The 115,343-nt window shown below is 36.9% G+C and carries 79 protein-coding genes and 3 pseudogenes (2 of these 82 running past the window's edge); 45 read left to right on the top strand and 37 right to left on the bottom strand.

The features are described 5' to 3' along the window. Positions 1-859: the 3' portion of an ABC transporter ATP-binding protein gene (locus QHG57_RS02125; protein ID WP_330168439.1), read on the top strand. 908 nt of this gene lie to the left of the window's left edge; 859 of the gene's 1,767 nt are visible here — the last part of the coding sequence; the start codon falls outside the window, past its left edge; its stop codon occupies positions 857-859. 1,526 nt (positions 860-2,385) lie between these two features. On the opposite strand, the pseudogene QHG57_RS09740 reads toward QHG57_RS02125, so the two are convergent. From QHG57_RS09740 to QHG57_RS02115, 3 genes and pseudogenes are all read right to left on the bottom strand, one after another. Next, positions 2,386-2,669, bottom strand: a pseudogene (locus QHG57_RS09740) (integrase); the annotation flags it as partial. A gap of 451 nt (positions 2,670-3,120) precedes the next feature. Then, positions 3,121-7,778 (bottom strand): annotated as a pseudogene (locus QHG57_RS02120) (translocation/assembly module TamB domain-containing protein). Continuing rightward, complete coding sequence (locus tag QHG57_RS02115; protein WP_330169376.1) at positions 7,778-9,742, bottom strand: autotransporter assembly complex protein TamA; 1,965 nt, start codon at positions 9,740-9,742, stop codon at positions 7,778-7,780. The pseudogene QHG57_RS02120 and the gene QHG57_RS02115 overlap by 1 nt, the downstream one beginning before the upstream one ends. 401 nt (positions 9,743-10,143) lie before the next feature. On the opposite strand from QHG57_RS02115, the gene QHG57_RS02110 reads away from it, so the two are divergent. Beyond that, on the top strand, positions 10,144-11,676 hold the full coding sequence (locus QHG57_RS02110) for a YifB family Mg chelatase-like AAA ATPase (protein WP_330169375.1): 1,533 nt from the start codon (positions 10,144-10,146) through the stop codon (positions 11,674-11,676). 11 nt (positions 11,677-11,687) lie between these two features. Here QHG57_RS02110 and QHG57_RS02105 read toward each other — a convergent pair whose 3' ends face one another. Then, positions 11,688-12,593, bottom strand: a complete 906-nt coding sequence (locus QHG57_RS02105) for an ABC transporter substrate-binding protein (protein WP_330169374.1) — start codon at positions 12,591-12,593, stop codon at positions 11,688-11,690. 1,677 nt (positions 12,594-14,270) lie between these two features. Here QHG57_RS02105 and gyrB point away from each other — a divergent pair. The 11 genes from gyrB to tsaE all read left to right on the top strand — a co-directional run bounded on the left by gyrB (position 14,271) and on the right by tsaE (position 32,587). Then, entirely contained in the window at positions 14,271-16,703 is a 2,433-nt protein-coding gene (gene gyrB, locus QHG57_RS02100; protein WP_330169373.1) for a DNA topoisomerase (ATP-hydrolyzing) subunit B, read from the top strand. A gap of 118 nt (positions 16,704-16,821) precedes the next feature. Continuing rightward, the gene (ubiE, locus tag QHG57_RS02095) at positions 16,822-17,604 is read left to right on the top strand and encodes a bifunctional demethylmenaquinone methyltransferase/2-methoxy-6-polyprenyl-1,4-benzoquinol methylase UbiE (protein WP_330168434.1); all 783 of its coding nucleotides are present in this window, start codon (positions 16,822-16,824) and stop codon (positions 17,602-17,604) included. 2 nt (positions 17,605-17,606) lie between these two features. Continuing rightward, positions 17,607-19,193 carry a 2-polyprenylphenol 6-hydroxylase gene (gene ubiB / locus QHG57_RS02090; RefSeq protein ID WP_330169372.1) on the top strand — a complete coding sequence of 529 codons (1,587 nt, stop codon included), beginning with the start codon at positions 17,607-17,609 and terminating at the stop codon, positions 19,191-19,193. Positions 19,194-19,261: 68 nt separating this feature from the next. Beyond that, a complete protein-coding gene (gene coaBC / locus QHG57_RS02085) occupies positions 19,262-20,683 on the top strand; it encodes a bifunctional phosphopantothenoylcysteine decarboxylase/phosphopantothenate--cysteine ligase CoaBC (RefSeq protein WP_330169371.1) in 1,422 nt (473 codons plus the stop codon). Between the two features lie 1,869 nt (positions 20,684-22,552). Continuing rightward, complete coding sequence (locus tag QHG57_RS02080; RefSeq protein ID WP_330168431.1) at positions 22,553-23,272, top strand: sulfate transporter family protein; 720 nt, start codon at positions 22,553-22,555, stop codon at positions 23,270-23,272. A gap of 901 nt (positions 23,273-24,173) precedes the next feature. Beyond that, positions 24,174-25,094, top strand: a complete 921-nt coding sequence (accD, locus tag QHG57_RS02075) for an acetyl-CoA carboxylase, carboxyltransferase subunit beta (protein WP_330168430.1) — start codon at positions 24,174-24,176, stop codon at positions 25,092-25,094. A gap of 4 nt (positions 25,095-25,098) precedes the next feature. After that, on the top strand, positions 25,099-26,418 hold the full coding sequence (locus QHG57_RS02070; protein WP_330169370.1) for a bifunctional folylpolyglutamate synthase/dihydrofolate synthase: 1,320 nt from the start codon (positions 25,099-25,101) through the stop codon (positions 26,416-26,418). Between the two features lie 43 nt (positions 26,419-26,461). Further along, on the top strand, positions 26,462-27,460 hold the full coding sequence (locus tag QHG57_RS02065; protein WP_330169369.1) for a complex I NDUFA9 subunit family protein: 999 nt from the start codon (positions 26,462-26,464) through the stop codon (positions 27,458-27,460). 707 nt (positions 27,461-28,167) lie between these two features. Continuing rightward, positions 28,168-29,565, top strand: coding sequence for an adenosylhomocysteinase (ahcY, locus tag QHG57_RS02060; protein WP_330169368.1), 1,398 nt, complete (start codon positions 28,168-28,170; stop codon positions 29,563-29,565). Between the two features lie 34 nt (positions 29,566-29,599). Beyond that, positions 29,600-32,065 carry a sensor histidine kinase gene (locus tag QHG57_RS02055; RefSeq protein ID WP_330169367.1) on the top strand — a complete coding sequence of 822 codons (2,466 nt, stop codon included), beginning with the start codon at positions 29,600-29,602 and terminating at the stop codon, positions 32,063-32,065. 51 nt (positions 32,066-32,116) lie between these two features. Continuing rightward, complete coding sequence (tsaE, locus tag QHG57_RS02050) at positions 32,117-32,587, top strand: tRNA (adenosine(37)-N6)-threonylcarbamoyltransferase complex ATPase subunit type 1 TsaE (protein ID WP_330169366.1); 471 nt, start codon at positions 32,117-32,119, stop codon at positions 32,585-32,587. Between the two features lie 790 nt (positions 32,588-33,377). On the opposite strand, the gene trxA is transcribed toward tsaE, so the two are convergent. The 6 genes from trxA to QHG57_RS02020 all read right to left on the bottom strand — a co-directional run bounded on the left by trxA (position 33,378) and on the right by QHG57_RS02020 (position 46,322). Beyond that, positions 33,378-33,701 carry a thioredoxin gene (gene trxA / locus QHG57_RS02045; protein WP_330168424.1) on the bottom strand — a complete coding sequence of 108 codons (324 nt, stop codon included), beginning with the start codon at positions 33,699-33,701 and terminating at the stop codon, positions 33,378-33,380. A 174-nt stretch (positions 33,702-33,875) separates the two neighbouring features. Continuing rightward, positions 33,876-37,349, bottom strand: coding sequence for a double-strand break repair helicase AddA (addA, locus tag QHG57_RS02040; RefSeq protein ID WP_330169365.1), 3,474 nt, complete (start codon positions 37,347-37,349; stop codon positions 33,876-33,878). Positions 37,350-37,351: 2 nt separating this feature from the next. Next, entirely contained in the window at positions 37,352-40,471 is a 3,120-nt protein-coding gene (addB, locus tag QHG57_RS02035; protein ID WP_330169364.1) for a double-strand break repair protein AddB, read from the bottom strand. Positions 40,472-41,474: 1,003 nt separating this feature from the next. Further along, positions 41,475-43,049, bottom strand: coding sequence for a peptide chain release factor 3 (locus QHG57_RS02030; protein WP_330168421.1), 1,575 nt, complete (start codon positions 43,047-43,049; stop codon positions 41,475-41,477). Beyond that, complete coding sequence (locus QHG57_RS02025; protein WP_330168420.1) at positions 43,049-44,710, bottom strand: lysine--tRNA ligase; 1,662 nt, start codon at positions 44,708-44,710, stop codon at positions 43,049-43,051. Before QHG57_RS02025 ends, QHG57_RS02030 begins: the two co-directional genes overlap by 1 nt. Before the next feature lie 364 nt (positions 44,711-45,074). Further along, on the bottom strand, positions 45,075-46,322 hold the full coding sequence (locus tag QHG57_RS02020) for an argininosuccinate synthase (protein WP_330168419.1): 1,248 nt from the start codon (positions 46,320-46,322) through the stop codon (positions 45,075-45,077). 170 nt (positions 46,323-46,492) lie between these two features. On the opposite strand from QHG57_RS02020, the gene QHG57_RS02015 reads away from it, so the two are divergent. Then, on the top strand, positions 46,493-47,140 hold the full coding sequence (locus QHG57_RS02015; RefSeq protein ID WP_330168418.1) for a LysE family translocator: 648 nt from the start codon (positions 46,493-46,495) through the stop codon (positions 47,138-47,140). A 787-nt stretch (positions 47,141-47,927) separates the two neighbouring features. Here the strand turns inward: QHG57_RS02015 and rlmN are convergent. The 6 genes from rlmN to lptC all read right to left on the bottom strand — a co-directional run bounded on the left by rlmN (position 47,928) and on the right by lptC (position 55,080). Further along, positions 47,928-49,154, bottom strand: coding sequence for a dual-specificity RNA methyltransferase RlmN (gene rlmN / locus QHG57_RS02010; protein ID WP_330168417.1), 1,227 nt, complete (start codon positions 49,152-49,154; stop codon positions 47,928-47,930). A 42-nt stretch (positions 49,155-49,196) separates the two neighbouring features. Further along, the gene (locus QHG57_RS02005; protein ID WP_330169363.1) at positions 49,197-49,700 is read right to left on the bottom strand and encodes an invasion associated locus B family protein; all 504 of its coding nucleotides are present in this window, start codon (positions 49,698-49,700) and stop codon (positions 49,197-49,199) included. 1,882 nt (positions 49,701-51,582) lie between these two features. After that, on the bottom strand, positions 51,583-52,047 hold the full coding sequence (gene ptsN, locus QHG57_RS02000) for a PTS IIA-like nitrogen regulatory protein PtsN (protein ID WP_012754449.1): 465 nt from the start codon (positions 52,045-52,047) through the stop codon (positions 51,583-51,585). 911 nt (positions 52,048-52,958) lie between these two features. Beyond that, on the bottom strand, positions 52,959-53,753 hold the full coding sequence (gene lptB, locus QHG57_RS01995; RefSeq protein ID WP_419196336.1) for an LPS export ABC transporter ATP-binding protein: 795 nt from the start codon (positions 53,751-53,753) through the stop codon (positions 52,959-52,961). A 6-nt stretch (positions 53,754-53,759) separates the two neighbouring features. Continuing rightward, positions 53,760-54,359 (bottom strand): LptA/OstA family protein, encoded by a 600-nt coding sequence (locus QHG57_RS01990; protein WP_330168416.1) that lies wholly within the window; start codon positions 54,357-54,359, stop codon positions 53,760-53,762. A 76-nt stretch (positions 54,360-54,435) separates the two neighbouring features. After that, positions 54,436-55,080, bottom strand: coding sequence for an LPS export ABC transporter periplasmic protein LptC (gene lptC, locus QHG57_RS01985; protein WP_330168415.1), 645 nt, complete (start codon positions 55,078-55,080; stop codon positions 54,436-54,438). A gap of 184 nt (positions 55,081-55,264) precedes the next feature. Between lptC and ihfB the strand changes: the two genes are divergently transcribed. The 5 genes from ihfB (at position 55,265) to lspA (ending at position 58,305) form a co-directional block, all read left to right on the top strand. Beyond that, positions 55,265-55,543 (top strand): integration host factor subunit beta, encoded by a 279-nt coding sequence (gene ihfB / locus QHG57_RS01980; RefSeq protein ID WP_012754445.1) that lies wholly within the window; start codon positions 55,265-55,267, stop codon positions 55,541-55,543. 7 nt (positions 55,544-55,550) lie between these two features. Then, complete coding sequence (locus tag QHG57_RS01975; protein WP_330169362.1) at positions 55,551-55,847, top strand: lipopolysaccharide assembly protein LapA domain-containing protein; 297 nt, start codon at positions 55,551-55,553, stop codon at positions 55,845-55,847. 175 nt (positions 55,848-56,022) lie between these two features. Continuing rightward, positions 56,023-56,955, top strand: a complete 933-nt coding sequence (locus tag QHG57_RS01970) for a class I SAM-dependent methyltransferase (RefSeq protein WP_330169361.1) — start codon at positions 56,023-56,025, stop codon at positions 56,953-56,955. Positions 56,956-56,957: 2 nt separating this feature from the next. Continuing rightward, positions 56,958-57,812 (top strand): TrmH family RNA methyltransferase, encoded by an 855-nt coding sequence (locus QHG57_RS01965; protein ID WP_330169360.1) that lies wholly within the window; start codon positions 56,958-56,960, stop codon positions 57,810-57,812. Then, positions 57,802-58,305, top strand: a complete 504-nt coding sequence (lspA, locus tag QHG57_RS01960; protein WP_330168411.1) for a signal peptidase II — start codon at positions 57,802-57,804, stop codon at positions 58,303-58,305. The genes QHG57_RS01965 and lspA overlap by 11 nt, the downstream gene beginning before the upstream one ends. An 876-nt stretch (positions 58,306-59,181) precedes the next feature. Here lspA and QHG57_RS01955 read toward each other — a convergent pair. Then, positions 59,182-59,727 (bottom strand): annotated as a pseudogene (locus QHG57_RS01955) (helix-turn-helix domain-containing protein). 635 nt (positions 59,728-60,362) lie between these two features. On the opposite strand from QHG57_RS01955, the gene QHG57_RS01950 reads away from it, so the two are divergent. Both QHG57_RS01950 and QHG57_RS01945 read left to right on the top strand, forming a co-directional pair. Beyond that, positions 60,363-61,136, top strand: coding sequence for a Bax inhibitor-1/YccA family protein (locus QHG57_RS01950; RefSeq protein WP_330169359.1), 774 nt, complete (start codon positions 60,363-60,365; stop codon positions 61,134-61,136). 112 nt (positions 61,137-61,248) lie between these two features. After that, positions 61,249-62,151 carry an endonuclease/exonuclease/phosphatase family protein gene (locus tag QHG57_RS01945; RefSeq protein ID WP_330169358.1) on the top strand — a complete coding sequence of 301 codons (903 nt, stop codon included), beginning with the start codon at positions 61,249-61,251 and terminating at the stop codon, positions 62,149-62,151. Here the strand turns inward: QHG57_RS01945 and polA are convergent. The 6 genes from polA to QHG57_RS01915 form a co-directional block, all read right to left on the bottom strand. Continuing rightward, complete coding sequence (gene polA / locus QHG57_RS01940) at positions 62,117-65,026, bottom strand: DNA polymerase I (RefSeq protein WP_330169357.1); 2,910 nt, start codon at positions 65,024-65,026, stop codon at positions 62,117-62,119. The two genes, QHG57_RS01945 and polA, sit on opposite strands and share 35 nt — an antisense overlap. A gap of 301 nt (positions 65,027-65,327) precedes the next feature. After that, the gene (gene dnaQ, locus QHG57_RS01935; RefSeq protein ID WP_330169356.1) at positions 65,328-66,035 is read right to left on the bottom strand and encodes a DNA polymerase III subunit epsilon; all 708 of its coding nucleotides are present in this window, start codon (positions 66,033-66,035) and stop codon (positions 65,328-65,330) included. Positions 66,036-66,039: 4 nt separating this feature from the next. Beyond that, positions 66,040-66,624: a dephospho-CoA kinase gene (gene coaE / locus QHG57_RS01930; RefSeq protein ID WP_330168406.1), complete on the bottom strand. Its 585-nt coding sequence runs from the start codon at positions 66,622-66,624 to the stop codon at positions 66,040-66,042. Beyond that, positions 66,621-67,493, bottom strand: coding sequence for a shikimate dehydrogenase (locus QHG57_RS01925; protein WP_330169355.1), 873 nt, complete (start codon positions 67,491-67,493; stop codon positions 66,621-66,623). Before QHG57_RS01925 ends, coaE begins: the two co-directional genes overlap by 4 nt. After that, on the bottom strand, positions 67,486-68,082 hold the full coding sequence (locus QHG57_RS01920) for a Maf family nucleotide pyrophosphatase (protein ID WP_330168404.1): 597 nt from the start codon (positions 68,080-68,082) through the stop codon (positions 67,486-67,488). The genes QHG57_RS01925 and QHG57_RS01920 overlap by 8 nt, the downstream gene beginning before the upstream one ends. A 12-nt stretch (positions 68,083-68,094) precedes the next feature. Then, a complete protein-coding gene (locus QHG57_RS01915) occupies positions 68,095-68,919 on the bottom strand; it encodes a pyruvate, water dikinase regulatory protein (RefSeq protein ID WP_330168403.1) in 825 nt (274 codons plus the stop codon). A 557-nt stretch (positions 68,920-69,476) separates the two neighbouring features. Between QHG57_RS01915 and rho the strand changes: the two genes are divergently transcribed. The 6 genes from rho to QHG57_RS01885 all read left to right on the top strand — a co-directional run bounded on the left by rho (position 69,477) and on the right by QHG57_RS01885 (position 76,454). Next, positions 69,477-70,742, top strand: coding sequence for a transcription termination factor Rho (gene rho / locus QHG57_RS01910; protein ID WP_330168402.1), 1,266 nt, complete (start codon positions 69,477-69,479; stop codon positions 70,740-70,742). Between the two features lie 31 nt (positions 70,743-70,773). Further along, positions 70,774-72,081 carry a tRNA uridine-5-carboxymethylaminomethyl(34) synthesis GTPase MnmE gene (gene mnmE, locus QHG57_RS01905; protein WP_330169354.1) on the top strand — a complete coding sequence of 436 codons (1,308 nt, stop codon included), beginning with the start codon at positions 70,774-70,776 and terminating at the stop codon, positions 72,079-72,081. Positions 72,082-72,187: 106 nt separating this feature from the next. Beyond that, positions 72,188-74,056 (top strand): tRNA uridine-5-carboxymethylaminomethyl(34) synthesis enzyme MnmG, encoded by a 1,869-nt coding sequence (gene mnmG / locus QHG57_RS01900; protein WP_330169353.1) that lies wholly within the window; start codon positions 72,188-72,190, stop codon positions 74,054-74,056. After that, positions 74,056-74,703 (top strand): 16S rRNA (guanine(527)-N(7))-methyltransferase RsmG, encoded by a 648-nt coding sequence (gene rsmG, locus QHG57_RS01895; protein WP_330169352.1) that lies wholly within the window; start codon positions 74,056-74,058, stop codon positions 74,701-74,703. Before mnmG ends, rsmG begins: the two co-directional genes overlap by 1 nt. A gap of 6 nt (positions 74,704-74,709) precedes the next feature. Continuing rightward, a complete protein-coding gene (locus tag QHG57_RS01890; protein WP_273722360.1) occupies positions 74,710-75,507 on the top strand; it encodes a ParA family protein in 798 nt (265 codons plus the stop codon). Between the two features lie 41 nt (positions 75,508-75,548). Further along, positions 75,549-76,454 carry a ParB/RepB/Spo0J family partition protein gene (locus QHG57_RS01885; protein WP_330168398.1) on the top strand — a complete coding sequence of 302 codons (906 nt, stop codon included), beginning with the start codon at positions 75,549-75,551 and terminating at the stop codon, positions 76,452-76,454. Between the two features lie 955 nt (positions 76,455-77,409). Here the strand turns inward: QHG57_RS01885 and gloB are convergent. The 5 genes from gloB to dapF all read right to left on the bottom strand — a co-directional run bounded on the left by gloB (position 77,410) and on the right by dapF (position 82,319). After that, complete coding sequence (gene gloB / locus QHG57_RS01880) at positions 77,410-78,171, bottom strand: hydroxyacylglutathione hydrolase (RefSeq protein ID WP_330169351.1); 762 nt, start codon at positions 78,169-78,171, stop codon at positions 77,410-77,412. A gap of 62 nt (positions 78,172-78,233) precedes the next feature. After that, complete coding sequence (locus QHG57_RS01875; RefSeq protein ID WP_330169350.1) at positions 78,234-78,920, bottom strand: septation protein A; 687 nt, start codon at positions 78,918-78,920, stop codon at positions 78,234-78,236. Next, entirely contained in the window at positions 78,917-80,170 is a 1,254-nt protein-coding gene (gene ftsY / locus QHG57_RS01870) for a signal recognition particle-docking protein FtsY (protein ID WP_330168396.1), read from the bottom strand. The genes QHG57_RS01875 and ftsY overlap by 4 nt, the downstream gene beginning before the upstream one ends. Before the next feature lie 14 nt (positions 80,171-80,184). Continuing rightward, entirely contained in the window at positions 80,185-81,468 is a 1,284-nt protein-coding gene (mtaB, locus tag QHG57_RS01865; RefSeq protein ID WP_330168395.1) for a tRNA (N(6)-L-threonylcarbamoyladenosine(37)-C(2))-methylthiotransferase MtaB, read from the bottom strand. Next, positions 81,468-82,319: a diaminopimelate epimerase gene (dapF, locus tag QHG57_RS01860; protein WP_330168394.1), complete on the bottom strand. Its 852-nt coding sequence runs from the start codon at positions 82,317-82,319 to the stop codon at positions 81,468-81,470. Before dapF ends, mtaB begins: the two co-directional genes overlap by 1 nt. A gap of 225 nt (positions 82,320-82,544) precedes the next feature. On the opposite strand from dapF, the gene QHG57_RS01855 reads away from it, so the two are divergent. The 8 genes from QHG57_RS01855 (at position 82,545) to lpdA (ending at position 93,676) form a co-directional block, all read left to right on the top strand. Beyond that, complete coding sequence (locus QHG57_RS01855) at positions 82,545-83,090, top strand: AprI/Inh family metalloprotease inhibitor (RefSeq protein ID WP_330168393.1); 546 nt, start codon at positions 82,545-82,547, stop codon at positions 83,088-83,090. A gap of 97 nt (positions 83,091-83,187) precedes the next feature. Further along, on the top strand, positions 83,188-84,387 hold the full coding sequence (gene zapE, locus QHG57_RS01850) for a cell division protein ZapE (protein WP_330168782.1): 1,200 nt from the start codon (positions 83,188-83,190) through the stop codon (positions 84,385-84,387). Positions 84,388-84,676: 289 nt separating this feature from the next. Beyond that, positions 84,677-85,639, top strand: a complete 963-nt coding sequence (gene mdh, locus QHG57_RS01845) for a malate dehydrogenase (protein ID WP_330169349.1) — start codon at positions 84,677-84,679, stop codon at positions 85,637-85,639. 89 nt (positions 85,640-85,728) lie between these two features. Further along, positions 85,729-86,925, top strand: coding sequence for an ADP-forming succinate--CoA ligase subunit beta (gene sucC, locus QHG57_RS01840; RefSeq protein ID WP_330168391.1), 1,197 nt, complete (start codon positions 85,729-85,731; stop codon positions 86,923-86,925). A gap of 3 nt (positions 86,926-86,928) precedes the next feature. Then, a complete protein-coding gene (sucD, locus tag QHG57_RS01835) occupies positions 86,929-87,831 on the top strand; it encodes a succinate--CoA ligase subunit alpha (RefSeq protein WP_330168390.1) in 903 nt (300 codons plus the stop codon). A gap of 163 nt (positions 87,832-87,994) precedes the next feature. Next, complete coding sequence (locus QHG57_RS01830; protein ID WP_330168389.1) at positions 87,995-90,994, top strand: 2-oxoglutarate dehydrogenase E1 component; 3,000 nt, start codon at positions 87,995-87,997, stop codon at positions 90,992-90,994. Positions 90,995-91,026: 32 nt separating this feature from the next. After that, a complete protein-coding gene (gene odhB, locus QHG57_RS01825; RefSeq protein WP_330168388.1) occupies positions 91,027-92,238 on the top strand; it encodes a 2-oxoglutarate dehydrogenase complex dihydrolipoyllysine-residue succinyltransferase in 1,212 nt (403 codons plus the stop codon). Between the two features lie 31 nt (positions 92,239-92,269). Continuing rightward, complete coding sequence (lpdA, locus tag QHG57_RS01820; RefSeq protein ID WP_330168387.1) at positions 92,270-93,676, top strand: dihydrolipoyl dehydrogenase; 1,407 nt, start codon at positions 92,270-92,272, stop codon at positions 93,674-93,676. Positions 93,677-94,817: 1,141 nt separating this feature from the next. Here the strand turns inward: lpdA and QHG57_RS01815 are convergent. After that, positions 94,818-96,056: a saccharopine dehydrogenase family protein gene (locus tag QHG57_RS01815; RefSeq protein WP_330168386.1), complete on the bottom strand. Its 1,239-nt coding sequence runs from the start codon at positions 96,054-96,056 to the stop codon at positions 94,818-94,820. A gap of 53 nt (positions 96,057-96,109) precedes the next feature. Further along, positions 96,110-97,207, bottom strand: coding sequence for a carboxynorspermidine decarboxylase (locus QHG57_RS01810; RefSeq protein WP_330169602.1), 1,098 nt, complete (start codon positions 97,205-97,207; stop codon positions 96,110-96,112). A gap of 167 nt (positions 97,208-97,374) precedes the next feature. Between QHG57_RS01810 and QHG57_RS01805 the strand changes: the two genes are divergently transcribed. The 7 genes from QHG57_RS01805 (at position 97,375) to mnhG (ending at position 104,155) form a co-directional block, all read left to right on the top strand. After that, complete coding sequence (locus QHG57_RS01805; RefSeq protein WP_330169348.1) at positions 97,375-97,872, top strand: BA14K family protein; 498 nt, start codon at positions 97,375-97,377, stop codon at positions 97,870-97,872. 231 nt (positions 97,873-98,103) lie between these two features. Beyond that, positions 98,104-101,025, top strand: coding sequence for a monovalent cation/H+ antiporter subunit A (locus tag QHG57_RS01800; RefSeq protein WP_330169347.1), 2,922 nt, complete (start codon positions 98,104-98,106; stop codon positions 101,023-101,025). Continuing rightward, entirely contained in the window at positions 101,025-101,366 is a 342-nt protein-coding gene (locus QHG57_RS01795) for a Na+/H+ antiporter subunit C (RefSeq protein WP_330168779.1), read from the top strand. The genes QHG57_RS01800 and QHG57_RS01795 overlap by 1 nt, the downstream gene beginning before the upstream one ends. Beyond that, the gene (locus QHG57_RS01790; protein ID WP_330169346.1) at positions 101,366-102,988 is read left to right on the top strand and encodes a monovalent cation/H+ antiporter subunit D; all 1,623 of its coding nucleotides are present in this window, start codon (positions 101,366-101,368) and stop codon (positions 102,986-102,988) included. Before QHG57_RS01795 ends, QHG57_RS01790 begins: the two co-directional genes overlap by 1 nt. Then, complete coding sequence (locus QHG57_RS01785; RefSeq protein WP_330169345.1) at positions 102,985-103,470, top strand: Na+/H+ antiporter subunit E; 486 nt, start codon at positions 102,985-102,987, stop codon at positions 103,468-103,470. The genes QHG57_RS01790 and QHG57_RS01785 overlap by 4 nt, the downstream gene beginning before the upstream one ends. Then, on the top strand, positions 103,467-103,748 hold the full coding sequence (locus tag QHG57_RS01780) for a K+/H+ antiporter subunit F (RefSeq protein ID WP_330169344.1): 282 nt from the start codon (positions 103,467-103,469) through the stop codon (positions 103,746-103,748). The genes QHG57_RS01785 and QHG57_RS01780 overlap by 4 nt, the downstream gene beginning before the upstream one ends. Then, a complete protein-coding gene (gene mnhG / locus QHG57_RS01775; protein WP_330168381.1) occupies positions 103,745-104,155 on the top strand; it encodes a monovalent cation/H(+) antiporter subunit G in 411 nt (136 codons plus the stop codon). Before QHG57_RS01780 ends, mnhG begins: the two co-directional genes overlap by 4 nt. A gap of 16 nt (positions 104,156-104,171) precedes the next feature. On the opposite strand, the gene QHG57_RS01770 is transcribed toward mnhG, so the two are convergent. The 4 genes from QHG57_RS01770 to QHG57_RS01755 all read right to left on the bottom strand — a co-directional run bounded on the left by QHG57_RS01770 (position 104,172) and on the right by QHG57_RS01755 (position 107,134). After that, the gene (locus tag QHG57_RS01770; protein ID WP_330168380.1) at positions 104,172-104,561 is read right to left on the bottom strand and encodes an MliC family protein; all 390 of its coding nucleotides are present in this window, start codon (positions 104,559-104,561) and stop codon (positions 104,172-104,174) included. Between the two features lie 17 nt (positions 104,562-104,578). After that, complete coding sequence (locus QHG57_RS01765; RefSeq protein ID WP_330168379.1) at positions 104,579-104,974, bottom strand: MliC family protein; 396 nt, start codon at positions 104,972-104,974, stop codon at positions 104,579-104,581. A 419-nt stretch (positions 104,975-105,393) separates the two neighbouring features. Then, positions 105,394-106,527, bottom strand: coding sequence for a 3-dehydroquinate synthase (gene aroB, locus QHG57_RS01760; RefSeq protein ID WP_330169343.1), 1,134 nt, complete (start codon positions 106,525-106,527; stop codon positions 105,394-105,396). Further along, entirely contained in the window at positions 106,502-107,134 is a 633-nt protein-coding gene (locus QHG57_RS01755; protein WP_330169601.1) for a shikimate kinase, read from the bottom strand. Before QHG57_RS01755 ends, aroB begins: the two co-directional genes overlap by 26 nt. A 260-nt stretch (positions 107,135-107,394) precedes the next feature. Between QHG57_RS01755 and QHG57_RS01750 the strand changes: the two genes are divergently transcribed. The 3 genes from QHG57_RS01750 (at position 107,395) to QHG57_RS01740 (ending at position 110,158) form a co-directional block, all read left to right on the top strand. Further along, a complete protein-coding gene (locus QHG57_RS01750; RefSeq protein ID WP_330168377.1) occupies positions 107,395-108,333 on the top strand; it encodes a site-specific tyrosine recombinase XerD in 939 nt (312 codons plus the stop codon). A 78-nt stretch (positions 108,334-108,411) separates the two neighbouring features. Continuing rightward, positions 108,412-109,368, top strand: coding sequence for an acetyl-CoA carboxylase carboxyltransferase subunit alpha (locus QHG57_RS01745; RefSeq protein ID WP_330168376.1), 957 nt, complete (start codon positions 108,412-108,414; stop codon positions 109,366-109,368). A gap of 40 nt (positions 109,369-109,408) precedes the next feature. Continuing rightward, positions 109,409-110,158 (top strand): murein L,D-transpeptidase family protein, encoded by a 750-nt coding sequence (locus QHG57_RS01740; RefSeq protein ID WP_330168375.1) that lies wholly within the window; start codon positions 109,409-109,411, stop codon positions 110,156-110,158. A 1,592-nt stretch (positions 110,159-111,750) separates the two neighbouring features. On the opposite strand, the gene QHG57_RS01735 is transcribed toward QHG57_RS01740, so the two are convergent. The 3 genes from QHG57_RS01735 to QHG57_RS01725 all read right to left on the bottom strand — a co-directional run. Beyond that, positions 111,751-112,812 carry a CobW family GTP-binding protein gene (locus QHG57_RS01735; RefSeq protein ID WP_330169342.1) on the bottom strand — a complete coding sequence of 354 codons (1,062 nt, stop codon included), beginning with the start codon at positions 112,810-112,812 and terminating at the stop codon, positions 111,751-111,753. 415 nt (positions 112,813-113,227) lie between these two features. Continuing rightward, the gene (locus QHG57_RS01730; RefSeq protein WP_330168373.1) at positions 113,228-114,319 is read right to left on the bottom strand and encodes a D-alanyl-D-alanine carboxypeptidase family protein; all 1,092 of its coding nucleotides are present in this window, start codon (positions 114,317-114,319) and stop codon (positions 113,228-113,230) included. Positions 114,320-115,008: 689 nt separating this feature from the next. After that, positions 115,009-115,343, bottom strand: partial view of a lysophospholipid acyltransferase family protein gene (locus QHG57_RS01725; protein WP_330169341.1) — the 3' end only. 472 nt of this gene lie beyond the right edge of the window; only the last 335 of its 807 coding nucleotides appear in the window; its start codon lies off the right edge, out of view; the stop codon is at positions 115,009-115,011.

Below are 115,343 nucleotides of genomic sequence, written 5' to 3'. Positions count from 1 at the left end.
AGCAAATGTACGTGTCAAAATTGAATCTGGCTTGGTCAATATCCGTACGATGTTTGAAATACTCGATTGTCCCCTTACAGTTATAGAACATAAAGAAGCTAAAGATCTGAATAAAACGCAAGGAACTATTCGTTTCGAACATGTTTCTTTTGCCTACACTGATAAAAAAATGGTCCTGAAAGACATCAACCTAGAAATAGAAACTGGAAAAATGACAGCATTGGTGGGACCATCCGGTTCGGGAAAGTCAACCCTTATCAATCTTATTATGCGCCTCTATGACCCCACAAAAGGACGCATATTGATTAATGATCAAGACATCCGCTACACGACATTTCGCTCTCTGAGAAACCTGATGGCTTATGTAGGACAGGATACGTTTCTCTTTCAAGGAACTATTAAATATAATATCGGGCTTGGAAAAGAAGGGGCTCGTGATGACGAAATTATCGAAGCAGCAAAAGCAGCAAATGCTCATGACTTTATTATGAGTTTGCCAAATGGTTATGATACACAAATAGGTGATAATGGCTGTAATCTTTCAGGAGGACAAAAACAACGACTCGCTATCGCTAGAGCAATGATTCACGATAGTGAAATTCTGATTCTTGATGAAGCAACAAGCGCTCTGGATTCACACACCGAAGCACAAATTAATGAAGCACTTCATCACCTTACCAAAGGACGCACAACGATCATTATTGCTCATCGCCTTTCAACGATTGCTCGTGCTCATAAAATTGTGATCATACAAAATGGACAACTGATTGAACAAGGTACTCAGAAAGAATTACTCGCAAAAGAACATGGGTTTTATAAAAAACTTCATAATATCCAGTTTAAAAAACACACGTCCTAATTTCTAAGTATTTAAATAAAATTTAAAATCAAAAATGGATAGAAGCTAACGCCCCATTTGTAAAAATAGATAAGTTACCAAGAAAAAATATTACTTCAATCAAGAATTAGCAAAGAATTTATAGTTTATTGAAAATAAACTTCTCGGATTTAGATGAAAACTTTACCCACTATTTTGTTGAATGCAATTGACTTTAACAATGAAATTCCCCCCTCCTTTCCTCAAATGAGTGTTGAAACATTCATAAGTGTTGTGAATCCTAAAAGAGAGGGCATAAAGTTGTAAAAAACTGTCAAGAAAAAGGAAGCATGTAGATTGATGCCACCTTTATCCGTGTTTATCCCTGCACTGACAGTTTTTTCCTCATCATACCTTAAAGGTTAAAAATTCCTACCCAATCTCATCTGTAAACAATCTAGATTCTTATCGAGTTCGTTCTACTTGATAACAACTTATGTGATTCACTTAATACAAGGCTTACCCTAAAGATTCATCACATGCTTTCAAAGCACTTGATCAAAGAGGCTACACGCTTTTATTATCACCACACCTCAAATAATAGATCTTTTATGGTACAACAGGATAAGCTGACAATTATAAATTGTGCTGCAAATTATAGATACACTCAGCGTAAAAGAAAAACATTGAAAAAATAAGAGAGGATTTATTATAAAACTTTTTTACTATTGTAGCTTGCTTTAAAGCAAGCTTTGCTATTTTTTCTACATCTAGAAACTAAAGTGACATTCCTCCAATACCTGAACTTCTTGAAGAGTTTATAAGTGCACAACGTTAGTGCTTATATAAGGCTATGATTTCAATATGCAAAAAAAACAGATGAAAAGTAAAATGGCATTCCTCTTTCTTTTAACTGCCTAAATAGAAAAATACGACATATAACTCTGATAAATATTTTCACAAAAAATATCTTTTGGCATGCGTCTTAATACTTTGATTTATAAGCATAATTTATTACTTTATATCTTAAATAAAAGATAAGATGTAATTTGCTTATTGCAAATTTTCTTTATATTTACGATGAATCAATTAAAAGTACTTGTTGCGTGTCATAAGAGATATTGGTGTATGCATAAAAGCTTTTAAGATAAGCAATAAAAATACCTCTACATTTTCAAGTGAAAAGATTGTCGGCAACATGAGAAGCTGAAAAATAGAATGATAATGCCGGCTTATATCTTTAATGAATACTTATACCTTTATTAATAACGGTAGTATGGATTTTATACCATTCATAAAAGGTACTTTATACCATTTCACAAGCAATCTTATGAAATAGGCTCAAGCACAACACTGAGGAATGTTTCTTTAAAACGAGCAAATGAATTTGCAACACTGTAGTGTTATCTTTTCTAGTGTTCCGTTTGGAGGCTATTCGTTATAAGGAAAGTAATCTCATTCAAAAAAACAATAAACAAAAATCTAAAATAATAGGTAATTTTTATTATTAAAAAATATTGCTTTAAATCCGTTTAAAAATAAAACCGATATCTTATGAACTCTACGCTTGCCTCACGCTTTTGTTTATCGCGTTCTTTAATGGAATTACGCCCTTCACGTAAAAACAGAATGCCATTGTGTTGCAAATTCAGGTGTTTGTTTTAAAGAGACCTCTCTCAAAGTTCTCCCAAAGCCCATTTCGCGATAACGTCCGTGAATTGTATAACTATAAACCCATTAAGCCCCCTTATCTTTACGCTTATGGAGTAACAAGCCAGCAGCATTCACACTATTTTACCAGCCCCTAGTGTTGCGACAGCCCTTAGCTCTCGAGATGGTTCATAAAAGGCATTTTTAGTCATTTCTTAATAGTTCTATCCACACAGGATTCCCCGCCTGTAACAGGCAAAGCAAATGGTTTTGATTGATTTAACATGAGAGAAATTCGCAATGAGAGAATCATACGATATTCAAAGTTCTAATTCAAGTTGAATAAAGATAAATTATCTTTATAAATCAATATATTGCATACATTTCATTCTTTAGGCAACAACACGAGATGAGTTTGAGAACAAGGTAAGATATTTCTCTAAAATAAATATATAACAGCAAAATAATATACTATTCTTCGTGAAAATTTTGTCCCTTTAGAGAATGCTATAAATAAAAAATCGAATATTTCAGATATATCTCTTCGCGTCTCAACAAAAAGCTCCTTTTTTGATAGATTCCTGGTCTATGCCTCCTTCTTCAGCCTTAGAAATGGACAAAAAACGAAGAGAGTGTTTTTTTAAATTCAATCTTTAATAATCTCTTTCATAAAAGAGACCAATACTAGAATTTTGTTCATTTCCTATAGCACCTTTAGCTTTGAGATGACGCGAAATATCCAAATTAATTGTCCCTTTCGTCGTTCCATCAGACCCTGCTTCAAAGCCCAAATAAATATTATTGTGTATATAGCGTCCAATACGTAAGCCTGTATTACCCTTCTCATTAACGATAACATCAAGATCATCAAGCCCAATTTTAGTTCGTAACGTATTTAACAAAGATGTATTAGAAGCACCTGCAAGATCAGCCGCTGCTGCTGCAAGTTGAGCAATCTGAAATGGTGATAATTCATTAAGAGAGCGATTAAAAATCAAACGCGCCAAAATCTCATCCTGAGGCAAATTCGGTTGTGACGAAAAATTAATATCAAGATTATCAATCGTCCCACTTACAGTTACAGTGACTTGAATATCACCACTGTTATTGTTGGTTACAAAATAAACCGTAGGGTTAAGATTACCGCTAAAACTCGCTTGTCCTTGATCAAAATTAAGACGTTGCGAAAGAATATCAAAACGTCCACGAATCATTCTAAATTCACCAACTGGATGTACATCATTCAATGGACCTGCTAGATTAATGCGTCCTCCAAGTTCAGCATCTAAGCCTTTTCCGCGTACAAAAAATTGATTGCGTGCTGCAATGCGCATATTTGATAGCACGATAGATGAAGATGCTTGTGTAACTATATGACTTTTGCTTTTGTTCGTATTCTTAACATCAGCACGTTCAAGTGTTGTTTGAATCGATTTAGTTAAATTCTTATTTCTAACATCAAGAAACTTGGCACTTTTAAAATGATCCGGAACAAAAACTTCAGCTTTTTCAACGATAATATCACCACCAATAACAAGATCATTTAAAAAATGACCTTTCATTGTCATCTCACCTGATAATGTTGCCAGAATCATAGAACCATCATTATAATTGGCATTATCAAGATGAAATATCAAATCTGTCTCTAGACTATTAGAGATACGACCTGAAGCAGAAATCCCCCCCCCCCAAACGAAGAAGCTGAAGCTTTCTCTATAAGGAAATGATCACCATTCAATTTGCCTTCAAGCGTTATATTATTCAATCCTACATTTGTTTGTGAATCAAAAAAGCTACCGTCGCCTATAGAAATATTTCCTATCAATTGTGGCTTTGATAACGCTCCATTAAGAGCTGTATCAATTCTTGCTGTACCTGTTATATGTGCACCACGCTTGGCTAATAAGAGATTAAAAAAATCAAGAGGCATTATCCCTTTAACGTTTAATTTTGCCTCTGAACCATTAAAAGATACAGGCCCATGGATAGAAAGATCTAATCCTTTATCTCCAGTAGCTATCATATTTTCAATATGAAATGTCGATTTTTTATAAGAACCACGCGCATTTATATTGATTGACATCGGTCCTTTATGCGTCATAGCGGTTAAATTTTGACTAGAAAGCTCAAAATGAGCAAATGGATCCTTTATTGTTCCACCAATATCAACTTTTCCTATCATTGTCCCATCAAGCGCTTGTCCTATAATAAAACCATTCGCCAAACGTGCAGATAAATTTTGTAAATTAATATGAAGATCAAGCTTTTTTTCCTCTAGAGATACACGCCCCTGAGCTTGTGCTTGTACTCCTTCTCCTGTTAAATTTGCATTCAAAGTAAGATTTTGATCTAAGGTTTTCCCTGTAGCAGAAAGAGAAAAAGGCATGATTTTTTTATCTTGAAAAGCAACAGTTGTCAGTCCCTCACCTTTTATATCGTAAGTTATATCAGGCTTTTTAAAATGACCACGAATCATAACCCGCCCTGTTATACTCCCTGCTGCTCCAAGATCCGATTTCCACAGATTGACTAAAGTAGCAGGAAGCGCATTCATTGTAAGTTGCAAATTCAGGGTATCTTGAATATTTCCTGCTAAGATGATGTTGCCTCCATTTATTGCAATTCCTAATTCATTGATTGTCATTCCATCTTTATCAAAAGCAATTATGGATGGTTTCGGCAATGTGGCATGAAAAGTGTGTTGTTTTAGGTCCACAGTTTCAATTTGCACTTCTCGCTTTATACTTTCTGGAAGTTCCTCAACCATTAAACGACCAGAAAGCTGTGCATTGAGAGTATCATGCAACATCGCTTGGACAGTAAAAACCGTTTGTCCATTATTTCTATCGGCATGAGCATTTAAACGATTGACCATTATAAAAGGTGTTTGAATATGTTCTGCCTTGATAACTCCTTCAAACTGAGTCATGCCAAAAGGATCGAATATGTCAGCATCTATTGCCAATTTTTTTATTTTATTCTTGGAAAAATTAAAATGGTTAACATGCGCCTTCACATTGGTTTTTTGTCTGCCATTTTGTTCATCAAAAATAAAATCTCCTTTTACTTTTCCACTACCATCCTGCAAAAATAACGCTGAAAGTAGGGAAATATCATCGGCATCAATATGCAGCGCGCCTTTCAAAAAACCGCCAATTGGTTGAGAAAGATCACCCGTTATTTTTGCACTTCCCCCTCTAATATCGATATTTTCAAGTTTTCGAATTTTATGAGAATCTTTAAAAGAGGCCGATAAATGCAAAGGTTTCTTAGCAAAAATCCCTTCACCTTTTACCGCTCCCGTCAAAGCAGTAACTGGTGCTGTATTATCTACAAGTACATCTATGTTAAATGTTGTGTTTTGAAGTTTCTTCCCTACGATTAATGCTTCAGCAATATGGGCACGTGTATTTAGTTTTATATGGCTATTGCGCCCTCTCGCCGTACTTTGAATTGTAAGCGCACCGCTTATCTTTGGATCTAATTTGGACAAATCAGATATTTGAGCAGATAGATCCATTTTAGCGCTTTCATCTGAAAAATAACCATTAGCCTTTATGTTTGTATATTGATTTTTCAAATTAAAATGACGAAAAATGAAACCACTCGTATTTCGAGTAACACCACCTGAAAGAGTGATGTTTCCTTTGAATAAACGATCAAAAGGCTGCACGCCTATTTTCATATCATCAGCCATTCCTGATAATTGGAGATCAAAAATACCACTCAATAGACTGATCGTTCCTTTGGCTTTAATATCTGCACTACCGGAAAGTGATTGTTTACTGAGCACTTCCAAAGGAGTTAATGTTTGAGCTTTTAAACCCAAATCGCCTTTAAAAACAAAATTCTCCATTGTCCCTTTTAACCAAGAAGAAAAACCCTGAGCCGTAACACTCAGATCATGAATCAAAATTGGTTTATTCGAAACAATATCCGTATCTAAATGCACATGAACCGCTTGGCTTAAATTTTCTACTAACGCTCCCTTAATTTTTTTAACTCCTTGAAGCGTCCCTTTAACCTGAACACCAACATGACGAGAAGCTGCATTATCAAGATTTTCGCTTACTCCTCCCATATCAAAAATTGCATCGCGAATATAAATATTTTTATTGCTTAAATGACCTACAACCAACCGCCCATTCCAAGATTGTTGCCCTTCGCGACCATAGTCAATGTTCAAAGCAAGAATATTTGCAGGTTTTGGCACTTCTGATACAGGTAGATGAACAGACTCCTGTTCGTTATAAAGGGCCATTTTGCCATCAACAAAAAGCCGCCGTAAAAATCCATCGGCGGTTATTTCAGCATTGGCTATAACATTCATTGCTTTGCTCTGAATAACCATCTGATCAAGGTGTGTCACACCTTTTTTTGTTCTTCTTGCCTTTGCTTTTAATGTCATATCAGATTCGAAGAGGCTACGATATTGAGAAGGTATTAAAGGAATCAGTGTTCCCTCTAGTTTCGTAGAAAAACTGTATCCTTCTGGAATACTTGCAAGAATAACATTACCATCTAAAATAGAATGATGATCGGACTCTAAAGAAAGTTTGATAACCAAATCATCAAAAGTACCATCACCTTTCACCACAAGATTTAATGCTGGACGTTGTTCAATGTTAAAAATATTCGCCAAAATACCATTTTGTGGTTCATTAGCAGAAATATCAATTTGGGCTGTACGATTACTATCAGATATCTTGGTGAGAATAGAAAAAGAACCCGGTGCATCTAAACGATGCGCCGCTATAGCGACATCAAAATTACCACTAGCCAAAGTGAAATTGCCTTTTAAGGACATATCAGCAGAAAAACCAAAAAGATTCTGTTCAAATGTCACATGTTGAGCTGTAAGTGTATTGATAGAAAGAGCAAGCGGCAATTTTGGTAAAGAGAACTTACCCGTCTCAAGGGAAGAAACAAAAGAAGAATTGCCTTGCGGTTTGCGTAAAAATGTAACCTGTTCTGCCGAAAGCTGGTTAATATCCATCCGCCCTCGCAGCAACGCTAGACGATTCCAATCCATTTTAGCATTGGTAATTTTAAGCCAAACCCCTTTTTTATCACTGACAGTAATGGCATCAATTGATGTTCGAGAAGACAGTGTCCCTTGCATATTATATAAACGAACTTGACGATTAGGCGCTGAAAGCTTTCGTTCAATTAAAGAAACAAACCATGAGCGATCATCTGTTTTCATTTCGCTAGAGGGAAGAGTATCTCCTCTTTGCGCAAAAACAAAACCACCCACCCCAAAAAACAAAAATATCAAGAAGAAAGCTGATAAATATACGCCTTTTTTCATTAAAATGCTTGTCCTATACCCACATAAAAACCAATGCGAGGGTCACCTTTCTCTCTCTTTAAAGGAAAGGCTAAATCAACGCGTAAAGGACCAAGACCCGTCATATAACGACCCCCTATACCAGCTCCCCATTTAATTTTTTGAGAAAAATCAAAATTCGCATTTTCCCCTACGACACCTCCATCAAGAAAACCGACAAACCCTATTTTATCATTTAAAGAAACACGCAATTCTGCCGATCCCTCAACAACCACCCGTCCACCAACAACCGCATCATTTTTTGTTTTGATACCAATATTACGGTAAGCATAACCACGAACAGAGCCCCCACCCCCAGCAAAAAAAAGCGTATTCGCAGGGATTTGTGCTGTATCATTCCCAAGAATTGTACCAAGCTTTGCCCGCGCAGCAAAAACAAAACGATCCCCTTCATCCAACGCCCAATAAGAACGACCTTCTGCTGTTACTTTTGCAACAAAGTTGCTAAAACGCATCTCATAAAAAGGCTCAATGAAAACTTCACCATATAAACCTTTTGTTGCATTAAACTTATTATTACGACTATCGTAAATCAAACTGCTAGGGAAACCTATTGTTGTAAAATTACGGCTTCCAAAATAGATATCACGTGAATAACCATTTGAAACTTCTACAGCAGCCTGCCCCGATAGATTACCATTGAAAATATGTGTAATACCTAATCTTCCTTTGATGGCTTTTGTCGTATAATTTTCTAGAACATCTTGTTGTATTTTTAGTTCTGACCTGAGATCTGTATCTGGCGTGAGTACACCAGGCTTTATAAACGTGCCACCGAAAAGATAATCAAAGTTTTTAAAATTATACGATTGCTTTTTATTGCTACCAACACCACTTATTTTTGTTTCAATTTTAAGAACCTCTGCATGACCAAAAAGATTGTTATGCATCCAATAAGCCTCAAAACCAGCACCATCTAATGTTGAATAGCTACCACCTACACCAAAACGACGCGGTTTACGTTCTTGTACAACAAGCATAAGCGGTAAACTGCCATCTAGATTAATGGTATCAGCCTCACGTATATTGATAGCACGAAAAACGCCAAGGCGCGCAAGACGTTCATTTGCTTTAGTTAACGCATCGGAATCGTATTTCTGACCTAACTTCAATCCGGTCATCCATGCGATATAAGCTGAATCTACACGTGGTTTCTTACTTATATTACGCACACTTAAAGGACCATAATGAGCCTTTTGTCCAAGATCAACAACAATCCGTCCTTCAACACACAACGCAGCATGATCAGCCACGACCTCACTCTTCATAATTTTAGCTTTAGCATAACCTTGTTGACGCCATCCTTCTACTGCCCATTTTTCTGCTTTCAAAATGGCTTCAGATTTGGCAATAGCTCCAACTTTATAGCCCAATTCTTCAATTGTAGGCATTTTATGCGCTCTACGTTTTTCTAACGGAGCTACTTTATCAATATTTGCAATACTAAAAACATATTGTGGACCGGCATTAATTGTAATAACGATATTGGATTGTGCTGGAAGTTGAGTTACCGGACTTAAATCAGCGGCTTCTAAACCATTAATTTTAATACTAATAACACCACCGTAGCGCCCATCAGCATAAAGAGCAGAAAGAATAGCCCGATAATCTGAACGCGCTTTGGCTAACAAACCAGAAGAACTGGCAACTGCTTTCTCTTTATCTGCAAAAAGAGAAGAGACAGATTTAACTATTTTTACACCTTCTAATGGCGCCCCTGGCGGTGCAACAATATCAACTTTATAAAATCTCTCTGTACTTTTAACATACTGTGAAGGAGAATTTGTTTTCTTTTGACCAAAAAGAGGGATGCCAAACAAATTAAATGCAGAAAGTGGCTGTGGGAAAGCACAAGCGAAACACAAACCTATAAATATACAGCGTACAGTTCCTGATTTTAACAAAACTCTTGTCTGGTATACCATAAAATCAGATACCTTTAATACACTTTGCATCTACTACGCTTTAAATAATATAAAAATAAAAAAGGTAAATATAACTACTTTGCATATTTTACACGTTTTATCATATCAAATAACACTCTGCGATACATAACGTCACTCTCCCCTTATGTTTTCATAAAATTCTGCACTGTTGCATAACACGAACAGCCTCATTCTTTTTTCTTAACATATTTATTTAGCTTATTATAAATGTTTTATTGCATTCCATACTATCATGGTTAAATTTGTACAAATGACTTCCATGAGAACGCTAAAAACTGCTCGTGTATATAGATCTCTCTATAAAAAAAACCATAGAGATGCTTCTTGATTTTTATGTATAGATATGATTGTCTCTACAAAGTCTAAAGGGGGAAAAATAAATGATCGCACGTATTACAACTGTTGCTTTTCGCGGTCTAGAAGCAGTCCCTGTCGATGTACAGGTTATGATTTCCTCTGGTAAAATAGGAATGGCTATTGTTGGATTAGCTGATAAGGCAGTTGCAGAAAGCCGTGAACGTGTACAAGCAGCCCTCCACGCTTGTGGACTTTCTATGCCTACTAAACGGATTACGATTAATCTTGCGCCGGCTGATTTGCCTAAAGAGGGCTCGCATTATGATTTGCCAATCGCCGTAGGCTTAATGCTTGCTATGGGAATTCTCCCTCCCGAAGTAGCACAAGACTATATCATTTTAGGAGAATTATCACTGGATGGTTCACTTACCGCTGTTAATGGTGTTTTACCAGCTGCCATGACAGCTTTATCACTCGATAAAGGACTGATTTGTCCTTTTCAATGTGGACCTGAAGCTGCTTGGGCAAATGCAGAAATAAATATTCTTGCCCCAGAGACTCTGCTTACTATAGTTAACCATTTCAAAGGAACCCAAATTCAAAAACGTCCACAACCGCGCCAATATACTATCGAAACTGAACTTCCAGATTTATGCGAAATCAAAGGACAGAAAACAGCCAAACGTGCCTTAGAAGTTTGTGCTGCTGGACGCCATAACCTCTTGTTTGTAGGTCCTCCTGGTGCTGGGAAATCTATGTTAGCACAACGCTTACCTTCCATTTTGCCACCTCTTGATAGCCGTGAGCTTTTAGATGTCTCTCTGATTGCTTCTATTACAGGAGAAACGGTTCATAATACCATTTCACTTCATTGCCCCTTTCGTTCCCCGCATCATTCTGCTTCCATGGCCGCAATGATTGGTGGGGGACTTAAAGGACGACCGGGAGAGGTCTCCCTTGCCCATAATGGTGTGTTATTTCTTGATGAATTGCCTGAATTTTCTCCACAGGTTCTTGATTCTCTTCGTCAACCCTTAGAAAGTGGGGAGTCGGTTATCGCGCGCGCTAATCACCATATTAGCTATCCAGCTCGCTTCCAACTCATTGCCGCAATGAATCCTTGCCGTTGTGGTATGGCAGGCGAAAAAGACCATGTTTGCGCTAAAGGAATACGCTGTCAAATCGATTATCAGTCCCGTATTTCTGGTCCTCTGCTTGACCGAATTGATTTACGGATTGATGTCCCTGCTTTGACAGCTATGGATCTTATGCAACCAGAACAATCAGAAAAAAGCTGCGATGTTGCCAAACGCGTCACACGGTGCCGTACCATTCAAGCTAAACGTTTTGCAACAATGGGGTTTGATCATATTCGTACCAATGGCGATTGCCCTGCCAAAATTATAGAACAGATTGCCATTCCTGATAAAAGTGCGACCATACTCTTACGAGATGTGAGTGAAAAAATGCACCTCTCTGCACGCGCTTATCATCGCATTCTCAAAGTTGCACGTACAATTGCTGATCTTGATGGATCAGATAATCTTTCACGCTATCATCTCGCAGAAGCTATTTCCTATCGACTAGGCACAGAAAGATTAACAGCCCTTAACTAAAAAACTATTTATCAATAAAAACTTATTGGAAAATAACGCAAATAAAGTTCTGTAAGTTTACCATCCTCTTCTAGTGATTTCAGCGCATAATTGAGTATATCAACCAATTTTTCATTCTTTTTTGCAACAGCAAGCTGCATTCCTTGTCCCAATAACTGTGGCGCCATATATGCCCCCCCAACAAAATGACAGCAATCAACAGATTTTTGTTTTTTGAACCATGACGATAAAGCAAATCCATCATCAAAAATAAGGTCAATTTTACGCTCCTGTAATGCTTTATAGAGCTCTTCTCTCTTTTTAAATCCTTGCCATTTAGCTTTAGGGAAATAATGACGAAAGAGCTTTTCATGAACACTTTTAGACAAAACACCACTGGTTAAATGTGCCAATTGATCACTTATTGGCTCATCGAGATTTAAAAGTCGAGAAGCAACAAATCGCGCTGGAAAGCGTAAATATGACTTTGTAAAAACAAGATCTTGCTGGGTTTTACTTGTTTCTTTTAAACCCGCAATAATGACTTCTGCACCACCATTTTTAACATGTTCTACAAGCTCTTTCCAAGGAATTACTTCTACTTCACAAAGCTTATCTAATTTTAACTTTGAGCAAATAGCGCGCAATAAATCGATATTATAACCTGCAAGATGCCCCGTTTGATCAAGAAAATTAAAAGGAGGAAAATCAAAAGTTGTTACAAAACGCAAACGAAGGATATCCGTTGTATCAGGTTGTACCAAATGTTCATGCGAATCAAAAAAAGAAGGCAGCCTTTCAGCTTCTGTGTAAGAGGAAAATAGAACCCCCACTGCTACAAATAAAATACGAATAAAAATATTGTATGGATTATTGAATAAAAAGTACCGTAAACGCAATTGAAGATGTTTTACATATATAGATTTTTTTATTTTCAAAATCTCTCCCCCATTTTTCAAAACTAAGATGCAACTCTTCTCAATTATTATCTAACGCACTTCACCAAAATATCTGGCGTTTAATAAATAAAATTCTTGCTATTTTTAAAAACTGTTAAATTTTTTAACAGTTTTCATATATTTTTTTAAAAACCCTTAAAAAGGCTTAGATTTCTGATGTTAATTTTCCCAAATGAATATATAAAAAGTAATTTGAGAGAAAGGCGTTTTGATTTTTAAAATATAAGAAATAAGCTTTACATACTTTAGTGGCACACTCCATTTTATCAAAATATCCCGCGTATCTTAAAATATTAAGATACTAATTTGTAATGATAATTTATTATTTCTTATGTGAATAAAAAACTTTATTTCAAATCTATTTATATTGAAAACATCAAAACCATTTTCTTGCATATCACAACCAGAGGGAGCATATAGATACTGTTAAAGAAAAGAGTAAAAATACCCTTCAAATGCCAAGGATTTTCTCAACATTAAGGTTGCATCAACATTTAAGAGCTGGAAAATAAAATGCTGCTGCTAATTTGCACCTTATCGTCAAAATGGGCAAGATAGAGGACATGTATCTTGTAATATTCACAGGGTATTTTACGTTATACTATTCAAACATCGTTGTAAAATGAGTTTTGAGACATTGAGAGATGCTTCTTAAAAATGCGCGCGGATATCAGCGCAATGGTGCTTTGTTTTAAATGAGGAACGTAATCTTCATTACAGGAATGAGAAAAACAAAAGCGTAAGACAATGCGTCATTACCCCCATTATTTAAAAACATTGCTGTAGACGTTATTAAAAGTTGTAAAACTGAATAAAAGAACGATCGTGGAAACGTGTTTTTACATTTATGCCTTTATTATTTTCCACAAACAAGGCTTTTTCCACATTGTAAAGATGAAACAAACCAATATAGACAATATCTTCGCCTCAATCTAACATACAAAAGCTTGAGCTGCTTAGAGAGCTCGTAACTTTTATTTCAAATGTACAGCAGTATTAGAATTGAAAATTTATTTATGGATAAAACAAGTAAAACCTTTGTTAGTGTAACACAAAAATGCATAACTAATTTTGAAACATTACGCATATGCAAAAATAAACAAAATAAATAGCATCATTTTATGAAATAACTTTTTGTATAAATCAAAAGTGTTTATAAAAATATCAGAATTTATTATTATTATCTCATGACACGATAAATAAAATTTCACTCTTCGCACAATTGTAAAGCTTAATTGACCCCATATCCCACACCTCTCAAAGGAAAAGGATTCCTACTAGCCTTGGCGTCTAAACAATCCTGCTTCTCTCGACTAACTTCTCGGGGCTATTCACTCATGCGATTCACTTAACTAAAGGTTATACAAATAAACCCTGCTCCGAATATTCACCACGCACTTAAAAAATACTTAATGTATCAAGGAAGTGCTTACTTTCCTTACATCACCATATCACCGCCCTCAATGACGGAGTTTTACGACATAACAGTACAATCTCATTTCATCATTCTTTTCATTATATATCGACAGATATTGAATATAGTTCTGATATACGGTAAATGTTTAATGTGGTTATTCCATAAATAACTGATCAGAACGTTAAGCTTTAAAAAAGCAGATAAGATATTGCAAATTGAACACAGGAATGGACTAACTTATGAGTGATGAAATAACCTCAGCGGCACAAAGTGATGATTATGGCGCTTCTTCTATCAAAGTTCTCAAAGGTCTTGATGCTGTACGCAAACGTCCTGGTATGTATATCGGTGATACTGATGATGGATCGGGTTTGCACCATATGGTCTATGAAGTTGTAGACAATGCTATCGATGAAGCTTTGGCCGGTCATGCTACTCTTGTAAACGTCACACTCCATGCCGATGGTTCTTGTTCTGTTCGTGATAATGGACGTGGAATTCCGACAGATATCCATCCAACAGAAGGTGTTTCTGCAGCTGAAGTTATTATGACACAGCTTCATGCCGGCGGAAAGTTTGATCAAAACTCTTATAAAGTTTCAGGTGGATTACATGGTGTTGGCGTCTCTGTTGTGAATGCATTATCCGTTTGGCTTAAATTACAAATCAGACGAAATGGTAAAATTCATGAAATATCATTTACCCACGGGGTAGCTGATGCTCCATTAAAAGTTATTGGCGATTGCGATAGAGAAAGTGGAACAGAAATCAGATTTTTACCAAGTTCTGAAACTTTTACTATGGTTGAGTTTGATTTTGAAACTTTGGAGCGCCGTTTACGGGAATTAGCCTTTCTAAATTCTGGGGTTTATATTCTTCTTGTTGACGAGCGTCATGCTGATATTAAATCAGTTGAATTGCATTATGAAGGTGGATTAACGGAGTTTGTCAAATACATTGACCAATCAAAAAAAGCTCTTCTTGATAATCCTATTTACATTGCAAGTGAAAAGGATGGTATGAGCGTTGATGTTGCCTTGTGGTGGAATGATTCCTATCATGAGAAGGTCTTGTGTTTTACAAATAATATTCCTCAGCGTGACGGTGGAACTCATTTGATAGGTTTTAGAAGTGCCCTTACGCGCCAAATTAATGGCTATGCTGAATCTTCAGGTATTGCTAAAAAAGAAAAAGTAAACTTAACCGGTGATGACTGCCGTGAAGGATTAACAGCTATTCTTTCTGTCAAAGTTCCTGATCCAAAATTTTCTTCACAAACAAAGGATAAGTTAGTCTCTTCTGAAGTGCGCCCTATTGTTGAAAATTTGGTCAATGAAGGTCTTTCAGTATGGCTAGAAGAACACCCTCATGAAGCAAAACTTCTCATTAGTAAAGTGGTAGAAGCTGCAACAGCACGTGAAGCAGCACGCAAAGCACGTGAACTCACAAGGCGAAAAGGGGCGCTTGATATCACTTCTCTGCCAGGAAAGCTTGCCGATTGCCAAGAACGTGATCCTGCAAAATCAGAAATTTTTATTGTCGAGGGGGATTCAGCTGGAGGTTCAGCAAAAAGTGGGCGCTCACGTCAAAATCAAGCAATTTTACCCCTTCGTGGTAAAATCCTCAATGTCGAACGAGCACGATTCGACCGCATGCTCTCATCTGATATGATTGGAACACTTATTACAGCTCTTGGAACTTCTATCGGTAAAGATGAATTTTCACCGGATAAATTACGTTATCATAAGATTATTATCATGACAGATGCGGATGTTGATGGAGCCCATATTCGTACTTTGCTGCTTACTTTCTTTTTTAGACAAATGCCCGAGTTGATTGAACGTGGACATCTTTATATTGCTCAGCCTCCTCTTTATAAAGTATCGCGTGGAAAATCTTCCCAATATATTAAAAATGAAGCAGCATTTGAAGAATTCTTGATCGATACTGGATTAGAAGAAACAACGCTTGAGCTTTCAACGGGAGAAGTTCGCGCAGGGGCTGATTTGTATCAACTCGCTAAAGATGCTCGTATATTACGTCAATTGTTAAATGGTCTTCATACCCGTTATGACCGTAATATTGTTGAGCAAGCAGCAATTGTTGGCGCTTTTAATCTTGAAGTCTTTGCAACACAAGAAAAAGCACAAAAAATAGCAGATACTATAGCACACCGCCTTAATCTAATTGCTGATGATATGGAACAAGGTTGGAGTGGACATTATACAGCAGATGGAAACTTATGTTTTGAGCGTACTTTGCGTGGCGTTAAAGATGTTGTTACGCTTGATGTGGGACTTATAAATTCAACTGACGCACGCCAAATTGATCGCATTTCCCAAAATTTTATCGACATATATCATCCTCCTGTTCTGTTACGTCGTAAAGATAAAACAGAGCGTATTTTGGGTCCTATGAGCCTTTTAGAGAGCATTTTTACAAACGGTAAAAAAGGTGTTACTCTTCAACGTTATAAAGGTCTTGGGGAAATGAATGCTGAACAGCTTTGGGAAACAACTCTTGATCCTAATGCACGTTCTCTTTTACAAGTAAAAATTAATGATGCCACCGATGCAGATTCACTCTTTTCTCGTCTCATGGGTGATAACGTTGAACCTAGACGTATTTTTATTCAAGACAATGCCTTAAGCGTTGCCAATCTTGATATCTAAAGATACTCTTCTGTTTTTAGCTGTGTAAATGTCGCAGTTTTATACGTTGTTTTTTCGTATTTGAACATTCCCTCTTTATTTCATTTACGATAAAAGAAAAATAAGGAAGGTCATACACATGGCAGTTGAAACAGAACGGGTAGGAACCAAGGGTGGTATGGAGCACTCTTTTGGTTTTACAAGAGTGGATGAAACACAAAAACAATCCATGGTTGATGGTGTGTTTCATTCTGTTGCTGAAAATTATGATAAGATGAATGATATCTTATCATTAGGGCTGCACCGTGTGTGGAAAAATTCCATGATTGCTTGGCTTTCCCCACCAGCACTTTCTCATTGGAAATTTCTTGATGTCGCTGGCGGTACAGGTGATATTGCTTTTCGTATTCTTAATGCTTCACGCCAAAAAGCCCATGCTACAGTGCTTGATATTAATGGCTCAATGCTCAGCGTTGGCAAAAAACGCGCACAAAAAAATGGTCTTGCCCCTCTGATTGATTTTGTTGAAGCCAATGCAGAAAATCTACCTTTTGAAGATCAAAGCTTTGATGCTTACACTATTGCTTTTGGAATTCGCAATGTTCCTCATATCGATCAAGCTCTTAGAGAAGCTTTTCGTGTTTTAAAGCTCGGTGGACGTTTCTTATGTTTAGAATTTTCAAATGTCGAAATGCCTTGGCTCGATAAAATTTATGATCTTTGGTCTTTCCATGCTATCCCTAAGCTGGGTCAATTTATTGCAAATGATGGCGATGCTTATCGTTATTTGGTTGAATCTATCCGCAAATTTCCTAAACAAGATGATTTTGCCCATATGATCAAACATGCGGGGTTTTCGCGGGTATCGTACCGCAATCTCACCGGTGCGATTGCAGCGCTGCATTCAGGTTGGAAAATTTAAAAATGGTGCAAATTTCCCCTTACTTTCAATTGATGCGTGCAGGATGGATTTTAACACGTGAAGGTGTTTTAAGTGCTCTTCCTCATGATGATCTTCAAGGATTTCCAGCCCTATGTCATCGTATAGCAGGTACATTAGCACGACGCAAAACGAAAAAAAAACAGCGGTCTGAAAATATTTCGTATGCCATTAATAAGCTTGGACCCTCTTACATAAAACTTGGTCAATTTCTTGCCACAAGACCTGATATTGTTGGTCGTGATATTGCGGAAGATTTGTCACAGCTACAAGATCGTGTCCAAACATTTTCTTGCACTGCCGCTATTGCTCAAATTGAAAGTTCTCTTGGTCGCTCTATTGATGATTTATTCGTAAATTTTTATCCCCCCATTGCCGCCGCTTCTATAGCTCAAGTTCATCCAGCTGAATACAGTGATGAAACTGGTCATAAGAAAAAATGTGCTGTAAAAGTTATTCGTCCTAATATCAGAGCACGTTTTTCTAAAGATCTTAGAGGATTCTATCTCATTGCGCATTTACAAGAGCGTTATATCCCTGCCTCTCGAAGGCTTCGTCCTGTTCGTGTGGTGGATACTTTAGCACAAACCACACGCATTGAAATGGATTTACGTTTAGAAGCAGCAGCTATATCTGAAATGGCTGAAAATATTCAACATGATATAGGCTTTCGGGTTCCACGTATTGACTGGGAACGGACAGGGCGTAATGTTCTTACAATGGAATGGATTGATGGTATCAGAATATCCGAAATTTCCAAACTCAAAGAAGCAGGTTTTGATTTGCAGGCGCTTGCCATTACGCTTATTCAATCTTTTCTTCGTCATACATTGCGTGATGGTTTTTTTCACGCCGATATGCATCCTGGTAATTTATTTGTAGACGCAAAAGGATGTATTGTTGCTGTTGATCTAGGCATTACAGGAAGGCTTGGCAAAAAAGAAAAGCATTTTCTTGCTGAAATTCTTTACGGCTTTATTACCCGCGATTACCATCGGGTTGCACGCGCCCACTTCGAAGCAGGTTATGTTCCTTCACACCATAGTATTGAAAGTTTTGCGCAAGCCAACCGCGCTATTGGCGAACCAATACATGGACAATCAGCACAAAGCATTTCCATGGCTAAATTGCTCACTTTATTGTTTGAAGTCACTGAATTATTTGATATGCAAACGCGACCTGAACTTTTATTGCTGCAAAAAACGATGGTTGTCGTGGAAGGTGTTGCCCGCACATTAGACCCCACTTTTAATATGTGGAAAGCTTCTGAACCTGTTGTCAAAGAATGGATTAGTAAAAATTTAGGACCCGTAGGCGTTGCAAAAGACTTTAGTGAAGGAGCGCAAGCTCTCCTTTCGCTGGCACGTAAAACACCACAATTAGTTCAAAATTTCCAACGGATAGAAGAAGATTTCAATCAAATGAGAAAAACAGGTTTTAATCTTTCTCCTGCCACCCTCAAACAACTTGCTGTCGAACAAAGTCGTAGAAACCGTTATGGTCGTTATAGCCTTTTCATCATTGCGCTTTGTTGCGTTTATCTCACTTTTTACTTTTTTCATCTTTTCTAATCTCCTTAATATGCTAAAAATATCAACAATGAAATCATTGCAATCATTTTATTTCTTGAAGGTATTTTATGGCCAGTATTACTATTCGCAACCTGTCTCCTGAAACCAAAGAAGCTTTGCGCATACGTGCCGCGCAAAATGGTATTTCTATGGAAGAAGAAGTCCGACGCCTTTTAAGCAATTCCACTCCTCTCACCACACAACTCTCTCATACTAGTGCTGTTGAAGTGCAATCATTGAAATCAAAATCGCTCCTTCTTATTATTGGTGGAAGTATTGCATCCTATAAAGCACTTGATTTGATTCGCCGTTTACAAGAACGTGGAGCACACTTAAAAGTTGTGATGACAAAAGCAGCGCAAAAATTTATTACGCCTTTAGCTGCTGAAGCTTTAAGCGGTGGTACTGTATATACTGATTTATTTTCACGTGAAGAAGAACACGATATTGGACATATCAGATTAGCACGTAATGCTGACCTTATTATTTTAGCCCCTGCTACAGCCAATCGCATTGCAAAAATAGCCAATGGCATAGGAGATGATCTGGCTGATTGCATCCTTTTAGCGGCACGCTGTCCACTCTTAATTGCACCTGCTATGAATCCGTCCATGTGGGCGCATCCAGCCACTATTCGCAATGTTGCACAACTGCGCGCAGATGGCGTTCATATCATTGGACCAGAAATCGGAAATATGGCTGAACGTGACGAGATAGGATATGGGCGCATGAGCGAACCTTTAACCATTGTCGCTACTATAGAGACTCTTTTGAATGTGCATGAAAAACCTCTCTCTGACCGCCATTTCATCGTTACCTCTGGCCCTACCCATGAACCAATTGATCCAGTACGTTATCTTTCTAATCGATCTTCAGGTAAACAAGGTCATGCCATCGCAACCGCTCTTGCGCATTTGGGTGCAAAAGTGACACTTATTTGTGGACCTGTTAATCTTGCAGACCCACAAGACGTAAAAACCATTCATGTTGAAACAGCTCAACAGATGTTACAAGCCGTTCAAACCGCATTGCCTGCTGATGGTGCCATCTTTGTTGCCGCTGTTTGTGACTGGCGCAGTCAAACGCAGTCTTTACACAAAATTAAAAAGAATGCTCATAAAATACCACCATCCCTTCATATGGTCGAAAATCCTGATATTTTAGCAACGATTGGACACGCTCCAAACCGCCCCTCATTGGTCATTGGTTTTGCTGCTGAAACATGTGATATCATTGCCAATGCACAAAAAAAATGTGTTGAAAAAGGAGCTGATTTCATTCTTGCTAATGATATTTCTCTTCAACTAGATGGCACAGGTGTCATGGGGGCTGATACAAATCAAGTTTATCTCGTGAGTAAGAAAAAAGTTGAACAATGGCCCCATATGAGTAAACAACACGTAGCACAAAAATTAGCAAACATGATTGTATCATTTTTTGTCCCCCAGACACCTACTCCTCATGAGGAAAATATACCCCATTTCAAATAATAACTCTTCAAACGTGTTGGTATTAAAACACCTTATAAAATAGAACTACAATAGGTGTCTATCCATCTCGATTAGTATATAATATTTTGATTTATAATGATAATCTAGCGTTGTTCATATTAAATTAGAATCCCGCATATCGTATGATTCTCTCATTGCGAATCTCTCTCATGTTGAATCAATCAAAACCATTTGCCTTGCATGTTGCAAACAAGGATAGCCGTATGAATACAAAACGTTTAAGAAAGAACTAAAAATGCTTATGATGGACCGTCTCAAGGACCAAAGGCTGTCGAGCAACACTGAAGATGGTGACACCAGCGTGCCCTTTTATTAAGCGTAAAGATAGTGATGCCCTATAAGTTTTATAGTATTCACGAGAGCTTTACCCTTATACCATTCACAGGCGCTGTTGCGAAATGGGTGTGACGGGCGTTGGGAAATGTTTCTTTAAAAATCCCACCTCATCCTAACCTGCAAAAAAGTAGGATCTATTGCGCCACTGTCTCCCCAGCTTATAAAAAAAACAAACTATCACTCATTTTACCTATCATCAATTTTGAGAAAGCTCTTGCACTGGATAAAATTTATAAAAAGTATTTTCTTTCTTCAATGTTTTTATCCCCATATTGGTTCTATTTATGATGTGCAAATAAATGATTTTGATTGTTTCATGATAAGAGCCGCTAATAAGAAAATATGACAACTTTATTTGGGGCTCTTATTCACTATGTAAAATAATGTATAAATCAATATATTATAACATCTCAATGCAATTTGAAACATATCTCACACTGATACTCATAAAGAGTGTAGACAAAATTCATTGCACCACTGTCTATCAGTTTATGAAACTGACGCCTTTATTATTTTCCTCTGTAATCGGTCTTTAAGATTAAAGGTGTGTGTCCTCTCTCCAGCCTACCAAGACCCACAAAGACTAGAATTTGATCCATGATATCCTTACATTGTGATGTTTCATGAGAAGCATTTTTGTTCCTTTATCGAAAACTTTGTATCCACACATTGGTCTCACCTATAATGTGCAAATAAATAATTTTTTGATGTTGAATAGAGGCTTTAGAAATGAAAGAATATTTCTATATTTTGGATTCTTATTCAAGTTGAAAATGATCAATTCTCTTCATAAATTAACGGTGTCATTATCTAAAAATTATTTGATACAGTGCACCACTTGTATGAAAAGTGCTTCAATGAATTCTTACTTCGTTGCACTTATAGCTTTTAAAATTTCATCATTTTTAATCATCAGTGGTGTCTCCCACTCTTTGCTTCTTCTCAAGAAATTGCCCTTCCATGGGATATAGATGGTCAATCGCCTAAGCCTATTTTTTCACTTCTATCATATTAATCATTTTGTTGCACAAAATCAGAATATCTACGGAGCTGCTACATTACTCCTATTCCATTGAACTCAATATTGTTTTGAATAAAAGCCAGAGGCAAAAGCATGTTGCCAAATAGTAGAAAAGTACAGAATATTAGGATTTGTGCAAAACAATTAAGCACATAGATAAACGAAGTTAGACAACTCTACTGAATAAATACTTTCCTCCCAAATAGTTCTTATTCCTTAATTTTTCACATATATCATACAAATGCAATAATCTACACTCTGTACAAAATATTAAAAATTTCTTCTATAACAGCTGCTTTTTAAATTCTTCTTGGTTTTTAAAAATCAAAATTTCTATTTACTCAAACTTTATTTTAAACAAAGAAGCTCTTAGCCGTTTTTTTATAATGTTCTTGAAAAGAAATCTTTAATTCAAAAAAGAAAAAATCACACCGTACATTCTTTAAATATATTTCTTGTTTTTTTTGCTTCTTTCCTTAGTTTATTAATCTATGATTTTTACTGCTGCCTATCGTGCTTTACAACGGCTTCTGACCTCGCAATATAGTATTATGATACTGAAAGCATTGGGGGTTACTTTTTTCATTCTCGCCATTTTATGGTTATGTCTGCATCAACTTTTTGTGTCTTACTTTTGGCCCTGGATTGCTCAGTTTTTTCCTGGACTCCCTAGTTGGGCAGGATGGATTGGTTTTAGCATGCTTATCATTTTTAATCTTGGTTTGGTTCTTTTATTGGCTTTTTTTATTGCACCAATCGCAGCTATGATTGGTGGTTTTTTCATTGACTCTGCTGCTGAAATCATTGAAAAAGAGGATTATCCAAACGAGCCTATTGGACAAGCTTTGCCGTTTCGGCGTTCTCTTATCATTTCCTTTAAATTTGTTATTTTAAGCCTTCTTGGTAATGGAATTGCTTTTGTTTTATTCTTCATACCAGGTATTAATTTAATTGCTTTTTATGTTATTAATGGTTATTTGCTTGGTCATGAATATTTCTTGTTTGCTGCTTATCGTTTTCGAACAGAGCAAGATGCACGTGCTTTTTTACATACTCATTACACAACGGTTTTTGGTGCAGGATTATTGATAGCGCTTTTTGTTTCGATTCCAATTCTTAATTTAGCAACACCGCTTTTTGCAGCCGCCTTTATGACATATTTACACAAAATGCTTTCCCAAAAGACCATGGCGCGCATTACACAAAAATAATGTTCCTTGACTTTAAGGCTAATAAAACTTGCCAGCCAAAGAAAGCATAATATAAAATTTTATGCTTTCTCTCTTATTAAAGCAATATATTGATGTATAATGATAATTTATCGTTTCACAACATGAGTGAAAAAACTAAATATCATGAGGCTTTCTCATTTTAATCCTATTCATATTGGATCAATTGAAATCGTTATGTTAATATGTCATAAGCGGAGGTGGTGTATGGATAAAAATACTTTCAAAAAGGCGTGAAATATCTTTTATGAATCCTCTCAATACAAACATTATCGTCACATTGAAAACTGGAAAAGAGTGTGATGGCATCGATTTGTACCTTCTATTTCAGTAAAAATGGAGAGCATAATGTATTTTATACCATTCATGGAGAGTATATACTCTTCATGAGCACCGTCATAAGAGAGTTTTGAGAATTATTAAAAATGTCTGTGTAACAAAGTACATAAATGAATAATAGTATTTTTGAGGGTATTCTACTTTAATTATGAAAAGTACGCGCTTTAAAGAGACTTTTGAAAAAAATCTTGCTCTGATGTTAGCGAAACGCTAATATGGCGTTATCATATTCATTATTTTTAATGGATTATTTTAGCCTTGTTAACGCCTTATATTATAAGGCTTCTTTTCTTCAAGACTGTTGATATGAATGATTAATTGGATATTCATTTTTATTAAAAAATAAGGGGTTTGTTAACCATCGCAAGGAGTGGATTTTAATACCAAAGTAAAAAATAAAAAATTAAAAAACAAGCTATACGTACACTGATAAAAATATTAAATAGGCTCCTTTGTTTCACCGGTAAAACAAATGTGACTGCTTAAGTTTATATTCTTTCAAATCATGCGAAAGATGTGTAATATTTAAAGGAAGGTTATAAAGATGAACTGGATTACAAATTATGTTCGTCCTAAAATTAACTCTATATTGGGACGCCGTGAAATTCCAGAAAATCTATGGATTAAAGATCCTACCAGTGGTGAAATGGTCTTCCATAAAGATCTGGAAGCCAATCAATTTGTAGCTCCCAACTCTGGCCATCATATGCGTATCAGCGCTAAAAATCGTCTCATGCATTTTTTTGATGATGGTGCTTATACAGTTCTTGAAAATCCAAAAGTTGTAACAGATCCTTTAAAATTTCGTGACGAAAAACGCTATATTGACCGGTTAAAAGATTATCGTTCTAAACTTGGTGTTGATGACAATATTTTAAGTGCACGTGGTACGATTGAAGGCTTACCAATTATTGCAACCGTTCAAGATTTCGCCTTTATGGGTGGATCACTCGGTATGGCTTCAGGAGAAGCTATTATCAAAGCTTTTGATACTGCTATTGCCGAAAGGTGCCCGCTGGTTCTTTTTTCTGCTTCTGGTGGCGCGCGCATGCAAGAAGGAACACTCTCGTTGATGCAAATGCCTCGTACAACAGTAGCGATTGAAATGTTAAAAGAAGCAAAACTTCCCTATATTGTTGTGCTAACTAATCCAACCACCGGTGGTGTTACTGCTTCTTACGCCATGCTTGGTGATATTCACATTGCCGAACCTGGCGCTATGATTGGTTTTGCTGGTCCACGTGTGATTCAACAAACTATACGCGAAACCCTACCAGAAGGTTTTCAAAGTAGTGAATATCTGCTCGAACATGGTATGATTGATATGGTTGTATCGCGTTTAGAAATGAAAACAACAATTGCACGTCTTTTACGTTTAATGATGAAACGTCCTGCTGTTTTTAACCCTTCCGATCCATCCCCAACAGACTCTCAAACATCGCTTTCTGCAACAAAAGCAGCTTAAATTTATGCAACAAAGCCAAATACAAAAGGTGGTGGATGATTTACTAAAAAATTATCCGAAAAAATTTGATCTTTCTTTAGAGCGTATTGTTCACCTTTTAGAGCGTCTTGGTAATCCACATTTAAAACTTGCCCCCATTATTCACATCGCTGGAACAAATGGTAAAGGATCTGCCTCAGCAATTTGCCGTGCTCTTTTAGAAAGCGCAGGATACTGCGTTCATGTCTACAGCTCACCTCATCTCGTCAACTGGAATGAACGCTGCCGGTTAGGTCAAAAAGGAGGTGGACAACTTGTTACAGAAAACCAATTAGCTGAGACAATCCGTGAAATTATAAAAGTAAATCGTCAAGAGCCGATTACTATTTTTGAAATTTTTACAGCCGCTGCCTTTATGCTGTTTAGTATACATCCAGCTGATGTTGTCATTTTAGAAGTTGGGTTGGGAGGACGTTTTGATGCTACCAATGTCATTAATAAACCAGCTGTATCGCTTATTATGCCCATTGATTATGATCATGAGAACTTTCTTGGAAACACAATTGCTCAAATCGCTTTTCAAAAGGGAGGGATTATCAAACCAAACGTTCCAGTGGTCATTGGGAAGCAAAATTATGAAGAAACTCTTGCTACTTTAATACCCCTTGCCGATAAAAATAAAGCACCTTATTCTCTATTTGATCAAGATTATCAAAGTTATAAAGAACATGGACGTATGGTTTTTCAAAACAATCAAGGTCTCATGGATCTTTCACTTCCTAACCTTATTGGAGACCACCAAGTTGCCAATGCTGGCGCATCTCTTGAAGCAGTTGAGCAAGCGGGTTTTCAACTTTCAGAACAAACCATAAATGACGCTTTGAAAAATATTTATTGGCCCGCACGGATGCAACATCTTATCCAAGGACATTTGGTTGATCAATTGTCTCCTAATATTGATTTATGGTTAGATGGTGGTCACAATCCTGCTGCTGGAAAAGTTATTGCGGCAGAACTTATACAATGGAGAAAAAAAACAGATCGTCCCATTATTATGATTGCTGGCATGATCAATACCAAAGATGCTGTCGGTTATTTTCGTTCCTTAGCGAACCTTGTCGATAAAATATATACGATACCGCTGATTAACAATAATGCCAGTATCTCTCCAATAAACTTAGCTGAATCAGCACAAAAAGCAGGAATTTTTGCTACTCCACAAGCACATCTACAAGATGCTTTGCATAAGATTAGAGCAGAATATAAAGAGGCAATTGTCCTTATTGGTGGTTCCCTTTATCTTGCGGGCGATATTTTGCGTGACAATAAAACACCTCCGTGCTAGAAATTGATTATTTTAAAAGCTTTGAAAGATAGACTTTTTAATCATGCAACTTGATTGTGCACTTTATCAACATCCTAAACTTATTACTGTTTTTGGCGGATCTGGTTTTGTAGGAAGACATGTCGTTGAGACTTTGACTAAGCGGGGATATCGCGTTCGTATTGCTGTTCGTTGTCCTCAAAAAGCTTATTACATGCTCCAAATAGGAGAAGTAGGACAAACCCAAATGCTTAAAACGGATATCAAGCATCGTGCCTCTGTTGAACGCGCATTGCTTGGAGCTGATGCAGCAGTGTTTTTGCCTGGTAGCTTAAAACAAGCAAGTCAATCGAATTTTAAAAACACACAAATTGATGGCGTTTATAATGTTGCTGAATTAACAGCAGAAGCTGCTATTCCACTCATCTATACATCAACACTTGTGGCTAACGAGAATGCTTCATGTCTTTATGCACGTGTTAAGTTCATGGGTGAACAAATCATTCATAACAAGCATCCTCAAGCAATTATTATCCGTCCATCCGTTATCTTTGGACCAGAGGATTGTTTCTTTAACACCTTAGCAGATTTGTCACGTTTTTTACCGATTATGCCTCTTTTTGGAGGTGGGCAAAGCAAATTGCAACCCGTGTATGTTGGTGACGTTGCTGAGTTTATCGCGCGCGCTTTAGATGGACAGGTTTCTTGGGGAAAAAATTATGATCTTGGTGGTCCTCAGATTATCACCTTCCAAAATACTCTTGAAAATATACTCAAAATTATTCACCGTAAAAAAACAATCCTATCCATGCCCCTTTCTGTTGGTCTATTGATTGGAGGATTTTTTGGAACTATCGGTAAATTGCCTTTTGTACCAACACTTGTAACAGCCAATCAGATACGTTTTTTGCAAATGGATAACATTGTTTCTAAAGAGGCTATAGAGAATGGATATACTCTAGAAGGTGTGGGAATTACCCCCAGAGCAATGGCTGCATTCTTGCCAAGTTATCTCTGGCGATTTCGTCCACATGGTCAATTTTCCCAAAACCTACTCGTCTAGAATAAATTCTTCCAAAACTGGGTTAATTATTTGATTTATAATTCATAGCTCGTTGTTAGCTGTTTTAAAATCAGAGTGTTCAATAGAGCAATGTTTTTGCATTTTAAATGCTCTATTCAGTATCACAAAAAATGTTTAATCGTATATCTATAGTATGCATTGAAAACAGGAGAAAAGCACCTCTTATAAACTATCTTTATCCAAGAACAGATGCAACATTGGAATCCTAAAGAACCGATTCTGAATTGCCTATTCATAAACATGATAACCTATAGCTTTGCATTATATTATTTTGCTAAAAAGCTTAGTCATGAGATTAAAGTAAGGTAATACTTCCTTTTTCAACAACCGTATAAGTGAGTAGAATACGAGTATACTGCTTTCGATATTATCCCTAAAAAATCGATATAAAAACTGTGAAACAATGCACCATTTTTATCATTTAAAAGGTATGTATTCCCTCTGAGATTTTTAAAAGCTTTAAAGTTACGTGAAAAGTGTAGAGTTTTTTATATAATAAAACTTATCATGAAGATCTTTTATTCTGTCAGTAACATCATTACTCAGATCCATAAATGCATATTTGTTGCACAAATTTATGGAGATTTTAAAAGCGCTTTTTCACATAAAGAAGTCCTCTTCTTGTCTTGCATTTTTTTTTAATTTCTCCTACCGTTTTGGAAAAATTTATTTTAAAGGAATGAAGAATGGCAGCTCAAGATTTTGTTGTCAAAGATATTGCCCTTGCCGCTTATGGTCGTAAAGAGCTTGATATTGCTGAAACTGAAATGCCTGGTTTGATGGCTTGTCGCAAAGAGTTTTCCTCTAATCAACCTTTACGCGGAGCGCGTATTTCTGGCTCATTGCACATGACAATTCAAACAGCTGTTTTAATTGAAACATTAAAAGCTATTGGCGCCAATATACGGTGGAGCTCTAGCAATATTTTTTCTACACAAGACCATGCAGCAGCAGCTATCGCCGCAACTGGTATTCCTGTCTTCGCCGTTAAGGGTGAAACATTGGAAGAATATTGGACTTATGTAGATGCAATTTTCCAATGGCCAGATGGTAATCCTTCCAATCTTATTTTAGATGATGGAGCTGACGCCACAAACTATATTTTAATGGGAAGTCGTGCAGAACAAAATAAAGATATCCTATTGCATCCTAAAACAGAAGAAGAAGAATTTTTTTTCAAACAAATACAAAAGCGTATGGATGCAACACCAGGATTTTTTACACGACAGCGCGCAGCAATTAAAGGTGTAAGCGAAGAAACCACAACAGGTGTAAATCGTCTTTATCAATTACAAAAAGAGGGGCTTCTGCCTTTTCCTGCTATTAATGTCAATGATAGCGTCACTAAATCAAAGTTTGATAATAAATATGGATGTAAAGAATCATTGGTCGATGGTATTCGACGTGGAACAGACGTGATGATCGCTGGTAAAACTGCCATTGTCTGTGGTTATGGTGATGTGGGAAAAGGTTCAGCAGCATCTCTTTCTGGTGCTGGGGCTCGTGTTAAAGTAACAGAAATTGATCCTATTTGCGCTCTTCAAGCAGCTATGGATGGCTATGAAGTTGTTAATTTGGATGATGCTGCTTCCAGTGCTGATATTATCATCACAACAACAGGCAATAAAGATGTTGTTCGTTTAGACCATATGCAACAAGTAAAGGATATGTGTATTCTTGGAAATATTGGTCATTTTGATAACGAAATCCAAGTCGCAGCCCTTAGAAATTTGCCATGGACAAATGTTAAACCACAAGTTGATATGATCACCTTTCCCGATGGAAAACGCATCATTTTACTCTCTGAAGGGCGTCTGTTAAACCTCGGGAATGCAACGGGGCATCCTTCTTTTGTCATGTCAGCCTCGTTTACTAATCAAGTTTTAGCGCAAATTGAACTTTTTACACGTGCAGAACACTATACAAATGAAGTCACTGTTTTGCCCAAACATCTTGATGAAAAAGTTGCACGTCTACATCTTGATCGGTTAGGAATAAAATTAAGTGTTTTATCAGAAGAACAAGCCGCTTATATTGGAGTCACACCACAAGGACCTTATAAACCAAACCATTATCGTTACTAAAACATTTCCTTGGGTAAAAAAAGGGAAAGATGTAGTGCTCAGCTTTGGTGACTATAACTCCAAAGAAAAAACTCAAAAAATGATTCGAATCTATACGTATATATTTTGCCTTTTTTTCTTTTTTTCTCCAACATGCACTGTTGCTCAGTCATTGGAAGGTTATTTACCATTTTTCTTCACTTTGCCAAATGGTCCATGGCTGCTGTTAGCGCTGTGTGGAGGAATTTCTTGTGCTTCACTTTTCACGTGCATGGCTGTCATCATGCATGCAAAAAAAGCTGCACAGAAGCCTTTGAAGATAATTCAGGCAAATTTTTCTGAAAAACTTAAATATTATGAATGGCTTCTGGAAGAAACCGAGCAATTCCTTCTTATTTGGGAAAATCCAACAACCTTACCCCGTGTCGTTGGTGCCCTTTCTGCATTACAAAAAATAGGAATAGATCAGAAAGATTTTCAGCGTTTTGAGCTCTGGGTTGAAGAAAATTCTCTGCGAGAACTTGATTATTCATTGACTCAACTACGTTGTAAATGTCATCCTTTTGATCTTTCTATCACCACCACAAACAATGTACTGCTACAAGTTACAGGAGTCATCGCAAGAACAGTCGCTATTGTTCGTTTTCAAGATATCTCAAAACAACAGAGTGAAAATGCTCGTTTACAGAAAGATATCGCCCGCCTTCTTACCGAACTGAGAATGCAACGTAATCTTCTTGATCTTATTCAAGAGCCCGTATGGATAAAAGATTGTGAAGGAAAAGTTTGTTTTATCAATCGCGCCTTTAGAGAGATGACAAACTTTCATGAAGACAGCAATGAAGTGGGGGATCTCTTCAATGAAAATACACAATGCAAAACAGACGAAACAGAAACAATTTTTCAAGAACATGTTCACACAGTTATTGATGGAGAACGGCATCGTTTTCATCTCACACGTATTACAACAGCCGAAGGGATGGCTGCTTTTGCGCGTGATGACAGCGCATATGAAAATCTTGCTCATGAATTAAGATATGTTCTTAAAAGCCATTGTGAAACACTTGACCAAATTTCAACAGCTGTAGCCATTTTCGATACAAACCAAAAATTAAAATTCTGTAATCATGCTTTTAAAATTTTATGGCCGTTGGAGACTTCCTTTTTAGAAAGTGAACCAAGCCATACATTACTTCTTGAACGTCTACGTGAAAAAGGGCTCATTGCTGAACACCCCGATTGGCGCGCATGGAAAGAAGAACTTTTTAAAGCCTATCGACAAACAGAATCGAACCAACAAATTTGGAATCTTCCAGATGGACGTACGGTGCGTGTTGTCTCGAGCCCTCATCCACAAGGAGGTGTCACTTGGCTTTACGAAAACCTTACAGAAAAAATTGATCTTGAACGCCGTTATAATACACTTATTAAAATACAAGGTGAAACACTTGATAAACTTTCCGAAGGCGTGGTCGTTTTTGGTACTGATGGACGCCTTCGTTTATCGAATCCTGCCCTGTCGAAATTGTGGTCGCTTCCTTATAATTTACTGGTAGAAGGAACACATATTACACAGTTACAAAGCCATTGTTCAGCCTTAACCTTAGGACAAGAATGGGATCAATTTACCAAATTCATTACCGGTTTTGCTGAAAAACGTGAAACATATTCAGGTCGTATAGATCTTAAAAATGATATGATTATTGACTATACTTTGGTCCCTCTTCCTGATGGACAAACAATGCTTACTTTTGTGAATGTTACGGACACTGTCCATGTTGCGCGTGCTCTTCAAGAAAAAAATGAAGCATTAGAAAGTGCCGATCGTTTGCGTAATGAATTTGTCCAACATGTTTCCTATGAATTGCGTACACCTCTTACCAATATTATTGGATTTTCAGATATTTTACGCGATCAAATTTTCGGTTCTATCAATAAACGTCAACAAGAATATCTTGGGCATATTCATTCAGAATCAGGAACTCTTTTAAATATTGTTAACGATATTCTTGATCTTGCTACCCTTGATGCAGGCATTATGGAGTTGGACATAAAATCGGTTAATATTGCAGATGCTATGATACAAGCAGTAGCACGTATAGAAGATCGCCTTAATGGACGCCATATTACGCTTTTACAACAAATTTCTCCTTCCTTAAATTCTATTTCTGCTGACGAAAAACGCTTACATCAAATTTTTGTGAATGTACTGAGTAATGCTATTAATTTTGCAACGGAGGCGAGCACTATTGAATTTTGCGTCGACGAACAAGATGATAACATTGTCTTTAGCGTTCACAATGAAGGCTCTGACATCCCAGAAGACGTTCTTGATCGTATTTTTAAACGTTTTTCTTCTCATTCACACCATGGTGGACGTGCAGGAGCGGGTCTTGGACTTTCCCTTGTGAAAAGTTTCGTTGAACTACACGGTGGACATGTTGAAATTCTTACCGGTTCTGGAAAAGGAACAACAGTCAAATGCTTTTTCCCACTTTCCAAAGGAGATAAGATTTTTTAATTTCAATCTTTATTATAACAAAAATTTTTCATCCATTTTATGGAACCCTTAATGAATTCTAGTTTTTTTCTTGAAAATGAAGAGGCAACAAAGCTTTTTGCACAACATTTAACCCTTTCTTTAAAGCCAGGGGATCTTGTAACGCTGCAAGGAGATCTTGGAACTGGAAAATCAACTATTGCACGTACAATTATTCAAACACTTGCGAACGATAATACTATGGATGTTCCAAGCCCTACTTTTACTCTTGTGCAAAGCTATCAACTTCCAAAGTTTGAAATTATTCATGCTGATCTTTATCGCCTTTCTATGGAAGAAGAAATTGATGAATTAGGGCTTCATGAAGCTCGTGAGGAAAATATTTTACTTGTTGAATGGCCAGAAAGAAGTACAGCTCTTTTAGAGCTCGCCACTTTTGCACTCACCTTACACTATAAAGAACAGGGACGTCATGTAACACTCAAATCAGCAAAACATTCCATTGAACGTTTGCAACAGTCTTTTGCAATTCGTACATTTTAAAAAAACATCGACATGAGCATAGACATCATCATTTTTTAATTGATAATACCTCAGTACGTACCTATGAAATTTGAGATGATGAATAACACAAAGAAGTCCCTCATGGAGGAATCAACTATGAAGATACAACGAAATACTGACTATATAACAATGACATAAATTGCAAAGGACAGCCGTTAATTTATAAGAATTCATCAATTTATTTTAGAGAATGTTTTTCCTTTTATATTTTTGTTAAAGTCTTCGAAAAAAGTCTTGTTATTCTAAAGAATAGGTAAAGCAATTTTAAATTGAAGTAGTAGCTCTTTAGAAAAGCATTATATAACCTGTAGTGAAGTGCTTGCTTCTTTCTGCTTAAAAATTGTGAACCTCAGAAAAGTAATTTGTAAAGTTTTTGCTTAAAATCTCCGTTTATGATTGCTAAGAACTCCAAACAAAAATCTTCTGATTGCTAGATTGATATTTGCTTTTTTTTATGTGTTGAAAACACTATCTATCTCAATAGCCTTATCCAGAAGAAAATACCTTTATGCAATTATCATCCACCCAATATTTTTAACGCGCATATAAGGCAAGAATTGCCTATATTCTTCATACAGGGCAATTTTTTTATAAAAAATGGTCTATTGAATCATGCATAAAAGTATGGATTCTTAAAAAAATTGAAATAAATTATTTTAAGATTTTGATTTCATTGTCTTTTCATTACAATATATTGCAAAAAAGAATGTTTTAAAAAAGTCAAAAGGAGAGACAAAACTTCTCTCCTTTATAGTGATTATATGTGGAATTAACTAAGCCCATCTTTTATCCATTCAGAAAGACGTCCTTTAGAGGTAGCGCCAACCATATTCGATGAAATATTTCCATTTTTAAACATTAATAATGTAGGGATAGAACGTACTCCGTATTGGGTAGCCAGTTCCGGATTTTCATCAATATTTACCTTAGCAATTTTAACTTTATTTTGCATTTCCATTGAAATTTCATCCAAAATTGGAGCAATCATTTTGCAAGGGCCACACCATTCTGCCCAAAAATCAACCACAACAGGGGTGGAAGAGGTTAGAACTTCACTTTCGAAATTAGCCTTATCAACTTTTATACACGTCATTGATTTATCCTTTATATTCATTTTTATAGATTGGTATGATAACAATTCATATCAAGTTATTACAAAGATAAATTATTAAAAGGCTTTTTTACACCAGAGATTGTGCATTGTGTTTGTTTGGGCGATTTTATGAAAGTAAGAAAGTGTAAAGATGCTTTGAAGGAAAGGTATAACTTATAAGGCAACTTCACCAAGAAATGCCTCAAGTTTTTCTGGAGGAAGTTTAAAAATTTTGGCTTCTTTACTGTAGATAAGCAGAGCTTGGATATCTTTATCGGGATGAATAGCTTGCAACAATTTTCGGTAAAGAGCCATTTGCAACCAGTGATGAGAAGCAATAGCGGCTTCATTTTCTGGCGGAATTCCTGTTTTAAAATCGGCAAAAATAATGCTGTTTTGCGTAATGTAGAGACGGTCAATTTGACCAGAAATTGCTTGTTCTTTTCCACGAATTTTCACAATACCCATTAAAGAGACCTCAGAACGTGAATGCTCAGAAAAAAGGGGCTTGAGATAAACATGATCTAATATTTTCAAAACATGGCGAAGAGCATCTTCTCTTTGGCTTTCATGCCAATGAGAGGCTTTAATATTAAGATAGTTTCGAGCATAATCTCGACGTTTTTGTAGGGGGTAATCAGGTAGATATTGTAACAATCGGTGAACGAGATTACCATATTCAATGGAAAAAGCTCTGTTGGTATTTGTTTCTCCTAAAACAGGTGAGATAGTAAGCTGTTTTGGACTTGAGGACAGCTCTGTATCAGCTTCAATGGAAAGGCTCGCGACTGAGGGTTTTAACGGTTTTGGTAGCACTGGTTCTTCTGGTACTTTATGGGAGAAAAAAGCAGGCAAAGGTGGTAAAGCTTGACTCTCAGCGCGGAAAACTTCTTGATTTATAGAAGCAGAAGGAGGTGTGATGCAATAATGCCAAGCTGCAATATCTTCTGCAGGACCTTTTATAGCAAGAGCATGCGGTTCGAGGGCTTTTTTTACCAGTTGTAGCCATGTATGAGATGGCGTTTTCTGACCTTTATATCCACAAATAAACAAGAGATCTTCAGCGCGTGTCATTCCTACATAAAGAAGACGCCTATATTCTTCTTCTGCACGCTCTTTTAAATGCGAAATTGCTTGTTTAGAGAGTTTTGTATCAAATTTTTCATTGGGGCGCCAAATAAAGGCTTGTTTTCCGTTCGTTTGCGCATTATTCAAAGGAACTTTAAGCAAGTGAGGCGCATGCTGAGGATGCCAAATCGCGCTACCAGGATCGACTAAAAACACAACAGCAGCCTCTAATCCTTTTGCAGCATGAACAGTCATGATGCGAATTTCTTCATTATTTTGTTCAAATTCACGTTTAATTTCTGGTTCGCTTGCACTTAACGTTTCTAAAAAAGCTTGTAATCCTGGTAATCCTGTTTTTTGAATAGTGAGCGTATAATCCATAAAAGCATCGAGCACATCATTTGCTTCAGATCCTAAACGAGACAGAATTTTTTGTCTTCCCTTATCAATATTCAAAATATGGCTATAAAACTCGAAAACCGGTATTTTATCTACTAAAGTGCGATAATGGTTTAGCTTTTCAAAAGCATCTTTAAAAGATACCTGCGATGATGCGTGCGTAGATAAGCTTTGCCAAAGAGAGCCGGAGCGGTGGGCGGCAAGCTGATAGAGTTCCACTTCACTAAAAGCAAAAAGGGGGCTTTTTAAAACACAAGCAAGAGAAAGATCATCTTGTGGCTGCAAAACAAAACGCGCAAGCGCCATTAAATCACGGATACTAATATGTTTTGTAAGCTGCAAACGATCAGCCCCTGCTACGGGAATATTGCGGTTTTTAAAAGCACGGGAAAGAGCTGAGACAAATTGATCACGTTTACGAACCAAGATCATAATATCACTTGCACGTATTAAGCGTCCTTTTGCTGGAAGCATTTCGCCTTTTTGTAACCAGTTGGCAATAGTTTCAGCAATTTTTTCTGCTAAACGAACTTCAGGGGTATCTAAATGATCAACGCTTAAATGCCAATCATGAGGAAATTCACTCGTTTCTTTGGAAATTGCGTCCCATATAACAACTTTACCGGGGCTATGAACACGAATAGCTTCATGCACCGTTTTTGTATTTTCTGCCGAAAGTCCTTTATAGTTTTCTGGTGTTTCAAAAACAATATCAACGCTTTTAAGAACATCCGCTGTAGAGCGAAAAGAGTAATGCAGTTGTATTTTTTCAAATTGCTGATTTATTTGCTGCGCTTTTTTTTGAATGATTCGTCCATTTGCAGCAAAATTTTCTGGAGCAGCGCCTTGAAACGAATAAATAGATTGCTTTTCATCTCCAACAGCAAAAACAGTCCGTATATTTGTTCGTTGGCTATACCCTGAGAAAAATTCTTGTGCCAACAATTGAATAATTTGCCATTGCTCAGGATTGGTATCTTGTGCTTCATCAAGTAGAATATGATCAAGTCCCCGATCAAGTTTATAGTGCACCCATTGGCTTGCACCTTTGCGCTGTAACAAATGAAGCGTACGCTCAATAAGATCGTCAAAGTCTAAGAAGCTATTGGCTTTTTTTAGATTCGTATAGATTTTGAGATAAACGGAACATAACTGAAAAGCAGCCATATTGAGGGTAGCAACTTTTGCGCATTGATATTTCTCTAAAAGAATAGAAAGCTTGTTTTGTTTATCTTCAAGCATTTGTTGAATAAAAGGCCAAATTTGGTCTGATTTTTTACGAGATAAATGTGAAAAATTACGCGGCTCACCTTTTGTTGTAAAGTAAACATCAGAAATAATATTGAGAATATTGGTCTCATCACGCACATTGTCTAATTGGGAAAGTTTTGCCACCATATCCTTGAAGCTTTGACCGCCATTGGTTTCACAATGGTTAAGAGCATAAAAAGGAAGGCGCGCTGTCTGTTTAATTTGTTCCAATAGACATTGATTTGTTTCATCGGGCGCTAAGTTAAAAAGTGCACGCAATTGTTCTTCTCCATTTTCAGATAGAAGAGAAGATAAAAAATCAGAGAGTTTATGTTGCTTTTCCGTTGCTTCATAGAGCAATTGGTTAAAAGTATGTTCGCTAATAACTGTCAATAACTGTTGCAAAGCAGGCTGTACATCACGACGGGCTAAAAGTTGGCGACGGGATTCTTGTCGTAATTTTTTTCGGCTGATATCATCGGGAAGTTCAAAATGCCCTGCAATATTGGCTTCTAACATAAATTGATGCAAGAGAGATTCACAAAAAGCATGAATTGTTTGGATTTTTAAGCCACCAGGCGTTTCGAGAGCACGCGCGAAGAGTTGTCGTGCATAAGTTAGTTTTTGCGCATTAACAGTTTTTTTTTCAAACCGTGTTAAGGTTTCTTGCAACTGTGCATCATCAAGTTCATTCCAACTGGAAAGCGTGCTAAAAATTCGTGATTGCATAACAGCAGCAGCAGCTCTTGTATAAGTAAGGCATAAAATACGTGCTGGAGGCGTACCGTTTAAAAGCAAACGGATAACACGTTCACTTAAAACGTGGGTTTTTCCAGATCCAGCATTTGCAGAAACCCACACGTTTTTTTGGGGATGTGTTGCCGTTGTTTGTGCTTCAAGAGCGGCTTCAGGAATAGAAAAAAACGTCATGATTACTCTTCTTTATGAAAACCACTTGACCATTCCCACAACCGTGCCAAATGGTCGTAGTCACCTTCATATCGTTTTGACATAGGGACAGCATGTGAGAGATAGCCTTGTTGTGGATTTTGATAATAAGTTATGAGTGCGATAAGATTTTCCCATGCATTTTCACCAAGATTAACAGCACTTAGGTGAGTTTTTCCGTCTTGTTTCTTTAAAAGAATTGATTGGGATTTAATTTCATCTTTTCCGTTAAGGGGAATGTAAAATAAATTTGAGGGGGTCAAATCTTGAAAATCTGGGAATCCCCCTTGTATGAGTAAAGCTGTTTCTAAAGCCAATTGCGGAAATAATAATTCACGAACTTGTTTTGATGAAGGAGGGGTTCCGGTTTTGAAATCTAGAATTTCAATTGTTTTATCTGGCAAAACATCAAGACGATCAGCACGTCCTGAAAGGGTTACCCCTGTTGTTCCTATAGGAATTTTTTGTGATACCACTTCCGAATATCGCTCTCGCAGTCCTAAACTTTGTTCCCATTGAATAAGGCGTGGAGCAAGATTTTCAAAACTATTCCACCAAATTACTTCAATATCGGGTGGAAAATTGAATTTATCAAACTCTTTACGTCCAATAGAAAGCAGTACATTGAGTGCATTTGCAGCATTTGGATTTTTTATTTGTGTGCAAAAAGATGCAAGAATAGCGTGATAAAGTGTTCCACGTTCTGAAGCGCTAGGATCATGAATAAGTTCTTTAAGTGGCTTGAGCCGTAAGATTTTTTTAGCATAAATAGCATAAGGATCATACCGCAATGTTTCTATTTCAGTGACTGAAAAATGACGCGGACGTATATCAAGAGGTGGAGCAGGGCAAGGACGTTCCACCTCAGAAGTTATGCCTGTATGATCAAGCATCTTTGTCCAATGACGTAATATTTCACCTCGTTCACGGATTTTTTTCCAAACCTGTTTTCCTACAACTGTTTCCATGCGTTGTAGCCAGCGCGAAGGAATGGAAGGCGTATGATTAACGCGCAGTGCGCGACTCATCACTACTTTATCCATTCCCATCGCCCATTGAAAATCATGCGCGGAAAGACCAATACGCTGCTCTGGTGGTTCCAAAGTTAACATCATTTTCATCGGTCGCGATAAAAAAACATCATTTCGGGTTGATATCGGCCATGACCCTTCATTAAGACCGCCGATGACCACTGTATCAACTGTTTGCAAACGTGATTCCAAAGTACCCCAAATGAATAAACGTGGGTGTCCTCCAGGCGAAGGTGTAACGGAACGATTTGCTATTATGGCAGAAAACATAGCGGGCCATTCGCAAAGATGAAATGTTAATCCGGATTGATCACTGATCAATTCACGTAAAAATTTTGATAGGGCTTGTCCTGCTTCGTGTTGATAAAGATGTGCAAGAGAATTATCCTCATTGCGACCAAAATTTTCAAAAACCTCAACAGTTGCTATCGCAGCTTCATTGATGGTGCATTCTTTCTCTTGTTTCATAAGAGATGTTAAAGGTTCAACAGCTTTCCTCAAAAGATGACAAAGAAAACGTGCTTCTTCACATTTCTGCTGATCAAAAGCGTTGATTTCAGAACTATTATGAAAGTATATTTCAATCCATTTTTCAAGAAATTGATCACATTCGCAAAGATTGATGCGCCCTGTATTCCCTCGAAGAACAAAAAGTTCAAAATTTTCTGCCATTTCCCGTAAACGATGACGGTTTTGTTGGAGTGTTGTCAGTGGATGTTTAAGAAGAGAAAGAAAAGCAATAGAATCATCGGGTTGCAACACATTTTCTAAAATAAGTCGTAAGAGAGTTACAGGCAATGTTTGTGCAAGTGGTGTTCCGCCTGAATCATTTGCTTCAATTCCAAATCGCTGTAATTCCACAGCAACACGGCGTGCTAAATTACGGTCATTTGTAATAAGGGCTGCAGTTTTTTGGGGTTCTTCAATAGCTTTGCGCAAGGTAACAGCTATAGCAAGAGCTTCTTCACGTTCATTTATAGCTTCAATAAATGACCAATCTGCACACAGATTTTCATAATCATCACGGACAATTTGTACCCATTTATCTGTTGTAGAAGCTGGTCGGAGTGCTTCTGATAAAAGAGCCATTCGCCTTTTCTTTGTTATATTTTGTTGGCCAATTTCGCAAACATGATGACGTTGACACTCCATGAGAGTTAGAAGTTTTTTTAAATGATATTGAGGATGACTAAAAACATTTTCTGCATGATCAAAAAAATCATAAGCTGTTTTTCCTTTATTACTTGTGCTGAGTGCATTCCATTGTTCTTCATCCATATGAAGATCAAGGCCAGGAAGAACAACAGCCCCTTTTGGCAGAGAAGCGATAACTTTTAAAAGATGAGAAACTGCAGGAATAGAACCTGACACACCAGCTGCAATGATAGGTTTATCAGGCGACATACATCGTAAAGTCTCTGCATGCATTGTGAGTGCTTGATTTCGCCATTCAGCAGGATTACTTCGTTGTCTTTCTGTCAAGATTTCTGGCCAATTTTGCGTAACAATAGTTAGGAAATCGAGCGTTATCTGCCACCATTCAGCGACCATATCAGGTGCAATATTTTTTAGTTTTGACCAGTCTGCTCCTTCTGTTTCAATTTCGTCCATCAAGTGTGCTAAATCTTGTGCAAGCCAAATCGCATCGGCAGTGTGAGCCGGAATAAGCACATCTTCTGTACCAAACATAGCACGCATATGCGCAGGCAAATTTTCACGCCATGAACGAATAAGGCGTGCTAAAAGTAAAAGACGTTCGCTTTCTTCAATAGGTGGATCGAGAGCGCTGGTATGATTTTCAGCAAAAAGGAAACTGTCTTCATCTATATCTCCTAGAGCACGAATGGTTGGCAAGAATGTTGATTGTGTATCACTTCTTTCAACAAAAGCTAAACGCAAAGCGCGAGCAGCACGACGTGTCGGAACATAAATAAGGCTATCGGCAAGGGCAGTTTGAATATCTCCACTGGAAGCGAAATTATCAATAAGGCTACCAGAGAGTAGTGCATCAACAAAGTGAGGCAAAAAAGCAGCTCCCGGAGAAATAGAAAAGACACGCGGTTTATAGGTCATATGATCTCATATTTGGGATAACAAATTTCAGCTTATTGATTATTTGTATTATTTTGACTGTATACAACATTTATACAAGGAAAAACTGAAAAGCTATATTTATACAGCAGATTTTTTAGTTTAGATTTAAAAAAATATTGAAATAAATTATATGTCTTAAGTCATCGCGGAAAAATGTATAAAATTTTTCTGATGTTTTTCAACGTAGAATTGGCTACAGCTTATTCTCTAACTCAAATAGGTAATATAAAAATAAATATTAAAGTTTTAAAAAGCGCTAGGGATACCAATGTATTGTAGCTCTTTGAATATAATAAATAAATTTACTGTATGCTTTACACTGTGCAATCTGACAATATTCTTTACATACTGCATCATTTTCAGAAAAAATAGATATCATGATATTGCAAAATTTAAAAAATCAGTTTCATAAATAATATTTTCGAATTCCACAAAAAGCGTGAAAAAAATAATAATAATATTCCACCTTTCACAGTGAAAATGAATTACTTTAGAGGGAGGGAGTTTTGCAAAAGTCTATCGTACAAGCCTCTATCTTGCTAGGATTACATCCCTTGTACAAAATAGAATACCCCAAAATATCATTATGTTGCAATTTTATATGTTTGTTTTTAAAGAGACACCTTTCATTGCACTTGATCTTACTTCGTAATGTCGTCCCGTAAATAATATAAATGAATAGTATAATGTAAACTTCCGTGAATAGGATAAAGCACACCACACACTGCCATCGTTATTTTTTACCCTCACCCAATATTTTGAAAGCTCTTAGCTATAGAGAAGGTTTATAAGAGGCATTGTATTTCTTGCTTCAAGTGTTTTACGCACATACCAATCCTACTTATGACGTGCAAACAAATGATTTTGATTGTTTCAATATAAGAAACTTACAATATTTAGATTTTTCACCCAGTATGAAAAACGATAAATTATCATTATTAATCAAATTATTGTAGAAAAGATTTTTCTTTATTTTATTATTTTAAGAGCGTACTTGATAATCTTTAAAAGCAGAAAATTTTATTTTAGGAGCTCTTTCTACCTCATAATTCAATGAAAAATGGTTCTCCGCTAAAAAAACTGGATCACCTTCTAAATCATATGCAATAGCAGAGCGGTGATTGCTGAGAAACTTTTGCAACTCATCTTTGCTCTGCGCTGAAATCCAACGGCATAAATTAAAGCGCGCAGACTCAAAATTCACAGGCAAAGAATATTCTATTTTTAATCGTTCTTTTAAAACATCAATTTGCAAAGCACCAATAACACCAATGAGAGAAGGCGACCCATCATCAGGAATAAACAATTGTACAACCCCTTCTTCAGCCATTTGTTGCAAAGCTTCTTTGAGCTTTTTTGCTTTCATTGGATCACCCAAACAAACACGACGCAAAATCTCTGGTGCAAAATTTGGGACTCCCTTAAAGAGGATATCTTCTCCTTCAGTCAAAGTATCGCCAATACGCAATGTTCCGTGATTAGGAATCCCTACGATATCACCAGCATAGGCTTGATCAGCAATTTGGCGTGAACGCGCAAAGAAAAATTGTGGAGCCGAAAGTGTCATTGGTTTTCCTGTTCGAACCAACTTGGTCTTCATACCACGTTCAAGTGTTCCCGAACATACCCGAAAAAATGCAATACGATCACGATGATTAGGATCCATATTCGCTTGAATTTTAAAAACAAATCCCGTCATTTTAGGTTCCATGGCTATGACATTGCGCTGATCTGCACTTTGGTCACGAGGACTTTGACCAAAATCAATAAGCGCATTGATCAAATCACGAACACCAAAATTTCGCAAAGCCGAACCAAAATAAACCGGAGTCATATGACCTTCACGGAAAGCTTGAAGATCAAAATGCTTGCAAATACTTTGAGCGAGTTCTACCCCTTCAATAAAAGTTGAACGTTGATATTCAGGGAGTAAATGGACAACCTCTCTGGGATTTGAAACTATCCGCTGTGTTATCTCATCATCTTTTTGACGAAAACGATTATGATAAAGGTCATAGGTACCAACAAAATCTTTACCAGTACCAATTGGCCAGGTTATAGGCGCGGTATCAAGCGCAAGCTTTTCTTCAATTTCATCTAAAAGCTCTATAGGATCACGTGCCTCACGATCCATTTTATTGATAAACGTAACAATAGGAATATCCCGCATCCGACACACTTCAAATAATTTTAATGTTCTAGGCTCAATCCCGCGGGCCGCATCCAGCACCATGACAGCACTATCAACAGCTGTGAGAGTGCGATAGGTATCGTCCGCAAAGTCCTCATGTCCTGGAGTATCTAGGAGATTAAAAATATGATTTTCATATTCAAACGTCATCACCGAAGTCACAACGGAAATACCACGATCACGCTCAATATTCATCCAATCAGAACGGGTTTGAATACGATCTTTTTTTGCTTTTACTTCTCCTGCAAGTTGAATAGCACCACCAAACAATAAAAGCTTTTCTGTCAATGTTGTTTTTCCCGCATCTGGGTGAGCAATGATTGCAAATGTACGGCGTCGCTTTACTTCCTGCACTCTCTTTTCCATTATTCCTCCGTCGGCCGTGCAAGCGCTTCAGCAATCAGTGCACGCATTTCATTAATTCCATAAAGCGCTATAAATGATCCCCATCGTGGACCTCGCTCTTGTCCCAGAAGGACTTCATACAACATTTGAAAAAAAACATTGGAAACACCAGGCCCACCTTCAGGGCTTTTTTTGCTATGATCTTGATAGCGTTCAGTTAACCGTGCAACATCAAGAAGCATATTTTGTAGCATATTGCCATCAACAGTTTCAGGTAAATTAGCTAATTTTTCATCAATTTGTGCTAATGTTGCTCGTTCGCTATCATCAGGGAGCCGGAATTTTTTGTTTGGTTTAACAAAAACATCAAAATATTTAATGGCAAACTTCACCAATTGATTAAGTTCTGGACAAGTTTGTGCATTTACTCCTTTAGCGTAACGAGAAATAAAACCCCAAAGAACTTCTGCATTCTCCGCATTTGAAGCACTTACCAAATTCAGAAGCATCGCAAAGGAAACAGGCAAACTAACCTGCGGTGGACAACCATTATGAATATGCCATATAGGATTATTCAGCCGCTCTTTCCATTCTTGGCGACCATAAGCTGAAAGATGCGCATAATATTCATCAACCGCTTTTGGAATAACATCAAAATAAAGCCTTTTTGCTGTTTTAGGCTTTGAAAACATATAAAGACCTAAACTCTCCGTTGGGGCGTAAGTAAGCCATTCATCAATGGTTAAGCCATTTCCCTTGGATTTGGAAATTTTCTGCCCTTTCTCATCTAAAAAGAGCTCATAGTTGAATCCTTCTGGGGACTTCCCACCTAATACTTTACAAATTTTAGAAGAAAGATTTGTGGAATCGATAAGATCTTTTCCTGCCATTTCATAATCAATGCCAAGCGCTGTCCAACGCATAGCCCAATCTACCTTCCACTGACACTTAACCTTGCCTCCTGTAACCTCTGTTTCTATGGTTTCTCCTGTTTCTGGTTCGATATAAGTAACTGTACCTTTTTCAACATTACGCGCAATCATCGGTACCTGTAATACTTTTCCAGAAAAAGGAGAAATCGGTAAAAAGAGCGAATAGGTTGCTTGTCGTTCTTCACCCAATGTTGGTAAAATAATTTCCATAACCTTGTCATAACAGGCAAGGATTTTCAAAAGCGTTTCATCAAAACGACCCGAACTGTAATAATCCGTAGCACTTGCAAATTCATAATCAAAACCAAAACGATCAAGGAAAGCCCGTAAACGTGCATTATTCGCTGCTCCGAAAGAAGGATAATCATCTCCAAAAGGATCAGGTACCCGGCTCAACGGTTGACCAAGATAATGCTCCATCCTTTCGCGATCAGGCACATTCTCAGGAACCTTGCGCAAACCATCCATATCATCAGAAAAACAAAGCAATTTTGTTTTTACTTTATTCTCCGTAAGAATATGAAATGCATGACGCACCATGGTTGTACGTGCAACTTCCCCAAAAGTTCCAATATGCGGTAAACCAGAAGGTCCATAACCTGTTTCAAATATTACACTGTCTGGATAACCCGCCTTTTCATACCGTTTGATAATCTTACGTGCTTCTTCAAATGGCCAAGTTTTTGATTGAGAAGCCGCATCTTTTAATTCAGGCGTAAGCTTAAGGGCATCACACTGATCACGCATCATTATTTATCCTAAAAATTACACTCTTTCAAAATAGGGTGTATGGTTCTTGAATTTATTCGTCAATAATAGCAAGCAAAAAGATGAAAATTTCTTTATACTCTTAAGTCACAATACAAAAACCACCCTCGCTGTAAACACATTTCGTTCTGATAAAAATCAAAAACATTCAATATTATAAATCAAAATTGACTTGTTTTGATTATCGGAGTCTTCATTGCTATTATTATCACGGGTTTTGCTTATTATACTGATTTAGTACAAAAGCGAAATCTCTAATATTGAGCGAAAGAACTGCAAAAACCAATAGACAAAAATGCTTAAGTTAGGCATTTCATACAAAAGCACTGCCCCCACTTTATGCTTTTCACCGTAATTTTCTATTTCTTTTTTTGTCACCTTGATGACGCATTGCTAATGTACGCAAACGTAGAGCATTTAATTTAATAAAACCAGTTGCATCTCTTTGATCATAAACACCTTGATCATCTTCGAAAGTTACCAACTCACTAGAATAAAGCGATTTTTTACTTTGGCGCCCTTCAACAATCACGTTTCCTTTATAGAGTTTTAACGTGACTTCACCTTCAACATGTTCTTGAGATAAATCAATAGCTGCCTGAAGCATCTTACGTTCCGGCGAAAACCAAAATCCATAATAAATGAGCTCTGCATAACGTGGCATCAATTCATCTTTCAAATGAGCTGCACCACGATCTAGCGTTAAAGATTCTATAGCTCTATGAGCCGTTAAAAGAATGGTCCCCCCTGGAGTTTCATAAATACCCCGCGATTTCATACCCACAAAGCGATTTTCTACCAAATCTAACCGACCAATACCATTATCGCGCCCATAATGATTTAATTCTGCGAGTAAAGTTGCAGGAGATAAATTTTTTCCATTGATTGAAATAGCATCACCTTTTTTAAAGCCAAGAGTGATTCTAGTTGCTTGATCTGGAGCATCTTCCACCGAAAGAGTGCGCATATGGACATATTCAGGAGCAGGAAGTGCTGGATCTTCTAAAATCTTTCCTTCTGATGAAGAATGCAATAAATTCGCATCCACTGAAAAAGGCGTTTCGCCTTGCTTATCCTTTTCTACAGGAATTTGATGTGTACGAGCAAACTCAAACAGATCTGTCCGACTCTTAAAATCCCAATCACGCCACGGAGCAATAATTTTTATATCAGGATTAAGAGCATAAGCGGAAAGCTCAAAACGTACCTGATCATTGCCTTTACCCGTTGCCCCATGAGCAATTGCATCTGCTCCTGTTTCCTTAGCAATTTCAATCAAACGCTTTGAAATAAGTGGGCGTGCAATTGATGTTCCTAAAAGATAAGTCCCCTCATAAACGGTATTGGCTCGAAACATCGGAAACACAAAATCACGCACAAATTCTTCGCGCAAATCTTCAATGTAGATTTCTTTAACACCTAGCATTTCAGCTTTACGACGAGCAAATTCTAGCTCTTCCCCCTGCCCCAAATCCGCTGTAAAAGTTACAACTTCAACGCCTAGCGTGCTTTGCAACCATTTGAGAATAATTGACGTATCCAATCCCCCTGAATAAGCCAAAACAACTTTTCTAATATTTTGCCACTTCTTCATTTCAAAATTCTACATGAGCTGCTCATTTATTTCTATCCAGAAATCAAAACAATGTAAGAAATATAAAAATAAATTTTCTTTAAGCAACATTAAAAAGACGCAAAAAACGTAAATAAAAACGCTTTAAAGTGTAAATAATGAATACTGCTTAAAAATAAAAGGAGATTTACGTGTCATTTCTACCGGAGTGGTCTATTGTTGTACAATTTGCTTTAGCATCGTTGATTTTAGCACTTATTCCAGGACCTGATATGATGCTTTCTGTAGGACGAACCATTACACAAAGCAAAAAAGCTGGAATTATGTGCGCCTTAGGTAGTGCAACAGGATTTGCCATTCAGGTTACCGCTGTAGCACTTGGCTTATCAGCACTTATTTTTGCTGCGCCACACACTTTTATTCTTCTAAAAATTGTTGGTGCCTTTTATCTTTTATGGTTTTCCTTTCAAGCGTTACGGAGAAATCCGACATTTTCCTTTGAACAGACATCTTCTAAATCTCAAAGCGCTAAACGTAACTATCTTGCTGGTATTGGAATTAATCTTTTAAATCCTAAAGTTATACTCTTTAACGCAACATTCTTACCACAATTTATTAATGCGAACGATCCTATGGCAACACAAAAGCTACTTTTTTTAGGACTCTCTTATATTCCTATTTCTTTTCCCATTACAATTTTTATCGTTTTTACAGCGCATAAACTTACCAAAATTCTCAAGAAAAATCCTCTTTATATTCGCTTTCTCGACTGGCTTATTGCTGGTACTTTTACTAGCTTTGCCCTCCATCTTCTTATAGTTACAAACATTGATTTATAAATGTAATTTATCGTTTTTAATTTAAATGAGAACTCTAAATATTGTGATGTTGTGAAACTATCTCATTTCAAATCTGTTTATGTTGAATCAAACAATATCTTTCCCTTGTACGTTATAAGCGCATCGGGGGTTTTCGTGTGTATAAAAACTATCTAAGAAAAAAATAAAAATACCTTTTATGAACCATCTTAAGTGCCAAAAGCGTTACAATATTGGGAGTTGAACAATAAAATGGCGGTACCAACTTGGCGCTTTTATTAAACGTAAAGGCGGGGTAATATCATAATTTCACAGAGGCTTTTGTCTTATATTCTTCTCAAGCATTGTTATGAGATGGGCAGTACATTAAGAAATGCTTTTTTAAAAACATGTCAATAGACAACACAATGGTATTTATATTTTAGACACTCAATTTTGTGTGTGAGGCGTAATAATTGTTAAAGAACGCAACAAACAAAAGAGTGAGGCAATGCGCAATCTCTATTTTTTAAAAGATATTACCGTAGATGCTTTTAAAAGACATAAAATAGAATTAAAGGGTATGATAATAAAGTGAAAATTAGTTAAGACCTTTAAAACTTCATATTCCCTCTAAATGAGGTTGCCTCCTCATTTCAGAGATTACGCAAACAGACTTTATGCGATATCTTTCTCCCTATTGAGCACATAAAAGCTGAAACTGTTCGTCTCGCACTTATCCATCTTAATCTCTGTTTCACATAATGCTATTATATGCTGATTTACTGAAAAAAAGCATAGGCTTTAATATCGCTGAAAGTTGCATTAACTAATGACCAATGGCATTTTCAAGTCGCAAACGTTCAGATTTCCGTAAACGCTCTGAAGCTGATTTAAGTTGTCCACATGCTGCTAAAATATCGCGCCCACGTGGTATCCGAATAGGAGAAGCATAGCCCGCTTGATTAACAACATCAGCAAAACGCTCGATTTGCTCCCAATCAGAACACTGATAATTACTCCCTGGCCACGGATTAAAAGGGATTAAATTGATCTTAGCAGGAATCCCTTTCAATAACCGAATCAATCGCTTAGCATCATCTAAACTATCATTGATATCTTTCAGCATAACATATTCAAAAGTGATTCGTTTTGCATTAGAAAGACCAGGATAATTACGGCAAGCCTCCATTAGTAAAGCAAGCGGATATTTTTTATTAATGGGAACAAGCATATCCCTTAATGTATCGTGTACTGCGTGGAGTGAAATCGCCAACATAGCACCAATTTCTTCTCCGGTTCGGATAATTCCAGGAACAACCCCACTGGTTGAAAGCGTAATCCGACGTTTTGATAAAGAAAGCCCATCGCCATCAGAAGCAATCAATAAAGCTTTTTTAACAGCTTCAAAATTATAAAGAGGTTCTCCCATCCCCATCATAACAATATTGGTAATTTTACGACCTTCAATGGGAACTATTGCCCCATCAGGGGTATTTTTATCAGGAAAATCACCCAAACAATCACGTGCAACCAATAATTGTGCTAAAATTTCTTCCGCAGTCAGATTGCGAACAAGCATCTGCGTTCCCGTATGGCAAAAAGAGCAAGTTAACGTACACCCTACTTGCGATGAAAGACATAAAGTACCACGTCCTTCTTCAGGGATATAAACCGTTTCAATTTCAACAGGCCTTCCAGCTCCACGTGCAGGAAAACGTAAGAGCCATTTACGCGTACCATCTTTTGATATTTGTTCTCCAACAATTTCTGGACGCGCAATGGAGAAATGGCACTTAAGTGTTTCTTGCATTGCTTTAGAAATATTCAGCATCTCATCAAAATTTGAAACACCACGCACATAAAGCCAATGCCAAAGCTGACGCACACGCATACGCGTTTGATGCTCTGGTACACCAACGGCCTTTAAAGCTTGCACCATCTCATCTTGCGACAAACCAATTAAAGAGAGCTTAGAACTCTCCTTCACGACCACATTATCTGTTTCTCGCGCAAAACATGAACCAACAGGTCTAAGGTCATAAGAAATGGCCATTGCTTTCCAATTCACATCACTATTCTAGAAATTATCGAAACCTTAATGGCACTTTTGAGCTGTATTTAATGCAGCAGTGACCCCTTTTAAGGAATAAGTATAAGTGGTATGCGTTCCTCGTTTTGATATCGCTTTCACTGTCATATTGCTTCCTGCACGCATAGCAGAAACAAGCTGCTTTTCTAGCTCTGATGACGCCAACCAAGCTGAGGAATCTTTCGTGAAAAAATCAAAGTCCTTACCCCCAATGGTCACCGTTACTCTCGACCCTTCTTGAAGGGTATAACCAGCCATAAACTGCGGTTCAAACGAAATAGGTGAATGAGAACGCTTGGTAACCAAGAAAAAGTTATCACCATGATTAACTGTCGTTGGAAGAGCCTTCAAAGGTACCGATAAAACATAGCAAATCGTATTTTTGGGCGATTTATAAGAATAGGCTCCCCACGCTTCAAATTGATTTAAACGGCTTGGCGTTTGTGCATATGCCACTCCCGCTGTAACAAGAACCATTACAGATGCAGCAATAACAGTCTTTTCAAACATCTTCTTTTAGCTCACTTCTTTAGTCTCTAACAAGATTCTCTTCATTGGAAAAATTCAACAAAAACTCCTCGATATTCATGTGTCATTGTCCTAATTCCTTCAATAAACGAAATATTTTCATATTAAACAGGATAGATTTCCACGTTCCATTATGACCTTTTAATCGTTACCAAAATATAAACTTCTTATTCAATAATCACATTAAAAAATAACATCTTCATTTTACGCTACTCATTTCGTTTTTGTATAAAAACGATTTCTTTAAGCTATAGAACTTCAAAACGAGATGAAAATATACCATCACTCTGTTAAGAAATAAACCATACTCTTTATATCACAAGCAATCTGATGCAAAATTTTGAAAATACACCCCGCCCCCCAAAAAAGCTTCATCGCCTTGCGAATATCACTTCTCGACTTTATGCATTCAATACATTTATGTTCGAAAAACACTCAACCTTTCACCCATTATAGTGCATTCACACTTCGTATACAATATCGTCCCGATAACACTTTTTCTCAATCTTCAAAAGAGCTTGTAAAAACAATAAAATATTATCAAGATATTAATAATAAAGCATAAAGAATTTAGATTCTATCTCAATAATCACATACAACTTTGTTTCTTTTGATCTTATTTCCTTATATATTTCATTTTCAATTGTTAATTTCTAAAATGAGTTTAGTAGCTTATAATAGCTTAAGTCATATTATTTTAATGTATTAGACGATATTTTTCTTTCTGTTATAAAAATACTTCTTAAAAATTTTTGGAAAGTTTTCTTATCTTATTTCTAAGTAATTTATAAACAAAAATATAAAACCTTTTTCTATAGCAATTCTAACCTTATCGTTTTTTTTACAACATTTTAATCAATTAAAGTGGATCTGAAGAAATCTTCCCATACATAAAGCTCTTTTACCCAACCTGAAGCTATAATTTTCATTTTTACCGTACAAAATTGTTTTTTAGCATGAGCTCTATACAACAGCTGACATCTGAAACAGATCCATAAAATAGTTAATCTCTCCCCTTGTGAAGAAGCAAACCGGCACCATCACGCTATTTTCCAGCTCCTAATGTTTTGCTATAACCTTCAGTACTTGAGACGATTTATAAGAAGTATTTTTACTCCTTTCTTGTATAGTTTCTATCCACACGCTAATTCCATTTATAACGTGCAAGCAAATGGTTTTGATTGATTCAATATAAACAGGTTTGGAATGAAAGAATCTTACAATATTCAGATCTCTCATCCAACATGCAAAATAGTGAATTATATTTAAAATCAATATCTTGCTATAATGAGGATACAATATATCTCTTATTTCTTCTTGAGCATTAAAATATTATCCCTAAACATTCAAACTCAACTTATGAAAAAATTCAATGCGCAAATAAACTTTCCTGTTGATTTCTTTCCCGCTTTTAAGGAGCGAAGATTCTTAATCCAATCTGGACTGAAAAAAGTTTGGATTCTTGTAGAGTGGTTTCCTCTTGTCTTTCCACTTATATGATTCACTTAACCAAAAGCTCTACAAACAAGTCCTGCTTAAGAATATTTACTACACATTCTAAAAGCATTTAATATATTAAGGAGACTTACATGCCTCATCTCTCCACACCTCAAATGATAGCTTTTTACAGTATAACAGGATAAACAAATCCAAAAAGTATAATGATTAGATGTTTTAATATACAAGAACAAGAAAAGATAAGTACTTCGTTTTTGTTGCTCGCTCTTTAAAAAAGGGGCGCTTAAAAACGACTTCTCAAAATTGCATGACATAACCTTTTGTTATCAGTCTTTTAAGATAAAAGTTATATTATTTTCTACGTTCTGTGGTGTATACTTTGCAACTGATACACTCATAATACCGTCTAAGCTGCATTTGATTCTGAAGTTTGAATCAGTAAAGCATAAAGCGCATTAGCATTATGCGTATTGCGCAATTTTTGCACAACATCAGTGTGACGCAAAACACGTGCGATCTGTGATAAAGCCTTTAAGTGATCTGCACCAGCATTTTCAGGTGCTAAAAGGAGAAAAACGAGATCTATAGGTTCGTCATCGAGAGCTTCAAAATCAACAGGACTTTCAAGACGTGCAAATATACCAATAATCCGATTAATATCAGGTAATTTTCCATGAGGTATTGCAATACCTCCACCCAAACCTGTTGAACCAAGCTTCTCGCGCTGTAAAACAACATCAAAAATCACATGCTCACTAAGACCTGTTAACTTGGAAGCTTTTTCGGCTAAAATTTGTAGAACCTGTTTTTTCGAATTAGCCTTAAGAGCCGGAATAATCGCTTCCGGTGCTATTAACTCACTCAAATTCATACTTTAATTTTCCTCTTACACGCTCAAATGCTTATCAATAAACCTATAAATGATATAGATACTTAATGTTCTTTTACTTTTCGCAACATCGCATGTGTTTTTACTTTTCAATTTATAATGGGTGGTGGTTCAATACATCTCATATCACTTTTAACACGACAATAAATAGTATTCGGATCCTCATTAACGGCATGAGAAAACAAAGAAATGAAGTTATTCATAAAGTTAATTTCCTTACGACTCCAGAAAAGATCATTATTCATAAATTTATTAAACTTGTCATAAGAGTTGATGTATAATTCGCCATCAGAGTTTTTCTTTCTTTAAAAATGAGCCCTTAAATTAAGATGAAAAGCATACTAAGCAAAATGGACCTTTACTTTGAAAATTACTGTATAGCTTGAACATCACCTTATAACAAGAATATAAAGGTTTTTAGAGATTTAATGATTATTTTAAAAGATTTATAGATTTAGTCTGATATCTGTAGCCGAGCTCCTATTTTTAAATAGGCCATATAAACCAATAAAATACGACAACTCCTATTGTATAACCGCAATATATAACCGGTGCTTCCATCAAAATACCTAAAACAGCATTATCGATATATCATTTGATTCGAAAGAAAAAAATATGATAAATATCTCTTACCTTTCAATAACACACGCATTTATTGAGAGCTTCGTTTATCACTCATTATCAAGTTAATCTAGAGACATCTTTTCTATGATACAATCGTGAGTAAGCTAAACTTATAAAACAACAAACTAACCCTTTAATGATGAAGCCTTTTCCATCACTCAACAAAAACATTGAGGTTATAGTCATAAAAGAAGTTTTGGCATAAATAAGGAAATTTTCAGTAATAACGTTTGGTTAAACTTAAATGGAAACTCGTGAAAGCTGTAAAATCAAAGAGAAAACTGATTTCCCAAATAAATTCTGCGTACATCAACGTTGTTGATAATATCATTAGGACAACCGTGAACTAGCACCCGCCCTGTATGAATAATATAAGCGCGGTCGACAAGCCCTAATGTCTCGCGCACATTATGATCTGTTATTAAAACACCAATACCACGTTGTGTTAAATGACGAATAAGTTGTTGAATATCAAAAATAGCGATAGGATCAATTCCTGCAAATGGTTCATCGAGTAACATAAAATTGGGACGAGAAGCTAAAGCGCGCGCAATTTCAAGTCGCCGACGCTCACCTCCAGATAATGAAAGTGCAGACATTTTACGTAAATGATCAATTTTAAATTCATGTAAAAGGCTATCTAACTCTTCACGTTGTTTCAAGCGATCTTTTTCAACGACCTCTAAAACAGCTTTAATGTTATTTTCTACTGAAAGGCCACGAAAAATAGAAGCCTCCTGTGGAAGATATCCAATACCTAAACGCGCACGTCGATACATCGGAAGATGCGTAATATCAAATCCATCAATTTTAATGGATCCTCCATCAGATTTTATAAGCCCCGTAACCATATAAAAACAAGTTGTTTTACCTGCCCCATTGGGTCCTAAAATGCCAACGGCCTCTCCCGTACGAATGCCAAAAGAAACACCATTAACAGTTCGTCGTCCTCGATAAACTTTAATTAAATTACTGGCAATTAAAGTCCCTTTTAAGGGATTTTTTGAAGCTTCACTTTTAAGATTATACCTATCGGTCTGTTTTTTTCTTTTGATTCCAAACATGAAATCTTAATGGCCATTCTTTTGATTTTGTTTTAAAATGATAGAAACACGACCTTTTTTCTTAGGCGTCTCACAACCTTCTAAAAAAGCCTTTCCGCTGTCCATATTTGCCGTTAGTTTGCACCCCGTGGCTATATTGTCACCATCAGTTAATACAACATGATTCCCTGTCAAACTCATCATTTTTGACTTTCCATCAAAAACGCCTTTTTCACCCGTAGCAATTTGCGTAGCAATTTTTATATAAACCTTCCCTAAAGCTTCCATTTTTTGTATACTCGACGAACCGAATAAAGAAACAGATGATGCTTTTGTATCTTCCTTGTTTTTATCAATTTCTTTATATGCTTTATCATAGTAAACAACTAATTTTGCCGTTTTCAAAAGACGTTCACCTTGCACCACTGAAACATCACCCTTAAAAAGCGCTATCCCTTCTTTATCACGTATTTCCAAAGAATCTGCATGAAGTTCTACCGGTTCTTTGTCGCTTGATAGACTTATTCCAAAATGGGCCACTTCAGCATATCCTGAAACTGCTCCCCCTCCTAACATTCCCATACTAAAAGCCAACGTCACACCTATCCATCTTTTGTACGATTTCATTATTTCAATTCTTCTGTTTGTATATACACATACTTTTCTTTATAAATATCCTTTAAAGATTCGTATTGATATTGCGTCATTGCTTTTGAAGCACTAAATGCACACCACCATGGAAATACATGTTTTTTCCTTTTTCTCGAATTTGTAAGGCATTTGCGGCAAGATGCAAACCGGCTTGCTGAATATTAACACGTTGATCTGTTTTTAACTGTCCCTCAGATAAGTTAATACTAGCTGACATAAATTGTGCCATCATCCCATCATTTGTTGTAATGGTGAATGGCTTGTCCAACTGCAAAAAACCATTAATGTTATCGTAAATGCCCCCTTGTGCTGCGAGAAAAACCTGTCTTTGTTGGCCCATCGATGCTTTAGCCGTAATGTTTTGCAACCCAATCATTCCAGGGTGTATATGGTCTTGAAATGCCTTTTCTGCTCTAAGCCAATAAGGTTCATGAGAACGCGTATACCCTTCTAATTTTGAATTGAGCATCGTCAAATTCATCACGCCACTTTCTTCATTATTCAAAGGTATAGAATCAGAAGTGACAGGAACCAAAAAAAACGTAAACCAACAAAAAACCAGCGCTAAAATCAACGCGAAGAGGGGCAAAAAAATTTTTAATATGCTAATGCGACGCGAATGACGAGATGCTTTTTTAAAAACATCTCCAAAAGATGATTGCGTTGAAAAGGCTTCATAATGATTGTGTACGAACATACTCTCCTAATCTCTTAAATACTCCACATTTTTAATCTGTATAACCTTTATAGAAGGTATTTTCAAATTTTGTTTCTTGCAATTTGTTTTTTCTTGGTTTTATTTTGCTTTTATCCGTTTATATATTGTAATATGCATGAAGTGCACAATTATAAAAAATTTTTTGTGTGAAAGTGAGGCTATTGTGGTAAAATCAGAGCTTGTGCAAATTATCGCTCGTCATAACCCGCATCTTTTTCAACGGGATGTGGAGAATATTGTAAACGCTATTTTTGAGGAAATTTCAACAGCGCTTGCAAATGGCAATCGCGTTGAACTTCGTGGATTTGGAGCTTTTTCTGTAAAAAGCCGTTCAGCCCGTAATGGGCGTAATCCACGAACAGGTGAAGCCGTTTCTGTTGAAGAAAAGTGGATTCCCTTTTTTAAAACTGGCAAGGATTTACGCGATCGTCTTAATCAGTGAGAAACTTATGATAATTAAACGTATTCTTCTAATAAGTATTGGTGTGATTCTCACAACGTTTTTGATTGTTTTTGTTGTGGCTAATCGTCAAATGGTTCCGTTAACCCTTGATCCTTTTCGAGCAGATTCTGAAAGTTTTACTTATCATGCTCCGCTCTTTATATGGCTCTTTATTTTCTTTGGTTTTGGTATTTTATTAGGAAATCTGATCAGTTGGTTTTCCTATCACAAATGCAAAAAAGCTCTCAAAAAAAGTAAAGCCGAGATCGAGAAATTGAAAACGTCTATCACAAATCTGGTGTAATGGTGGTTTAATAAAACCTTTTCTCTCTGTATTTTATATTCAATACAGGGTTAAAGATGCTCTTTTTCTTTTTTCTATACATGTTTTAATTGACTTTAGCTCTTTTGCACTTTTACGAAACATTTAAGAGCTTTATAATATGATTTTTCATACCTCATGTACCGTGATACAAAACATGCCCGCACAATGCTTTCACCCCTCCCACAATAATAGATATCCGCAGGAAAAGTTGCCTCTTATTTTAGAAACAGGTATGAGTGAAAACTATGCTCTCATTGATTCTGGTCATGGACAAAAATTAGAGCGTTATGGAGCTTACCGCATTATTCGACCAGAAGGCCAAGCACTATGGAAACCAGCTTTATCACAAAAACAATGGGCTGATGTTGATGCTATTTTCACAGGAAACCGTGATGAAGAAGGGGTTGGTCGTTGGCATTTTCCTAAAAAGCTACTTGATGAAACATGGCCTCTTTCTTGGAATGGATTGTCTTTTCTAGGCCGTTTTACTTCCTTTCGTCATGTGGGCGTTTTTCCTGAGCAAGATGCCCATTGGCGTTCTATGGAAGAACAAATCATTAAAGCCTCACGCCCTATAAAATTATTAAATCTTTTTGGCTACACAGGTATCGCCTCTTTGATTGGAGCACGAGCGGGCGCGAATGTTACCCATGTTGATGCTTCTAAAAAAGCCATTGCATGGGCAAAAGCTAATCAAGCAAGAGCAGGATTATCAGATCATTCTATTCGCTGGATTTGCGATGATGCTATGAAATTTGTCGAGCGTGAACTACGTCGTAAGAAAAGCTATGATATGATTCTTCTTGATCCCCCCGCTTATGGACGCGGACCCCATGGTGAAGTTTGGCAACTGTTTGATCATTTACCCGCCATGATCACAAATTGTCGTAAACTTCTCTCTGATAAACCGCTCTCTATTGTCCTTACAGCTTATTCTATTCGTGCTTCCTTCTTTGCACTTCATGCTTTAATGCGTGATGCATTTGTAAATCTTGGTGGTACGGTCGAATCAGGAGAACTCATTTTGCGTGAAGAAGTTGCAGGACGTGCTCTTTCTACTTCTCTTTTTAGCCGTTGGATTGCTTGAATATGTGTAGACCAAAAACTGGTAGAGTGAAAGAAATTACCTCTCTTAGCAACCCCATCATAAAAGATCTTAAGGGACTTAGCCAAAAGAAAAACCGTAATAGAGAAGGTCTTTTCATGGCAGAGGGATTAAAATTAGTCATTAATGCTCTCGATCTCGGCTGGACAATACAGACGCTTATTTTTTCTAAAAGTAAAATTGGTAATGCTGCTATCGAAAATACTGCTGCACGTGCTGTAGCCAATGGTGGTTTTGTTATTAAAGCCTCACAAAAGGTTATGGAATCACTTGCCCGACGCGATAATCCACAAACAGTTATTGGTATTTTCAAGCAAAAATGGCAACCTCTTGAAATGATAAAAGGACAAGCTAAAGATGTTTATATCGCGCTTGATCGTGTGCGTGATCCTGGAAATCTTGGTACCATTATTCGAACTGCTGATGCTGTGGGTGCTAAAGGTGTTATTTTAATTGGCGAAACAACAGACCCTTTCTCTCCTGAAACGGTCCGTGCGACCATGGGATCTATTTTCTCTGTACCACTTTATCGTTTTGATGAAAACGTCTTTTTAAACTGGTCTGCTCACTTTAAAGGTATAATCGTTGGAACACATCTCAAAGGATCTATGGATTATCGCACTCTTGATTTCAAAAATGGTCCTATTATCCTTTTAATGGGGAATGAAAAACAAGGATTATCAGATCTTCTTACAAATCGGTGTGATAAACTTGCGCGTATTCCACAAAGCGGACGTGCAGACTCGCTTAATCTAGCTGTAGCAACAGCTGTTATGCTTTATGAAATTCGTCGCCCCTATTTAATACTGGAACCATGTAAGGAAAAATATGATTCGTAAATCACTTTCTTTTCTTCTCTTTGGCTTGGCCTTTACAGTAGTACTTGATCAGGCTGTCAAATACTGGATTATGCACAATATGCCTTTAGGAACAGAAATTTCACTTATTCCTTTTCTTTCCCTTTATCATGTGCGTAATTCTGGTATTGCATTTTCGTTTTTTTCTTCCTTTTCTCACTGGGGAATCATCGCCATCACGATCATTGTAATTATCTTCCTTCTATGGTTATGGAAAAATACTGAATATAATAAGTCTTTAATGCGCTTTGGTCTTATTCTTATTATTGGGGGAGCAATTGGCAATCTTATTGATCGTATTCGCTTTCATCATGTCACTGATTATATACTTTTTCATATTGATGATATTTTTTATTTTGCTATTTTCAACCTTGCAGATAGTTTTATCACTCTCGGTGTTATTGCCATCCTTATTGAAGAATTGCGTACTTGGATAAAAGTAAAACGTCATTCCGACAATACACCTTCTCATTGATATGCTCATTGCCTTAGACAACAAAGATTATTGACCATTATAAGCCTGATTATAAATTGATTTTTCTTGGATAATTCTTGCAGCTAAGAGTTTCTCGTGTTTTTTTTCATAAAATTATAAAATCTTATTTTTTAACTTTACATTTCTACACTTGGTCAATGCAAAAGAAATAAACTCAAATAGAAATCAATATTTTTATCCGTATGTCCTCTATCAAATTTAGAGAGAAAGTATTTATAGTATTTTAAAGTTCTATTATTTGCTTTTCGTATGTTTTTTTAGTTTTTACAGATATTGTTTTTTACAAAGCCTTTCTTAAGTGCTTCGTAAAAAACTCTCCTTTTTTATTTTATATATGTTTAATAAAAAACATTTTTTCAGCTATTTTAAATGGTGTCTTGCTAAAGCAACCTATTGCTTATAAATATAAATTATCGTTTTTCATATTGAACCAAAGCCCTTAATAGCCCAAATTTTTTTATTTTGAATCTGTTCATTGTAGTTTTACAGTAGATTTTATACCAAGTGGGAAAAGGTAGGATTAGGTAACAACACGTGGTAATTTGTTGTTTTTATGGTTATTTTTTACCATTAAATGCACTCTTTGTGAAATTGTATTTTAACACCTAAAATTGCGAAAATTAGCGAAAATCAAAAAAGAGTATTTAAAAGAGCGTTTTTATCGTAAAAATGAGAGAAGGCTTTGAAAGGTCTTTGAAAATCCTTTGAAAAATTTTGAAAAGTCTGTGAAAGCCCAGAAAACCGCCTTTGAAGACCCTTTGACAAAAATCAATCCAAAAATACGAAAAAGGCTCCAAAATAAGCAAAAAATGACCAAAAAAGATTTCCACTTTCATTTTTCATATTAGAGAGGTCTTAAGCCGTATCTTGTGTGGTTTCTAGATGTGTGCTTTCAGCCTCTATTTGACGCTTTAAATGCTGTTTTAGAAGAGGAAAGGTAAGCTCTATTTCTTCCATATCATTGATGTTTTGAACAAGCTCTTGCAACTTTATACAAAGCTCAGCTGCGAGTTCCGCTATATCTTCAGGGGGGGAGTTTTATATTTTCATCGCGATAGGCTCTATAAGCTATTCGCCCAAGTTTTTTTATCAGACCAGCAGGGATAGTTTGTGATTTAAAGCCTGTTGCTTTCGCTTTTGCCATGCTACTAACATCTCGCCTTCACCCGTAACGAGCCAATGAGGATTAATGTTATAGACTCTATGATAGGCGTTAATTGCTGAGGATGTTGGCTCGTGTACTCCAATTTCATAATTGGCAAGAGTAGTGCGTTGTAAATTAAGGCGTTGCGCAAAAATGCTTCGTTCTTCGTTTCCGAGTATTCTTCGTACTTCACGTAGGCGTTTTGCAAGTTCTGTTTGTGGTTTTCTTTCAGGTAGTGCCCTAAAATCACTCCAAATGACAAAAAACTGTTTACAAAAACATTCATGTTGAATCCATTAAAACCATGTTTCTTGTAAGACACAAGCAAGTCAATAATCTTGGTTAATTTAACATAAACAGATTTGCAACCAGAGAATCTTACGATATTCGGAGTACCATTTAGCTTTCAAAATAAAATTTATCATTATATATCAATATGTTATACAAAACTTTATTCAATAGCTCTTCTAACCATACAAAACAGATGCAATATTGGAGATTGAAAAATAGTATGATGATACTTGCCGCTCTTCTCATAAACGCAAAAATAGTGGATATTTTATAAAGGATTGTATTACATAGTTTTTGTGAATAATAAAAAAGCTTTAAGTATAACCTTTTTATCTTGCAAAAATATGGTGAAAAATGGAAATATTTTTCATTAAAATGAGCCGTTTCCTTACCAATTTGTAAGGTTCCTTGCTTATATAAATCTCTTGTAATTTTTAAATAAATCTCCATAATAGAAATAGATATGCTGGAATTTTGTCAGTGATTCTTAAGGGTTTTTGTATTTGCCCAATTAAGGCTTATGCTAAGTTTATTTGTGTAATGACAGAGACACTTTTAAAGCCTTATACCTGACGGAACATATGCTAAAGGATTTTATATTATGGCTAATTTTAAAAATTTACGTTCGGCGCCTACTTCTCACGCCGATGCATCAATTGATCAGGGATTGCGCGACTATATGTTGGGTGTCTACAATACAATGGCCATTGGTTTGCTTATTACAGCTGCTGCCGCTTACGCAATTGTATCATTAGCAACGACAACAGATATGAGCCAAGCAGCAGCTCAAATCAATAGCAGTGTTTATCTGACACCATTTGGAGTAACATTTTATACATCGCCATTCTCTTATATTGTTATGTTTTCACCACTCATAGCAGTTTTATTCCTTAGTTTTAAAATTAATACATTGAGCACAAATGCTGCTCGTAGCCTCTTTTTTGGTTATGCTGCTCTGGTTGGTCTTTCACTGTCTTCAATCGTTTTGCGCTATACGACGGAAAGCATCGTGCAAACTTTTGTCATTTCCGCCGCAACTTTCGGAGCTCTTTCACTTTATGGATACACAACAAAGCGTGATCTCACAGCAATCGGTTCATTCTTATTCATCGGATTGATTGGCTTGTTGCTTTCCATGATTGTGAACATTTTTCTTGGATCAAGTGCTTTGCAATTTGCTATCTCTGTGATTGGTGTTTTTATTTTTGCTGGTTTAACAGCCTACGATACCCAAAACATTAAGTTGATGTATTATGAAGGAGATGGAAGCGACGCCAAAGGACGTAAAGTTATTATGGGCGCGTTGAATCTTTATCTTGATTTCATCAATATGTTTGTCTTCTTGCTACAGTTTCTTGGCTCAAACCGTGATTGATTACAAAAATCATAACTTAATAAAAGAACCTTGTCTCTTTTAGAAACAAGGTTCTTTTATTTTTAGTGTAAGTCTTTACCCTTTGCCTCTTAGGGACTATTCTTTTCGCAAAATGACAAAAATACCTTATAAGCAAAAACTCCCTTGGTTTACCGGTTTTATCCAACAAAAACTCCATAGTTCCCTTTTAAATGCAATTCATAGCCGCTCTCATCATCAATCAAACATCATCAATCAAAATAGTAATTATGATCTGACCGTTGCTTCCTATAATGTGCATAAATGTGTAGGTGTTGATAAAATTTTTAATCCTACAAGAATTGTCCGTGTTATTACTGAATTACAAGTTGACATCCTTGCTCTTCAAGAAGCAGATAAACGTTTTGGGGAACGCGTCGGTTTGATTAATCTTCAGCTATTAAAAGCTGAAACCAGTTTGATTCCTGTACCCCTTAATACTATGTCACCTCATGGCCATGGTTGGTATGGGAATGCTCTTTTTTTGCGAAAAGGATATGTACGTGATATTTTACAAGTCACTCTTCCTAGTATTGAACCACGTGGGGCTATCATTGTAGAGTTGGAAATGGCAGCAGGTCCTATTCGTATTATTGCGGCTCATTTTGGCTTATTACATTACTCTCGTAAACAACAAACAAAAATGCTCCTTGAAATTTTCCAAAAACGCTCCCTTATGCCTACACTCCTCATAGGAGATTTTAATGAATGGCGGATAGGAAAAAGATCATCTTTAAATCATTTTTCTCCCTATTTTGATAGCACTTTTGAAGTTGTACCAAGCTTTCCCTCTCGCTTTCCTTTGTTAGCCCTTGATAGAGTTTTTTCTTTTCCCCACCAATTGATAACAAGTATTGAAAATCACCATTCACCGCTTGCACGCATTGCTTCAGATCATTTGCCTATCAAAGCCTATCTTAATCTTTCCAACGCAATCAACATTCTTAAAAAAAATAAAAAAATTAATGTGCCTCATCCCAATTTTGAGCCGTCATGACTTTTACTTCAAGCGGTACAGATAAAGATAAAACCGGTATTGTGGCATTTTCCATAATATTTTTAACAACAGCTATGGTTTTTTTACTCTCTTCTTCTGGTACTTCAAAAATCAATTCATCATGCACTTGCAGCAACATTTTTGCTGATAGTTTTTCTTCTTTTAAGGCACCTTCCATCTGTATCATAGCGCGACGAATAATATCGGCCGCAGAACCTTGAATTGGAGCATTGATAGCTGCTCGCTCATTAAGGGAACGAATTTTTGCATTCTTTGCTTTTATTTCTGGATAATGGATACGACGTCCAAAAATTGTTTCTACATAACCATTTTCACGTGCAAAGATTTTGGTCTTCTCCATATAATCTTTAATTCCTGGAAATCTTTCAAAATACAGTTTAATATAACGACCCGCTTCTTGACGTGAAATTCCCAATTGATTGGCTAATCCAAAAGCTGAAATACCATAAATAATACCAAAATTAATCGCTTTTGCACGCCGTCGTATATCTGAATGCATTCCCTCTACCGAAACACCAAACATTTGCGATGCTGTTATAGCGTGAATATCATGCCCTTTAGCAAAAGCTTCTTTTAATGCTTTTATATCCGCAATATGTGCAAGAATACGCAATTCAATCTGACTATAGTCAGCAGAAAGTAACACATGTCCTTTGGGAGCAATAAAAGCTGTTCTGATTTTACGTCCTTCAGCAGTTCGCACTGGAATATTTTGTAAATTTGGCTCTGATGATGATAACCGCCCTGTTGATGTTATTGCCAAAGAATAATTCGTGTGAACTCGCCCTGTTTTTGGGAAAATATAAGAAGGCAAGGCATCTGTATAGGTAGATTTTAGCTTTGTAAGTTGACGCCACTCAATAATTTTACGCGGTAAAATATGACCTTCAGCAGCCAACTCTTCTAAGGACTGTGCAGAAGTTGACCATTGCCCACCCTTGGTTTTAGCACCTCCAAGTAATCCCATTTTGCCAAAAAGGATATCCCCTAATTGCTTTGGCGAAGCAAGATTAAACTTTTCATCAGCTTGTTTATAAATTTCCTCTTCTAGAATCAAAGCAGCTTGTGCCAATTCTCCTGAAAGACGCAATAAAATCTGCCGATCAATAAGAATCCCACGTTCTTCCATTCTTGCAAGAACTTCTACAAGGGGTCGATCAAGGCGTTCATAAATTTTTGTCATACCCCGAGCAACAAGTTGCGGTTTCAATACTTGCCAAAGGCGTAGTATTATATCAGCATTTTCTGCCGCATAAACGGTTGCTTGTTTTAAATCTACTTGTGCAAAAGAAGTAATTTTTTTTCCGTTATGCGTTAAATCTTTATAGGCAATTGGTTTGTGTTTAAGCCAACGTTCAGACAAATCATCTATATTATGAGTTAAAGTTCCAGCTTCCAAAGCATATGACAAAAGCATGGTGTCATCAAAAGAGTTTATCACAATGTCGTATTGCTTCATCACTAACCAATCATATTTTATATTCTGACCAATTTTTAACACCGCTGAATCTTCTAATATCGGTTTTAAAAGTGCTAAAGCTTTTCGGGTCTCAATCTGCGAGGTAATGCGCCCGCCCCTCAAAAGATCCTCTTTTCCTTCATCAAAATGTTCAAGAGGTATATAGGCTGCTTTTTCTGACTGTAATGCGAGTGAAAAACCAACAAGCTTTGCTTGCATCGGATCAAGAGATGTTGTTTTAGTATTAAAAGCGAAAAAGCCTTGTTCTTGTACTTGTGATAACCACTCTTTTAAAATTTCTTCATCAAGAATTGTTGTATAAGCATCTCTTGTAATTTTTTGAGTCAGCGCTTGATCTTTACGTTTTTGTGCAAAAACTTGTGGAGAATTTTCAGAAAAATCATGGAGAGATGTGTGCTCAGTATTCTCTATATCAGAATCATGCTTGTGGCTCAGTTTTTCCCATTCAACATCTATGTCAAGTGCATCAATAACAGCTGCATCGCATGTCGTTGCCTCTGCCACGCGACGCGTTAATGTTGAAAATTCCATTGCTTTCAAAAAAGCAATTAAACGTGGACCATCTTGTGGCTCCAAAATAAAATCATCTAAACCATTATCTATAGGAACATCTGTTTTAAGTCTAACAAGTTCACGAGAAATTTTAACTTGTTCTCTATAAGCTTGAATGTTTTCACGTCGTTTTGTTTGTTTAATTTCTGTTACGTTTTGCAATAAAAAATCAAGAGAACCAAACTGATCTAACAACTGGGCTGCAGTTTTTGGACCAATGCCTGGAATACCCGGTACATTATCCGTTGAATCTCCAATTAATGCTTGTAAATCAATCATTTTTTCAGGTGCAACACCCCATTTTTCTACAACTTCTGAGATACCTATATGCTTGTTTTTCATTCCATCATACAAAGATACATGCGTATTTACGAGTTGCATAAGATCCTTATCAGAAGAGATAATGGTTGTTTTTGCCCCAACTTTTGTTGCCAATTTTGCATAGGTAGCAATTAAATCATCCGCTTCAAATCCTTCCTTTTCAATACAAGGCAAATTAAAAGCCTTCGTTGCTTGGCGTATTAGCGCGAATTGAGGAATTAGATCTTCAGGAGGTTCAGTGCGATTCGCTTTATATTCAGGATAAATTTGTTTCCGAAAAGTATCAGATGAATAATCAAAAATAACAGCAAAATGTGTTGGAACAATACCAGTAGCTGTATTACGAGCATCACAAAGTAATTTCCATAACATATTACAAAAACCAGCTACTGCTCCTACAGGAAGTCCATCCTTTTTACGTTTTAAAGGCGGCAAAGCATAATAAGCACGAAAAACATAGCCTGATCCGTCAACCAAAAAAAGATGATCTGTTGCTTTCATGACAATTTTATTTCTCCATTTCAGCTAAAAAAACGAATGACACTTATATATTTTTTTCACTTTGCCTCTAAAAAGCCATTTTTTTTTTTCATAAGACATGAAGTCGTTGCACTTTATATTAAGTACCTAGAGCTTTTCTTTGCTGTTACAGGATTAATAGCTTTCATTTTGCTCCTCCTATGATAGCTGAGGTACGATGTAGCGACAGGGTCGTTGTGGTGTTCCCCTCCCCACAACGACCGTTTTTTTGGCATCCATATTCTTTAATTTAAATAGTGACTTTTTTAGAGAAAAGGCGATGTTATTCATGAATTTTGAAGTCATTCCACAGAGCTTTTTCACCCATCTTGTTAATAAAATCAGCATGCAACCTTTTTTCTTGCGGACCCAATCTTGAAGGTAAAGCTTGTGGGCGAATTTTAACTGCATAAGATGTATCTTTATCATTCTGGATATGTTCATAAACACCCCTCCTGTTATCAAAACCCAATACACCTTGCTTTCCACCGATCAGTTCAATATAAACATCGGCTAGAATCTCTGCATCAAGCAAAGCACCATGAAAAACACGATGGCTGTTATCAATTCCAAAACGTTTGCATAAAATATCAAGAGAATTAGGACCCATAGGAAATTTACGCCGTGCCATGGCCAATGTATCAAGAATATTATCAACACTAATAAGCGGTTTATTGACACGTTTTAATTCTGCATTAATAAAACCAATATCAAAACTCGCATTATGCGCAATCATTGTCGCGCCTTTGATAAATTCCAAAAATTCATCAACAATATCACTAAAACTTTTCTCGTTTTTTAGGCGTTCATTGGTTAATCCGTGAATTGCTACAACTTCCTCAGGAATAATAACGCCTTCAGGGTTTAAATAAACATGAAATTGGCGTCCCGTAAGATAACGATCAACCATTTCTACACAACCAATTTCGATTATGCGATCTGTCTCTTTATCTAAACCTGTTGTTTCTGTATCAAAAATAATTTCCCGCATGACTTCAATTCTTTAGTTTTTTTATCACATCAAAAACCTGTTGACGTGTATTCTCTAAATCTTTCCCTGTATCAATAATAAAATCAGCACGTTCTCGTTTTTTTTCATCAGGCATTTGTAGAGCGTTAATAAAGGCAAATTTTTTCTCATTCATACCTTGGCGAATCATTACACGTTCTTTTTGTATTTCTGGTGGAGCAGAAACAACAATTATGCTATCGACACGACTTTCACCATTTTTTTCAAACAGGAGTGGAATATCAAGGATAACTAATTTTTTCCCTTGTTTACGCGCTATATCAATAAATTCCCTTTCTTTTTCTTGCACCAAAGGATGAATTATTTTTTCTAATGTTTGTAATTTTTCCTTATCATCAATCAAAATCTCAGAAAGTTTCAAACGGTTAACTTCACCGTTTTCAACAACACCAGGAAAAATAAGCTCTATGAATGACAAAGCTGGCTCACTTTTATAAAGCTGTTGTACTGCTTCATCAGCACTAAAAACAGAAATACCCGCTTGCTTGAAAAAATCAGCAACTGTTGATTTTCCCATAGCAATTGATCCCGTTAATCCTATGATTTTCATTCTCTTTTTTCACCCATATCCTCTAAAATGGCTGTCCGTAACGCTTTTGTTACCTGTGGTCTTATTCCAAACCACTGTTCAAACCCTATAACAGCCTGATGTAGAAGCATCCCAAGCCCATCAACCGTCTTGAGATCACAAGCCTTTGCCTGTTGTAAAAAAGGAGTTATCAATGGTGTATAAATAATATCTGTTACTAACGCCGTTTTTTTTGCTTTACTAAAATCGCAAAAAAAAGAAGCACTTTTTTCTTCTGGATTTTTTATGCCAATAGAGGTTGTATTAACAATCAAATCAGCTTGATGAAGTATTTCATGGATTTTATGCCAATCGTAAACTTTAATGGATTTTCCAAAATGCTGAGCTAAATTATCGGCGCGTTGTTTTGTCCGATTAATCAAATAAATCTGTTTAAATCCGCGTTTTTTTAAGGCATATATGATAGCGCGTGCGGCACCACCTGCTCCAAAAACAAGAGCTGTTTCCCCTCCCCAATCAGATGCAAAATCATCAAGATTAGCGCTAAAACCATAGGCATCGCTATTTGTGGCACAAAGCTTATCTCCTTCATACCAAAGTGTATTAACAGCACCAATCATTGTTGCTCTTTCATCTTTATAATCTGCTAAACGAAAAGCTTCCTGTTTATAAGGCAAAGTAACATTTCCTCCACAAAAGCCTATTTTTTGTAAAGACGCAATAAAATGACTGAATTCTTCAGATGTTACTTCTTGTGCAAGATATTCTCCTTGTAAACCGTATTGTTTAAGCCAAAAATTGTGAATTTTGGGCGATTTTGAATGATGAATTGGAGAACCAACGACAAAAGCACGCGGATAATTTGTCTTTTTTATTGTTAAGTCAACCATCAATAATTCCTAAATGACGCAGTTTTACGAGTAGAGGCAGTAAAGGTAAACCAACAATGGTAAAAAAATCTCCATCAATTTTTTCAAAGAGTTGAATCCCTTCCCCTTCAATTTGATATACTCCCACGCTGTTTAGAACATCTTTCCCTACGCGTACTAAATAACGTTCAATAAACTCTGACGAAAGAAAACGAACAGACATATGTGCACTAAAAGCTTCAACCCAAATTTTTTGACCATTTTTAAATAAAGCTACCGCACTATGAAGAGAATGTTTTTTTCCTGATAACTCACATAAACGTTGATGTGCTTCCTCAATATTTGTTACTTTATGGAAAATTTTACCTTCTAAATCAAGCACTTGATCACAGCCAATAACGAAAGCATCAGGAAAACGATCTGAAACATTTTTTGCTTTTGCGCTCGCAAGAAAACAGCTGAGTTCTTTAGGTGTTTTTTCTTTTGCTTTTTTTTCTATTTCTCTTTCATCAAAAGAAGCTCCTTCAATGAAAAAATTTAAACCTGCCTTTTTTAATAATTGTGCACGATAAAAACTAAGAGATGCTAATATTAACGTATCTGCGTTCATGAGAATTTTCTCTCATTTTCCTTCACGAAATCGTGATAAAAGTTCAAATATTGCAGCAGCAGTTTCTTCAATAGAGCGTCTTGTGACATCAATAATAGGCCAACCAAAACGTTCGCAGATGCGTTTTGCATAGATTAATTCTTCAGCTATGTTGATACGATTCGTATAACTATCAAGAGCAAAACCTTCTCCCAAATCTCGATTCTGTCGGATATGTGAGATTCTTTCAGCTGAAGCAATTAAACCAATAGTTAAAGAATTTTTTGCCTCTAAAAGAGATTCTGGCAAATCAATATTAGGAATAAGAGGAACATTCGCCGTTTTTATTCCGCGATTTGCTAAATAGATACTTGTTGGTGTTTTAGAAGTTCTTGAAATTCCCACAAGGATCACATCTGCTTCAGATAAGCTATTGGAAGACTGTCCATCATCATGCTCTATTGTAAAATCTAGTGCCTCAATACGATGAAAATAATCTGCATTAAGATCATGTTGTGCACTCGCACGTAAATGTGTTGGCATTCCAAGGTAAGACTGAAAAGCATTCAAAACAGGATGTAATATATCAATGCAGGGAACTTTTATTTTTTTGCATCTTTTTTGAAGGAGAAGTTTAAGTTCTTCATCAATCATTGTGTAAAGAACAATACCTGGTTCTTGTTGTATTTCATCAAGAGCTTTTTGTAACTGTATTTTATTACGAATCATAGGATAGATATGTTCTGTCGTCTGACACATTGTATACTGTGATGCTACAGCTCTTCCCACAGAGATTAATGTTTCTCCCGTTGCATCAGAAAGCATGTGTAAATGAAAGGATTTTTTTTCTTTTGTCACAAAAATTTTAACTCCTTGTTAAGAAATGTGTATATATCTTTACTGCTTTTTATAAAACTAAAATTTAGGAAAAATTCTCTGTTTTTATGCACAAATTAAATGCTTGTGATAAGCTAACACCTCTTATAAAAAAAGAGAGGATAATATTTTTAAGATCGTGTTATTTTTATTCTTTTTTTAGTTTCTTTTGTGGAAAAAATTGAGGATAAATAAAGCATAAATAATAATCCACACTAAACACAGTTATAAATAAAAAATCCTTTTAGTATAAATTTATTAATATAAATTTCTGTAAAAAATACTTTTGAATAGCACTTCATTGATGTTATAAGTTTAATTCATATTTTCATTATAAATTAATTAAATACTTTTGGATTTTATATTTTTCAAATTTTTCATATAATTACTTAATATTACAGGAATAAATTTCATATAAATGGTACTTGCAGATTGAAAAAATTGAGTGTAAAATATTTTTCTTCTTAATAATATTTCATTCATAATTTTCCATAAATTATTTAAGATAATTCTCTCCTTAATTATAAAGAGCATATTTCATGCAAAAAATGAAACTACAAGAGCTTAAAAGCAAAAATCCCGTTGAACTTGTTTCTTTTGCTGAAACATTAGAGGTCGAAAATGCCTCCCTTATGCGCAAACAAGAGTTAATGTTTGCTATCTTGAAAAAACTTGCCCTACAAGATGTAGAAATTATAGGAGAGGGTGTTGTTGAAGTTTTACAAGACGGATTTGGATTTTTGAGATCTGCTGACGCTAATTATCTTCCTGGTCCTGATGATATTTATCTTTCACCTGCGCAAATACAGGCCTTTTCTTTAAAAACAGGTGATACCATTGAAGGCCCTATACGTAGTCCAAAAGAGGGAGAACGTTATTTTGCTCTCCTTAAAATTAATACAATTAATTTCGAAAAACCTGAAAAGATTCGTTATAAAATTCATTTTGATAATCTTACTCCTCTTTATTCAAATGAACGTTTTCAAATGGAAATACAAGATCCTACAGAGAAAGATATGTCATCACGCGTGATTGATTTAATATCTCCATTAGGAAAAGGGCAAAGAGGATTAATTGTAGCACCTCCTCGAACGGGAAAAACAGTTTTACTTCAAAATATTGCTCATTCTATTACCACTAATCATCCTGAATGTTACCTTATTGTTCTTCTAATAGATGAACGACCAGAAGAAGTTACTGATATGCAGCGTTCAGTGAAAGGAGAGGTGGTTTCTTCTACTTTTGATGAACCTGCAATACGTCACGTACAAGTGGCAGAAATGGTCATTGAAAAAGCTAAACGTCTTGTTGAATATGGACGTGATGTTGTTATTCTTCTCGATTCTATTACGCGTCTTGGCCGTGCATATAACACAGTTGTTCCTTCTTCAGGTAAAGTTTTGACAGGTGGTGTGGATGCAAACGCTCTCCAGCGTCCAAAACGTTTTTTTGGTGCAGCACGTAATATTGAAGAAGGTGGATCTTTAACCATTATTGCAACGGCTTTGATTGATACAGGAAGTCGTATGGATGAGGTTATTTTTGAAGAATTTAAAGGAACAGGTAATTCGGAAATTGTTCTTGATCGAAAAGTTGCTGATAAGCGTATTTTTCCTGCTATGGATATTTTAAAGTCAGGAACGCGTAAGGAAGAACTTTTAGTGGAACGACAAGATTTGCACAAAATTTTTGTTCTTCGTCGTATTTTAGCATCTATGAATGTAACAGATGCAATTGAATTTTTGATTGATAAATTAAAACAAACAAAAAACAATAGTGAATTTTTTGACTCAATGAATACGTAGAGTCATTAAAGTTTTTATTAGGATAAAACCTGTGGATACAATCTTTGCTATTTCGAGTGGATTGTTACCTTCAGGGGTTGCAGTCATTCGGCTTTCTGGTCCTCATGTTGTGGATATAGTCAAAACGCTTTGTGGTCGTTTACCTAAAGCACGCTTTATGCATTATGGAAATCTTACTGCTCGTGATGGTAGTTTTTTAGATTCTGGTTTAACTGTTTTTTTTCCTGCTCCTCATAGTTTTACGGGGGAAGATTGTGCAGAATTCCATTTGCATGGAGGAAAAGCTGTTGTTAGTCGTTTTCTCGATGAATTGTCGACATTTTCTGGATGCCGTATTGCAGAGGCAGGTGAATTTTCACGGCGTGCTTTTATGGAAGGAAAATTAGATCTTGTTCAAGCAGAAGGTCTTGCTGATTTAATAGAGGCAGAAACGGAAAGCCAACGGCGTCTAGCTGTTATGGGTACAAGTGGAAATTTAACGACGCTTTATCGTGATTGGCGTCATAAGCTTATGAAGGCGCGTGCTTTTATTGAAGCAGAACTTGATTTTGTTGATGAAGCAGATATTCCCAACGCAATATCTGATAAAGTTTGGAAAGATGTGGAAGATCTTTGTGCTTCTATTAGAGAATATATTACTGAAGGAGAGCGTGCAAGTATTTTACGTGATGGATTAAAAATTGTTATTGCTGGGGCTCCAAATTCTGGAAAATCAAGCATTATGAATCGTCTTGCAGGAAGATCTGTTGCTATTGTAACAGAAGAAGCAGGGACAACTCGTGATGCTTTAGAAATGAGGATTATTCTTGGTGGTTTACCTATTTTTTTAACGGATACTGCTGGTTTTAGAAAAACAGAAAATAAAATAGAACAAATGGGAATAGAAGTTGCTAAACAGCATGTTAGGGAAGCTGATTTGGTTATTTTGGTTTATGATATAGGAAATCCTAAACAAGTTGATTTACCAGAAACGTCGGCTAAAATATGGTGTGTTGGAAATAAGCTTGATCTTTATGAAAAAAATAATCAGAGTTGGTCTATACAATTTTCCGCATTAACTGGTTTAAATTTTGATTATTTTATCAAAGAACTTGAATCATTTTGTCATCATCGTGCTTCTGAAATTGGAAATATTGTTCCGGCGCGTAAAAGACAACTTCAATTATTAAAGGAGGCTGTTAAAGAGATTGAATATTCTCTTAATTATCATTCTCTTGATCTCAGTTTACGTGCAGAACATCTCCGTTGTGCAAGTGATTTTCTTGGAAAAATTACAGGAGATATTGATGTTGAAGATTTGCTTGATATTATTTTTTCAGAGTTTTGTGTTGGTAAATAATGATTCACGTGAAACATTGATTATTTCATAGACAGATTATAAAGATTATGTAATTTATATTCTGTTTCACGTGAAACCTTAGAATATTTTCTACGGAATGAATAAAATGCAATCATATGATGTTGTTATTGTTGGTGGTGGTCATGCTGGCTGTGAAGCGGCTTCAGCTTCAGCGCGTGTAGGAGCCAAAACAGCGCTTGTTACACATAAAATATCATCACTGGGAACAATGTCGTGTAATCCTGCTATTGGTGGACTTGGAAAAGGGCATCTAGTTCGTGAAATAGATGCTTTAGATGGTCTCATGGGAAGAGCAGCAGATGCTGCTGGAATTCAGTTTAGACTACTTAATAGACGTAAAGGACCGGCAGTAAGAGGACCACGGACACAGGCGGATCGACAACTTTATAAAAAAGCAATTCAAAAATTATTAAAAGAACAAGAAAATCTTACTCTTATTGAGGATGAAGTTATTGATCTGGTTGTTAAAGATAATTGTGTATCAGGTGTTATTTTAAAAAAACAAGGAACAATTTTATCTGGTGCTGTTGTTTTAACAACAGGAACATTTTTAAATGGCTTTATTCATATCGGTGATAAAACATGGGCTGCTGGACGTATGGGAGATCAGTCAAGTGTGCAACTTGCTAAACGTTTAAAAAATTATCATATAAAACTTGGTCGATTAAAAACAGGAACCCCTGCTCGTTTGAGTAAAAAAACAATTGCTTGGGATCATCTTCCAAAACAACAAGCAGATGAAAATCCCATTCCCTTTTCTCTTTTAACAGAGAAAATTGAACAACCACAAATTGAATGTGCAATAACACGTACAAATGAGAGAACACATCAAATTATTCGCGAGAATATTTATCGTTCTGCTTTATATTCTGGAAATATTGAAGGGTTAGGACCACGTTATTGTCCTTCTGTTGAAGATAAAATTGTGAAATTTGGAGAACGTGATGGACATCAGATCTTTCTAGAACCAGAAGGATTAAATGATGATACTGTTTATCCAAATGGTCTTTCTACTTCTCTTCCTGAAGATGTACAAATTTCTCTATTAAAAACCATTGAAGGGTTGGAAAATGCTATAGTTTTGCAACCTGGTTATGCTATTGAATATGATTTTGTTAATCCACAACAATTAACGAGAAGCTTAGAATTACGTTCTTTACCGGGTTTATTCTTAGCAGGCCAAATTAATGGTACAACAGGATATGAGGAAGCAGCAGCACAAGGACTTTTAGCTGGATTAAATGCAGCACGTAAAGTAGGTAAATTAGATGAAATACTTATAAGTCGTTCTACCGCTTATATTGGTGTTATGGTTGATGATTTGGTTTCACGTGGTGTTTGTGAACCTTATAGGATGTTTACATCACGTGCTGAATTTCGTTTATCTTTACGATCTGATAATGCTGATATGCGTTTAACACCTTTGGCACAAAAATGGGATATTGTGAGTAAAATACGTTGGGAATGTTATCAGAAAAAACAACAACAACTTGATCAGGCACGATCAATATGTCAAAATCTTTTTTTTACACCCAATGAAGCTTCTGCTCATGGATTACACGTTAATCATGATGGAATTCGTCGTTCGGCTTATGATTTTCTTGCTTATCCTCATATGACTTTAGAGCGTCTTTCAGATTTTTGGCCACAATTACAAACGATTGATTCTAAAATAGCAGAATCTTTAGAAATTGAGGCACAATATGCGGTTTATTTAGATAAACAAGCACAAGATATTGCTTCTCTTCAGAGAGATGAGCGTTTAGAAATTCCTTCTTCTCTTGATATTCAGGCAATTTCAGGTCTTTCAAATGAACTTAAATCAAAAATTCAAGAAGTGTCGCCGCGTTCAATTGCTGATGCACAAAAAATTGATGGCATGACACCCGCCGCGTTATCGCTTATTATTACATATATTCAACGTCAACGACGTGAAAAGGCTAAAACAGCTTAATGGATTTTTCTACAGAAAAAAAATATCAACAATTATTAAATATTGTTCCTTCTGTTTCACGTGAAACGATGGAAAATTTAATTCAGTTCGAGTCTTTAATACTTCAATGGAATACACATATTAATTTGATATCTGCTACAACAATACCAGATCTATGGACACGGCATATTCTAGATTCAGCACAAATTTTTCCTTTGTATGCTCATTCTTTACATTGGTGTGATTTAGGATCAGGAGGAGGTTTTCCTGCAATTGTAATTGCTATCTTTTTGAAAGAAAAAAAAGTAGGACATATTAATCTTGTTGAAAGTAATGGGAAAAAAGTTGCTTTTTTGCGAACAGTTATTGCTCAACTTAATCTTCCAGCAACAGTTTATCACGCTAGAATTGAAGATGTATATCAAAAAATTCCCATATCTGATATTATAACGGCACGGGGATTAGCGCCGCTCAATACTCTCTTACAACTTATTTTTCCTTTATTAACAGAAAAAACAATTGCTCTTTTGCAAAAAGGTCGGGATTACGCTACAGAAATAAAAAATGCCTCTGCCAATTGGCACTTTGATCTGTTAAAACATAAAAGTAAAGTTGATGAAAATTCTGTTATTTTGGAAGTTTCTCATATTCGATCATATAGAGGGTAGAGCAAAATGAGCGAAACACGAATTATCGCTATTGCAAACCAAAAGGGTGGAGTCGGAAAAACAACCACAGCAATTAATCTTGCAACAGCTTTAGCAGCTATTGGTGAAAATGTTCTGATTATGGATGTTGATCCACAAGGTAATGCTAGTACAGGTTTAGGGATTGATCGTAATAACCGTCCTTTATCTTCTTATGATGTTTTGGTTTCGGGAGTTTCAATTACACAGGCGGCTTTAAAAACAGCAGTACCCAATCTTTATATAGTTCCCTCTACACTTGATCTCTTAGGTGTGGAAATGGAAATTTCTTCATCACAAGATCGCATACAACGCTTACGTAAAGCTCTCTATGATGATCCGGAAATGGAAAAAAAATTCAATTATATTTTAATTGATTGTCCTCCCTCCCTTAATCTTTTAACACTTAACGCTATGGGAGCAGCAGATTCTGTTTTGGTGCCTATGCAATGTGAATTTTTAGCGCTTGAAGGTTTAAGTCAATTACTTGAAACAGTAAAACAAGTGCGATCCGTACTTAATCCATCTTTAGAAATCCAAGGTATCGTTCTAACAATGTATGATGGACGTAATAATCTTTCAAATCAAGTTGTTGAAGATGTACGTTCTTTTATGGGAGATAAAGTTTATCGTACTGTTATTCCACGAAATGTAAGAGTATCAGAAGCACCCTCTTTTGGCAAACCTGTGTTGCTTTATGATCTCAAATGTGCTGGGAGCCAAGCTTATTTACGTCTAGCATCAGAAATGATTCAACGTGAAAAACAAGCACGTGCTGCTGCTTAAAAATGTAAAAAATTTTGTAAGAAAACTCAAAGAGCAAAATTATGAATGATGATCAATCAAAAAAAAGACTGGGACGTGGATTAGCAGCATTGATTGGGGATATCAGTTTAAACAACGATCTTACACGTTCATCAAATACTGACAAATTTGCAGAGTCCAATACAGTTTCTCCTGTTTCTGAACGATTTGTTCCTCTTGAATCTATTTCGTGCAATCCGCATAATCCGCGACGCCATTTTACCGATTCAGAACTTGATAATTTAGCACAATCAATTCGCCAGCATGGTGTTGTTCAACCTGTTATTGTAAGACCATCACGTGATCATCACCATCGGTTTGAATTGATCGCTGGTGAGCGTCGTTGGCGCGCTGCACAACGTGCAAATTTAAGTCAATTGCCAGTTATTATTCGTGATGTTGATGATAAAACTGCTTTGGAATTGGCTATTATTGAAAATGTTCAACGTGCCGATCTTAATCCTATAGAAGAAGCAAAGGGATATGATATGCTTCTAAATGAACATGGATATACGCAGGCAGATTTAGCACAAGTTATTGGAAAGAGTCGCAGTCATGTTGCTAATACGCTTCGTTTGTTAAAACTTCCACCAAAAGTACAACAATTCTTAACTGATGGGCAAATCTCTGCTGGTCATGCACGTTGTCTTATAACTGTTGATAATCCACAAGATTTAGCCGAAAAAATTATTAGTGAAGGGCTTTCTGTACGTCAAACCGAAATACTTGCATATGAGCAAGCTAATCCTAAAACTAAAAAACGTACCACTATGGAGAAAGATACAGAAACAAAATCTCTAGAAAAATTGCTTGCAGACGTGATCGGAATGAAAGTGACTATTCGGCATGGCAAAAAAGGTGGTGATTTAAAAATACGCTATTCTTCACTAGAACAATTGGATGATATTTGCCGACGTTTGCAAAACTAATTAATTGTCTAAAATAGTAAGAACTCTATCAATATATTTTTGATCGAAATTTAAATTATCTGAAGATATAGTATTTTTTTCATTGAAAAGAATTTTTTATCTTTAAAGGCTATTATTGCAGCTAAAGTTGTTTGATATATTTTCTTAAAGGATCTGTTAGTTTTGATTTAGCAGAAATGGAGGTGATGAGCCCTTCAATGCTGTTATCATTTCCGGTATTGGATGCCTTTGGCTCTGGAGGTAAATCTTCAATTTCTTTTTTTATCTGTTTTATTAGAGAAAATTCTCTGTTAAAGGATTATTTGTAACGATATTTTGATTGCTGATAGGTGAGAGAATAAATAGATTATCATCCCCTTTTGCCATTGTTATTTGAGTATATACTATAGAAAGAAAAAAGGGGAATAAATGCAATACAAACTTCAACGTGGTTAAAAATTATCCTTTCTTCTCCTGATTTCAGCAAAGACTCTTCGTTGCTAAGTTAATTAATTGTTTAATAGCACAGATCCTATTGACGAACGTTTTCTGAAACTCTATGCACTTCGCACATATGTTTTTTACTAAATTCCAGATTCTTTAAAACTATATCTCTTTCACTGGGAGAAAGTTCCTCTTCTTCTGGGCCTTCAGTGACTTGGAAAAGCATCATTAATAAGTGTTTGAGCGCCTTGCAGGCAGCAACAAAATCTTTAGGTGTGATATTGTTGTTTTTTTAAATAGCCATTATTTTTGGTTGTTTAAAAATATAAGAGGCATACCATTCAATACTACTGTCATGCTGAATTTTTCTGCAACTTTTAGTGAGCTTTTATCAAATCTTTTACAATTTTTTCCATTTTAAAAAGCAAGTCTTCTGTTAAGGGATAATTGTCTATATCGGATGTCATTGCTACTTGAGGATATGTTACAAAAAGAAAAAGGGGAAACAAAAGTAACACAGGTTTCAACATGGTTAAAAATTATCCTTTCTTCTCCTGATTTCAGCAAAGACTTCTTCATCTGTTTCTTTTTCCATCGCAAGTTCTTTTCTTAACGTACTATCATCCCAGCGGAGGAAAGGGTTAATAGCTTTTTCTTGCCCTAAGGTTACTGGTAAAGTCATAGCGTTTTTTGCACACAATAAAAAAACATCCTCCACCCTTTTATGAAGTTTTTGATTATGTGGATCAAGTGTTAATGCGAAAAGAGCATTGGTTTTGGTGTATTCATGACCGCAATAAAGAAGTGTCTTATCGGGAAGTTGACGAATTTTTTTTAAAGAGTTCAGCATTTGAGCAGGTGTTCCTTCGAAAAGACGTCCACAACCGAGAGAGAAAAGTGTATCTCCAGCAAAGATCAAACCCTCCTGGGGAAAGTAATAAGATAATGCGCCCAAAGTGTGCCCAGGTGTTGAAAGAGCTAAAAGCGGGTGCGTGCCAAAGAAAAAATTTTCATCGGGTTGAAGTGTTTGATCAAGATGATGAATCTTTTCTTTCTCTGCTTCTGGTCCGATAACCATAGCATTATATACTTGTTTTAATTCTTCTACAGCTTCTACATGATCGTGATGATGATGCGTTACAAAAATAGTTTGAAGTGTCCAGTTACGGCGTTTTAAGGCGTTATGAATCGCTTTACTTTCAGGCGCATCAATAGCAGCTGTATAGCCGCTTTTTTCATCATGAATGAGTACGCCAAAATTATCTTTTCGACAAATAAACTGTTCAATCAACATGTTTTTCTCCTGAACAGTGTTTTGTGATGAATCTACAAAATAATATATAGTAGTGAATTTTGTTAAGAATCAGAATTGTCCTCTTCTGTGAAAAGCCCTTTTGAATGTTTCATAATGATAGGCATTTGAGTAAACATAAAGAGGACTGTTAGGGGCATGACGCCAAATACTTTAAAACTTGTCCAAAAATTATCACTAAAATTGCGCCAAATGATTTCATTCAAAAGAGCAAGAAAAACGAAAAAGAATGCCCAACGATAGGTAAGTTTTTGCCAGCCTAAATCATCAAGTTTTAAGGTAGAATCAAGAGCATAACGTAAAAGTGGTTTTTTAAAACACATACCACCAAAGAGGATGAGCGCAAATAAGCTATTAATAATCGTTGGTTTCATTTTGATGAAAGTTTCATTATGAAGCCAAAGAGTTAAAAAACCAAAAACTAAAACAAATATTCCTGAAATAAGAGGCATAATAGGAATTTGTCTTGTAAGAATCCATGATAAGCTTAGAGAAATAATAATTGCTACCATAAAAATAGCTGTTGCAGGGAAAATAGGTTTACTAAAATTTTGAAAAAGTCCAATGTTTTTTATCAACCATTCTCCCTTATAATTGGCAAAAAAGAAGACAACCAATGGACCCATTTCTAAGAGAAATTTAAATGTTGGTGAGAGAGGGTTTTTCTTATTATTATTCATATTTTTTTCAGAATTATTGTGTGAATTAAGGTTAGATAAAGGCTGTTTCATGTATGTTTTCCTGCGATAGTTTCGGCAAAGTCAGAAGCAGAAAAAGGTTGAAGGTCTTCAATATTTTCTCCTATACCGATAAAATAAACGGGTAATTTATATTTTGCTGCTATAGCGACAAGAATTCCTCCTCGTGCAGTTCCATCCAGCTTTGTCATGACTAGACCATTAACACCAGCAATATCACGGAAAATCTCCACTTGGTTGAGTGCATTTTGTCCGGTAGTTGCATCAAGCGTTTGAAGGATTGTATGGGGTGCTTGGGGGGTGTGTTTTTTTAAAACACGAATAATTTTTGCCAACTCATCCATCAATTCAGATTTATTTTGTAAACGCCCTGCTGTATCAATAATTAATACATCGCTGTTTGCTTTTTTTGCTTTTTCATAAGCATCAAATGCTAAGCTGGCGGCATCTGCGCCCAATTTTGTCGAAATAACAGGAGAATCAGTACGTTTACCCCAAATATGCAATTGCTCAATAGCTGCGGCTCGGAAAGTATCACCAGCTGCCAGCATAACTTTTAGTCCTCCTGTGGTTAATTTTGCTGCGAGTTTTCCGATTGTTGTCGTCTTTCCAGTGCCATTTACACCTACCAGCAAAATAACATGAGGCTTATAGCTAAGATCAAGTTCTAATGGCATTGCAACAGGTTCCAGAACTTTTTTGACTTCATCAGCTACAATAGTATGAATATCATCTGGGGAGAGGTCCTTTCCGTAACGACTGGAAGCTAAAGTATTTGTGATGCGTGTCGCCGTTTCTACCCCAAGATCAGCTTGGATAAGGATATCTTCGAGCTCTTGCAATGTATCTTCATCAAGTTTTCTTTTAACAAAGAGGTCGCCAATTGATCCGCTTAGGCGTTGTGAAGAAAGGGATAGACTTTTTTTAAGGCGCCCAAACCACGCTATCTTTTTTTGTTCAACAGAAGGTTCAGATAAAATTTCTTCATTCTTTTTTTCACGGATGTCGTCTGTGACAATAATTTTACCAGAAAGGGGAATTTTATCAGAATGGGATTCTAAAAATGGAGATTTTTCGTCATATGTTGTAAGTGTTGACTCTCGATTTTTTGTTTGTTCTTCTTTTTCTGTGTCTATAGAGATTTGGTTATCTTTTGTCCTTTCATTTTTGTCTTTATTTTCTTCTATTATACCGCTTTTATCGGGAATAGAAATCTGTTGTTCCCTTTTCTGCTCTTGAGATTTGTTAAAAGAAAATATTTTTTTAATAAAAGATTTTGTCATAAGAATTTTCCTGCTCAAGCAGCGTTTAATTTTGGAAGGATAGCAATCAATTTATCGCCATCATGATCAACGATAAGGGCTTGAACAATTGTTCCTGCTTTTACACCTTTAATTTGTACAAGAGTATAATCTTCTGTTCGTCCGATTTCATCTTTTTCAACGAGAATTGTTTGTAGACTGTTTTGTAAATGAGCAAGATGCTTTTGGTAAGCCTCCTCACCTGCTTTACGCAATTTTTCAGCACGCATCTTAACTACTTTACGGTCGAGTTGTGGCATACGTGCGGCAGGTGTTCCTTCTCTGGGACTAAAGGGGAAGACATGGAGATGGGTTAAATTACAATCTTTGATTAAGGCAAGACTGTTTTGAAACATCTCTTCTGTTTCTGTAGGAAAACCAGCAATTAAATCGGCACCATAAACCATTGTAGGACGTTTGGCACTCAATTCTTGGCAAAATTGAATGGCATGTTCGCGCAGATGACGCCGTTTCATCCGTTTTAAAATCATATTATCACCTGCTTGCAAAGATAAATGCAGATGGGGCATGATCCTTGTTTCATAAGTTAAAAGATTGATGAGTTCTTCGTCTGCTTCAATAGAATCAATAGATGAGAAGCGTAATCGCGCTAAATCAGGGATATGATGCAAAATTGCTGAAGTTAATTTTCCTAGAGTAGCTTTTCCAGGAAGATCGTGGCCATAACTTGTAAGGTCAACACCTGTAAGGATAACTTCTTGGATACCCTCGCCTATCAGCTTTTTAATTTGTTCTATGACAGCACCCATGGGAACTGAACGAGAAGGTCCTCGTCCATAAGGAATAATGCAAAATGTACAGCGATGATCACATCCGTTTTGTACCTGTACAAAAGCACGGGTGCGCTCTTGCATTGCACTAACCATATGTGGAGCAATTTTTTGTACTTCCATAATGTCATTGATACGTACCTTTTCGGAATGATTAATACCAAAATCAGGAAGTTGACGATAAGAATGGGCGTGAAGTTTATCCTCGTTTCCTAAAACGAGGTCCACTTCTGCCATTGAGGCAAAATTTTGTGCTTCTGTTTGGGCTGCACATCCTGTTACAATAATACGCGCATGAGGATTTTTACGTCGTGCTTTGCGGATAGCTTGTTTTGCTTGTCGTACGGCTTCGGCAGTGACAGCGCAGGTATTAAAGATAATAGCACCATCTTTAAGCTGATCTAGTCCTGAAGAAGTACTTTCTTCGCGAATGATTTCCGATTCGTAGCTATTGAGTCGACAACCAAAAGTTACAATTTCTATTGCCATCAGGAGTGATCCTTTTTGTAGCACCCTGTTAAAGGGCTTAAAAAACCACTAAATTGATATTTTATTGGTCCTGTCATAATAACGTGATCGTCTTCTCGGTAAAAAATATTAAGTGTTCCCTTTGGTAAGTTTACATCAATATGGCGTTGTGTAAGACCACGACAATAAGCAGCCACTGCACTTGCACAAGCAGCACTCCCACATGCTTGTGTTAATCCTGCTCCTCGCTCCCAGGTACGTAAATTTAGACTTTTCTTTGACGTTATGCAAGCAATGGAAATGTTGCACTGTTCGGGAAACAGGGGGTCATGTTCAAGTTTTGGTCCATATTTTTCTAATGGAATATGTTGAATATCATTTTCAACAAAAAAGATAGCATGGAGATTGCCAATAGATATAAGGCAAGCATCTTTTAAGGGACCAGCCGTAATTTCTACGTGATTGGTATCAACTATTTCACGTGAAACAGGCATCTCTTTTGTATTGAAATTTGGGCATCCCATATCAACAGAGATGAGATTATCGGTTTGGTATTTCCCTTCAATAATTCCAGCGGGAGTTTCTAAACGAAATTTCTCACCAAAATTGTGGTCTTTAAGCCATGCAATGACACAGCGGGTGCCATTGCCACAAGCTTTAGCTTTTGAGCCATCAGAATTCCATATTTCAATGCGGAAGTCGGCTTTTTTCTGGGTTGGTGTGTGGATAGCCATGATTTGATCAAAATGCATTTCAGGATCTGCCGACAAAGCAAGGATTGCTTGTGGTGTAAGAGCATGAGTGCTTTCACGCATATCAACAACAATAATTTGATTTCCAAGACCGTCCATTTTGCTAAATGGCGTTTTCATAAAACTTCTCTATTTCTAATGATTACTTATAAAGAGATATATGACTGAAAATCTTATAAATTTCTAGTGTTTAATAAATATAAAACTGGGTACATAAATTATTTCGTTTAAAATAAGTGATTTTAGCCTGTTTTTTTTAATTTGTTAATTTATCTTTGTAACTATAATAAATATTCACTTAATTTTTTTGTGAACTTATTTATTGTCGTGGGAGAAAGTACAGATATGTCATTTTCAAAAATTTCGTTTTTCGTTGCACTATCAACTGTAATGCTTTTAGGGGGATGTTCAACAACACGGTTTGACAGTAATGACGGTAGTAACGCATTAGAAGTTTTTTATCCATCTCAACAAATGACAACATTGGAAGTGTCTGATCTGTCATCTACTTCTTCGTTGATGTCTGAGGCAGAAAACGCTTCGATGTATGAGAAAGGAGATTCTCAGAGTGATGGACGAATGGCTAGTCTCGAATTGCCAAGTAATGCTACTGATTTATTTCCCGCAAGTATTGCTGGCGTATGGAATCTTTCTATGGGGGGAAAAGTTTGCCGGATCGCAACGCCGCAAACAAAGTTTGGACAAGGGTACCGTGCTGGCCCTTTACACTGTCCAGGAATTGTTTCCCAAGTGAGATCGTGGGCTGTTAAAGGAAAAAGATTATATTTTTATAATAACTCTGGACGTGTTATCCTTGCCCTTTACTCTTCAAGTGTTGATCGTTTTGAGGGACGTACACTTGATGATCATCCTGTTGTTTTAAGTCGTTAAATCATTTTTGATCGTTTATGAAAAATAAGCTAGATGGACGGATTCGTGAAAAATATTTGTATTTTTCATTGAGAACGGTTTGAAAAAGGTTATTTGGATGATTCTCGTTTCAACACGTTATAAAGAGCTTGTCTCTAAAGGAGAGGTTCGTTTTGATCCTGCTCAATTAGCTATAACAGAATATTTTGATCATTTATTAAAAAAAATTGCGGAACAAAATATCTCTCGTTCTTGGACTTGGATATTTTGCTCTTTCTTTAATAGAATATTTAAAAGAAAAAAACAAAATATTTCTTGTGGTATAAAACAAAGGGATGAAAAAGACTCTTTTCAGGGATTGTATATTTATGGTGAAGTAGGACGGGGCAAAACCATGCTGATGGATTTGTTCTTTTCTTGTTTACCTGAAGGTCATAAAAAGCGTGCTCATTTTAATGATTTTATGACTGATGTACATGAGCGTATTAATTTTTATCGTCAAGCATCTGGGTGTGCAAAATTTAAACAAGATAATCCTATTTTAGCTGTTGCTGAAGATCTTGCACGAGAAGCAAAGGTACTTTGTTTTGATGAGTTTAGTGTAACAGATATTGCTGATGCTATGGTATTGGGGCGGCTTGTTTCTGCTTTGTTTGGTAAAGGAATTTTTTTTATTGCGACTTCAAATGTGGCGCCGGATAACCTTTATTGTAGCGGTTTAAATCGTGAACTCTTTTTGCCTTTTATTCAAGTTTTGAAAGCATATGTTTGTGTTGTTAATCTTGATGCAAAAACAGATTATCGTCTTGAAAAATCAAATCTACAGCATGTTTATGTAGCACCTTTAGGGAAAAAAGCAGATGAATGCATGGATCAAGCATGGGCACTTGTATTGCAAGGACATGAGGAGATATCTGAAGAGCTTTCTATAAAAGGGCGCTTTATTCCTGTTCCGCGCGTTGGTGCAGGATGTGCACGCTTTGATTATGGAGATTTATGTGCAAAGCCTTTGGCAGCGGCTGAGTATTTGGTATTAGGGGAGCGCTATCATACGATTTTTATTGATAATGTACCGGTCATGGATGATACATGTCGCAATGAAACAAAACGGTTTATTTTGCTTATTGATATTCTTTATGAGCGCCACATACGGTTATTTATATCGGCAGCGGCAGAGGTGGGGAATTTGTATAAAGGGCATGCGCAGATTACGGAAACATTTGAATTTCAAAGAACACAGTCACGTCTTTTTGAAATGCAAAGCCACGATTATTTAAAACTTTGGGAAGAACATTTTCTTTTGAAGAAGAAGCATTGATTATACTTTTACCTTTACGTAAACTGTAAAAACAATAACTCTTTGAAATTAAAGAAATGTAATAATTCTGTTGTATTTTTTTAAAATTCACTTTATCGATACATCGTGACAATTTTCTAATAGTTGTTTCAGCGGAGGGTTGTTGTTTCTGTAAGGAGAAAAATTTGTAAATTTCATTTCTTTACTCCTTTTTATGATATTGTTTGAATATGGTTGAAGTCAAAAATATTCAGTATACGGACGCTGATGGGTGTGCGCTGAATTATCTAAAAGTTAGGAAAAAAATAAAATGGCACGAAAAAAAATAGCTCTCATTGGTTCAGGTATGATTGGTGGTACTTTAGCACATATTATTGGGCTTAAAGAACTTGGTGATGTTATCTTATTTGATATTGCAGAAGGTGTGCCACAAGGTAAGGCTCTAGATATCGCTGAATCTTCACCTGTTGAAGGTTTTGATATCAGTCTAAAAGGTGCTAATGCTTATGAAGCAATTGAAGGATCTGATGTTGTTATTGTAACAGCAGGCGTTGCGCGAAAACCTGGTATGAGCCGTGATGAACTTTTGGGCATTAATTTAAAGGTGATGGAACAAGTTGGAGCTGGAATTAAAAAATACGCTTCTTCAGCATTTGTTATTTGTATTACCAATCCCCTTGATGCGATGGTGTGGGCATTGCAGAAATTTTCAGGTCTTCCCGTGCATAAAGTGGTTGGTATGGCCGGTGTCCTTGATTCAGCACGTTTTCGTTATTTCTTATCTGAGGAATTTAAGGTCTCTGTTAAAGATGTGACAGCGTTTGTTTTAGGAGGGCACGGTGATTCAATGGTTCCTCTCGTGCGTTATTCAACGGTTGGTGGTATTTCTTTGCCTGATCTTGTAAAGATGGGCTGGACAACAAAGGAAAGAGTTGATCAAATTATCCAGCGTACCCGTGATGGTGGTGCAGAAATTGTTGGTTTGTTAAAAACAGGTTCTGCTTATTATGCACCAGCAGCTTCTGCTGTTTCTATGGCTGAGGCCTATTTAAAGGATACTAAACGTGTTGTGCCTGTTGCAGCTTATCTTTCAGGAGAATATGGGGTTAATGATACCTACGTTGGTGTTCCTGTTGTACTTGGTGCAGGTGGTGTTGAACGAGTCATTGAAATTGATCTTGATAAAGAAGAAAGAGGTGCTTTTGATCATTCAGTAAGTGCGGTTAAAAAGCTTTGTGAAGCTTGTATTGCTCTTGTGCCTAGTCTCAAGTAAATTGAACAAGATTTAATTCATTAAAATAAGTATTTAGAATATTAAAACTTTAGGATTAATAATGATCCATAAAAGAAAAGGACAAATGCATGAATATCCATGAGTATCAGGCCAAACGTCTGCTTCATGAATATGGAGCACCAATTGCAAATGGTGTTGCTGTTTATTCTGTAGAGCAAGCTGAAAAATGGGCAAAAAAATTGCCCGGACCTCTCTATGTGGTTAAAAGTCAGATACACGCTGGTGGTCGTGGTAAGGGTAAGTTTAAAGAACTTGGTCCTGATGCAAAGGGTGGTGTTCGACTTGCACAATCTGTTGAAGAAGTTGTTGCAAATGTTCAAGAAATGCTTGGTAAAACTTTGGTAACCAAACAAACGGGTCCAGAGGGTAAGCAGGTCAACCGTCTTTATATTGAGGATGGTGCCGATATTGAACGAGAGCTTTATCTTTCACTTTTGGTTGATCGTAGCGTTGGTCGAATTGCTTTTGTTGTTTCAACAGAAGGTGGAATGGATATTGAAACAGTTGCTGAAGAGACACCAGAAAAAATATTCACGCTTCCGATTGATGCTGTAGAGGGTGTTACCTCTGCTGATTGTGTAAGACTTTGTGATGCGTTGAAACTACAAAGTAGTGCGCGAGAAGATGGTGAAAAGCTTTTTCCGATTCTCTATAAGGCATTTTGTGAAAAAGATATGAGCCTTTTAGAGATCAACCCGCTTATTGTGATGAAAGATAGTCACTTGCGTGTTCTTGATGCGAAAGTTTCTTTTGATAATAACGCTCTGTTTCGTCATCCAGATATTTTAGAATTGCGCGATCTTTCAGAAGAAGATCCAAAGGAAATAGAAGCATCAAAACATGATCTCGCTTATGTTGCTCTTGAGGGTACGATTGGTTGCATGGTTAATGGTGCGGGTCTTGCTATGGCAACAATGGATATTATCAAACTCTATGGGGCAGAGCCTGCAAATTTTCTTGACGTTGGTGGTGGAGCGTCAAAAGAAAAGGTGACAGCTGCTTTTAAAATTATTACGGCCGATCCAAATGTTAAGGGCATTTTGGTTAACATTTTTGGTGGTATTATGCGTTGTGATGTCATTGCTGAAGGTGTGGTTGCTGCTGTTCGTGAGGTTGGTTTAAAGGTTCCCTTGGTTGTTCGTCTTGAAGGCACTAATGTTGAGCAAGGTAAAGCAATTATCAATGAGAGTGGTTTGAATGTTATTCCTGCTGATGATTTAGACGATGCTGCCCAAAAGATTGTTGCAGCCGTGAAGGGAGCTTAAGTTATGTCGATTCTTGTGGATAAAGATACAAAAGTTCTAGTTCAAGGGCTTACAGGAAAAACAGGAACATTTCATACAGAACAGGCGCTTGCTTATCATGGTACGCAAATGGTTGGTGGTGTTAATCCTAAAAAGGGTGGAGAAACATGGGAAGGTTCAAAAGGCGAAACTCTTCCTATCTTTGCTAATGTTGCAGAAGCAAAAGAAAAAACAGGCGCGGATGCTTCCGTTATTTATGTTCCTCCTGCAGGGGCTGCGGCAGCTATTATAGAGGCTATTGAAGCTGAAGTTCGTTTAATTATCTGTATTACGGAAGGTATTCCCGTTATGGATATGGTTAAAGTGAAGGCGCGGTTAGAAAATTCAAAATCTCGTCTTATTGGTCCTAATTGTCCCGGTATTCTTACCCCAAATGAATGTAAAATTGGTATTATGCCTGGTTCTATTTTTAGAAAAGGTTCTGTTGGGGTTGTCTCGAGGTCGGGAACTTTAACTTATGAAGCCGTTTTTCAAACGAGTCAGGAAGGTCTCGGGCAAACAACTGCGATAGGGATTGGTGGCGATCCTGTTAAGGGCACTGAATTTATTGATGTGTTGGAAATGTTTTTAGCGGATGATGAAACTCAGTCTATTGTTATGATTGGTGAGATTGGCGGTTCTGCTGAAGAAGAAGCAGCACAGTTTCTGAAAGATGAAGCAAGAAAAGGTCGTAAAAAACCAGTTATTGGCTTTATTGCTGGCCGTACAGCTCCTCCAGGACGTACAATGGGACATGCTGGTGCTGTTATTTCTGGTGGTAAAGGTGGTGCAGAAGATAAAATTGCGGCAATGGAATCAGCAGGGATTCGAGTGTCTCCCTCACCATCACAGATAGGTAAGACTTTGATGTCAGTTTTGAAAGGCTAAAAGAAAGTTTCACCTGAATAAGAAAAAGTTCTTAGATTCAGGTGAAGAAACTTGAGTATAAAAAGGTAAAACTTTTTGAATGGTCGAATCATTGCTTGTTTTGTAAGCATTTAAAGGTCGAAAAGAGATATAAGGAGACGGAATAGATGTTCCGGAGAGGTATATGGCAAGGCAGGACGAAATAAATAGCCTTTTTGCACAGACATCATTTCTTTATGGTGGGAATGCGGATTATATAGATCAACTTTATGCTCAATATGAAAAAGATCCTACCAGTGTTGATTCACAGTGGCGTGCTTTTTTTGAAGGACTTCATGATAATAAAGAAGATGTTCTTAAAAATGCTGAAGGAGCAACATGGCAATGTGATCATTGGCCATTAAAAGCAGAAGGTGAATTGATTTCTGCTCTTGATGGTGATTGGTCTTCTCTTGAAAAATATCTTGGTGATAAATTAAGGGAAAAAGCAATAACAGGTGCTGCACAAAAGGGAAAAACTTCCAGTGAGCAAGATATTATTCGTGCAACACGTGATTCCGTTCATGCAATTATGATGATTCGTGCGTTTCGAGCACGGGGGCATCTTCGGGCAAAGCTTGATCCTCTTCAATTGGCCGAAAAACAAGAAGATTATAAGGAACTTTCCCCAGAAGCTTATGGTTTTACTCCAGCGGATTACGAACGTCTCATTTTTATTGATAATGTTTTAGGGTTGGAATATGCAACTATTCCACAAATGCTTGAAATTCTCAACCGTACTTATTGTTCAACAATCGGTGTGGAATATATGCATGTTTCTGATCCGGTTCAGAAAGCATGGCTTCAAGAACGCATTGAAGGAAGAGATAAAAGAATTTCTTTCACACAACAGGACAAGAAAGCTATCCTGGATAAGCTTATTCAGGCAGAAGGATTTGAACAGTTTTTAGATACTAAATATAAAGGTACAAAGCGTTTTGGACTCGATGGCGGTGAGGCGCTGATTCCCGCTCTTGAACAGATTATAAAATGTGGTAGTGCTTTAGGGGTTAGGGAAGTTATTTTAGGAATGGCACATCGTGGTCGTTTAAATGTTCTCTCACAAGTTCTTGCCAAGCCGCATAGGGCTATCTTTCATGAATTCAAAGGGGGGTCTTATAAGCCTGATGATGTGGAGGGGTCCGGTGATGTCAAATATCATTTGGGAACTTCAGCTGATCTTGAATTTGATGGTAAAAAAGTTCATTTATCGTTGTTGGCTAATCCATCTCATCTTGAGATTGTTGATCCGGTTGTTATGGGGAAAGCACGTGCTAAACAAGATCAACTTATGGGACCTGCGCATACAGATTTACTCTCATTAAGTGAGCGTTCAAAAGTGATGCCATTGCTTATTCATGGTGATGCTGCTTTTGCAGGACAAGGCGTTATCCAAGAAACTTTTGGTCTTTCAGGTCTTAAAGGTTATCGTGTTGCAGGCTCACTTCATGTTATTATCAATAATCAGATTGGTTTTACAACAGCTCCACGTTTTTCACGTTCTTCGCCTTATCCATCAGATGTCGCAAAAATGATTGATGCACCAATTTTCCATGTGAATGGTGATGATCCTGAGGCAGTTGTTTTTATTGCCAAAATAGCAACAGAATTCCGCCAAATTTTCCATAAACCAGTGGTTATTGATATGTTTTGTTATCGCCGTTATGGGCATAATGAAGGTGATGAGCCTTCCTTTACGCAGCCGCTTATGTATAAGGCAATTCGTAATCATAAAACAACACTTCAACTTTATAGTGACCAATTGGTAGCAGAAGGAGTGATTTCTTTAGAAGAGATTGAGCAACAAAAAAAATTATGGCGCGATAAGCTTGAAGGTGAATTTGAAGCAAGTACTTCTTATAAGCCCAATAAGGCTGATTGGCTTGATGGAAGCTGGACGGGACTCAAAGCTTTTAGTAGCTCTGATGAACAACATTCTAGAACAACCGGTGTTGAATTAAAAATTTTAAAGGAAATTGGTCAGAAAATTGTCGAAATACCGGTAGATTTTCACGTTCACAAAACCATTCAACGTTTTTTAAATAATCGTGCTAAAATTTTTGAAACCGGTGAGGGGGTTGACTGGGCAACCGCTGAAGCTTTAGCTTTTGGTTCACTTTGTTTGGAAGGAGCACCGGTTCGTCTTTCTGGTGAGGATGTTGAACGGGGAACTTTTTCACAACGTCATTCAGTTCTTTATGACCAAGAAAATGAGGCGCGTTATATCCCTTTGAATCATTTACAAAAGGGGCAAGCGCTTTATGAAGTTGTTAATTCTATGCTTTCTGAAGAAGCTGTTCTTGGTTTTGAATATGGATATTCTCTTGCTGAACCACGGGGATTAACACTTTGGGAAGCACAATTTGGTGATTTCTCTAATGGTGCACAGGTCATTTTTGATCAATTTATTTCATCCGCAGAGCGTAAGTGGCTTCGTATGTCTGGTCTTGTGTGTTTATTGCCTCATGGTTTTGAAGGGCAAGGGCCGGAGCATTCTTCTGCACGTTTAGAACGGTTTCTTCAACTTTGTGCGGAAGATAATATGCAGGTTGCTAATTGTACAACCCCTGCAAATTATTTTCATATTTTGCGTCGACAAATTAAGCGTGATTTTCGTAAGCCATTGATTTTGATGACACCGAAATCGCTTTTACGTCATAAGCGAGCAGTTTCTCTTCTCAATGAAATGGGGCCAGAAACAAGTTTCTGTCGTGTGTTGCTTGATGATGCAGAATGTCTCAAAGACTCTGTCATTAATTTGCAAAAAGATAGTAAAATTCGCCGTGTCGTCCTTTGTACTGGTAAGGTTTATTACGACCTTTATGAAGAACGTGAAAAAAAGGGTATTGATGATGTTTATCTCCTTCGTATTGAACAGCTTTATCCTTTCCCTGCAAAAGTTTTGGTGAATGTGTTGTCGCGCTTTTTGCAGGCGGAAGTTTTTTGGTGCCAAGAGGAACCAAAAAACATGGGGGCTTGGTCATTTATTGAGCCTTATTTGGAATGGGTTTTGACGCATATTAATGCGCAATATTCACGTGCTCGCTATGCAGGACGTCCTGCGAGTGCGTCACCGGCCTCTGGGTTAATGGTGAAACACCTTGAACAACTGGCTGCGTTTCTTAAAGACGCGTTAGGTTCTTAATTTATTACTACTCTGATGTATGGAAAAATATTATGACTACTGAAATTCGTGTTCCTACTTTGGGCGAATCGGTTACCGAAGCAACGGTTGGCAAATGGTTTAAAAAACTTGGTGAAGCTGTCGCTATGGATGAGCCTTTGGTTGAATTAGAAACTGATAAGGTAACCGTTGAAGTTCCTTCTCCTGTTGCGGGGAAATTATCTGAAATCATTGCAAAAGAAGGCGATACGGTTGAAGTAAATGCTCTTTTAGGAGTGGTGAAAGCTGGAGAAGCTGGTGTCTCCCAATCATTTTCACCTTCTGCTACACTTGTTTCAGCGGCTTCGTCTGAATCGGAGAAGCCTACTTCGAGCAGTACAATGCCCCCTTCTCCTTCAGCAGCAAAATTGATGGCTGAAAATAATGTTGCAAAAAGTGATATTTCAGGTTCTGGAAAACGTGGACAAATTCTTAAAGAAGATGTTCTTGGTGGATTAAAACGAAGTACAAATGTCCCTACACCTTCTTCTTCTGCGACGAGTTCTTCGGCAACTCCTGTCCAAGAAACACGTGAAGAGCGGGTTCGTATGACAAAATTGCGTCAAACAATTGCTCGCCGTCTTAAAGATGCACAAAATGTAGCAGCAATGTTAACCACATTTAATGAAGTTGATATGTCTGCGGTGATGGATTTGCGCAAGCGTTATAAGGATCTTTTTGAAAAGAAACATGGTGTTAAACTTGGTTTTATGGGATTTTTTACCAAGGCTGTTTGTCATGCATTAAAAGAACTTCCTGCTGTTAATGCCGAGATCGATGGGACAGATATTGTTTACAAAAACTATGTCAATGTTGGAATTGCTGTTGGAACGGATAAAGGGCTTGTTGTTCCAGTAGTGCGAGATGCAGATCAGATGTCATTGGCAGAGATTGAAAAAGAGATTGGTCGTTTGGGGCGTCTTGCGCGTGATGGAAAATTAGCCGTTTCTGATATGCAGGGCGGAACTTTTACCATTACCAATGGTGGTGTGTATGGATCGTTGATGTCAACACCGATTTTGAATGCACCACAATCTGGTATTTTGGGAATGCATGCAATTAAAGAGCGAGCAATGGTTGTTGAGGGCCAAGTTGTGATCCGCCCCATGATGTATTTAGCGCTTTCTTATGATCACCGTATTGTGGATGGGCAAGAAGCTGTAACTTTTCTTGTGCGTGTTAAGGAAAGCTTAGAAGATCCGGAACGCCTTGTTCTTGATTTGTAAAATACAGTTTTCAGGATGAAAGGAGAAACGGATGTCTTATGATGTGGCTGTGATCGGAGCGGGTCCAGGTGGTTATGTAGCAGCAATAAAGGCTGCACAACTGGGACTTAAAGTAGCGATTATTGAAAAGCGTACAACATTAGGAGGAACATGTCTCAACGTTGGTTGTATCCCTTCTAAAGCATTGTTACATGCTTCAGAAGTGTTTTCTGAAACCCAGCATGGTTTTGAAACGCTTGGTATTTCTATTGGTAAATCTAAGCTTAATCTTGAACAAATGATGGTTCATAAGAAAGCTGTGGTGACAGCCAATACAAGTGGTGTTTCTTTTTTGATGAAAAAAAATAAAGTTGATACTTTTTGGGGGACAGCCAAAATTTTGAGTGCGGGTCGTGTGGAAGTTGTTGCCAGAGATGGTAATAAACAAACAATTGAAACAAAAAATATTATTATTGCTACGGGTTCAGAGAGTTCGGGCATTCCAGGGGTGAATGTTGAAATTGATGAAAAGACTATTGTTTCTTCTACGGGAGCCCTTTCACTTGAAAAAGTACCAGCGCATATGATTGTAGTGGGTGCTGGTGTTATTGGTTCAGAACTTGGATCAGTTTGGAGCCGTTTAGGTGCTAAGGTGACCATTATTGAGTATTTTAATAAAGTTTTGGGTTCAATGGATGGTGAAGTTTCACGGCAATTTCAGAAATTAATGGAAAAACAGGGAATAGAATATAAGACGGGAACAAAAGTAACAGCTGTTACACAATCTGGCTCAACTGCTCAGGTGACTTTTGAAGCCGTAAAAGGTGGTGCAGCTGAAACTTTAGAGGCTGATGTTGTGCTTATTGCTACTGGACGTTCTCCGTATACGAAGGGGCTTGGCTTAGAGGAGGCTGGTGTTCAGTTAGATGAACGCGGATTTATTGCGATTGATGCCCACTGGCAGACGAATGTTCCAGGAATTTATGCGATTGGTGATGTCGTTAAAGGACCAATGTTAGCGCATAAAGCAGAAGAAGAAGGCGTTGCTGTGGCAGAAATTTTGGCAGGTCAGAAAGGGCATGTTAATTTTGATGTTATTCCTAGTGTTGTTTATACACAGCCGGAAATTGCGAGTGTAGGAAGGACAGAAGAGGAGCTAAAAACTGCTGGTATTGAATATAATGTTGGCAAATTTCCTTTCATGGCCAATGGTCGCGCACGTGCAATGCAAAAGAGTGATGGGTTTGTTAAAATTCTTGCCGATAAAAAAACAGATCGGGTACTAGGGGGGCACATTCTTGGATTTGGTGCTGGTGAAATGATTCATGAAATTGCAGTTTTGATGGAATTTGGTGGTTCATCAGAGGATCTGGGGCGTTGTTGCCATGCACATCCTACCTTATCAGAAGCTGTGCGTGAGGCAGCTTTGGCAACATTTGCTAAACCACTTCATATTTAAAAAGCTTTTAAAAAGTACAGGAGACAGAAAATATTTGTGAAGCATACAACAACATTTTAAAACTTTAAAAAGGAATACAACCAATTGTATTGAAATGTTTCATTTGTTGTATGCTTTTCGATAATTACTGTTTTAGAACTCTGGTGTGCAGCTTTGATTGATTATCCTGTTGTGCACTATCGTTTAGAGCGGTGGTGTTTGGTCTATGTAAAGTTTTACATATGGGGTGGTTTTTTATACTGTTATAAAATATTTAGGATAGGGTTCTGAGCTTATTTGCGTGCTTTGTTTTAAGAAAGTATCTCTCAAAATGCGCAAATCTACTTAGCGATGGTGCTCGTGAATGGTATAGCTGTAAAATTCCTCTTGAAATATATAAAATTCATTCAAACTGTTATAAGATCTATAGTGCACCATCATCTTTATGTTTAGTGAAAGTATACACTGACATTATAATGCACTTTTTCAGTTCTCAATATTGCTAAAGCCCTTTATTATTTGAGAATCTTCATAAGAGAAATTTTTATTCTTTTTTTTCATCATTTTTACTTACACGCTCGCTTTGTTTGTGATCTGCAGATAAAAGATTTTAATTGATTCAACGTGAGAGAGTTTGTGATAAAAGAATCTTACAGTTTTCAGCGTTATGAATCAAGTTGAAAATGATAGTTTATTGTTATAAATCAATATGTTATTCATTGTGATGAATCATATGAAGAAGGAAGCCAAAAGGAGTTTGTTTAAAGAAATTGAATTGTTTAATGATTGGTGTGGGTTAAGGATCTTTGTCATTTAAGATGCAGAGGGGAGGGATTGAATATTCTACAAAATACCACTCTTTTTTAAAAGAGCGGTATTTTTATATCTTTTGTTTATAACACTATCTTTTTGATAATAATGACAAGTTATACAGTGTGATTAAATTAGTTTTTGCTTTTCTGTTTTTCTTGATCATTGCTTGTTATGTCTTAAAAAGATGATATGTCTCTTCTTTAAGGTTGTTAAGAAATCGCAATGTTGCCAAAGTATAATGAATAGCTAAAATTCTTTAAAAACCATAATTACACGAGAATATTAAGTTTGTTTTCATTAGACAGCTTTGTGATAACTTAAAAAATCAAGCATATGCTTTCTATAGGTATTAAAATTGTAATTTTTTATCCTCTTGTTGTTCTCTTATAAAAGTGGGAAGCCCCATATGATCAAGATATTTAAGGAAAGGGTGTGGTGGTAATTCTTCTACATTGACCATAGTCTTAACATCCCATTCACCAGTGGCAATAAGAAGGGCTGTTGCGGCTGCTGGTACGCCAGCTGTATAGGAAATGCCTTGTGCCCCAGTTTCATGAAAAGCTTGTTTGTGATCAGCTATATTATAGATAAAAATTTCTCGCGGGTTTCCATCTTTTTCGCCTTTAATAAGATCTCCGATACAGGTTTTTCCTGTGTAGTCTGGGGCGAGAGAGGAAGGGTCGGGTAAGACGGCTTTCACGACTTTCAAGGGCACGACTTCTTGACCTTCCGCCGTTTTAATGGGCTGTTCGGATAAGAGTCCGAGGTTTTTTAGAACCGTAAAAACAGTGATATAACGATCACTAAATCCCATCCAGAAACGGACATTCTCCACATCGAGATTTTTCGATAATGAATGAATTTCATCATGTCCTGTCATATAGGCTTTTTGTTTTCCAACAACGGGAAGATCCCATTCATGGCTGACTTCAAACATTTTATTGGAAGTCCATTTTTTATTTTGCCATGACCATACTTGTCCTGTAAATTCACGGAAGTTAATTTCTGGATCAAAATTTGTAGCAAACCAACGCCCATGATTTCCGGCATTAATATCAATAATATCAATATCTGTGATTGTATCAAAATAATCATCGCGCGCTAATGCAGCATAAGCATTCACTACACCTGGGTCAAAACCTGCTCCTAAAATAGCGGTTATACCAGCTTTTTCACATTCTTGACGTCGAGGCCATTCATAATTGCCATACCAAGGAGGTGTTTCACAAATTTTCAAGGGATCTTCATGAATTGCTGTATCAATATAAGCGCATTTGGTTTCAATACAAGCTGAAAGAACAGACATATTAAGAAAGGCAGAACCAACATTAATGACAATTTCGCATTTGGTCTTTTGGATGAGCTTTATAGTTTCTTCTACATTCATGGCATTGAGCAAATGGCTTTTGAGAACACCCTGTTCTTTCATTGTGTTTTTTTCTTTAATAGAAGCAATGATGGCTTCACATTTTTTGAGTGTTCGTGAAGCAATATGAATCTCCCCAAGAATATCATTGTTTTGAGCACATTTGTGTGCAACAACTTGTGCAACACCTCCAGCACCAATAATGAGAACATTTTTTTTCATTGTAGGTTTATCTCCTTTTTAATACTGTTGTACGACGTTTTTATGGTTGATCTTTATGAAAGGCTTTCCTGATAGTCGTTATAGCTGAATTGGCGTTGAAGTTTTAGTGTACCATCGCACTCTTTTAGAACAATAGCGGGCATTGTAACGCCATTAAACCAGTTTTTCTTGACCATTGTATAACCTGCTGCATCTTGAAAAGACAGTCTATCACCTATGTTGAGAGGTTTTTGAAATTGAAATGTTCCAAAAATATCGCCGGCAAGACAAGATTTTCCACAAATCATAATTTCGTGTGGTCCTTGATTGGGTTCTAATTTGGCATTTTCACGATAAATTAAAAGATCAAGCATATGTGCTTCAATTGAGCTATCAACGACGGCAAGATTCTTTTCATTATACAATGTGTCAAGAACACTGACTTCTAATGTGGTACTTTTGGTGATAGCAGCTTCTCCTGGTTCTAGAAAAAGAGTAACGCCATGGGTTTTAGAAAATTGTTTCAAACGTTTTGCGAAAGCTTCTAGAGGATAATTTTCAGCGGTAAAATGGATACCACCGCCAAGGCTTATCCAGTCAACCGCAGCGAAAAGTTCTGCAAATTTTTCTTCTATATACCCAAGCATTTGGTTAAAAAGATTAAAATCAGCATTTTCACAATTGTTGTGGATCATCAGGCCATTTATGAGGGGTAGAACTTCTTTTATAGCGCTTTGATTGGCTTCGCCTAAGCGGCTAAAAGGGCGGGAGGGGTTGGCAAGATCAAAATTGGATGCGCTGATTCCTGGATTTAACCTCAAGCCTCGTTGAATGGTTTTTGTTGCATTAGAAAAGCGTTGAAGCTGTTGGACTGAGTTAAAGATAATTTTGTCTGCATAACCACAGACTTCATCAATTTCATGATCGGCCCAAGCAACCGAATAGGCATGGGTTTCTTTGCCAAATTTTTCTCTTCCTAAACGCAATTCATACAAAGATGATGAGGTCGTTCCATCCATATACTCAGACATTAAATCAAAAACACTCCATGTGGCAAAACATTTCAAAGCAAGTAAAATTTTAGCTCCGGACATTTCCCGTAAACGAGAAATTGTTTGCATATTTTTGACGAGTTTCAATTTGTCTATAAGATAATAGGGGGTTTTTATCATCATTTATTCATTCTTTTTTGAAGGATCTTATTGCCAAGATCAACGTTTAGTACAAAGAGTAACAGAATGTCTCAAGAAAAAAGAATCTTAAGAAAAGAATCTGTTTCTGTCTAGCAAGAGAAAGGCTTTCTGTAATTACTGTTGTTTATTATTTTGAGTTTTGCGTTATGAGTATGAAAAAAAAATTATATTATGCTTTAGCTTTTCTATTTGTTAGCAGTTTTTTTATTATAACAATCACTCTTGTTAATTGGGGGAAAAATAGGAGTGATGCTAAAGCCAAACTGGTTACTCAGACTTCTGTCCAAGATAGTCCGGTGCCTTTGATTTTTACGGGGCGTAGAGAACTTAATGGTTTTAAAGGCTATCGTCATTATCGGCGTGGTTATCGTAAATACAGTGATAATTGGTGGTATCCTGAAATGGCGTTTGTTACATCATCGCACTTAAGCACAAAAGGCGCATCATTAAAAGTTGTATCAGATGCTAAAAAAGTGTTTTTAACGTCTTCTTTGGAAAAATTAGAAAAAAAAGAGCTATGGATGCTTAAACAACATATTGAATCTTGCCGTGCGCGTTACCGTTCTTACAATAAAAATGATAATAGTTATCAGCCTTTTCATGGACCTCGTAAACAGTGCCTTTCTCGCTTTTTTAAAGGATAAAAATTATTAAATAAAATTTTAATTGCTTCTTGTCGTGGGCGTTATTGTGCTTACAATAGAGAGAAAACTTGTGTGATGCGCAGCATTTTCATACAAGCGTTTTTTTTGAAAAATTTAAATGCTTTTAAGTTTTATTAAATCTTATTATCATTAAGTGTGGAATGGGGGGTGAGAATATAAGTTTTTGTTTTGTCGATGACAAAATATTAAGAACGGGATGGAGCTGAAAGAATGACAACACGGGAAGCAATGTTGGTATTGCTCGTTTTGCTTCCCTTTGGTGGAAGTGCTATCATTGGCTTTTTTCGTTCGACAGCAAAAAATAATGAAGCGTGGTTTGCTGGGATTGTTGCACTTTTCTGTCTTATTTTTACAATAATGCTTTATCCGGAAGTTCGCGGAAACCACATAGTGCGTTTAGATATTTCTTGGCTTCCAGAATGGGGGAGCGATTTGATTCTCCGTATAGATGGTTTGGCGTGGCTTTTTTGCTTGCTCATTACAGGAATTGGGTTGCTTGTTGTCATTTATTCACGTTATTATATGGATCCGGCGGATTCTGTACCGCGTTTTTTTTCCTTTTTTTTGGCTTTTATGGGATCAATGACGGGAATAGTCTTATCAGGCAATCTCGTCTTTTTGGTTATTTTTTGGGAACTCACCAGTATTTTTTCTTTTTTGTTGATCGGTTATTGGTACCATAATGCAAGTGCGCGTGAGGGTGCGCGTATGGCTCTAACAATCACAGGTTTTGGTGGTTTTGCCCTTTTTATTGGGGTTTTATTGATTGGGTATATTGTTGGCAGTTTTGATTTGGATAGGGTGCTGCAGTCTGGAGATATGATCCGGTCAAGTTCTCTTTATAGTCTTGTCCTTATTTGTATTTTATTGGGGGGATTAACAAAAAGTGCACAGTTTCCCTTTCATTTTTGGTTGCCCAATGCGATGGCTGCTCCAACCCCCGTATCGGCTTATTTGCATTCGGCAACCATGGTAAAAGCGGGATTGTTTTTGCTTGTTCGTTTATGGCCTGTGCTTTCTGGGACAGAATCTTGGTTTTGGCTGGTTGGCTTTTCAGGACTCTCGACACTGCTGCTTGGTGCTTATTTTTCCATGTTTCAGCAAGATTTGAAAGGACTACTTGCTTACTCTACTATTAGTCATCTTGGATTGATTACCACGCTTTTAAGCCTTGGTAGTCCACTTGCTTGTGTTGCAGCGATCTTCCATATGGCCAATCATGCTACTTTTAAAGCTTCTTTATTTATGGCCGCTGGTATTATTGATCACGAGACGGGAACACGTGATATGCGTAAATTGTCAGGGTTTTATCGTTCTATGCCTATTACAGCAACTCTCGCTTTAGTTGCAAGTGCAGCGATGGCCGGAGTTCCTTTGCTGAATGGTTTTTTATCGAAAGAGATGTTTTTTGCTGAAGCTGTTGAAACGCATATGGAATCATGGCTCGATTGGATTGCACCTTATGTAGCAACACTGGCTAGTCTGTTTAGTGTAACCTATTCTATACGTTTTATTCATGGTGTTTTTTTGGGACCAAAACCTGTCAATTTACCCAAAACTCCTCATGAACCACCGCATTTCATGCGTTTACCAATGGAGCTTTTGGTGTTTATTTGTTTAGCAGTTGGTATTTTTCCTAATTTAACAATAGGACCTATTTTAGATAACGCGGTCGTGTCTGTTTTAGGACCAATGACAATCTCTTATAGTTTAGCTGTTTGGCATGGATTTAATACTCCATTAGTGATGAGTTTGGTTGCGTTATTAGGAGGCGGATTGCTTTATGCTGTCGGGCATCGTTATTTTTTATCCTGTGATGATGGGGCGCCTTTTTTTCGTCACTTGAATGGACCGCGTATTTTTGAACGCATTCTCGTGATTATTTCTTGGAAATGGGCGCGTGCGGTGGAATCTATTTTGTCAATACGCCGTTTGCAGATACAGGTGCACTGGATTTTTTGGATGTGTTTTGCATTTGTTGGTCTTTTACTTTGGTGTGATGGTTTCATTTCAGCGGGGGCGTTACCGCTTTTCCCAGTTGATATTCCTTTTCTCGCTCTTTGGTTAGTTGGCGGATTATGTGCGCTTTTAGTTGCTTGGCAAGCAAAGTTTCATCGTCTTGCATCACTCATGTTATTGGGGGGAGCTGGTTTGGTGACTTGTGCAACCTTTTTATGGCTTTCTGCTCCTGATTTAGCAATAACACAATTAGTTGTTGAGGTTGTTACAATCGTCTTATTATTGCTTGGTTTACGGTGGTTGCCTAAACGCTTGCATAATCCTACTCCAACGCCTGTTCGTTTTTTTGTACGCTTGCGTCGTATCCGTGATTTCATCATAGCCCTTGTGGGAGGTGCTGGTGTAGCATGGCTCTCGTTTGCAGTGATGACACGTCCTCAAGGTATGACGATTTCTGATTTTTTTCTCACCAAGGCTTATTCTGATGCTGGTGGTCGCAATGTTGTGAATGTGTTGTTGGTTGATTTCCGTGGTTTTGATACTATGGGAGAAATTGTCGTTTTGGGTGTTGTATCACTCACTGTTTTTGCCCTTTTACGACGGTTTCGTCCTGCCCCTGAAAGTATTGATGCACCTTTTCAACAACGTGTTCAGAAAGCTTTTGATATGGCACAGCCTGATCGGAATATAGGGGATACGGTATTGAATTATTTAGCTGTTCCTGCTGTTATTATGGGCTGGCTCTTTCCAGTTATTATCGTTTTTTCGATTTATTTATTTATACGGGGGCATGATCTTCCAGGAGGCGGATTTGTTGGTGGTGTGACTTTAGCAATAGGCTTTATTTTGCAATATCTTGCGCGTGATATTCGTTGGGTGGAAACGCATTTGAGAGTTTTACCTTTGCGTTGGATGGGGTTTGGTTTACTGTTGTCAGTCGCAACGGGAGTAGGGGCGTGGTTTTTTGAATATCCTTTTTTAACCTCCTTTTTTCGATATATTCATCTTCCGTTAATTGGAAAAGTTCCCATGGCATCTGCTTTTTTATTTGATTTTGGTGTGCTTTCTCTTGTGTTAGGAGCAACGGTTCTCATTTTAATTGCACTTGCACATCAGTCAATTCGGAGTTACCGAATCGGTAAGAAACCTGTTTTGAAAGAGAAGGAAAAATGATGGAAATTGTTCTTTCTTTAGGTATTGGTGTTCTTGTTGGATCAGGAATTTGGCTTATTTTACGTCCACGCACTTTTCAAGTCATTCTTGGTTTGTCTTTGATTTCCTATGGTGTCAATCTTTTTATGTTTTCAATGAGTAGACCGCGTAGTAATGCTGCGCCAATTGTTGATCCTTCTAATGTTATTAATCCAGCTAATTATATCGATCCTCTTCCTCAAGCTTTGGTTTTAACTGCGATTGTGATTGGTTTTGCAACGACAGCTTTATTTTTAGTTATTCTCTTGGTTTCACGCGGTTTAACGGGTTCAGATCACGTTGATGGACGTGAGGTGCAGTGATGGAAGTAGGGGTGTGTCATCTCCTTATTTTGCCTATTCTTTTGCCGTTAATCACTGGAGCACTTCTTCTTTTTTATGATGAACGGCGTTCGAAACTTAAATCATTAATTAGTCTTTTTTCGGCGGGATTGTCGGTCGTTATTGCTGTTTTATTGATTATACGGATTCTTGAAATAGCGCCGGCTTGCGATGTTTATCGGCTTGGCAATTGGCCCTCTTCCTTCGGAATTGTTTTGGTCCTTGATCGTTTAAGCGCCATGATGCTCTTACTTTCAAGCTTGTTGGTGACTAGCGCACTGGTTTTTGCGCGGGCTCATTGGTACAAAGCGGGTTCTCATTTTCAGTCATTGATGCAATTTTTTATGGTGGGGATAAATGGCGCTTTTCTGACCGGTGATTTATTTAATTTATTTGTATTTTTTGAAGTTATGTTAACGGCTTCCTATGGGCTTGCTTTGCATGGTTCTGGTCAGACACGCGTGCGTGCAGGGTTACATTATGTAGTGGTTAATCTTATTGCTTCATTACTTTTTTTAGTTGGTACAGCACTCATTTATGGTGTCGCTGGTACTCTTAATATGGCTGATTTGGCTGTTAAAATAAAATACATATCTTCTACAGATATTGTTTTGTTCGAAATAGGTGTTGCACTTCTAGGTATTGCTTTTTTGCTTAAGGCTGGTATGTGGCCGCTTAATTTTTGGTTGGTGCCAACTTACAGCGCAGCAGTAGCGCCCGTTGGAGCTTCTTTTGCACTTTTGAGCAAGGTGGGTATTTATATTATTTTACGTTTAACGTTGCTGTGGTTTGGGCCTGAAAGTGAATATTTTAACCATTTTGGTCATACGGTTTTGTTTTATGGTGGGCTTGCTACTATGATTTTTGGTTTTATTGGAGTATTAGCGAGCCAAGTTTTAGTGCGTTTGGCAGCTTATAGTGTTCTTGTCTCTTCTGGTACATTGTTGACCGCGATTGGAATCGGCAATGCAGCACTGACAGCAGGTGCACTTTTTTATATTGTTTCTTCAACTTTAGCACTGGGAGCTTTTTTTCTTTTGGTAGAGTTGGTTGAACGCTGTCAAGATGTGGCTGCTAATGTTCTGGCTGTTACAATGGAGGTTTATGGTGACGATGAAGAGGAGGAAGAAGATGAAGTTGGCACATATTTCCCTGTAACCTTGGCAATTCTTGGGGCTTGTTTTGGTATCTGTGCCATTTTGATTATTGGATTGCCACCTTTTTCTGGTTTTGTTGCTAAACTTATGATGTTCATGGCAGTTTTAAACCATAGTAGAGAGGATTTTTTTGCCTTTCTTCCGGTTTACCATGATTGGCTTTTTGTGGTTTTTGTCACCCTCTCTGGTTTTGCAGCTTTGATTGCACTGACACGAACGGGGATTAGAACTTTTTGGGTTTCTCTTGAAGGTCGTGTTCCCCGTGTGCAGGTGATAGAATTTGCGCCTATTGCTGTTCTTCTTGCCTTGTGTTTTCTTATAACAATTGTAGCCAGTCCTGTTAGTCATTATATGTCTGAAACTGCTAAGACTTTGTATGAACCTCAGAATTATATTGGGAGCGTTTTAACGGATTTTTCTCTCAAAAAGAGGGAGATGAATAAATGAAACGTTTTTGTCCTTCTCCTTTTTTCAGTGGTGTCATTGTCCTTATGTGGCTTATTTTAAATGGTTTTAGTTTAGGGCAATTGCTTTTAGGCATTATAACCGCTTTGTTTTGTGGTTGGGTGATACGGCTTCTTGAGCCGGAGAAGGTTGCTATTAAAAGCTGGAGTGCAGTTTTTCGTCTTATTTTTCGAGTCTTGATAGATTCTATATCCTCAAATATCTCGGTGGTTTGGTTTGTTTTAACAAAAAGGTTTCGAAAACAGCAATCTGGCTTTATTGTAGTGCCTCTTTTGCTTCATAATCGCACTGCGTTGGCTATTTTAGCATGCATCCTTTCGGCCACTCCTGGAACGGCTTGGGTTGCCTATAATAGTAAAAAAGGTGAGCTTTTGCTTCATGTCTTAAATTTAAAAAATGGATATGATTATCAACAATTGATCAAACAACGGTATGAGCAATTACTTTTGGAGATTTTCTTATGAGTATGGTGATCCTTTATTGGGGAATTTTCTTTTCACAGTTTTTTTTAAGTTTGGCGGTGATCTTCGCATTGTTTCGGTTGATTCGTGGTCCACGGGCACAGGATAGAATTGTTGGTTTGGATGCTCTTTATATAACCACTCTTCTTTTGTTTCTTACATTCGATATCCGTTCAGGAGCAACCATTTATTTTGTCGCAGCTCTCATTATTGGGTTGTTGGGAACTGTCTCAAGCATCGCTTTGGCGAAATTTCTTATGCGGGGGGAGATTATTGAATGAAAGATGATGTATCGCTTGTGGTTGCTATTGCTATCACGGTTTTCTTAATATTAGGGTCTGGATTGACGTTGATCGCAACGATAGGTTTGGTGCGTTTTTCCAGTTTTTATGAGCGTTTGCATATGCTTTCAGTATGTACGAGTTGGGGTGTTGGTAGCATTCTTATTTCTTCATTTCTTTATTCAATATTTGTAGACCATCATTTTGTTTTTCATGAAGTGTTGCTGATGTTTTTTTTGTTTTTAACAGCACCGGTAGCTTCTATGTTGCTTTCACATACAGCAGCTTATCGACATCATTCAGAAGAACAGTCAGAAAAACCGCTGGCTCTTTTATTACACCAGACGGAAGAAAAATTATCTACGTCAGAAGAAACATCAAGCGATGAGAGCCAGCGCGATTCTTGAAATGTAAGAACCTTTTTTATTCTGTGCTTTTTTCTTCTACACACGTGAGGGACATTGCGTGGTCTTCAGTAAGGGTATGATAGAATGAGGCCTCGTTTCCTTTTGTCCACCAAACATATTCTCCCCCTACATATTTTGCTCCAGAAGCAGAAACGACATTGGAAGCCATAATGCGATTTCCATTCCATTTGAGATCAGCTAATGCAATATCACCGGTAGTGTAGTAGGTTACTTCAACACGCTCTTTTTTTGTTTCATTGCTGCATTGATAGACAACGGTTTCTTTTTTTGGTTCTGGATCGTCTGGTACCTCAATGACTAAAGAGCCAGCAAAGGCACTCATTGAGCTAAAAAGCGATAGATTTAAAACGGCTAAAAATTGTAAATTAAAAAGAGTTTTTTTCATAATGTTTACCTGATTATTTAGAACAACAATGTTGATTCATCTTTACAGTGGATGGGTTTTTTTCTTTCTGGATCACGAAGATGATCGTAAAGTGTGACTTCGCTGTTCATTTTCCACCAAACATACCATCTTCCTTCATATTTTTCCCCTGTGTCGGCGACTACATTTGCAGCAATGACGCGATCGCTTTTCCATTTGAAATCAACTAACGAAATATTATCAGCATTGAGGTAGATTGCTTCAACGCGCTCTTTACTTGTTCCAGTATCGCACTGGTAGGTAATGGTTTCTGTTTTTGGCTCTGGATTGTCTGGTACCTCAATGATAAAAGAACCAGCCAAGCTATTGTTTGAGCTAAAGAGTGATAAACTTAAAGCGGTGAAAAATCCTAAAATATGCAAAGTTTTTTTCATAATGCTTCCCTATATTCCTAATATTGCGCACAAAGAATAATTTGATTGATACGATGGTGTCTACGGCAGGATTCGAACCTGCGACCCCAGGATTCATACCACTTCGATTTTCACCGCCAGCCTTATCCGGCTGTTTGTGGTCTGGACTGTCTCTTCACCTTGAAGCTTTTAGCTCTTTAGGTGCTGCCCGTTCAGTCTCTACACCTTTCTCTCATTTGAAGAGAGACTTGGCTCGGGATTGGCATATAGTCTCCCATGAAGCTTTCCCCGAATTTGAGCAGATCCACTTCGAGGATTTCTCCTCAAAGTGCCCAATTTCTTTAGGAATCCTGTGCTCTATCCTACTGAGCTACGCAGACATCATCGTACTTATTCCTTTAATAGAAGTATAAAAACGAATCAATTATATTCAATATGAATTAACGAATTTCTGCTAATTTTTGTTTCAGAAAAGTCAAAACTGCATCTGGTGAAACATTTTTTGCAATAAATGATTGGCCAAGGCCGCGTGTTAAGATGAAGGTCAAATTATTTTGTGAAACTTTTTTATCTTGGGCAATGAGAGTCATTAAAGTTTCAGCATCTGGTAGATATCCTGGGACATTCTTTAATTGTGTAGGCAATCCTATAGATTTGAAGTGTGCTTCAACGCGTTGTGTAAGTTTGGGGCTTATTAAATTTAGTTGAGCAGAGAATTGATGCGCTAGAACCATTCCAATTGCTACAGCTTCACCGTGAATTAAACGCTTTGAGTCATAGGCTGTTGCTGTTTCAAGCATATGTCCAAATGTATGGCCGAGATTTAAGAGTGCGCGCTCTCCTGTTTCGTGTTCATCGCGCGCTACAATATCAGCTTTAAATTGGCATGAGCGGACAATGGCTTCTGTTCGCATAGGGCCATTGGAAAAGACTTCTTGTCCATTTTTTTCAAGCCATTCAAAGAAATCAGGCTGGTTAATGAGTCCATATTTGACCATTTCCGCGTAACCAGCACGAAATTCGCGCGATGGTAGGGTATTAAGAAGACATGTGTCAGCAATAACGCATTGCGGTTGATAAAAAGTACCAATCAGATTTTTACCATATCGGCTGTTGATTCCAGTTTTTCCACCAACGGAGGAGTCAATTTGTGCGAGAAGCGTTGTGGGCATTTGAATGAAGTTCATACCACGGCGTATGATGCTTGCGGCAAATCCTCCTAGATCGCCAATGACACCACCGCCAAAAGCAATAACGCAATCGCCTCTTTCTAAACGCGCAGCAAGAATTTGATCGATGATAACTTGCAAGGTTGAAAATGATTTTGATTGTTCTCCCGCTTCTACAATAATAGGGACAGTATGAATTTTATTTTTTGTTAACTCTGCTTGTAATATTTCCAAATGAAGGGAAGCAACATTTGTATCTGTAACAAGTGCCAAGCGCGTTGGATGAGGATCTTTTTTGTTAAGAGCATGTTTAATCTGTGAAGCAGCTTGTGCAATTAGACCCGGACCAATGATGATATCGTAACAGTGTCTGTTCAGTTTAACAGTGACGGTCTTTGTTTGCATGCTGGTTGTTCCTATTATTAATTTCTGTGTATAGGTAGTGCTGTACAGATCGTATAACATTTTGTGCTACGGTATGACGGCTTTCTTTATGACTGTTAATTGTTAAGTTTGCCTTTGCATAGATAGGATAACGCTGTTCCATGAGTTTTTGCATGGTTTCTTTAGGATTGACTGTTTGAAGGAGTGGTCGTGTTGGGTGCTTTAAGACACGTTGCATGAGGATATCAAGATCAACTTTTAGCCATACGGATATACCATTTTGATGAATGGCTTTACGAATATTTTCGTTCATGTAGGCACCACCACCTGTTGCTAAAACAAGAGGACTTTTTTTCATGAGGTTTAAAATAACACGCTGTTCAAGAGCGCGGAATTCTGATTCACCATAAATTTTAAAAAGTTCTGTGATTTTCATTTGTGCAGCTTTTTCAATTTCTTTGTCAGAATCATAAAAGGGTAAACGGAGCATGGTGGCGACGCGTTTTCCGATCACTGATTTGCCTGCCCCCATAAGACCAACAAGGACAAGAGCTCTTTTATCAAGGGATGATAAGAGCTGATTCTTTATTTGTGTTATGGGGACGCGTTTTGGTCGATTGCTTTTCATAACTTTATTTCGGCATTTATCCATCTTAAAGTCAATTCCTGTTAATCTTTGTGAGGCATAATACGAGATAGAATATTTTTGGGTAGGTTATTGTCTTATGCCAACATTGACCAGATTTTTGATGATTCTTTTCATTTTGCTTTCTGTCCTTTTCATTATAATGGGGGCTCTTGTGGTTTGGGTTGAACCAGTAACTGTGGATATGTACATTGATGTCCCCTTGGATTCATGGAATCTTTCTACGGAAGCGAATCAATGAAATGAAAAGTGGCGCTGTGATAGATCATTTTCTTGAGATGATGAGCGCGGAGAGAGGGGCTTCACCTCATACGCTTGCGGCTTATCAGCATGATTTGCAGTGGGCACAAGACGAATTGTCTTCACACTCTGTTTCGCTTTTTTCAGCACAAAAAGAAGATTTAATTGCTCTTTTGTCGCTTATGCATACTTTTGGTTTTGCAGCATCGTCGCAAGCGCGCCGTTTATCGACTTTGCGTCAGTTTTATCAATTCCTTTATGCTGAAGGGTTGAGAGCAGATGATCCCTCTCATGATATTGATGCACCTCGTCAGGGGCGCCCTTTGCCGAAAATTATTGGTGAAGATGCGGTGACAAAGTTGCTTGATTTGGCGCAGTTGGAGGTTAATCAAGCAGATTATGGATCTAAGGATTATCTGCGCGCATTGCGTCTTCAGCTATTGAGTGAAATGCTTTATGCAACAGGGTTGCGTATTAGTGAGTTGGTGAGTCTGCCGGTTCAGTCTGTTCGAAGGAAGGAGTACAGCGTTTTGGTTTGTGGTAAGGGAAAAAAAGAACGAATGGTGCTCTTATCAAAAAAAGCACGCCAAGTTCTTTCACAGTGGTTAAATTTGCGTGATCAGGGAAAGGATGCTGCAAGTCCTTATCTTTTTCCTGCGCATTCCGAGACAGGATATATTGCTCGTCAAGTCGTTGCACGGGAGTTAAAAAATCTCGCTAGAAGAGCAGGGATAGAAAGTGATAACTTTTCTCCCCATGTGTTGCGCCATGCTTTTGCTAGTCATCTTTTGCAAAATGGTGCTGATTTGCGCGCAGTTCAACATTTGTTAGGTCACTCTGATATTGCTACCACTCAGATTTATACCCATGTGTTGGAAGAGGGACTTTATCGTTTAGTCAATGAGCATCATCCACTTGCCGATGAACAAAAGGCTCGTTAAAGAAAAGGTGATGTTTTTGAAAAAGACTTTATAAAGCAAATTATAAGTGTATAAGTGACACTGAATGAGTTGGTACAAATGTATAATTATCTTGATTTTGAAAAACCTGTTGCTGATCTTGATGGGAAAATTCTTGAATTAAAAAAAATTTCTCAGGAAAAAGGCAGTCTTGATATGAGCGATGAGATTGCTCGTCTTGAAGCGCGATCTCAAACAGCGTTGCACGATATTTATAAAAAATTATCGCCGTGGCAAAAAACACAAGTCGCTCGTCATCCTGATCGTCCCCATTTTATGGACTATTCTAAACGTCTATTGAGTGATGTGACTCCTTTAGCAGGAGATCGCAAGTTTGCTGAAGATGAGGCTATTCAAGCTGGGTTTGCACGTTTTAAAGGTGAGGCCGTTGCTTTTATTGGTCAAGAGAAAGGTCACGATACGCAAACACGTTTGCGCTATAATTTTGGTTCTGCACGTCCAGAAGGATATCGTAAAGCTGTACGCATTATGGAAATGGCTGACCGCTTTGGTTTGCCACTCCTCACTTTTATTGATACAGCAGGTGCTTATCCTGGGGTAAGCGCTGAAGAACGTGGTCAAGCGGAAGCAATTGCTCAATCAACAGCTGCAACTTTGCGTTTGAAAGTTCCTGTGGTTTCCGTTGTTATTGGAGAAGGCGGTTCTGGAGGAGCGATAGCAATCGCGGCTGCCAACAAAGTTTATATGTTGGAGCACGCAATTTACTCTGTTATTTCACCAGAAGGAGCAGCTTCTATCTTGTGGCGTGATCCAGCTCGTGCAAAAGATGCTGCAATGAATATGCGTATTACCGCTCAAGATTTGTATCGCTTAAAGATTATTGATGGCATTATTTCAGAACCTTTAGGGGGAGCACATCGTGGCAAAGAGATTGTCATTGATGCAACGGGTGATATTATTTCAGAAGCTTTAAAAGCTATGGCTGGAAAAGATGGTGAAGCTCTTAAACAAGAGCGAAGGGAAAAATACCTTCAAATTGGTCGATCTCTAACATAGGTTATTTTTTGTGAGGGGTGTTGGATTGGAGTTTTATTCGATGACATTTAGCAGATTCTTCGCTGTGTGTGTGTTTTTTGTAATGGGAATATTGACGGCATGTGAAGGAAGATTACCAGGTTCTATTCGTGCTAAAGTTGAGCAGCCGTTGCCGCAAGAAATCCAGAATAGAATGGCTTTGTACGATATTGATCCTTATGCACCAATTGTAATGCGATTTTTCAAGGAAGAAAATCTTGCTGAAGTTTGGAAGCAATCTCGTTCAGGGCCTTTTATCTTGGTTGCTCGCTATGGCATTTGCAAATGGTCTGGTAAACTTGGCCCTAAATATAAAGAAGGGGATCTTCAGACACCGGAGGGTTTTTATACTATTAGCGCAAACCAAATGAATCCTTATTCAAAATATTATCTTTCTTTTAATATAGGATTTCCTAACCTTTATGATCAGGAAAATGGTCGTACAGGAAGCAATCTTATGGTGCATGGTTCTTGTTTTTCCGCAGGTTGTTATTCTATGAGTGATAAGAACATGGCTCAGATTTATGCGTTTGCACGGGATGCTTTTAAAGGAGGACAAAGAGAGTTTCAGTTGCAGGCTTTTCCTTTCCGCATGACCGAGGATAATATGTCACGTCATAGCAAGGATCCTCATTATCAGTTCTGGGTTATGCTTAAAAAAGGTTATGATTTTTTTGAAAAAAATCGTCAACCTCCAACTGTTGAAGTTTATGGAAAACGTTACGTTTTTAATCGCGATATTGATAAAACTTCAGTTTCTCTAATGCAGTGAGTGTTATTGAATCCTGCTGCACCGTAAACACTATCACTTATAAAGGCGGTACAGGATATGCAAAAACTTTACGCATAAGGTGTTTAAGTGAGTAGTCAATCTTTTAAAGCGCAGATTTTTTTCATAGAGCCTTATGTGAGTAAATCAGATGAAGTGGGAAGCCAAGAGGAATTTTCTCAAAGAAATTGGATTGTTTGCACATCGGCACTAGTGTCAATCTTCGTTTTTAATGAAGAGTAAGTTAATATAAAATGCACCTCTCTTTTTATTTCTTTCAAAGAGTTTTATTCTTTCATGCTGTAAAATATTGTCTTGTAGTGCTGTTATATAAGATACATTCACACATTTTAAAATGCGATATTGCCTCTGTCTGATTTTGGTTTTTTGCTTCAACAGGAGTTTTTATTTCAATTAGCTGGAGTAAATCATAGAGTTGAGCAGAATATTTTAGAACCAAGAATTTGTCCAATCGGTTTGTGAAATGAATCACATGACGTGGTTCGCAGATGAAGCGCATTTAGAGAGAAAACAATCTGATTACAGATTGATGAGTATTAAAAATTTTTATCATAAAAATTTGATTTATAATGATAATCTATCATTTTTCAGTTTGAATTGAGGGACTCAATATCATAAGATCCTTTTATCTTAAAATCTGTTTATGATGAATCAATTGAAACTATTTTTTGCACATCATAAAATTGGATTGGCATGTGAATAAAATTCTTAAAAAAAGAAGTACAGATACTCTTTTCATGAGTACTCTAAAGTGCCAAGTTTTTCCAAAATATTTTCAAATGGCAAGAGTATGGGGCTACCAGCTTGTATATTTATAGAGTAAAGATGGAGAATGGGGCTTATGCATTTTATGGAGAATTTTGTATTATATTATTTATAGGTAGCGTCTTGAAATAGGGATGACGCGTATTGAGAGACGGTGTTTTTAAACGAGAGCGTGAATTCGCGATACAATGATGTTCTATTTTGTGTGAGTAGGGACTATTTTATAGATAAGGGTGATATGTTAATGCTGGAGTTTTTTAATACGTAGTCATTTTGTGTCATACGGTTTTGTAAGAGAGCTAAAAAGTTTCAATTGTGGTAGTCTATAGGGATTTTGTCGTTCAGTGAAAAAGTACGAATAATTTTATGGGAGGTATTGAGGTATTATTGTGTAGAAAGCATTGTTAAAAATGCGTACTTTCTTATTTTTTATTCCATCATGTGAATAAACTTGAATAGGATATTTATGAAAGGTTTTTATAAATTTCTAACATATTGATTATAAATATAATTTAGTATTATTCAACTTGAATTAGGACCCTGAATACCGTAAAATTCTCTCATTTAAAATCTGTTCCATGTTGAATCAATTAAAACCATTTGTTTGCATATTACAAGCGGGGATAGGTGCGTGGGGTAAAACTGTGCAAGAAAAGACTAAAACGTTTTTTATGAACCATCTAAAGTGCCAAGAGCTGTTTAACATTGGGGATTAGCAAAGTGTGTTATGGTGCCGGTTTGCTCCTTTAAAAGCATAAAGATGGTGGTACCTATGAATTTAATGCTATATCATTGAAGGGGAGAAAAAATTAAAATTTTATTCCTGGAATGACCAGAGGATTTTTTAAGAGAGCTGTTTTGTCTGCAGTATCTATTGCTGGTTTATTAAAAAAAGCATTGAGAAGCTTTTGTATTGCTTCTTTTTCAACACCATCGGCAATGATGACAAAACGTGTTTGTTTTATTCCTTTTGGCCATGCTGGTAATCTTATGGGAGGATGAAAAAATGTTTGTACGCCATGTAATACAAGTGGGCGATAAGGGTCATCACGCAAAGCGATAATTGCTTTAATACGTAGTAATTTTGTACCATAACGTTCTTGTAGGAGATCTAAAAAAGCTTCGATTGTGGCGTAATCAACAGGATGCTCACAGTTTAGTGAAAAGGTACGAATGGTTTTATGGGGGGAATGATCATGTGGGATAGTTGTAAGATTTTGTTTAAGTTTTATATTTTCTCCTTTTTCATTCCATAATGTGTTATTTATTAATAAATTTGAACAGAAGCCTTTAGAATGGGCGTCAATGATTTGTGCTGTAGGATTAATCGTTTTTAGTGTGTTAAGGAGCGTATCTGAAAGCGTTTGTTGAGCCATAAGATCTGTTTTGGTGAGAATAATTTTATCGGCAAATATTAATTGTTTATATATTTCAGGATAGCGCTCACATATGGAAAGTGTGCTTAATGTATCAAATGTTGTAAGAACAGCATTTATGGACAATGTTTGAATAAACAACGGGTGGCTTAAAAGTATTTGTAAAATAGGAGCGGGATCAGCCATCCCTGTGGTTTCAATGATAATGTGATGGAATTGTTTGATCTGTCCTGTCTGAACGCGATTTATTAAATCAATTAATGTTTCGATGAGATCACTGCGTAAATTGCAACATAAGCAACCATTGGCAAGCTCAATAATTCCTTCTGTCGTTTTTTCAACCAGAAGGTGGTCAATACTAATTTCGCCGAATTCATTGATGATAACAGCACATTCTGCTAAGAGAGGGTCTTGTAGCATACGGTTGAGCAAAGTTGTTTTACCAGAGCCTAAAAAACCAGTAATAAGCGTAAGAGGGATGCGCTTTATTTTCATGTTAATCATCAACCGTGGTTTTGTTTTAAAAAACATATCTCAATACATCTAACCAATTTATAATAGTGTCCGTGAGGGATGTATAATGGTCAATCTCCCATGAAATCCATTGTACCACTATCTTTATGCTTATAAAGGTAGGTGCACGAGGGTATATCATACACTTTTTAGCGTCAATGTTATGATAACTCTTGGCTCTTGAAAGGACTCATAGGAGGAATTTTTATTCTTTGTTTTAATTATTTTATCTACATGTTTATTCACCTTGTGACGTGCAAGAGACTGATTTTTATTGATTCAACAAATACAGATTTAAAATGAGAGAATCTTATAATATTTGTGGTTCTAATATAAGGTACAAAATAATTAATTATCATTATAAATAAAAATGTTATAATTAATCGCAGATTATGATTTATGGCTTTTTTATAGAATGGTCTGCGTGTCTTTTATACGAACTATGGGGCTTTCTTAGTGGCTTTACTGTCATTTTAGGTGTTTGTGGCGTACGAATGAGGTGTACTGGTAAAGGGTGAGAAAAAGGAGGGGGAGCAGTGATAAAAGGTGAGACGAGAATAATATTTCCTTGATCATCATATGAATTTGCATGCATTTTTATGGCTTCAGGTGTGCATGTTTGTTGTTTCATATTGTTGACTTGTGTTATGTTGTTCCCATAAGGTTTTAACGTTGCTAGTGTTAATTGGGGTCTTCCTTGTTGCAAAAATCCTGTTTCAAGAAGTTGCGCAGCTTTCTCTTCCCTTTCACTTATGTTGTTGGCACCTAGAATGACAACAATAATTGTACGTTTATTGCGGGTGGCTGAGGCAACGAGATTAAAACCAGAGGCACAAATAAACCCTGTTTTCATACCATCTATTCCATAAAAACGGCCAATGAGGTTGTTTGAGTTATGCTGGATTTTTCGATTATTACCAAAATCAATGGCTGGAATAGAAAAATAATGAGCATATTGTGGAAATTCTCGGCGTATTTGAACGGCTAAAAGAGCAATATCGCGTGCCGTGGAGTAGTTTTGAGGGTCTGGTAAACCACTTGCATTTGCAAAATGGGTCCCAAACATACCTAAGCGTTTAGCTTCGCTATTCATTTTACGTACAAAATCTTTCTGTGAACCAGCAATGGCTTCGCTCATGGCAATAGCCAAATCATTAGTAGATTTAACCATGGTGATACTTAAGGCTGTATCAAGTGTGAGTACAGAACCAGCTTTATAGCCAGAACGATATGAGGGAGCTTTTGCGGCGTATTTGCTGATGGTGATATGTTTGTCTGGTGAAACTTCCCCTCGGCTCATGGCACGAAAAATAACATAAGCGGTCATTAATTTTGTTAAGGAAGCAGGATACCAACGCTCAAAAGCTTGATTATGTTTTAGGATATGTCCCGTTGTAACGTCAACAGAAATAAAAGGCTGTGCTAGAGCAACGGCGCTGGACAAACTCAAAATCACAGAAAAAAATAAATTATAGAAGAGACGTTGCATTAATTTAAATCCAGTTCCTTCTTATTCGTTATTTAGAATTGTTTTAATGTAGCACACAAAACTTTTAAGTCTAGGTTAGGGAGGGAAGATGGTTAATTGCTATATCCGTTGTGTCTCATGGATAAAAACTAACATTCATTTTTATTTTCCCCTTGAATTTGTTTTGATGACTTAAGTATTTCAAGAAATACTTTTTAAATAATGAAGATTGTACAAGATTTCAGGCTCTAAGGGGATTGATGCTTTTCAGGAAGGAACAAATTGTCATAATCATATATTTTTAGCTCTTCTGTTAAGACAGCCCTTGGCACTTGAGATGGTTCGTAAAAAGCATTTTAGTCTTTTCTTGCATCATTTTATCCACACAGGTATCCCCGCTTGCAATGTGCAAGAAAGTGATTCTGATTGATTCAACATGGAATAGATTTGAAATGAGAGAACCTTACGGTATTCAGAGCTCTCATTCAAGTTGAATAACGCTAAAATATCCTTATAATCAATATGATGTATGTTATTAAACGATTTTAAAGAGAGAAAGAATTCTTTCTTAAAAAAATTCACACATTGATCATTTCTTATAATGGTATATGTGTTTTATAATTTTAAATTAGAAAATTTGAAGTATCTTTCTTATATTTTTGTTTTATAGATTCCGCTCAATATATAAAGTGATGCCTTATTCTGATCAATCAGTGCATTGTTTCATGATGATTTAGTTTTTGAAGTTTCTGAACAGCATATGGTGGCATAGGAGGGGGGGTAGGATCTTGAGCTGCTAAGAGAAGTAGTTCATCACAGGCTTTTTCAGTTTTTTGGATAAGTTGATCTAGAAAATCACGTTTGCTTAAACCAGCCTCTATCGGGGGAAGAATGCGGACACGAATTGTTCCGGGATAGCGGCGTAAATTATTGTGTGGCCAATATAAACCCGCATTGTGTGCAATAGGGACAACTTGAAGTCCTAATTCATTATAAAGAGCAACAATCCCTGATTTATAATCTGGTTCTTGACCTGGTTGTCGGC

It is taken from the genome of Bartonella grahamii subsp. shimonis (assembly GCF_036327415.1).
In the GTDB taxonomy this organism is placed as follows: Bacteria; Pseudomonadota; Alphaproteobacteria; order Rhizobiales; family Rhizobiaceae; genus Bartonella; species Bartonella shimonis.
The sequence above is the reverse complement of the archived record's forward strand: the minus strand, read 5'-3'. Positions and strand labels throughout refer to the sequence as shown.

Excerpts from the sequence above, each read along its gene's own strand:
- QHG57_RS01765 (WP_330168379.1), bottom strand. The coding sequence starts at position 104,974 with ATGAAAAAAACTTTGCATATTTTAGGATTTTTCACCGCTTTAAGTTTA.
- QHG57_RS01750 (WP_330168377.1), top strand. The coding sequence starts at position 107,395 with ATGAAAAGTGGCGCTGTGATAGATCATTTTCTTGAGATGATGAGCGCG.
- rlmN (WP_330168417.1), bottom strand. The coding sequence starts at position 49,154 with ATGGCCATTTCTTATGACCTTAGACCTGTTGGTTCATGTTTTGCGCGA.
- QHG57_RS01735 (WP_330169342.1), bottom strand. The coding sequence starts at position 112,812 with ATGAAAATAAAGCGCATCCCTCTTACGCTTATTACTGGTTTTTTAGGC.
- QHG57_RS01950 (WP_330169359.1), top strand. The coding sequence starts at position 60,363 with ATGGCTAATTTTAAAAATTTACGTTCGGCGCCTACTTCTCACGCCGAT.
- QHG57_RS01970 (WP_330169361.1), top strand. The coding sequence starts at position 56,023 with ATGCCCGCACAATGCTTTCACCCCTCCCACAATAATAGATATCCGCAG.
- QHG57_RS01770 (WP_330168380.1), bottom strand. The coding sequence starts at position 104,561 with ATGAAAAAAACTCTTTTTAATTTACAATTTTTAGCCGTTTTAAATCTA.
- polA (WP_330169357.1), bottom strand. The coding sequence starts at position 65,026 with ATGAAAGCAACAGATCATCTTTTTTTGGTTGACGGATCAGGCTATGTT.
- coaE (WP_330168406.1), bottom strand. The coding sequence starts at position 66,624 with ATGAAAATCATAGGATTAACGGGATCAATTGCTATGGGAAAATCAACA.
- QHG57_RS01745 (WP_330168376.1), top strand. The coding sequence starts at position 108,412 with ATGTATAATTATCTTGATTTTGAAAAACCTGTTGCTGATCTTGATGGG.
- lpdA (WP_330168387.1), top strand. The coding sequence starts at position 92,270 with ATGTCTTATGATGTGGCTGTGATCGGAGCGGGTCCAGGTGGTTATGTA.
- QHG57_RS01990 (WP_330168416.1), bottom strand. The coding sequence starts at position 54,359 with ATGAAATCGTACAAAAGATGGATAGGTGTGACGTTGGCTTTTAGTATG.
- ahcY (WP_330169368.1), top strand. The coding sequence starts at position 28,168 with ATGGCAGCTCAAGATTTTGTTGTCAAAGATATTGCCCTTGCCGCTTAT.
- gyrB (WP_330169373.1), top strand. The coding sequence starts at position 14,271 with ATGAGTGATGAAATAACCTCAGCGGCACAAAGTGATGATTATGGCGCT.
- QHG57_RS01740 (WP_330168375.1), top strand. The coding sequence starts at position 109,409 with ATGACATTTAGCAGATTCTTCGCTGTGTGTGTGTTTTTTGTAATGGGA.
- QHG57_RS01945 (WP_330169358.1), top strand. The coding sequence starts at position 61,249 with ATGACAAAAATACCTTATAAGCAAAAACTCCCTTGGTTTACCGGTTTT.
- QHG57_RS01920 (WP_330168404.1), bottom strand. The coding sequence starts at position 68,082 with ATGAACGCAGATACGTTAATATTAGCATCTCTTAGTTTTTATCGTGCA.
- aroB (WP_330169343.1), bottom strand. The coding sequence starts at position 106,527 with ATGCAAACAAAGACCGTCACTGTTAAACTGAACAGACACTGTTACGAT.
- dapF (WP_330168394.1), bottom strand. The coding sequence starts at position 82,319 with ATGAAAACGCCATTTAGCAAAATGGACGGTCTTGGAAATCAAATTATT.
- QHG57_RS02030 (WP_330168421.1), bottom strand. The coding sequence starts at position 43,049 with ATGGAAAAGAGAGTGCAGGAAGTAAAGCGACGCCGTACATTTGCAATC.
- lspA (WP_330168411.1), top strand. The coding sequence starts at position 57,802 with ATGATTCGTAAATCACTTTCTTTTCTTCTCTTTGGCTTGGCCTTTACA.
- rho (WP_330168402.1), top strand. The coding sequence starts at position 69,477 with ATGCAAAAAATGAAACTACAAGAGCTTAAAAGCAAAAATCCCGTTGAA.
- ptsN (WP_012754449.1), bottom strand. The coding sequence starts at position 52,047 with ATGAATTTGAGTGAGTTAATAGCACCGGAAGCGATTATTCCGGCTCTT.
- QHG57_RS01785 (WP_330169345.1), top strand. The coding sequence starts at position 102,985 with ATGAAACGTTTTTGTCCTTCTCCTTTTTTCAGTGGTGTCATTGTCCTT.
- QHG57_RS02020 (WP_330168419.1), bottom strand. The coding sequence starts at position 46,322 with ATGAAGAAGTGGCAAAATATTAGAAAAGTTGTTTTGGCTTATTCAGGG.
- QHG57_RS01855 (WP_330168393.1), top strand. The coding sequence starts at position 82,545 with ATGTCATTTTCAAAAATTTCGTTTTTCGTTGCACTATCAACTGTAATG.
- QHG57_RS01815 (WP_330168386.1), bottom strand. The coding sequence starts at position 96,056 with ATGAAAAAAAATGTTCTCATTATTGGTGCTGGAGGTGTTGCACAAGTT.
- QHG57_RS01925 (WP_330169355.1), bottom strand. The coding sequence starts at position 67,493 with ATGGTTGACTTAACAATAAAAAAGACAAATTATCCGCGTGCTTTTGTC.
- accD (WP_330168430.1), top strand. The coding sequence starts at position 24,174 with ATGAACTGGATTACAAATTATGTTCGTCCTAAAATTAACTCTATATTG.
- tsaE (WP_330169366.1), top strand. The coding sequence starts at position 32,117 with ATGAATTCTAGTTTTTTTCTTGAAAATGAAGAGGCAACAAAGCTTTTT.
- QHG57_RS01975 (WP_330169362.1), top strand. The coding sequence starts at position 55,551 with ATGATAATTAAACGTATTCTTCTAATAAGTATTGGTGTGATTCTCACA.
- sucD (WP_330168390.1), top strand. The coding sequence starts at position 86,929 with ATGTCGATTCTTGTGGATAAAGATACAAAAGTTCTAGTTCAAGGGCTT.
- zapE (WP_330168782.1), top strand. The coding sequence starts at position 83,188 with ATGATTCTCGTTTCAACACGTTATAAAGAGCTTGTCTCTAAAGGAGAG.
- ubiE (WP_330168434.1), top strand. The coding sequence starts at position 16,822 with ATGGCAGTTGAAACAGAACGGGTAGGAACCAAGGGTGGTATGGAGCAC.
- QHG57_RS01830 (WP_330168389.1), top strand. The coding sequence starts at position 87,995 with ATGGCAAGGCAGGACGAAATAAATAGCCTTTTTGCACAGACATCATTT.
- QHG57_RS01965 (WP_330169360.1), top strand. The coding sequence starts at position 56,958 with ATGTGTAGACCAAAAACTGGTAGAGTGAAAGAAATTACCTCTCTTAGC.
- mnhG (WP_330168381.1), top strand. The coding sequence starts at position 103,745 with ATGAAAGATGATGTATCGCTTGTGGTTGCTATTGCTATCACGGTTTTC.
- QHG57_RS01800 (WP_330169347.1), top strand. The coding sequence starts at position 98,104 with ATGACAACACGGGAAGCAATGTTGGTATTGCTCGTTTTGCTTCCCTTT.
- mtaB (WP_330168395.1), bottom strand. The coding sequence starts at position 81,468 with ATGGCAATAGAAATTGTAACTTTTGGTTGTCGACTCAATAGCTACGAA.
- sucC (WP_330168391.1), top strand. The coding sequence starts at position 85,729 with ATGAATATCCATGAGTATCAGGCCAAACGTCTGCTTCATGAATATGGA.
- mnmG (WP_330169353.1), top strand. The coding sequence starts at position 72,188 with ATGCAATCATATGATGTTGTTATTGTTGGTGGTGGTCATGCTGGCTGT.
- addB (WP_330169364.1), bottom strand. The coding sequence starts at position 40,471 with ATGACCTATAAACCGCGTGTCTTTTCTATTTCTCCGGGAGCTGCTTTT.
- QHG57_RS02005 (WP_330169363.1), bottom strand. The coding sequence starts at position 49,700 with ATGTTTGAAAAGACTGTTATTGCTGCATCTGTAATGGTTCTTGTTACA.
- QHG57_RS01805 (WP_330169348.1), top strand. The coding sequence starts at position 97,375 with ATGAGTATGAAAAAAAAATTATATTATGCTTTAGCTTTTCTATTTGTT.
- QHG57_RS01810 (WP_330169602.1), bottom strand. The coding sequence starts at position 97,207 with ATGATAAAAACCCCCTATTATCTTATAGACAAATTGAAACTCGTCAAA.
- gloB (WP_330169351.1), bottom strand. The coding sequence starts at position 78,171 with ATGTTGATTGAACAGTTTATTTGTCGAAAAGATAATTTTGGCGTACTC.
- QHG57_RS02070 (WP_330169370.1), top strand. The coding sequence starts at position 25,099 with ATGCAACAAAGCCAAATACAAAAGGTGGTGGATGATTTACTAAAAAAT.
- coaBC (WP_330169371.1), top strand. The coding sequence starts at position 19,262 with ATGGCCAGTATTACTATTCGCAACCTGTCTCCTGAAACCAAAGAAGCT.
- QHG57_RS01755 (WP_330169601.1), bottom strand. The coding sequence starts at position 107,134 with ATGAAAAGCAATCGACCAAAACGCGTCCCCATAACACAAATAAAGAAT.
- addA (WP_330169365.1), bottom strand. The coding sequence starts at position 37,349 with ATGACGTTTTTTTCTATTCCTGAAGCCGCTCTTGAAGCACAAACAACG.
- mdh (WP_330169349.1), top strand. The coding sequence starts at position 84,677 with ATGGCACGAAAAAAAATAGCTCTCATTGGTTCAGGTATGATTGGTGGT.
- trxA (WP_330168424.1), bottom strand. The coding sequence starts at position 33,701 with ATGACGTGTATAAAAGTTGATAAGGCTAATTTCGAAAGTGAAGTTCTA.
- QHG57_RS02080 (WP_330168431.1), top strand. The coding sequence starts at position 22,553 with ATGATTTTTACTGCTGCCTATCGTGCTTTACAACGGCTTCTGACCTCG.
- lptB (WP_419196336.1), bottom strand. The coding sequence starts at position 53,753 with ATGTTTGGAATCAAAAGAAAAAAACAGACCGATAGGTATAATCTTAAA.
- QHG57_RS01885 (WP_330168398.1), top strand. The coding sequence starts at position 75,549 with ATGAATGATGATCAATCAAAAAAAAGACTGGGACGTGGATTAGCAGCA.
- QHG57_RS02065 (WP_330169369.1), top strand. The coding sequence starts at position 26,462 with ATGCAACTTGATTGTGCACTTTATCAACATCCTAAACTTATTACTGTT.
- odhB (WP_330168388.1), top strand. The coding sequence starts at position 91,027 with ATGACTACTGAAATTCGTGTTCCTACTTTGGGCGAATCGGTTACCGAA.
- QHG57_RS01730 (WP_330168373.1), bottom strand. The coding sequence starts at position 114,319 with ATGCAACGTCTCTTCTATAATTTATTTTTTTCTGTGATTTTGAGTTTG.
- QHG57_RS01780 (WP_330169344.1), top strand. The coding sequence starts at position 103,467 with ATGAGTATGGTGATCCTTTATTGGGGAATTTTCTTTTCACAGTTTTTT.
- dnaQ (WP_330169356.1), bottom strand. The coding sequence starts at position 66,035 with ATGCGGGAAATTATTTTTGATACAGAAACAACAGGTTTAGATAAAGAG.
- lptC (WP_330168415.1), bottom strand. The coding sequence starts at position 55,080 with ATGTTCGTACACAATCATTATGAAGCCTTTTCAACGCAATCATCTTTT.
- rsmG (WP_330169352.1), top strand. The coding sequence starts at position 74,056 with ATGGATTTTTCTACAGAAAAAAAATATCAACAATTATTAAATATTGTT.
- QHG57_RS01790 (WP_330169346.1), top strand. The coding sequence starts at position 101,366 with ATGGAAGTAGGGGTGTGTCATCTCCTTATTTTGCCTATTCTTTTGCCG.
- QHG57_RS02025 (WP_330168420.1), bottom strand. The coding sequence starts at position 44,710 with ATGATGCGTGATCAGTGTGATGCCCTTAAGCTTACGCCTGAATTAAAA.
- ubiB (WP_330169372.1), top strand. The coding sequence starts at position 17,607 with ATGGTGCAAATTTCCCCTTACTTTCAATTGATGCGTGCAGGATGGATT.
- QHG57_RS01890 (WP_273722360.1), top strand. The coding sequence starts at position 74,710 with ATGAGCGAAACACGAATTATCGCTATTGCAAACCAAAAGGGTGGAGTC.
- QHG57_RS02110 (WP_330169375.1), top strand. The coding sequence starts at position 10,144 with ATGATCGCACGTATTACAACTGTTGCTTTTCGCGGTCTAGAAGCAGTC.
- ftsY (WP_330168396.1), bottom strand. The coding sequence starts at position 80,170 with ATGACAAAATCTTTTATTAAAAAAATATTTTCTTTTAACAAATCTCAA.
- QHG57_RS01795 (WP_330168779.1), top strand. The coding sequence starts at position 101,025 with ATGGAAATTGTTCTTTCTTTAGGTATTGGTGTTCTTGTTGGATCAGGA.
- QHG57_RS02115 (WP_330169376.1), bottom strand. The coding sequence starts at position 9,742 with ATGGTATACCAGACAAGAGTTTTGTTAAAATCAGGAACTGTACGCTGT.
- QHG57_RS01875 (WP_330169350.1), bottom strand. The coding sequence starts at position 78,920 with ATGAAACAGCCTTTATCTAACCTTAATTCACACAATAATTCTGAAAAA.